Source organism: Citrobacter sp. CRE-46 (assembly GCF_059615875.1).
In genome coordinates this window covers 57,393-172,735 of the sequence record NZ_CM184341.1, presented here as the reverse complement: position 1 = coordinate 172,735, position 115,343 = coordinate 57,393, and the positions used below count along the sequence as shown (strand labels likewise).

Genomic DNA, 115,343 nt, shown 5'->3' with positions numbered 1-115,343 from the left:
AGACGATTTCACCGATGCTTCCTGCGCCAGATAGTTTTGGCGTGCCGCATCGATATCGCGTTCAGAAAAAGGGTTGACCTTCGCCTGACTCCCCTGCGCATAGCGCTGGTAATCTTTTGCCAGCTTGTCACGCGTGGCCTTTGCCTGCTGCGTGTTGGCTTTCATTTCGTCTAGCTGCGCAACCAGCGCCTGCTCTTTATGCTGAGCGGTGACAATATCGGCTTTCAGGCGATCAACCCGCGCCTGATAACGTCCAGGATTAAGTTTAAACAGAACTTCGCCTTTTTTGATCAGCGTATTCTTCTTATCTGTCACTTCCGTTACAACACCCGTGACCTGCGGCACGACGGGAATAGAAATTACCGCTTTTTGCGCCTTAAAGGTATACGGATGGTTATAATTCATCAGTAATATAAGCCCGCAAACAATGAAAATACCACCCAATGCTGCAGTGGGTACCGTCCATTTATTTACAGGAATTTTAAAAATTTTAAATATCGACCATGCGCATGCCACATAGGTCAGAACAATCAGTAAATCCATCGATATTACTCCGCCGGAGAGGTCTTAACCTCATCCAGTTTCTTTTCCAGGTCGGCAACCCGCGCCTGAAGCTGGATCAGGGAAGAATCCGCGCTCTGCATACCCCACCCGCGCTCCGGGCGATAAAGCGTTGCCCAGATCCATAAAAAGGGCCAAATAACATGTAAGGTAAACAAGCTAACCCAGCCCGCAACATGTATTGCGTCGGCATGAGGATGGTTACGTTTCTTTGCAATAAGATAGGGAATATCATGCAGAATAATAATCCCGTAAAAAATGACCAGGAATACAAAAATAAGCACTCCTAATGCAAAATAATCAAGGAACATATTTGCCTCAGGGATTTAAATTAAAGAACTTGGCTGCTATTTATTTAAAAAATAGAGTTGATAATAGTAGTGGAATGACCAGATTGGATGCAATGGGGTTATTTATATAACGATATATGAGTTTCTATATATACCCGTCGTCTTTCGAGCTGCTTCTTTGTTGGCTGCGTTCACTCACCCCAGTCACTTACCGGAGTAAGCTCCTGGGGATTCCCTCTCTTGCCGCCTCGAAGCAACACGAAATCCATAGGGTACCCTTGTCATACTTTGAACTGCAGGACATAACTTGATGCCCGGTACGCTAAATGCGACCGGGCGGTAAGTGACGGGATATTAAAACAGCCCCAGCGGTTTATCCGAGTAGCTCACCAACAGGCATTTGGTTTGCTGATAGTGCTCAAGCATCATTTTGTGTGTCTCGCGCCCAATGCCCGACTGCTTATAGCCGCCGAACGCCGCATGTGCCGGATAAGCATGGTAGCAGTTGGTCCAGACACGCCCTGCCTGAATCCCGCGGCCCATCTTGTACGCGAGATTTCCGTTACGGCTCCAGACGCCAGCGCCAAGTCCATATTGGGTGTCATTGGCAATTTCCAGCGCTTCGTCCATGGTTTTAAAGGTCGTAACAGCCAGCACCGGGCCGAAGATCTCCTCCTGGAAAACCCGCATGTTGTTCTTACCAAACAGAATGGTCGGTTCGAGGTAGTAACCCTCTTTTAACTCACCATCCAGTTGCTTACGCCGTCCACCGGTCAGGACATCCGCCCCTTCTTTCTTACCAATATCGATGTAATTCAGAATGGTTTCCAGTTGACCATGCGACACCTGCGCGCCCATTTGCGTCACACTGTCTAACGGGTTGCCGCTACGGATACTCTCCACCCGGCGAATGGCTCTTTCCATAAAGCGTTCGTAAATGGATTCCTGTACCAGCGCGCGGCTCGGACAGGTACACACTTCGCCCTGGTTGAAGGCAAACAGCGCAAAGCCTTCCAGCGCCTTATCAAAGAACGCATCTTCTTCATCCATCACGTCCGCGAAGAAGATATTGGGCGATTTCCCACCCAGCTCCAGGGTGACGGGAATAATGTTCTGCGTAGCGTATTGCATGATCTGCTGGCCGACTTCCGTTGAGCCGGTAAACGCCACTTTCGCAATACGTTTAGACGTCGCCAGATATTCACCGATTTCCCCACCCGCACCGTTTACCACGTTCACGACACCAGGCGGGAGCAGATCGCCAATGACCTCCATCAGCAGCAGCACGGACAGCGGCGTCAGGCGCGCGGGTTTAAGCACCACGCAGTTACCCGCCGCCAGCGCGGGCGCCATCTTCCAACTGGCCATTAGCAGCGGGAAGTTCCACGGGATAATTTGCCCGACCACGCCAAGAGGCTCATGGAAATGATAAGCCACGGTCTCACTATCAACCTCGCTGATTCCCCCTTCCTGCGCACGAATACAGGAGGCGAAATAGCGGAAATGGTCAATCGCCAGCGGCACGTCTGCCGCGCTGGTTTCACGGATGGGTTTACCGTTATCCCAGGTTTCTGCCGTCGCCAGCAGTTCCAGATTTTGTTCCATACGATCGGCGATTTTAAACAGAATCGCCGCTCTGTCCTGCACGGATGTCTGCGCCCATTTATCTTTTATTTTGTGCGCGGCATCCAGTGCCAGATCGATATCCTTCTTACCGGAAGAGGCCACTTCGCACAGCAATTGCCCGGTGACCGGCGTCAGGTTTTGGTAATACTCGCCGTCCACCGGCGCGACCCAGTCACCGCCGATAAAGTTATCGTATCGGGCCTTTAACTTCAGAGGGTAACCATACTCGCCGGGATAAATACGCGTTGAAGGGGGGTTATTGGTCATGACCGTCTCCTTGCTGTAGGGGTACTACAAGGGTAGACGGGGCTGGCGAATAATTCGCCAGCCTTTTACTGCTTTACGACAGGTATCACGAATTACATCGCAGCGCGATAAATCGCCATGATTTCGTCATGAGTCGCCTGAATCGGGTTAGTGAAACCACAGGCGTCTTTCAGGGCATTGGTCGCCAGAACGGCAAAATCTTCTTCCTTCACGTTCAGCTCACGCAGACCGGCCGGAATATTCACTTTCTGCGCCAGTTCACGGATCGCCGCGATACAGGCTTCCGCCCCTTGCTCTTCACTCAGTCCAGCCACGTTAACGCCCATCGCAGCCGCGCAATCACGCAGACGAGCGGCAGCCACTTTGCTATTGAAAACCTGTACATGCGGCAGCAGCACGGCGTTACATACACCGTGTGGCAGATCGTAGAAGCCACCCAACTGGTGCGCCATGGCGTGCACGTAACCCAGAGAGGCGTTGTTAAATGCCATGCCTGCGAGGAACTGTGCGTAAGCCATGGCTTCACGTGCCTGAGCATTGCTGCCATCTTCAACGGCAACCGGCAGATTTTCCGCAATCATGGTGACCGCTTTCAGCGCGCACGCATCGGTAATTGGGGTTGCAGCAATAGAAACGTAGGCTTCGATAGCGTGGGTCAGCGCATCCATTCCGGTGGCCGCCGTCAGAGACTTCGGCATACCGACCATCAGCGAGGAGTCATTGACCGACAGCAGCGGAGTGACGTGCTTGTCGACAATCGCCATTTTGATATGGCGTTCTTCATCGGTAATGATGCAGAAACGGGTCATTTCAGATGCCGTACCCGCCGTGGTGTTGATGGCAATCATCGGCAACTGCGGTTTTGCAGAGCGGTCAACGCCTTCGTAATCGCCGATATAGCCACCGTTAGCGGCCACCAGCGCAATGCCTTTCGCACAATCGTGTGGCGAACCGCCGCCGAGAGAAATAACGCTATCACAGTCGTTTTCTTTCAACATTTTCAGGCCAGCAGCTACGTTACTGGTCGTCGGGTTAGGATGCGTACCATCGTAAATTACGCTGAAAATATCATGTTCCTGTAATGCTTTTTGAATCTCGCCAGCCATACCTAATTTGGTCAACATGGCATCCGTGACAATCAGCGTGCGGCGAAAACAATATTCAGCCATGGTATTCATCGCGTCTTTTAATGAATCAGCGCCGATTATATTCACAGAAGGAATAAAAAATGTTGAAGCAGCCATTGTACGATCCTTAATTACTCTAAAGAGTCAGGAAGCATACGTGTGCATTTTCCAGCAAAATATGATCGCGGTTGTTATTTTAATCACATTCAAAATAAAAAAGCACATTAGGTTCATAATCTAATGTGCTGATTGCAATCAATATATATTTTGTATTAATTCATTTAATCTCTGAATTAATTGTTTCATTGTTTTTCAGGAAACAGTAATGCATCGCGTAATAAATGATCATTCCCGCGACGACGCGTAAAACCAATGCGGTCAAAATATTCCAGAATCTGGATAGCCAATTTACGCCCCACGTTAAGCCTGTCGCGAAAATCGGCGGCGCAGGTCGATCCTTTCTCCTGGTCCAGCTCGCGAATCATATTGGCGAAAGACACAATGCGATCGTTACGATAATAACGATCTTTCACGATCGCAGTAATAATGCCTTGCTGCGCCGCTTGTCGTAATACCACGCGCATCATTTGCTCATCCGTCCCGGTCTGTTTTGCCAGGTCGCGCACCCACCACGGCTCATCGCCAAAAAGCGGTTCTGCTTTTTGCCAGATAGCCTGCTGTTCATCGCTGAAACCCGCCTTGTGATCCGGCAAATGCAGCCAACCGTGATGGCTATGGATAGCGCCGCTCTCGCGCATCTTTTCAATCAGCAGCAATACCAGCGCTTCATCTTCCATCGGCAACGCCATACGACGCAGGCGTTCGCGCCCAGGCCCGGGCTCATCACGGTGCTGTTCGTGATAGGTCGCCAGCGTATCGAGGACTTTTCGCTGCCAACGCGCGGCAACGGGAGCATTCAACAGGCTATACCCCGCCTGAATAAAACCATGTTGCTCAATCAACGGACGCATACCGTTACCATTGAGCTGACGCGCCCAGGCGAAGTCAGGAATATTCACCGCCCCACGCGACAGATGCAGCGCCAGGGCGTCGCCGTCGGTGTGCGCATTTTCGAGCGCCGACAACCACTGCAGATATTCCGGTTTACGCTTTCCGCGGCGCGGTGGGTTGAGCGTGACGACGCGTGCGCCAGCCAGCGTCGTGCGGGCAGAAATATCGCGCAGTACCAGGCGGTCGTTATCGGCAAGCCACAGCGGTGTATCAAACACCAGTTCCGCCAGCGTTCCTTCAAGCAATGAGATGCGCCCGGTGACATGGCTGGCCGCGTGGTGAATATGCAGCGGTTGCCACTGCATCAGCGGCGCGGCATGCTCTAAAGAGACAATTACGCGGGTAAACGCCTCTGGCGGCGCATCGGAAAGCAGCCAGTCGCCGCGGTTCAGCTCTTCTTTTTGCGCATCGCCGGCAATATTCAGCGCAATACGCTGCCCGGCGTGGGCGTGTTCGGTTGGCTGATTTTGCGCATGCAGGCTACGTACGCGCATCGGTTTGTTGACGCCCGTCAGCCACAGCGTATCACCGACATTCACTTCACCGCTGAGCGCCGTCCCGGTCACCACCAGCCCTGCGCCTTTGACCGTAAAGGCACGGTCAATCGCCAGGCGGAAGCTGTGATCGCGGGCGTGTTCGCGCGAGGTTAATTGCAGCAAATGGTCACGCAGTTCTTCAATGCCACGGCCTTCACTGGCGGCAGTCACAAACAGAGCCGCATCGGCAAAACCATAGTTCTCCAGCGTGGTGTGTACCTCTTCACGCACCGTATTGATGCGTTCCTCATCCACGCGATCGGCCTTCGTGAGCGCGACGGTAATCTGCGGATTGCCCGTCAGTTGCAGAATTTGCAAATGCTCACGCGTTTGCGCCATCACGCCGTCATCACAGGCGACAACCAGCAGGGCGTGGTCGATGCCGCCTACACCCGCCAGCATGTTGGACAAAAACTTTTCATGTCCGGGAACATCAATAAACCCCAGCACCTGCCCATCCGGCTGCGGCCAGTAGGCATAGCCGAGATCGATGGTCATGCCACGCTTTTTTTCCTCCGGCAGACGGTCGGCATTCACGCCCGTAATTGCCTGTAATAACGTTGTTTTTCCGTGGTCAACGTGTCCGGCGGTTGCAATAATCATTTCAGCATCATCTCCATAAACCGGGTCTCGTCTTCAAGGCAGCGCAGATCCAGCCACATGCGGCCATCATAAATTCGCCCAATGATCGGCACGGGTAGCGCACGCCAGCGGGCGGCCAGCGCGTCGAGGCGGCTACCGCGCCCGTCATGAGGGGTAAAGGTCAATGCCGCGCTGGGTAACCTGTCAACAGGCAACGAACCGCTACCAATCTGCGACAGGCAAGGCATCACATTCAAAGCAAACTCGTCGCTGTAACGATCGGCAAGCTGCGCCTGTAATTGCTGGGCCTGCGCGTGGATCGCCTCTTGCGAGCGGGTGAGCTGGCGTAATGTCGGCAGCTTCGCCGCCAGCGCTTCCGGGTGCAGATACAGACGCAGCGTTGCTTCCAGCGCCGCCAGCGTCATTTTATCTGCCCGTAACGCACGTTTCAGCGGATGGCTCTGTAAGCGCGCGATCATCTCTTTTTTACCGACGATAATTCCGGCCTGCGGCCCGCCCAGCAGTTTATCGCCAGAGAAGCTCACCAGACTCACGCCTGCGGCGATCAGTTGCTGCGGCATTGGCTCCTGCGGCAAACCATACTGACTGAGATCGACCAGCGAACCACTGCCGAGATCCGCCACCACAGGTACATCCAGCTCCCGGCCAATGGCGGCCAACTCAGCCTCATCCACCGACTTCGTAAAGCCTTCAATGCTGTAATTACTGGTATGCACCTTCATCAGCAGGCCGGTATTTTCATTCACCGCCTGACGGTAATCCTTCGCGTGGGTCCGGTTGGTGGTCCCCACTTCGCGTAGCGTACATCCGGCCTGACACATCACATCAGGAATACGAAACGCGCCGCCAATTTCCACCAACTCACCGCGCGAAACGACCACCTCTTTGCCGTTAGCCGTGGCGGCCAGCATCAGCAGAACCGCTGCCGCATTGTTATTCACAATACAAGCGTCTTCGGCCCCCGTCAGGCGACAGAGTAAATCCGCCAGCGCCCGATCCCGATGTCCGCGCCCGGCATCATCCAGGCTGTATTCCAGCGTCACCGGCGTGCGCATCGCCTGCACCACCGCATCGATGGCTTCCTCGGCCTGCGACGCACGACCCAGGTTAGTATGCAGCACCGTTCCGGTCAGATTAATCACTGGACGCAACGCGCTTTGCGATTCACGTTCCAGCCGGGCTCTGGCTTCTTGCGCCCAGTCCTCACACCATGCCGGGAGCGCGTGAGCGTCGCGAATGGCTTCTCTGGCTTCGTCGAGCATGTGACGCAGCAGGTCAACTACCCGGGTATGACCGTGGGATTCACGTAAGGCGGAGAAAGCGCTATCGCGCAATAGACGATCGATAGCAGGAAGCTGGCTGTAGAGTGAACGCATGTCGGTTGTCATGAAAGGGCCTGGCTGTTGGTGGCCCTCTCCACCGCGGAGAGGGCTATCGATATAGGAAGGATTGTATCGTGACTTTGCTCAGGCGGACATAACGTGTATCAAGCCTTTGGCGGTTCCGTACGGGCAAAACTTTCGCGTTGAAAGAGCGTTTCCACCAGTTTGACCAGACGCGGGCGGTCCACACACCAGCCGGGCGCGACCCGACGGAAATTGAGATAGCCGACAGCGCAGGCAATCGCAATGGTGGCCAGGTTAACCGTATCCGTTTTCAGCGTACCGTCCGCCAGATAGCCTTCCAGCACATCCAGACTGCGGGTGATCTTCTCCCGCTGGCGTAACAACTCTGTTTCTGACTGCTGTGCGGCGGGGCGAGCCTGTTCGCGTACCGAGACTAAACCGGCATCCATAATGCCGTCTGCCAGCGCTTCCAACTGACGTACCTTCAGCGCCGCCAGCGGTTCACGCGGCAACATAGCTGGCGCAATATCCAGCAGCTCTATGTATTCCGCGATGATTGGAGAATCAAACCAATACTCGCCTTCATCAGTAACCAGCGCGGGCACTTTTCCTAACGGGTTATAGCGCGCCACGCCGCTATCCGCGTTGTAGGGGAGTTCATTTACAAATTCGAAGGTGATGCCCTTTTCCAGTAACAGAATAGAAATTTTACGCACAAAAGGGCTGGTATAGCTGCCAATGAGTTTCATGCCGGGTCCTTTTTGCCAACAAAAAGCTATGCCCAACGATTGGGGGGCACAGCTTAGTATGGCTCAGGTCAGCGCAAATGGCAGGTGATGACGGTCTCAATGATCCAAATAAAGGTAATGCATCCAGCTGGTCATGCGCAGCAGCACTTTACGCATCACCGACACATGGGCGAAATGGTCGGAATAGACCGCCACCTGGGCATAGATACCGTCCGGCAGCGCATCTACCTCGGCATTCGGATCCAGTTCAATGGTTGCCATTACACCATCGGTACCCGGTACTACTGTTAAGGATTGTAATGCCCCCTGCGCCTGATAAGAACCTCCCGGCACAACGGGAAGGATACTGGTCAGCTTGCCGCTAAACACCTGGCCTGGCAGCGCGTTGAATACCACTTCGGCTTCATCGCCCGGTTCAAGACGCAGCAGTGAATTCTGGCGGAATTGCGCCACGATTTGCCGTTTTTGTTCAGGAATAAATACCATCACGGGTCGCAGAGGCAACGCGGCGGCGTAAGTCCCCGGGCGAATAAGCACCTGCGTCACGTAACCGTTGCTGGGCGCACGCACAACGGTCTGCTCAAGATTATATTTGGCTTCGGCGAGCTGGGCGCGCAGGGAGGCGACCTGGGATTGCTCACCGTTGACCATACTGTCTAACTGGCTCTGAATCTGGGTCTGTTCCGCTACTGAGCCTTTTACCAGCGCATCCTGAGCCAGATAGTTCTGGCGAGCATTGTCGATATCACTTTCGGAAAACGGGTTAACCTTCGCCTGGCTACCCTTCAAATAGCGCTGATAATCTTTATACAGGCGGTCACGTTCAGCAGACACGCGAGTGGTATTAGCGACCGCTTCCGACAGTTGCGCTTTCAAATTGTCGATATTGTGGGTCGCGGTGACCAGGTCAGCCTGCAGCCGGTCAACTCGCGCCTGATAACGCACAGGATCGAGTTTAAATAACACTTCGCCTTTTTTAATCAGCTGATTATTTTTATCTGTTACCTCACTAACAATTCCTGTGACCTGTGGAGTGACGGGAATTGAAATAACCGCTTTTTGCGCCGTAAAGGTATACGGATGGTTATAGTTCATTAATAAGATGAGTCCCGCCACAATAAACACCCCACCTAATGCTGCGGTGGCAAGCGTCCACTGGTTTACCGGAATACGAAATATTTTAAAGATGGCCCAGGCGAATGCCACATAAGTCAGGACAATTAACAAATCCATGATTAAATCTCCGGAAAGGTGGAGTTATCGATTTTTTTATCCCCATCCAGCTTTTTTTCCAACTGGGCTATGCGCGCGGCCAGCACGGCGATTTCAGGGTCAGGTTCCTTTCCGGTCGGCGTGATGTGCGACTGCATCCCCCACCCCTTTTCGGGCTGGTAGAGCGTGGCCCAAATCCACAGGAACGGCCAAATAACATGCAACGTAAAAAGACTTACCCACCCTGCCGTATGGATAGCGTCGGCATGCGGATGGTTGCGCTTTTTAGCGATGTTATAGGGAATGTCATGGATGGCGATGATTCCGTAAAACAGAACCAGAAAAACGAAGATCAGCACGCCTAACGCGAAATAATTTAGAAACATACCTGCCTCGAATTCACGCTAATTAGAGTTTTTTTATGCCGGCAGCCGTACGCATCCTGGCTGATGCTTTGAACATAACCGCAGTTTGCGGTTTTCGCCATAACACAAAAATAATATTTTTTCTGGTTTTAAGTTGCTTTATCTGGCAAGAAAAATGTGAGCTCCAGAACCCGTCGCAGATCACATTTGGTTAAACCGAGACAAAAATACTTTGTGAATCACATCACAAAAATTCAACAAACAGCAAATAAAAAAATGTGAATAAGATCACATTTAACCGCCATTTTTAGCGATTACTTGCACTGTGATGTTTTTTTGTACCGTTATTTTGTGATGAAAATCACATTAACCAACACCACACACCCTATATTTACGTGACCAATATCACATTAATGGCCGTCGACTGGACAGTTGAACGATTCAGTGCCAGATTTCGCAGTATCTACAGGGTCCGGCTACCTCCTGCCGCTACATTAACAAACCTCGGGCTTTCAGCCTGCGCGATAGCAAACATAAGAAGGGGTGTTTTTATGTCATCCGATATTAAGATCAAGGTGCAAAGCTTTGGTCGATTCCTCAGCAATATGGTGATGCCAAATATCGGCGCGTTTATCGCGTGGGGTATTATCACCGCATTATTCATTCCGACAGGGTGGTTGCCGAACGAAACGCTGGCGAAGCTGGTCGGTCCGATGATCACCTATCTGCTGCCGCTGCTGATCGGTTATACCGGTGGTAAGCTGGTGGGCGGCGAGCGTGGCGGCGTGGTTGGTGCTATCACCACCATGGGCGTTATCGTCGGCGCGGATATGCCGATGTTCCTTGGTTCCATGATCGCAGGCCCGCTGGGCGGCTACTGCATCAAAAAATTCGATAACTGGGTAGACGGTAAGATCAAATCCGGTTTTGAGATGCTGGTGAATAACTTCTCCGCAGGCATCATCGGTATGATCCTCGCCATCCTGGCTTTCCTCGGCATTGGTCCATTGGTTGAAGGTCTGTCCAAAATTCTGGCGGCAGGCGTTAACTTCATGGTTGTCCATGACATGCTGCCGCTGGCGTCTATCTTCGTTGAACCGGCAAAAATCCTGTTCCTCAACAACGCCATCAACCACGGTATTTTCTCACCGCTGGGTATTCAGCAGTCTCATGAGATGGGCAAATCCATCTTCTTCCTGATTGAAGCTAACCCAGGTCCGGGTATGGGCGTCCTGCTGGCGTACATGTTCTTTGGTCGCGGCAGCGCTAAGCAGTCTGCAGGCGGCGCGGCTATCATCCACTTCCTGGGCGGTATCCACGAAATTTACTTCCCGTACGTGCTGATGAACCCACGTCTGATTCTGGCCGTTATCCTTGGCGGTATGACTGGCGTATTCACCCTGACCATTCTGAACGGCGGTCTGGTTTCTCCGGCTTCTCCTGGCTCGATTCTGGCCGTGCTGGCGATGACGCCAAAAGGCGCTTACTTCGCAAACATCGCTGCTATCTGTGCCGCCATGGCGGTCTCCTTTGTGGTCTCAGCCATCCTGCTGAAAACCAGCAAAGTGAAAGAAGAAGACGATATTGATGCGGCGACCCGTCGTATGCAGGACATGAAAGCGGAATCTAAAGGCGCATCTCCGCTGGCGGCTGGCGACGTGACCAACGACCTGAGCCATGTACGTAAAATCATCGTGGCTTGCGATGCCGGTATGGGTTCCAGCGCCATGGGCGCAGGCGTACTGCGTAAGAAAGTGCAGGATGCCGGTCTGTCTCAGATTTCCGTCACCAACAGCGCGATTAACAATCTGCCGCCGGATGTGGATCTGGTCATTACCCACCGCGACCTGACTGAACGTGCGATGCGTCAGGTGCCTCAGGCACAGCACATCTCGCTGACTAACTTCCTCGACAGCGGTCTGTATACCAGCCTGACCGAACGTCTGGTCGCTGCACAGCGCCACAACGTGAACGAAGAGAAAGTCCGCGATCACCTGAAAGACAGCTTTGATGAGGGTGATACCCATCTGTTCAAACTGGGTGCGGAAAATATCTTCCTTGGCCGGAAAGCCTCTAACAAAGAAGAAGCGATTCGCTTTGCCGGTGAACAACTGGTGAAAGGCGGCTATGTTGAGCCGGAATACGTCGATGCCATGCTGGACCGCGAAAAGCTGACGCCGACTTACCTCGGTGAATCCATCGCAGTACCGCACGGTACGGTAGAAGCCAAAGACCGCGTGCTGAAAACCGGCGTGGTGTTCTGCCAGTACCCGGAAGGCGTACGCTTTGGTGAAGAAGAAGACGATATTGCCCGTCTGGTCATTGGTATCGCCGCACGTAACAATGAGCACATCCAGGTCATCACCAGCCTGACCAACGCGCTGGATGATGAATCCGTGATCGAACGTCTGGCCCATACCACCAGCGTGGATGAAGTTCTGGAACTGCTGGCAGGTAAAAAAGCTTAACAGTTAAGTATCTCCAAAATAGTTCGAGCTGCAGGAAGGCGGCAACGCAGTGAATCCCCAGGAGCGTACATAAGTACGTGACTGGGGTGAGCGAGGAGAGCCAACGCATCTGCAGTTCGAAATATGAAGGCGATATCCTCTCCCTTGTGGAGAGGGTTAGGTTGAGGGGAAAGCTATGCGGTCCCTCACCCCAGCCCTCTTGGGTAAAAACATTAATGAAGGTTAATACTATGAAAGCATTACATTTTGGCGCAGGTAATATCGGTCGTGGCTTTATCGGCAAACTGCTGGCGGACGCGGGGATACAGCTGACGTTTGCAGATGTAAACCAGGTCGTGCTCGATGCCCTGAATGCCCGTCATAGCTATCAGGTTCATGTTGTGGGTGAAAACGAGCAGGTTGATACCGTTTCCGGCGTCAACGCCGTCAGCAGCATCGGCGATGATGTCGTCGATCTAATTGCCCACGTTGATTTAATCACTACTGCCGTAGGTCCGGTTGTGCTTGAGCGTATCGCTCCGGCCATCGCTAAAGGGCTGGTAAAACGCAAAGCGCAGGGCATCTCTACCCCGCTGAATATCATCGCCTGTGAAAACATGGTGCGCGGAACCACGCAGTTGAAAGGCCACGTCATGAACGCGCTGGCAGATGAAGACAAAGCCTGGGTTGAAGAACATGTTGGCTTTGTCGATTCCGCCGTGGATCGCATCGTGCCGCCATCTGCTTCTGCGACCAACGATCCGCTGGAAGTTACCGTCGAAACATTCAGCGAGTGGATTGTCGACCAAACGCAGTTCAAAGGCGAGCTGCCAAACATCCCGGGAATGGAATTAACTGATAACCTGATGGCATTTGTCGAACGTAAACTCTTCACGCTGAACACCGGGCATGCTATAACCGCGTACCTCGGCAAATTGACCGGTCATCAGACCATCCGTGACGCGATTCTCGACGAGAAAATCCGCGCAGTGGTAAAAGGTGCAATGGAAGAGAGCGGCGCGGTACTGATCAAACGCTACGGTTTTGATGCCGATAAACACGCGGCTTATATCCAGAAGATCCTCGGTCGTTTTGAAAACCCGTATCTGAAAGATGATGTTGAGCGCGTTGGACGTCAGCCGCTGCGTAAACTGAGTGCAGGCGACCGTCTGATTAAACCGCTGCTGGGCACGCTGGAGTATGGTCTACCGCACGTTAATCTGGTTACCGGTATTGCTGCTGCAATGCATTACCGCAGTGAAGAAGATCCGCAGGCACAGGAACTGGCCGCGCTGATTGACGAAAAAGGTCCACAGGCCGCGCTGGCGCAGGTATCCGGTCTGGATGCCAACAGTGATGTGGTGGCGGAGGCGGTTCACGCATATAACGCGACCAAATGATAGAGAATGTGGCGCAGGTCAGCCTGCGCCCGAATGACAGATTGTCAGATATGCAGGCAATAATGGAACAAACGCAGGCCTTTGAAAATCGTGTGCTTGAGCGTCTGAATACTGGCAAAACCGTACGCAGCTTCCTCATCACCGCCGTAGAACTGCTCACCGAGGCGGTGAATATCCTTGTGCTTCAGGTATTTCGCAAAGATGACTATGCGGTGAAATATGCCGTAGAACCGTTGCTCGACGGCGACGGTCCATTGGGCGATCTTTCGGTTCGTTTGAAGCTAATCTACGGTCTGGGCGTACTCAGCCGTCCGGAGTATGAAGATGCGGAGCTTCTGATGGCGCTGCGGGAAGAGCTGAATCACGACGGCAATGAGTATGCGTTTACCGACGACGAGATTCTTGGGCCGTTTGGCGAGCTTCACTGCGTGACGGCACTCCCGCCACCGCCACAGTTTGATACCTCAGACTCAGGTTTGCACGCCATGCAAATCCAGCGCTACCAGCAAATGGTACGCTCCACGATGGTACTTTCCCTGACCGAGCTGATTTCTAAAATCAGCTTAAAAAAAGCCTTTCAAAAATAAGGCCATGCAGGCTTATTTCTCTTCCTGCTGCGGTCGATAAAGCTGTCGATAGTACGCCAGACGTTGCAGATACAGCTGCGCATTCTCCTGCGGTATTTCAGAAGGGACAACGTTGCGCGGCGGTGTTTTATTCAGATACTCGCGAAAAGCCTGGCTTGAGGCCATGAAATCAACAGTCTTATCAATAAGGACCGAAACATTCTCACCTATTTTCGCCATAATCTTCCCTCCTCCATGTATTAACCACGCTTAGCCTGCGCGGTTGATCATTTAAGTTTAGGATCGGTTGGGCGATTATATTGAGGAAAACGTGCTTCGCTATCAACCCGCCAACAGAAAGCGCCATCGCCGATCTTATTGCTTAAAATTCCTTATCAATCAAAAACGTAATATTATCATTAGCTGATTAATACTTGCGGCATTTGATTATTTATCTTCAATTTGTTGTGAAGAATCCCGCTCTGCGCGCATACTATAGGATATACATTCTATTTTTTATCAGAAGCTATCCTATGAAAGAAGTCGAAAAAAACGAAATTAAACGCCTGAGCGATCGCCTGGACGCTATCCGCCACCAGCAGGCTGACCTGTCGCTGGTTGAAGCCGCTGACAAATATGCCGAGCTGGAAAAAGAGAAAGAAACCCTGGAAGCCGAGATCGCGCGCCTGCGTGAAGTACACGGCCAGAAGCTGAGCAAAGAAGCACACAAGCTAACGAAACTTCCCTTTCGCCGCGCCATTACCAAAAAAGAACAGGCCGACATGGGCAAGCTGAAGAAAAGCGTGCGTGGTCTGATTGTCGTCCACCCGATGACCGAACTTGGTCGTGAAATGGGCCTGAAAGAGATGACGGGCTTCGCAAAAACCGAGTTCTGATCTCCTGCCGGGCAACATCCGTTTGCCCGGTCTTTCCCGCACCGCCAATTGGCCCTACCAATTATAACCAGATCCTACCATCACCTCACATTTCATTAAAATTCGCGTACAATACCGTTGCCAATAAATAACATCTGATTAACTATTCATTGTCATTACCCCTACACAACAATATTGGCAGGGCCACTTTTACACATAATGTGACGAAGAGATGAGCAAAGACTCATTTCATTATGTCTGAGGCCCCCAGGAGACCTGCAATGAATCTCTGGCAACAGAACTACGATCCAGCCGGTAACATCTGGCTTTCCAGTCTGATCGCATCGCTCCCAATCCTGTTCTTTTTCTTCGCCCTGATTAAGCTCAAGCTGAAAGGCTATGTTGCGGCGTCATGGACGGTGGTGATTGCTCTGGCTGTCGCCCTACTGTTCTACAAAATGCCGGTCGATCACGCTCTGGCCTCGGTGGTGTACGGCTTCTTTTATGGTCTGTGGCCGATTGCCTGGATAATCATCGCAGCGGTATTCGTATATAAGATCTCGGTAAAAACCGGGCAGTTCGACATCATCCGTTCATCAATACTCTCCATTACCCCAGACCAGCGTCTGCAAATGCTGATCGTTGGTTTCTCCTTTGGGGCATTCCTTGAAGGTGCAGCTGGCTTTGGCGCGCCGGTCGCCATTACCGCCGCGCTGCTGGTAGGGCTTGGCTTTAACCCGCTGTATGCGGCGGGGTTGTGCCTGATCGTGAATACCGCGCCGGTCGCCTTTGGCGCAATGGGCATTCCGATTCTGGTTGCCGGCCAGGTTACCGGACTGGACAGCTTTGAGATTGGCCAGATGGTCGGTCGTCAGTTGCCGTTCCTGACGATTATCGTGCTGTTCTGGATTATGGCGATTATGGATGGCTGGCGCGGCGTGAAAGAAACCTGGCCTGCGGTAATGGTCGCTGGCGGCTCGTTTGCTATCGCCCAATACCTCAGCTCGAACTTTATTGGGCCGGAACTGCCGGACATTATCTCTTCGCTGGTCTCACTGGTGTGTCTGACGCTGTTCCTGAAACGCTGGCAGCCGGTACGTATCTTCCGCTTCGGCGACATGGGCGCTTCGCAGGTCGATATGGACCTGTCGCGCACCCGCTACACTGCGGGGCAAATCATCCGCGCCTGGTCTCCATTCCTGTTCCTGACAGCCACCGTCACGCTGTGGAGCATACCGCCGTTTAAAGCGCTGTTTGCGCCGGGTGGCGCAATGTACCACTGGGTAGTGAATGTTCCGGTTCCGTTCCTCGACAAGCTGGTAGCCCGCATGCCGCCAGTCGTACACGAAGCCACAGCCTACGCGGCAGTGTACAAATTTGACTGGTTCTCCGCGACCGGTACCGCGATTCTGTTTGCCGCCCTGCTGTCTATCGTCTGGCTGAAGATGAAGCCGTCCGCTGCGCTGCAGACCTTTGGCAACACGCTGAAAGATCTGGCGCTACCGATCTATTCCATCGGGATGGTGCTGGCATTCGCATTTATCTCTAACTACTCGGGGCTTTCATCAACCCTGGCGTTGGCCCTGGCGCACACCGGCAGCGCGTTTACTTTCTTCTCGCCGTTCCTCGGCTGGCTGGGGGTATTCCTGACCGGGTCCGATACCTCATCTAACGCCCTGTTTGCCGCCCTGCAGGCCACCGCGGCTCAGCAAATCGGCGTTTCGGATGTGCTGATGGTGGCGGCAAATACCACCGGCGGCGTGACCGGCAAGATGATCTCTCCACAATCTATCGCTATCGCCTGTGCGGCAGTGGGATTAGTGGGGAAAGAGTCTGATCTGTTCCGCTTTACCGTGAAACATAGCCTGATTTTCACCTGCATGGTGGGAGTGATTACCACCCTGCAGGCCTATGTATTAACCTGGATGATTCCATGATTGTGATGCCCAGACGCCTGTCCGACGAAGTCGCTTCTCGTGTGCGGGCGCTGATTGAAGAACAACAGCTGGAGGCGGGCATGAAGTTGCCCGCTGAGCGCCAGTTGGCCGTACAGCTCGGCGTATCGCGCAACTCGCTGCGCGAGGCGTTAGCAAAGCTGGTGAGTGAAGGCGTGTTAATCAGCCGTCGCGGCGGCGGGACGTTTGTTCGCTGGCAGCATGAAGCCTGGTCTGAACAAAACATCGTTCAGCCGCTGAAATCCTTGATGGCGGACGATCCTGATTACAGCTTCGATATTCTGGAAGCCCGCCACGCCATTGAAGCCAGTACCGCCTGGCACGCAGCCATGCGGGCCACCAGCGCCGACAAAGAGAAGATCAGACTCTGTTTCGAGGCCACGCAGAGCGAAGATCCGGATCTCGCTTCGCAAGCGGACGTGCGCTTTCATCTCGCCATTGCGGAAGCCTCGCATAACGTGGTGCTGTTACAGACCATGCGCGGTTTCTTCGACGTATTGCAGTCTTCGGTTAAACAGAGCCGCCAACGTATGTACCTTGTGCCGCCCGTATTTTCACAGCTTACAGAACAACATCAGGCCGTGCTGGACGCCATTGTCGCCGCTGATGCCGATGGCGCACGTAAGGCCATGATGGCGCACCTCAGCTTTGTCCACACCACGATTAAACAATTTGATGAAGATCAGGCCCGCCAGGCGCGTATCACCCGCCTGCCCGGTGACCCTGGTGAGAATAGCAGGGAGAACAACACATGATTATTTCAGCAGCCAGCGACTATCGCGCCGCCGCCCAACGTATTTTGCCCCCTTTCTTGTTCCACTACATTGACGGCGGCGCGTATGCAGAGCGCACTCTGCGCCGCAACGTCGAAGACCTGTCGGAAGTGGCGCTGCGCCAGCGTGTGCTGAAGAATATGTCCGATCTGAGCCTCGAGACAAAGCTGTTCAACGAAACGCTCTCCATGCCCGTGGCCCTCGCGCCTGTCGGCCTGTGCGGAATGTATGCGCGCCGGGGAGAAGTGCAGGCCGCCGCTGCCGCTGACGCCAAAGGCATTCCGTTTACGCTTTCCACGGTTTCCGTATGTCCAATTGAAGAAGTCGCTCCGACCATCAAGCGTCCGATGTGGTTCCAGTTATATGTTCTGCGCGATCGTGGCTTTATGCGCAACGCGCTGGAACGCGCCAAAGCGGCGGGCTGCTCCACGTTGGTCTTTACCGTCGATATGCCTACGCCGGGCGCACGCTACCGTGACGCCCATTCCGGTATGAGCGGTCCCAACGCCGCGCTGCGTCGTTACTGGCAAGCGGTTACGCATCCGCAGTGGGCATGGGATGTGGGCCTGAATGGTCGCCCACATGACTTAGGCAATATCTCAACCTATCTTGGCAAACCTACCGGCCTTGAGGATTACATTGGCTGGCTGGCGAATAACTTCGATCCGTCAATTTCGTGGAAAGACCTTGAGTGGATCCGCGAATTCTGGGATGGCCCGATGGTGATCAAAGGGATCCTCGATCCGGAAGATGCCCGCGATGCCGTCCGTTTTGGCGCGGATGGCATTGTTGTTTCTAACCATGGTGGCCGCCAGTTAGATGGTGTGCTGTCTTCTGCTCGCGCGCTGCCCGCCATTGCCGATGCGGTGAAAGGCGATATCACTATTCTGGCAGACAGCGGGATCCGTAACGGTCTGGACGTTGTGCGCATGATTGCGCTGGGCGCGGATAGCGTGCTGCTGGGGCGTGCTTATCTGTACGCACTCGCAACCCACGGCCAGGCCGGTGTGGCAAACCTGTTGAACCTGATCGAGAAAGAGATGAAGGTGGCGATGACCTTAACCGGTGCGAAATCGATTAGCGAAATCAGCCGCGATTCACTGGTACAGGAGCTGGGTAAGAACCTGCCTGCTGCATTAGCGCCTCTGGCCCAGGGTAGCGCTGCGTAACACTCTCCCCCGTAAAATCGCGTTTTCTGCATGGTCGGCCTGTTCTCAGCCCGGCCATTTTTTATGCAAAAATAACGACCAGTTAACATTTACAACCAATATATTTGACAACTTTTTATCCAACTGCCAAATGTATATACAAGCTAATACAAGGGCATTTTATACAGATACCCAAATAATTCGAGCTGCAGGAAGGCGGCAACGCAGCGAATCTCAGGAGCGTACATAAGTACGTGACTGGAGTGAGCGAGGAAAGCCAACGCACATGCAGCTTGAAGTATGACGGGTAGATAACAACCATCATAACGGGCGAGGGTGACATGGCTTATTCCGGTAAAGTGAATATCCAGCAGGCGATAGACGACAGTCCTTTTTCACGCTTTCATTGGGTGATTATTGTCCTGGGCTTTCTGGTGTTAGCCATTGACGGCTTCGATACGGCGGCGATGGGTTATATTGCGCCCACGCTCTCTGCTGACTGGGGCATCCAGAAGCAGGATCTCGGGCCTGTTTTAAGCGCCGCATTATTGGGTCTCTCATTTGGCGCATTATTAGCCGGACCGATTTCCGATCGGATGGGCCGTAAGCGCGTACTGGTCTTTTCCTGCCTGTTCTTTGGCCTCGCCAGTCTCGGCACCGCCTATGCACAGACGCTGAATATGTTAACGTTCTGGCGCTTCCTCACCGGGCTTGGACTCGGCGCAGCAATGCCCAATGCCATTACCCTGGTGTCAGAATTTGCGCCCAAACGCTGCCGTTCGATGGCAATAAACACCATGTATTGCGGCTTTCCATTAGGGGCTGCGGGCGGTGGCGTCATCTCGTCCTGGCTGATCCCCAACTACGGCTGGCACAGCGTGCTGCTCGCTGGCGCAATCGCCCCACTGACGCTCACCGTGCTGTTGGTGCTGTTCCTGCCGGAGTCGGTTAAGTATTTGGTGCACCGTGGCAAAAGCGTTGCGCAGGTGAAACGTATTGCCCAACGCTTTATGTCAGGCAGTCTGGAACAGGTCACCCAGTTTTATTTGGATGAAGACAAGGTTACGGTCAAAAAAGGCAGCGTGGCGCAGTTGTTCAGTATGCCCTGGCTGCCTGGCACGCTAATGCTGTGGCTGACCTACTTTATGGGACTGGTTATCTATTACGTACTGCTGAGCTGGATGCCCACTCTGATGTTGGGCATGGGCTATCCGCTGGCGGAATCGGCCTGGTTAACCTCGCTGTTTACCTTCGGCGGTACGGCCGGGATCCTGCTGGCCGGTTGGTTAATGGATCGCTGGGAAGCACATAAAGTGGTATCACTCGGCTTTATTCTGACGATGCTGTTTGCCCTCGCCCTCGGGTTTGAGCATAACCATATCATCCTGTTCGGCGCACTGATTTTCCTGATGGGGATTACCATGAACGGTGCGCAGTCCGGGCTGCAGACGCTGGCCGCAACGTTCTATCCTACCCACTGCCGCGCGACGGGTATTGCGTGGATGCAGGGCGTGGGTCGATTCGGCGGCGTGGCCGGAACGATGATGAGCGCCCAGTTGCTTTCCCTGCAATGGCAGGCTGATAGTATCTTAATGTTCCTTAGCCTTCCCGCGCTGCTGGCTGCTGCGGCCACGATTTACAAGCTGCAACGCTATAAACCGCGCGCGCTGACCGTCGCATAGTACCCGCTGTTTCTGCTATTCTGCCCCCGTTATTAAGGGGGCAGTATGCTTAACATCGTTTTATTCGAACCAGAAATCCCGCCAAATACCGGCAATATTATCCGTCTTTGCGCCAATACCGGCTTTCGTCTGCATATTATTGAGCCAATGGGCTTTACCTGGGACGACAAGCGCCTGCGTCGCGCAGGCCTGGATTACCATGAATTTACCGCCGTGCTGCGCCACCCTGATTACGCCGCCTTCGTCGCCGCAGAAAACCCGCAGCGTCTGTTTGCCCTGACCACCAAAGGTACGCCAGCGCACAGCGCAGTAAGTTATCAGGATGGGGATTATCTTATGTTTGGCCCGGAAACACGCGGTCTACCAGCCAGTATCCTCGACGCTCTGCCGGCCGAACAAAAAATTCGTATTCCGATGATGCCGGACAGTCGTAGCATGAACCTGTCAAATGCGGTGTCGGTGGTGGTGTATGAAGCCTGGCGCCAACTGGGATATCCCGGCGCGATATTACGCAGTTAATTTGTGTCGGATGGCGGCTGACGCCTTATCCGGCCTACAAATCCCACGTAGGCCCGGTAAACGCAGCGCCACCGGGCATGGCTCGAAATCAGATGCCATCGCCGTATTCGAACGTATGATGTATCCCATTGAAATGCTGATCCATATCCATGGACGGCTTATCGCTGTCAGGCTTGCCGACAATGCGTGCCGGGACGCCTGCGGCGGTAGTATGTGGCGGTACGGGTTGTAAAACGACGGAACCCGCGCCAATCTTCGCGCCGCGCCCGACTTCAATGTTGCCGAGAATTTTCGCGCCCGCGCCAATCATCACCCCTTCACGAATTTTTGGATGACGATCGCCGCCCGCTTTACCGGTCCCGCCAAGCGTAACGGATTGCAAAATAGAGACGTCATTTTCAATCACGGCGGTTTCACCCACCACAATACCGGTGGCGTGATCGAGCATAATCCCGCGGCCAATTTTTGCCGCCGGATGAATATCTACCTGGAAAGAAACAGATACCTGATTTTGCAGGAAGATTGCCAGCGCCTGACGCCCCTGATGCCATAGCCAGTGGCCGATGCGGTAGGCCTGAAGCGCATGAAAGCCCTTCAGATACAGAAGTGGGGTGGAATATTTGTCGACGGCCGGGTCGCGCGTGCGTACCGCCTGGATATCACAAGCCGCCGAAGCAATCATTTCGGGATCGGCCGCGTAGGCCTCTTCCACAACTTCGCGAATCGCAATGGCAGGCATGATTGGAGACGCGAGCTTATTCGCCAGCATATAGCTCAGCGCGCTACCGAGGTTTTCATGCTTGAGCAGCGTTGCGTGGTAAAAACTGGCCAGCATAGGCTCACATTCCGCCAGTGCCCGGGCTTCCGCTTTAATGTTTTTCCAGACGATATCCAGTTCTTCACACGGCATTGCGTACTCCAGAAGGTAGCAAAACGACCGACCCGTTCTTCGCGGGTCGGGTCGCTATATTCAACAGTTCCTTACAGCTAGTGGCGGCTCAGCTCATCCTTGCGTGCACGGCCTAATAACGTTAATGCTGCCTCGCGCGCATTTTTTCCGCAATACAATACTTGATAAATTTCCTCGGTTATTGGCATCTCAACACCAAAACGGTGCGCCAATTCACGAACTTCTTTCGTATTACGGTAACCTTCCACCACCTGACCAATCTTGTCCTGCGCGCCCTGCACGTCCATCCCCTGGCCAAGCATCATGCCAAAACGACGGTTACGCGACTGGTTGTCGGTACAGGTCAGCACCAGATCGCCTAAACCCGCCATCCCCATAAAGGTGGCAGGATCGGCACCCAGCGCCGCGCCAAGACGCGACATTTCGGTCAGTCCACGGGTGATCAATGCGGTTCGCGCATTGGCGCCAAAACCGATGCCGTCGGACATTCCCGCGCCAATCGCAATGACGTTTTTCACCGCGCCGCCAAGCTGCACGCCAATGAAATCCGGGTTGCTGTAAACGCGGAAGCTTTTGCCGCAGTGCAGCAACTGCTGGAGATCGTCAGCGAAAGTATCGTCCGTTGAGGCCAGAGAAATCGCCGTCGGCATACCCGCCGCCAGCTCTTTGGCGAACGTCGGGCCGGAGATGACCGCCAGCGGAATAGAATCCCCCAGCGCTTCACGCGCCACATCCTGCAGCAGGCGTCCCGTTTCTGCTTCCAGACCTTTTGTCGCCCAGACCAGACGCGCATCAGGACGCATCAGCGGTTTGATGTTACGCAGCACTTCGCCAAAGACGTGGCTCGGCACCACCACCAGAATATTACGGCTGGCGGCCAGCGCAGTGGCTAAGTCACTTTCCAGGTGCAGCGTGTCGGGAAAAGGCACATCAGGGAGGAACGCGACGTTGCAGCGATCGTGCTCAAGGGTCGCGATATGTTTTGGATCATGGCCCCACAGGACAACCTGATGGCCATTTCTTGCCAGGGTAATGGCAAGAGCGGTGCCGTACGAGCCGGCACCAATCACAGTCATTGAAGCATTACTTTGGTTCATCAGGCATCCTGATGTTCTTCAGTACCTTCGCCAGCCTGCTGCTGTAAATAGTTCATGAACAGCGCATCAAAGTTGACCGGCGCAAGGTTCAGTTGCGGGAACGTACCGCGTGAAACCAGGCTAGTGATGCATTCGCGGGCATACGGGAACAGAATGTTCGGGCAGTATGCGCCGAGGCAATGCGCCATCTGAGTCCCTTCGATACCGCTGATGGAGAAAATACCGCCCTGCTGAACTTCACACAGGAACGCCGTTTCTTCGCCAAGAGCAGCCGTTACGGTGACACGCAGCACGACTTCATACACGTCATCTGCCAGTTGGGTAGATGCGGTATCAAGATCAAGTTTAACCTCTGGCTGCCAATCTTTCTGGAAAACATGCGGTGCATTTGGCGCTTCGAAAGATACATCCTTGGTATAGATACGTTGGATCTGGAAAGCCATTTCAGTGTTATTTTGTTCTGACATGTTTAGAAAACCCTTAGTGTTGTCCTTTAAATACTTTCAGTACGCCTTATCGCAGCAGGGGATCCAGTCCACCACGCGCATCCAACGCATACAAGTCGTCACAACCGCCAATGTGCTGTGCATCAATAAAAATCTGCGGAACCGTCGTACGGCCACTGCGTTTGATCATCTCTTCACGCTTTACGGCATCGCCGTCAATCGGAAGTTCCTGGAAACTCACCCCCTTGCTGTTCAACAGCGCTTTTGCGCGATGGCAAAACGGGCAGGTTGCTTTGGTGTAGATCTCAATATTGGCCATGACTTATCTCCAGTGTTCTTTTTACCCTGCGGCATGAAAGAAGACGGGTAAATTACTTGCCGCGAACCAGTGGCAGATTCTCACCACTCCAGCCCGCTACGCCGTCTTTCAGTACGGATACCTGCTCAAAACCGGCTTTAATCAGCGCAGTTGCTGAATCCTGGCACTGCATGCCTGAACCATCAACCACAATCACAGGTTTGTTTTTGTGTTTTTCAAGCTCGCCAAAATTGTTGGCTTTGATTTCGCTCGGCAGCAGGTTAGTGGAGCCTGCGATATGGCCTTTGCGGAAGTCGTCGCGCTGGCGTAAATCCACAACAACGGCGTCTTCTTTATTGATGAGACGTGTAGCTTCGCCGCGAGTAATCACCTTCACTTTTGAGGTCAGGCTCTTAAACGTGGTAAATAATACAGCCGCCAGTAACGCAATCCAGGCGATACTCAAGACAGGGTGGCGACTAACAAATTGCATAATTTCTTGCATGGGGGGTAACAACTCCCGACTAGTGATTAAAAAAACCAGGAAAGGAGTATACCTGCGCGTTGGCGCAAATACAGCCAGAGCGTGCATTGGATTGCATTTTTGCGGGGCGCTACGGAAAAAAAAATGTAAATCGGTGTTCCCCCTGGCACGCGATCTCCCATTATTTGATCTTCGGGGGCTACTTTATCGATTCAGCTGTAGTAAAATTACGCAATTATTTTTTATCTATGAGTGTGAGGTTGTCGCAATGTCGGTTTCTAAAAAACCTATGGTACTGGTGATTCTGGATGGCTACGGCTATCGCGAAGACAGCCAGGATAACGCCATTTTTACTGCTAAAACCCCGGTAATGGATGCGCTGTGGGCAAAACGTCCGCATACCCTGATTGATGCGTCTGGTCTGGAAGTCGGCCTGCCCGATCGCCAGATGGGCAACTCCGAAGTGGGTCACGTCAACCTGGGCGCGGGCCGTATCGTGTATCAGGACCTTACCCGTCTGGATGTCGAAATCAAAGAGCGTACGTTCTTCGCTAACCCGGTGCTGACCCACGCGGTCGACCAGGCAAAAAATGCCGGAAAAGCGGTACACATCATGGGCCTGCTCTCTGCTGGCGGCGTTCACAGCCACGAAGATCACATCATGGCGATGGTAGAACTGGCCGCTGAACGCGGTGCGGAAAAAATCTATCTGCACGCTTTCCTTGATGGTCGTGATACCCCGCCGCGCAGCGCTGAACATTCACTGCAGAAATTCGAAGAGAAATTTGCCGCACTGGGCAAAGGTCGCGTAGCCTCCATCATCGGTCGTTACTACGCTATGGACCGCGACAACCGTTGGGATCGCGTAGAACAGGCTTACGATCTGATGACGCTGGCGAAGGGCGAGTTCCAGTTCGCTACGGCGGTTGAAGGCCTGCAGGCCGCTTATGCCCGCGACGAGAACGACGAATTCGTCAAAGCGACCGTGATCCGTGCCGAAGGCCAGGCAGAAGCCGCTATGGAAGACGGCGATACGCTGATTTTCATGAACTTCCGTGCTGACCGTGCGCGTGAAATCACTCGCGCATTCGTTAACGCTGACTTCGATGGCTTCGCCCGTAAGAAAGTCGTTAACCTCAACTTTGTGATGCTGACGGAATACGCGGCCGACATCAAAACTGCGGTGGCTTACCCACCAGCATCTCTGGCCAACACCTTCGGCGAGTGGATGGCGAAGAACGAAAAAACGCAGCTGCGTATTTCCGAAACCGAAAAATATGCACACGTAACCTTCTTCTTCAACGGCGGCGTAGAAGAGCCGTTCACAGGCGAAGACCGTATCCTGATCAACTCGCCGAAAGTCGCGACCTACGATCTGCAGCCGGAAATGAGCTCTGCTGAACTGACCGAGAAGCTGGTTGCAGCGATTGAGAGCGGTAAATACGACACCATCATTTGTAACTACCCGAACGGCGACATGGTTGGCCACACCGGCGTGATGGAAGCAGCGGTTAAAGCGGTTGAAGCGCTGGACCATTGCGTTGAGCAGGTAGCGAAAGCCGTTGAATCCGTTGGCGGACAGCTGTTGATCACCGCAGACCACGGTAACGCAGAGCAAATGCGCGATCCGTCTACTGGTCAGGCGCATACCGCGCATACCAACCTGCCGGTTCCGCTGATTTATGTCGGTGGTAAAAACGTTAAAGCGGTCGAAGGCGGTAAACTTTCAGATATCGCCCCAACGATGCTGACGCTGATGGGTATGGAAATCCCGCAAGAGATGACTGGTAAGCCGCTGTTCATCGTGGAATAATCCCTCCCCATGAGGGGAAAGGCGATTAATACCATCACTCGGGCCGTGAAACTGCCAAAGTTTTCAGTCAGGCCCTTGTTCTACGCCAGCGCGCTTAGCGCTGGCGTATTGCTGTGCGCCTTTTCCGCCCACGCGGACGAACGCGATCAGCTCAAATCTATTCAGGCCGATATCGCGGCAAAAGAACGCGCGGTACGCCAACAGCAACAACAACGTTCCACTCTCCTCGCTCAGCTTAAAGCTCAGGAGCAGGCCATCGCCGTCGCCGCAAGGCAACTGCGCGAAACGCAAAACTCACTGGCACAGCTGAACGCACAAATCGCTGAGATGAACGCCGCGCTCGCGAAGCTGGAAAAACAGCGGGCAGCGCAAGAGCGCAGCCTGGCAGCCCAGTTAGACGCCGCGTTTCGCCAGGGTGAACACACCGGTCTTCAGCTCATCCTTAGCGGCGAAGAAAGCCAGCGCGGACAGCGTCTGCAGGCCTATTTCGGCTACCTGAACCAGGCGCGGCAAGAAACTATCGCGCAGCTGAAACAAACCCGCGAAGAGGTCGACTCACAAAAAGCCGAGCTGGAAGATAAGCAGAGCGAACAGCAGACCCTGCTGTACGAACAACGCGCTCAGCAGGCTAAGCTGGAGCAGGCGCGTAACGAACGTCAGAAAACACTGTCGGGTCTGGAGTCATCGATTCAACAGGGCCAGCAGCAACTGGGCGAAATGCGCGCTAACGAATCCCGTCTACGCAACAGCATTGCTCGCGCTGAAGCCGCGGCCAAAGCGCGCGCGGAACGTGAAGCGCGCGAGGCGCAGGCCGTACGTGATAAGCAGAAGGATGCGTCACGAAAAGGCTCGACCTACAAGCCGACCGAAAGTGAAAAATCACTGATGTCCCGTACCGGCGGCCTGGGATCGCCGCGCGGCCAGGCATTCTGGCCTGTTCGCGGCCCAACGCTGCATCGTTATGGCGAACAACTGCAAGGTGAGCTACGTTGGAAGGGTATGGTTATTGGCGCATCCGAAGGCACCGAAGTTAAAGCCATTGCCGATGGTCGCGTCATTCTGGCGGACTGGTTGCAGGGCTATGGTCTGGTCGTCGTGGTTGAGCACGGTAAAGGCGATATGAGCCTGTACGGTTATAACCAGAGCGCGTTGGTCAGCGTCGGTACGCAGGTTCGCGCCGGGCAGCCTATTGCGCTTGTGGGTAGCAGCGGCGGTCAGGGCAGGCCGGCACTCTATTTCGAAATTCGTCGCCAGGGTCAGGCGGTCAATCCACAGCCGTGGTTGGGAAGATAAGTTTTGCCTCAATTTCGTCGTCTATTACTCTCTCTTGCCAGCGTGCTGGCCTTCGTAACACCTGTTTTTGCTGGCAAACTCGCCATCGTTATTGATGATTTCGGCTATCGTCCACAAACTGAAAATCAGGTACTGGCGATGCCTTCCACCATCTCCGTTGCCGTTTTACCCAATGCTCCACATGCGCGTGAAATGGCGATTAAAGCGCATAACAGTGGACATGAGGTGTTAATCCATCTGCCGATGGCGCCGCTGAGCAAACAACCGTTAGAGAAAGATACTTTGCGCCCGGAAATGAGCAGCGAAGAGATTGAACGCATTATTCGCGACGCGGTAAGCAAAGTGCCGAATGCCGTGGGGCTGAACAACCATATGGGCAGTGCGATGACTTCCAGCCTGTTTGGCATGCAGAAGGTGATGCAGGCGCTGGAACGTTACGATCTCTACTTTCTGGACAGCATGACCATCGGCAACAGCCAGGCCATGCGCGCAGCGTCAGGAACCGGTGTGAAGGTCATCAAACGCAAAGTCTTCCTGGATGACACGCAAAATGAAGCTGACATTCGTCGTCAGTTTACTCGCGCCGTCGATCTTGCGCGCCGCAACGGCTCAGCGATCGCCATTGGACACCCTCATCCTTCCACGGTGCGAGTATTACAGCAGATGCTTTATAATCTGCCAGCCGATATTACGCTGGTTCGTCCGAGCAGCCTGCTCAATGAACCGCAGGTCGATACCTCCAGACCTAACCTCACGCAACCGAATAACGGCGCACCGCGTAATCCTTTCCGCGGTGTGAAATTGTGCAAACCGAAACAGCCGTTAGAACCCATTTACGCCAGTCGATACTTCACCGTACTCGGTGAAAGCATCGCCCAAAGCACGCTGGTGCAATATATGCGCCTGCAGTGGCAGGGCTGGCAATAATCAGTCGTTAAGATCCAACGTTAAATGGGCCAGGCGGCGCGGCGTCAGTGATTTATCGCGCCACTGGCTAAAACGGATGGCCCACAGCAGCACCTGATAACCCAGCTTAACGCTGCAGATATTACTCACCATCCGTTTGAACATACCCGACACAAATACTTCAGCAATCATACGCTGGCGGATTTTTTCGTTCGGCTCTTTACGTATGCAATGACAAACGCGTAGCGCTTCGTAAATCACCTGCTGTTTGAATTCCGGGTAAATGGGAATGCGCCCGGCGTACTCATGATTCATTTTGTCGAGCAGGCGGGTAATCTTGATGTAGTGACGCTGATAGGCGAGGTTCTTCAGCCCGGTACGCGGCAGACGACTCACGGACGCGCCGTGCAGGAAGTATTTGTACAATGGGACTTCCGTATAGCGTGCGCGTTTCGCATTAAACATAAACTCCGTGGTCCAGATGATATCCTGGTGGTGCAGGCCAGACAGGAAGGTCAGCCCTGCGTCGCGGATGGTCTGATGACGGTAAACGCCCATCCAGACAACGTGCCGCCACCGACGACTGGCTAACGCTTTGCGTAACCAATCTGGCCCGGTCATCACGCCGGTAGAACGAATTCGATCGGTAGGAATAGATGTCCAGGTTTTACCCGTCTCGGCAATACACCAATCAGCGTTGCATTGCGCAACATCCAGATTGTCCTGCAACGCCATCTTCATCAACGTTTCATACATTTCCGGATAAGCAATATCATCACCGTCAACATAAGCGATGTACTCGCCCCTGGCGACTTCCATGCCGGTATTACGCGCCGCTGAGACTCCCCCGTTCTGCTGATGCAGTAGATGAACGTGCGGATAACGATCCGCATACGCCTGTGCGAGCTGCGCAGAGTTATCCGTAGAGCCATCATTAACAATGATGATCTCCAGATTTTTCCACGTTTGCGCAATCAGCGAATCCATACACGCAATGAATGGTTCACCCGTATTGTAGAGCGGCATAATGACGCTCAATAGGCCGGGGGTATAGGTCATATCAAATCCTGCCAAACAGTATAATTAACGGCAATTTCTAACATACTTAGTGGTAATTCTTCAGAGAAAATTTCTCAAACCTTTAGCGGAAAATGCGCCTGACGAATGAGCGCAGCAAACAAAAAAAATCCCCGGAGAGTTAACGATAGTCAACATCCGGGGACGGCATGCAGAATCCACTACGTGGATACGGTTAATCCCAGCTCAGGATCACTTTCCCAGACTGCCCTGAACGCATCGCGTCAAAGCCTTGCTGGAATTCATCGATGGAGAATCGATGGGTGATAATTGGCGACAAATCCAGACCAGACTGAATCAGAGCGGCCATTTTGTACCAGGTTTCAAACATCTCACGACCGTAGATGCCTTTAATAAACAGCCCCTTAAAGATAACTTTAGTCCAGTCGATGGACATATCAGATGGCGGAATACCCAGCATAGCAATACGGCCACCGTGGTTCATGGTATCCAGCATAGCGCGAAACGCTGGCGGCGCACCGGACATCTCCAGGCCTACATCAAACCCTTCGGTCATGCCCAGCTCAGCCATCACGTCGGTCAGATTCTCTTTCGATACGTTGACCGCGCGGGTGATACCCATTTTGCGTGCCAGCTCAAGGCGATACTCATTCACGTCGGTGATCACCACGTGGCGTGCGCCAACGTGCTTCGCAACCGCCGCCGCCATAATACCGATTGGGCCCGCGCCGGAAACCAGCACATCTTCCCCCACCAGATCGAACGACAGCGCCGTGTGCACCGCATTACCGAACGGATCGAAGATAGACGCCAGGTCGTCGGAGATGTTGTCCGGAATTTTAAACGCGTTAAACGCCGGGATCACCAGGTACTCTGCAAAGCAGCCAGGACGATTTACGCCGACACCGGTCGTATTGCGACACAGGTGCGTACGCCCACCGCGGCAGTTACGGCAATGCCCGCAGGTGATATGACCTTCGCCAGAAACGCGATCGCCGATTTTAAAGCCTTTAACTTCCTGACCAATGCCAACAACTTCGCCGACATATTCATGCCCCACGACCATCGGAACCGGGATGGTTTTTTGCGACCAGTCATCCCAGTTATAAATGTGAACGTCAGTCCCGCAGATGGCTGTTTTACGGATTTTAATCAGCAAATCGTTATGGCCGACTTCCGGTTCAGGAACGTCGGTCATCCAAATGCCCTCTTCCGCTTTCAGTTTGGATAACGCTTTCATTTCACATCCTCAGGCAATAACGCCCAGTTGTTTACCAATGCGTGTGAACGCCTCAACAGCACGCGTAATCTGCTCAGGGGTATGCGCTGCAGACATCTGAGTACGGATACGCGCCTGGCCTTTTGGAACCACTGGATAGAAGAATCCAGTAACGTAAATCCCCTCTTTTTGCAGCTCACGGGCAAACTCCTGCGCCACCACCGCATCACCCAGCATAACCGGGATAATCGCGTGGTCCGCACCGGCTAAGGTAAAGCCTGCGGCAGACATTTGCTCGCGGAACTGGCGCGCGTTCGCCCACAGGCGATCGCGTAGTTCGCTACCTTGCTCGACCATTTCCAGCACTTTAATGGAAGCAGCCACAATCGCCGGAGCCAGTGAGTTGGAGAACAGATAAGGGCGGGAACGCTGACGCAGCCACTCAACGACCTCTTTACGGGCCGCGGTGTAACCACCGGATGCGCCGCCGAGCGCTTTACCCAGCGTACCGGTAATGATGTCCACACGGCCCATCACGTCACAGTATTCATGAGAGCCACGACCATTTTCGCCGACAAAGCCGACCGCATGGGAGTCATCAACCATGACCAGCGCATCGTACTTGTCCGCCAGATCGCAGACGCCTTTCAGGTTCGCAATCACGCCATCCATAGAGAACACGCCATCGGTGGCGATCAGGATATGACGAGCCCCCGCTTCGCGCGCCTCTTTCAGACGCGCTTCCAGCTCGACCATGTCGTTGTTGGCGTAACGGAAACGCTTCGCTTTACACAGACGAACGCCATCAATGATTGAAGCATGGTTCAGGGCATCGGAGATGATCGCGTCTTCTGCGCCCAACAGCGTTTCAAACAGACCGCCGTTGGCGTCAAAGCAGGAAGAGTAAAGGATGGCATCTTCCATACCAAGGAAAGCCGCCAGTTTTTGCTCCAGTTGCTTATGGCTGTCCTGGGTACCGCAAATAAAGCGTACCGAAGCCATACCAAACCCGTGAGAATCCATACCCGCTTTTGCCGCGGCAATCAGTTCCGGGTGGTTAGCCAGTCCCAGATAGTTGTTCGCACAAAAGTTAATAACGTGGCTTCCATCTGCCACGGTGATATCCGCCTGCTGGGCAGATGTAATAATGCGCTCTTCTTTAAACAATCCTTCCGCACGTGCGGTTTCGAGATCGTTGGTTAACTGTTTGTAAAAATCCCCACGCATTTCAATTCTCCAGACTGGGCAAATTTCAGCACATATTACCCAAAGCTATACATTGATACGAGATGACGCATCATCACTTCTTCAAAATGAAGCATAAATCACGCGTACCCGCACAGCTTATCGGTGAATGGCTGAAGCCTGGACCATGTAGTGATATGATAGAAGTATTCGTGTCTGAGATTGTCTCTGACTCCATAATTCGAAGGTTACATTTATGATCATCGTTACCGGCGGCGCGGGCTTTATCGGCAGCAACATCGTTAAGTCCCTGAATGATAAAGGCATCACCGATATTCTGGTGGTGGACAACCTGAAAGACGGCACTAAATTTGTTAACCTGGTGGACCTGAATATTGCTGACTACATGGATAAGGAAGACTTCCTGATCCAGATTATGGCTGGCGAAGATTTCGGCGATATCGAAGCGATTTTCCACGAAGGCGCATGCTCTTCCACCACCGAGTGGGATGGCAAGTATATGATGGATAACAATTATCAATACTCCAAAGAGCTGCTGCACTACTGCCTGGAGCGCGAAATTCCGTTCCTGTACGCCTCTTCCGCCGCGACTTACGGCGGTCGTACGTCTGATTTCATCGAATCCCGTGAATATGAGAAACCGCTGAACGTCTATGGCTACTCAAAATTCCTGTTCGACGAATACGTGCGTCAGATCCTGCCAGAAGCCAACTCTCAGATTGTTGGCTTCCGCTATTTCAACGTCTACGGACCGCGCGAAGGCCACAAAGGCAGCATGGCAAGCGTCGCTTTCCACCTCAATACCCAGCTTAACAATGGCGAAACACCAAAACTGTTCGAAGGCAGTGAAAACTTCAAACGTGATTTCGTTTATGTTGGCGATGTGGCGGCGGTAAATCTGTGGTTCCTCGAAAACGGGGTATCCGGCATCTTTAACCTCGGCACCGGTCGCGCGGAATCTTTCCAGGCCGTTGCCGATGCAACGCTGGCGTACCATAAAAAAGGCAGCATTGAGTACATTCCATTCCCGGAAAAACTGAAAGGCCGCTACCAGGCATTTACTCAGGCAGATCTGACTAACCTGCGCGCAGCGGGCTATGACAAGCCGTTTAAGACCGTTGCCGAAGGCGTAACGGAATATATGGCCTGGCTGAACCGCGACGCGTAAGAAGTTAGCATGAAAATACTGGTGATCGGCCCGTCATGGGTGGGCGACATGATGATGTCGCAAAGTCTCTATCGCACGCTCAAGGCGCGCTATCCCCAGGCGATAATCGACGTGATGGCACCGGCGTGGTGCCGTCCGCTGCTGTCGCGTATGCCTGAAGTCAACGAAGCCATCGCCATGCCGCTGGGACACGGCGCGCTGGAGATCGGCGAGCGCCGTAAGCTCGGTCATAGCCTGCGTGAAAGACGCTATGATCGCGCCTGGGTGCTGCCGAATTCTTTTAAATCCGCTCTGGTGCCGTTTTTTGCTGGCATCCCCCATCGTACCGGCTGGCGTGGCGAGATGCGCTACGGCCTGCTAAACGATGCGCGCGTGCTGGATAAAGAAGCATGGCCGTTGATGGTCGAGCGCTATGTGGCTCTGGCCTATGATAAAGGCGTGATGCTGACGGCCAAAGATTTGCCGCAGCCTCTGCTATGGCCGCAGTTGCAGGTCAGCGAAGGTGAAAAATCCCTGACCTGTAGTCAGTTCTCTCTTTCTGCCGAACGCCCCATCATCGGTTTTTGCCCTGGTGCGGAATTTGGTCCGGCGAAACGCTGGCCGCATTACCACTATGCGGAACTGGCGAAACAATTAATCGATGAAGGCCATCAGATTGTGTTGTTTGGCTCTGCAAAAGACCACGAAGCCGGAAATGAGATCCTCGCTACGCTGAGCCTTGAACAGCAGTCCTGGTGCCGCAATCTGGCGGGTGAGACACAGCTGGAGCAGGCAGTCATTCTTCTCGCTGCCTGCAAAGCGGTTGTCACCAATGATTCTGGATTAATGCACGTTGCCGCCGCGTTGAATCGACCTCTGGTAGCATTATATGGCCCAAGTAGTCCGGATTTTACTCCGCCATTGTCGCACAAAGCGCGAGTCGTCCGCCTGATTACGGGCTACCACAAAGTGCGTAAAGGCGATGCAGCAGAAGGCTATCATCAGAGCCTGATCGACATTACTCCTCAGCGCGTACTGGAAGAACTTAATGACCTGTTGTTACAAGAGGAAGCCTGACGGATGCGGGTTCTGATCGTTAAAACATCGTCTATGGGCGATGTGCTGCATACGTTGCCCGCATTAACCGATGCGCAGCAGGCCATACCGGATATTCACTTTGACTGGGTGGTGGAAGAAGGGTTCGCTCAGATACCTTCCTGGCATTCGGCCGTTGACCGCGTGATTCCGGTAGCGATCCGCCGCTGGCGTAAAGCGTGGTTTTCAGCGCCGATTAAAGCTGAGCGTAAAACGTTCCGCGATGCGGTCCGTTTACTGCAATATGACGCGATAATTGATGCGCAGGGGTTGGTAAAAAGCGCAGCGCTGGTTACTCGTCTGGCTCACGGGATCAAGCATGGTATGGACTGGAGCACGGCCCGTGAACCGCTGGCGAGCCTGTTTTATAATCGCAAGCATCATATTGCCAAACAACAGCATGCCGTAGAACGTACGCGTGAATTGTTTGCGAAAAGTCTGGGATATAACAAACCGCAATCGCAGGGTGATTACGCTATCGCTCAGCATTTTTTGACAGAAGTAAATGCTGATGCAGGGCAATATGCGGTGTTTCTGCATGCCACGACCCGTGATGATAAGCACTGGCCGGAAGCCAACTGGCGGGAGCTGATTGGCCTGTTAAACAATGCAGGCATACGCATTAAACTGCCCTGGGGAGCCGCGCATGAAGAAGCGCGTGCCAAGCGACTGGCGGAAGGGTTTACTTATGTTGATGTCCTGCCACGGATGAGTCTGGAGGAGGTCGCCCGCGTTCTGGCGGGGGCTAAATTTGTCGTGTCGGTTGATACAGGCCTGAGCCATTTAACCGCCGCATTGGATCGCCCCAATATAACGCTGTATGGCCCAACGGATCCGGGATTGATTGGGGGATATGGGAAAAACCAATATACACAACAGAGCCATTCCGGAAAATTGCAGGATCTGGATGCTAGTTTAGTCAACGCATCGCTGGTTGATAATAATTTGCTTTAACTTTAAGAGATGAACCATGCTTCACCAACACATGCTTTCTCGCTTTATATATAGTATAAAAAACAATCCATTCGATTTTATATACTTCTTATTTTATGTCGGGATACTTGCTACTTTAGGGATGGTACTGGTCAATCCGGATGAAGCACTGAAGATATTTATTTTCTCCACTGTTCTGTCTCTGCCTCTTATAGGTAAAAACTTAAAGCATGTATGCAGTAACAAAAAGAATCTGGTTTTGCCTTTTATGTTGCTACTCTTCGGTTTGCTGCAGATTATTTGGGTAGAAATATTTAAACAACCAGGCTCAGCTTTTACCGGAGCCTACCGCTCATATCAGAACGGTGGCAAAGTGATGCTGTTTGCCGCACTGGTGATGACCGCGCTAACATCGCGAGCGCCGTGTGCCAATAAAACCCGCATAACCAGTATCTGGGTGATTCTTACGGCAATCGGTTTGTATCTTTTCGCGGGCTATCAACTTGTGAATCAGCCTGATTTATTAAGCTATCGTTTGGCACTCGGTTTTGAACACCAAACTGGTACAGCTTATGCACTAACATTGATTGGCTTATTGGCATCTCAGGCTATCATCAACCTGCGTATAAAACATACCGTTTCACTGTATCTGTTACATTTTTTGATATCGCTGGCGGTGATCATTACCACGCAAACTCGGGCGGCTATTTTGGTATACCCGACCCTGAGTATCGGCCTGTTTCTTATGCACTATCGTCATAACGGGACCATGTTGATCAAAGCATTATTGGCCTTCGTGATACTGGTCGGTCTGGCGGTCATCCCTTTAAAGCCAGTAGTTGAAAATCGCTACCAGAATTTTATGCTGGATGTACACGCTTACAGCCAGAACAATAGTAACACCTCTATAGGCGCGCGACTCGCAATGCAACAAGTCGGCATTGAGGCAGGGAAAGTACATCTCTGGGGCCAGTCACTTGAACAACGTAGTGATGAGATCCAGCAACTAACGCTACAGCATCCCTCATGGCAAGTCGCTCTTATATTCGTTAACGTTCATCTACATAACGAAATCGTTGATACCTTTTCGCTAAAGGGCATCCCCGGAATTGTTGTGCTACTCTTGCTCTATACCGCTATGTTTTTAAGAGCTTACTGGCAACGGAGTCCTCTGTTGTTCGTCATCTCTGGCGCTATCGCTATCTATGGCCTGAGTGATTTATTATTATATGCCAAAGGTGAAGCCTTAAGCAGCGTACTGGCGTTATGCGTAGCAGTAATGCTGAGTTCGAATTCCGACGAGAGAACAATGCCATGATTAACGCTTCAGGTTATTTGCTGAGCATAATTATACCCACTTATAACAATGCTGAACTCATCACAGCGACGTTGGCGTCTATCCATCAGAGCATTACTGACGAAGTGGAGGTAATAATTGTGAATGATGGTTCACCAGATTTAACGGAAGAGCGCATCAAGGCATTTTATCGTGAGCATAACTGCAACAACGTTAAATATATAAACCAAAAAAATCAAGGGGTTGCAATCACCCGTAACGTTGGGCTTGCCCATGCAACAGGAAAGTATATTGGTTTTATCGACAGCGATGACATTGTCTGTAAGGATTATTTCACTATTCTCCTCCCTAAACTGAGGGAGGAAAAATATGATATCGTGGAATTCAACTTAACCAGGGATATCAACAATCTGTATCAGAACAAACCTGGTGAAAAGCATGCTTTAGCCGAACACGAAATTAGTTTGGCTGATGATAACTATGCTCCCCTGTTGCCAACTTTCCGTGCCGGGCAATGGCATCTTATGACAAAAATCTTTCACCGCGACATTATTGGCAACGATCGATTCGAAGAACATCGTCGATATGAAGACATGATTTTCTGCCCCTTTCAATACTTTAAGTGTCATTGCATATTAAAGATAGAAAATAAATTATATTACTATCGGGTAAATGAAAAAAGTATTACCGAAAATATTATTGATAGCGATGCGGACAGCATCTTCTTTGCTATGCGAAAAATGTATAACTATGTGAATAAAAATAAAGAAAAACGTACTGTCGCCACATTAATGATCATCAATTGTTTTCTGGAAGGCCGCAAACTTTTACGTAAAAAGAAAGGCTACTATCGTTATAACGAAAGTATGTTAAATGACATTCAGAATGCACTTGCATGCTGCGATACCAAAATCGTTAAAAACAAAATAATCCTTAAGATGAAATATCCGCATATCGACCGTTCAATTTCTGAAATAAGATACAAGATACTATCTGCATGCAAAAATTTATTTTTTCGAAAGGGATTTTAACATGTTTGATAAAGTCGATCGTGTTCTTATTTGCAAGCTCAAATTTTATGGTGATGTTCTATTAACAACACCTGTCATTGCCAGCATTCAGGCTCGTTATCCTCATGCTAAAATCGATCTGCTTCTTTATAAAGATACAAAATCAATTTTGGCAGCAAATGAAAGTATTAATGAATTTTATCTCATTGAGAAAAAGAAAGGCCTTTTAGATACAGTAAAAAATTATCTTTCAGTGCGCCAACAGCTGAAAAAAAACCACTACGACCTGATCGTTAATTTAACTGAGCAGTGGCCGATTGGCGCTCTTATTGCCTCATTACGTCGCCCCTCAATTGCATTTGAACGGGATAAGAAACAATGGAACAAGCTTTTTTCACGGGTTACACCGCTGACCGGTACGCATATAGTTGAACAAAATCTCTCCATTCTGAAAGGTGTTGGGTTTAGCGAGACCGATCTGAAAAAAGAGATGTCACTGCACTACCGCCGGGATGATTACCACTATTTGGTTTCCCAACTTCCGGCATTACCTTCACAAAAATATGTCGTTATTCAACCTACTGCCAGACAAGAATTCAAATGTTGGGATGATGATAAATTTGCCCATGTGATTGACTATCTGCATCAGCGTGGCCTGCATGTTTACCTAACCTGTGGGCCAGCATTGAGTGAACAACAGCAAGTCCAGCGTATTGCTGAACAGTGTCAATCATCACCTGACCTGACACTGGCAGGCAAAACAACCTTCCTGCAATTGGCCGCGTTGATCGACCATGCGGTTCTTTACATCGGGGTCGATTCTGCGCCTATGCATATGGCGGCAGCATTAGGAACACCACAGGTTTGCCTGTTTGGGGCAACCAATTATCAGCAATGGAGACCATGGTCAGATAATGCTGTATTGATTTGGGCTGGCGATTACCATCCCATGCCTCCCAGAGATGAACTCGACAGGTCAAAAAAATATTTAACATGGATACCGGAGCAAGCCGTGATTGACGCTATCGATAGGGTACTTCATGATAGTGGCAATAATAAAGGCAATAATAAAGGCAATGAGAAAGCATAGATGGACAACAAAAAAAACGTTATTAATATTGCTTACTGTACAGATGCCAATTATCTGGAATATGTAGCAGTGTCCATTATGTCTGTCATAATGAACAACCCTGGACAAGACTTGTCATTTTTCGTTTTTGTCTATGACGTCTCAGACGACGAAATCAATAAACTGCGCGCAACCAGCGATAAAATTCAGGTTATCAATATTGATAAAGAAGAGATTGAGAAATATAACAATGACTTTGCAATCAAACACCTGAACCGTTCAACCTATATGCGCCTTGCCGTTCCGCGCTTATTAAAAGATAAAGTTGAGTACTTTATCTATTTAGATGCAGACACTCTGTGTTTCGATAAACTCAATGATATTAACAGTATTGATATCAGTAACGTCATTTGCGCAGTCAGCCACGACTCGCTCGATATCCATGATACAAAAAATGCCAAACGCTTGGGTCTCAGTACGGGTCATTACTTCAATGCTGGTTTTTTGTATATTAATATCGCGAATTGGATTAAATTCGACATCGAAAACAAAGCAAATACTGTGCTATTTGAACAAGGAAAAACTCTACCTTACTTTGATCAAGATGCTCTGAATATTGCAATGGATGGCAACGTCAAATTTATTGATAATCGATGGAATTTTTTGTTTAACTGGTTTAACGACCAACAAAAAGAGAGTTTCTTCTATCGAAAAGATATCCTGCCACGCATTATCCATTTCACCGGTGGACGAAAGCCATGGTATAAAGAACACACTGGGCTTTCACAGCAACTGTATCTTTTCTACCATCATTTCACACCATGGCAGAACACAGAAATGCGCTCTTATGCTCCACGAATGAGACCTACTGATTATCGGGTTTACTCACGTCAGGAAGCCAAAAGAGGAAATTACTGCGCTTCTATCAAATGGTATCTGAAATATCTCAAGACAAAACTACGCTAAATAAAAAACTCCCTTTCGGGAGTTTTTTTACTTACTTTGTAACTTTGCACGTAAATAGCCGATATAGCTAATTACTGAAGCGAAATACTTTCCTTGTAGCCTTTCATGCCGTGATTTCTTTTTGTATTGCTTTGGTGTTCTGGCTGGTAACAAAGGAACATCAGCCCATGGAGAAGACTTCCACGCTTCAACAAAATACTGTGCTGAAGGATAGTTAGCCCATGAATTCCATGGCTTGGTAACGCCTATATAATGAATCAAAATGGTTTCAGGCGTTATAAACTCTTTATATTTTGAAATATCTTTGCTCTTAAGCTCTTGTTTAATACCATATATTGCATCATAAATTCGTGGTAAGAAAATAGTTTTCCCCAAAAACATGATATTCAAAACATCCTGGTCAAGAAACGCAAATTTCTTAGTTTTATCTAACAGAGTAGAAAATGCTTTAGAGAAAAATTGTTGTTCCTTCCATTCCTTTAAATTAGCAAAAATAACCCCAGCATTAAAATATTGCTCATTAAACTCTGGAACATTAAGACGAGTAGCGGCATATGAGCGACTATCATCAACATCCTGGATAACGGCAGCAACATGATGCTCAAATTTGATATTCGTTAAATCAATCAACGAACCCTTACATACCACATCGGCATCAATATAGAGCAAACTATCGATTTTTTCACTAAGATATTCAAATGCAATAAATCTAAAATAAGTCGCATGAGACCAGGCATTTCCACATGGCAAGACCTTTAGTCCTTCAGCATTCATTACATAGACAGTTATATTAGTAGCAAATTTTTTTGCTAGTTTTTCAAGCCGTTGTCGATAATCTGAATCAATATAATCAGTAAAAAGGTGAAAATGAATGCTGATATCTTGATTATGTAGTAAAACGGACGACATCGAAACTGCCGCTCCGAACATAAAATTCTGATCAACCCCCCATGCAATATTCAGCTGCGGGGTATGATCTGTTGGAGCACCAAAGATCTCAATGGTATCCTTGATAGACTGATGACAATCAAAATTCATGTACTACACCTTTTTTATGCTATCTGAAAATTATCTGCACAACAGACTAGTGCGACCGTGCATTATGTAGTTTATTTTTTATATACATAACATGACTTAGCACAGAACGGATATATTTTCGCTGCACTCTTTCATGTCGTGACTTACGTTTATACAACTTGGCTGTGTTTGCGTTTAACAGAGACTTTTCCGCCCATGCGGATTTCTGATATGCATCAATAAAAAACTTAGCCACCGGGTATTTAGCCCATGAATGCCATGGTTTAGTGACGCCCACATAGTGAATTAATACCGTATCATCGGTAATGAAATCCTGATAAATCTTATCGTTTTTATTTTTGAGCTCCTGATCAACGCCATAAATGCAGTTAAAGTCTCTTCTCAGGAAAATAACATTCCCGACAAACAAAATATTGAGTACGTCCTGGTCGAAATAAAGCAATTCTTTTTGGCGTTTGTCTAATATAGAAAATGCTTTAGTTAACAACTGCTGCTCACGCCATACTTCGAGATTCGCAAATACAACACCCGAATTAAAATACCCATTACTCAGTTCAGGGATACCGAGTCTGGTACCGGATTTAATTCGCACTTCATCAACATCATTAATAACAGCTGCATATTCCCCACAGAAATTAATCTCAGTAAGTTCCCGTAGAGAACCTTTACAAATGACATCGGCATCCAGATACAGTACCGAGCTTAATTCGGTGCTTAAATATTCAAATGCAAAGTAACGATAGTACATTGCATAAGTCCAGGCTTTCGTGCTCGGCAGTTCACGAAATGCAGCATTATCGAAAACAAGGACAGTCACGGTCGTACTGTACATTTGTGTCAGTCGTTTTATGCTTTCCAGATAGTCGTCATCAATATAGTCAGTGGCGATATAAAAATGGATATCAATATCAGGATTATTCACTAATACTGAGGTCATAGAAATGCCTGATCCAAACAAAAAATTACGATCAACACCATACGCAACGCTTAGTTTTTTACTCTTGTCATGCGTAGAGCTGTCGATGATATGTTTTTGAATGATCAACTTCTGGAAATCGATGTTCATAATAAAATAGCCTCAAACTTCATGTGTAATTTATAGCGCTTTTCTTATTGTTCTTTGTCTTATTTTTTGCGCTTTTGTGACAGCCTGTTCAAACAACCTGACTTCCTGACGAAAGATTTCACGTAATGGCATCGAAAAATAGACACGTAAAAAACGGTAGATATCTCTGGACGTTAGACCAATTTCCAGTGAGGAGAAATAGAGCCCGATCAAATCCTTATCCCGCCAGCGGCGTGGTACCTGCTGACGTATTTGAGCACGATGTAGATCAATCACAGAAAGTTTGATATCCGCAACATCTGCTGGCATCGGCTGTTGGAGCAGGAAGTGGCAAATATAACAATCCCGATGATTTACCCCACCTCGATGCATTTTACCCACCATTTCCGCCACGCGGGTAATAATGGTCCGTTTTAATACAAAATCGGGCCGTTCAACTCCCCAATTGGCGCAAAAATCTTCAAGACTGATGGCAGGAGAAAGATCCTCGGTGATAATAAATGAGGTTCGCTCTAACGGATTCAGGCCTTTCTGTCCAAAAGCAACCCCCGTCATTGTTTCCACATTCAGTGCTTGCAAACGGTGAATCGCCAGCCACTCCCGGTCCGCGCCAAGCACAGGCATGCGCAGAGAAATAAGGTTTTTCACCACTTCTTTAAGCGTGGTCCCATGATGATATTTAAGAAAGTAACCTTTTCCCATCATCTCAAAACGCAGGGTACGCCGAGTTTCCAGAGCGCGAAAAACCTCGCCATCCAGCTTAGTGACTTCCGTGAACGGGTCTTTTCCTTGCCATTGCGTGGCAAATGGTTCTTTCAATTCAATCATTTTCGAGACCTAAAATGATATCTGCAGCTTTATCTGCCAGACTGTAGAGATCTTCTGTATCAGCAAAATGTCGCGCATTTCCAGCCCAACGACTTCTCTGCTCATTATTTTGCAGCGCATCGAAAAGCGCTGTATTCAAATTTTCCTGCGCAAAAGGTTCAGGAATCACCACGCCGCATCGGGCGGCAGTGATATAACCTGCGTAGCCGCATACCTCAGTGGTTAATACTGGCAGCCCGGCAACTACGGCTTCTAGCAAGACAATACCAGCGGCTTCCTGAACTGCCGGGTGAAGCAATAAATCAGCAGCGGACATCAATTCAGCGACATCATCTCGCCCCGAGAAGAATTGCACATGCTTTTCAATACCCAATTGGCGGGCCAGAGCACGATAACGCTCGGCCTTATCCTGACCAACAACCATCAACTGAGTACGGTGACGTATAGTCTCAGGTAAAGAAGCCAACGCCTGTAAGCTTCTTGGCACACCTTTACGCTTGAAATCTGATCCGACCTGCAGAAGCAGGAACTGATCGAGAGCAATACCATTCTTTTCTCTGACAATCTGCCTGCTGTTTTCAGGTTGCAGGCTGTATTTTCTGTCTGGGTAGATACCTGGCGGCAGAATACGAAAACGCTGGCTCTCGGTATGATAATGCTGTTTGAAATCACCGATTTGCTTATCGGTTAACATCAAAAGCGTGGTACCGGAACCTTGTTGAAACGTCGCTTTTTCAAATGCAGAGTAGTGCCGATACCGACGCGTCAACTTATAGAAGAAGCCCTTCTCGCGGGCGACCTTTTCCGCATAGCAAACGTCGGCGGCGTAATACACATCCAACCCAGGCATTTTATTAAAACCAACGATACGATCGACGGGATGCTGACTTAAATAATTCTGAACCCACTGATAATATTGCTCGTTTTTCCCATGATTAGTTCTGGCTGTGACGGGTACGAGTATAATTTCGAGTCCTTGCGGACGTTCGCCCTGCCATGACTGGGTAAACACCTGGACATGATGACCTCGCGCAGCAACCGTAAGCGCTACTCGCAGAAAATCACGCTGTAACCCACCATAGGGGAAATACTTGTACAAACAAAAAGCAATATTCATGCATTAATATCCGCATCGCGTCGCCAGGCATAGCAGGTCTGATACATCCAAAGTTTACCGCCTATGTTTTCGAAACGTTTCTGCCGGCTAGCTACCTGAAATTGCGCAGTAGTATATCATTTATTACCACGCATTCCGAAACGAATATTTTTTGAACAAAATAAAGAAATAAATCATTAAAAACAAAAAGATATAAAATTAACGCATTCACCTTAAAACACGCGCCGCACAAGACGTTAAGCCGCGTCAGTACGTTCATAGGCATTTTTAAAAATGCCGCCGATTAAAACAGTGCCGCGACGATTCCATCGTTTTGCTGCGACCTGGATAAAAATGATGGTAAAGCCATAGTTAAATACATAGAATCCCCAGCACATTCATAAGTTAGCTACCATTATGCTCGAATTGCTTTACACCGCCCTTTTCTACCTTATTCAGCCTTTGATCTGGATACGGCTTTGGGTGCGCGGACGTAAGGCTCCGGCCTACCGTAAACGCTGGGGTGAACGCTACGGTTTTTACCGCCGTCCGCTAAAACCAGGCGGCATCATGCTTCACTCAGTTTCTGTGGGCGAAACGCTGGCAGCTATTCCATTAGTCCGTGCTCTGCGACATCGTTATCCCGACTTGCCGATCACGGTAACCACCATGACGCCAACCGGCTCTGAGCGCGTACAATCCGCGTTTGGTACTGACGTTCAGCACATTTATTTGCCATACGATTTACCGGATGCTTTGAACCGTTTCCTGAATAAAGTTGACCCCAAGCTGGTGTTAATCATGGAAACCGAGCTGTGGCCAAATCTGATCGCGGCACTCCATAAACGCGGTATTCCTCTGGTCATCGCCAACGCACGGCTTTCTGCGCGTTCAGCCGCTGGCTACGCAAAATTAGGCAAATTTGTTGGTAAGCTACTGCGTCGAATTACGTTGATTGCCGCACAGAACGAAGAAGATGGCGCTCGTTTTATTACGCTTGGCGCCAGGAGCAATCAGGTCACCGTCACCGGCAGCCTGAAGTTTGATATTTCCGTCACGCCACAGTTGGCCGCCAAAGCGATTACGTTGCGTCGTCAATGGGCGCCTCATCGCCCGGTGTGGATTGCAACCAGCACGCACGATGGTGAAGAAAGCATTATCATTGCAGCCCACCAGGCGTTATTAAATCAGTTTCCTAATCTTTTGCTGATCCTGGTTCCCAGACATCCTGAGCGATTCGCGGATGCCATTAACCTCGTACGCCAGGCTGGGCTAAGCTATACCACACGCTCTTCTGGCGAAGTTCCATCCTCAGATACTCAGGTCGTTATCGGCGACACCATGGGCGAGCTGATGTTGCTTTACGGCATTGCTGACCTTGCTTTTGTCGGTGGTTCACTGGTTGAACGTGGCGGACACAACCCACTGGAAGCCGCGGCACACGCCATTCCGGTACTGATGGGGCCACATACCTTTAATTTTAAAGATATTTGTGCTCGTCTCGAACAGGCAAGCGGATTGATCACCGTCACCGACGCAACCACGCTGGTGAAAGAGGTCTCTTCTTTACTGACCGATGCCGATTATCGTAATTTTTATGGCCGTCATGCAGTTGAAGTCCTGTATCAAAATCAGGGCGCGCTACAGCGCCTGCTGCAGCTGTTGGAACCTTATCTGCCACCCAAAACGCATTGAGGCAAATCATGCAAAAACGGGCGATTTATCCAGGAACCTTTGATCCCATAACTAACGGCCATCTTGATATCGTGACCCGTGCGACCAGCATGTTCGATCACGTGATCCTGGCGATTGCCGCAAGTCCCAGTAAAAAACCGATGTTTACACTTGAAGAACGCGTCGAGCTGGCGCAACAGGCAACGGCGCATCTCGGCAATGTGGAAGTTCTGGGATTCAGCGACTTAATGGCAAACTTTGCCCGTGATAATCAGGCTAACATTCTGATCCGTGGCCTGCGCGCGGTAGCAGATTTTGAGTATGAAATGCAGTTGGCCCACATGAACCGCCACCTGATGCCGCAACTGGAAAGCGTCTTTCTGATGCCGTCTAAAGAGTGGTCATTTATCTCATCGTCACTGGTGAAAGAAGTCGCCCGCCACCAGGGAGATGTGACGCACTTTCTGCCGGAAAACGTCCATCAGGCGTTAATGAGTAAACTAAAGTAATACGTCTGCCCGGATAAGACATACAGCTTATCCGGCCAGCAACGAATGTTATTTCTGACAGCGACGGCAGTAGAACGTCGTACGCTGGGCGTGTTTTGTCGCAATGATCGGCGCGCCGCATACGCGACAGGGTTCGCCTTCTCTCCCATAGACCTGCAGCTCCTGGGCAAAATAGCCCGGCTTACCGTCGCTTTGCAGGAAGTCCTTCAGCGTCGTTCCACCCTGTTCGATCGAACGCAGCAAAACCGCCTTAATGACGCGCACCAGTAGTTCGCACTCATCCTGCGACAAAGATGAGGCCAGACGGTCAGGATGGATACCCGCTGCAAACAGCGACTCGCTGGCATAGATATTACCTACCCCCACCACCAGCTTGTTATCCATCAGCCAGGGTTTAATCGCGGTTTTCTTCTTCGCGCATTTCTGCTGCAGATAACTGGCGTTGAAATCGTCGCTCAGTGGCTCTGGTCCAAGATGAGCGAGAACATTATGCCCATCGAGCTCTGTCGTCCACAGCCAGGCGCCAAAACGGCGAGGATCGGTATAGCGCAGAACTTTGCCGTTACTCATCACTAAGTCGACGTGGTCATGCTTTTCTGCCGGAAGCTCTTCAGGAAGGATACGCAAACTACCCGACATCCCCAGATGAATGATAATCCAACCATCCGACAGTTCCAGCAACAGGTATTTCGCGCGCCGCTGTACGCTGAGAACGGGTTTATCACTCAACCGGTAGATTTCCTCGGATACCGGCCAACGCAAACGACCGTTACGCACAGTCGCGTGCATAATCGTTGCCCCAACCAGATGCGGCTCAATACCGCGGCGGCTGGTTTCGACTTCAGGTAATTCAGGCATAGTATCTCCGGCGATGTATCAGGTCACATTAATATGGGGACGGCCAGAAAACAAAAAACCCCGCCGAAGCGAGGTTTTTTATTACATCAAAGCGAGAATTACTTGATTTTCGCTTCTTTGTAGAGAACGTGCTGACGGACAACTGGATCGAATTTTTTCAGTTCCAGTTTTTCCGGCTTAGTACGTTTGTTCTTCGTAGTGGTATAGAAGTGACCAGTACCAGCAGAAGAAACCAGCTTGATTTTCTCACGAATACCTTTAGCCATGATTTATTTCCTCTTAGTACTTAGTACTTTTCGCCACGGGCACGCAGTTCAGACAGAACTGTTTCGATGCCTTTCTTATCAATAACACGCATACCTTTAGCAGATACACGCAGGGTGACAAAACGCTTTTCGCTCTCAACCCAGAAACGGTGAGAGTGCAGGTTAGGCAGGAAACGGCGTTTAGTCGCGTTCAGTGCGTGGGAACGGTTGTTACCGGTCACCGGACGCTTGCCAGTAACTTGGCAGACTCGGGACATGTCTATTCTCCAAAAATCAAATTAGCTCGAGCTTCGTATGGGGTATCGGCGCCTCGTCAGGCTTTACAGCCCGGTCATCGCGTAGTTCTAAGTGAACTCTCGATTGCCAGGCCCAAATGCCAAACCCGAGATTCTCAAAGGTGGCGTAGTATACGCTGACCCGGCGTTATGCTCAAGTCCCGAACAGACAAAGATCCCGATGGATCGCGTAAAGTGCGTTAAATCCAACCGCGTTCCGCAAAAGAAACGTACTCTCCGCGCCCAATGACCAGATGATCAAGCACCCGGATATCCATGAACTGACAGCATTTCACAACACGCTCGGTGATGAGTTTATCTGCTTTACTCGGCTCTGCACAACCCGAAGGGTGATTATGGGCAAGGATCACCGCTGACGCATTCATTTTTATCGCTTCACGCACAATTTCTCGTGGATGCACCTCAACATGGCTAAGCGTGCCGGAAAAAAGTTTGCTGTGTTTAATCACACGATGTTGAGAATCCATAAAGATCACCAGAAAGATCTCGCGTTCCTCTTGCGCGAGCTGGCTTTGCAGAAATTCTCGCGCCATTTCCGGGCTAAGTAACGCGCGCTCTTCCATCACTCGCACGTTATGGTAGCGCCTTGCCAGTTCGGCAATCCCTTTAAGCTGCGCATACTTCGCCAGGCCAATACCGTGAACGTGGCTAAACGCCATATAGTCTGCTGATAACAGGCCATACAGCGAACCAAAATGCTGGATCAACTCTTTTGCCAACGTCAGCACATCTTTACCCAGAATCCCGGTGCGTAAAAAAAGCGCCAGTAGCTCAACATCGCTAAGTGAACCAGCCCCCTGCGCCAACAGCTTTTCCCGGGGCATCATACGTCCTGTATTTTCCATGCTTCCCCCTCCTTTCGCGTCCGCATAGTGGCATAACGCTTGTCGCGAATCGACGCTCTGTTATCACTTCTTCGTAGCGGCTCGCAAACTGAAGCGCGGGCAAAAGCACGACTCATTGCGGATTGTGATAAAATATCCGCCTTCTGGTGAAACCCAACAGGAAAGATCATGATGAGCCTGGCCGGTAAAAAAATCGTACTTGGCGTCAGTGGCGGCATTGCTGCGTACAAAACCCCTGAACTGGTGCGTCGTTTACGGGAACGCGGCGCTGACGTCCGCGTGGCGATGACCGAAGCGGCAAAAGCGTTTATTACTCCCCTGAGCTTACAAGCGGTTTCGGGTTATCCCGTTTCCGACAGCCTGCTTGACCCCGCCGCCGAAGCCGCGATGGGCCACATTGAGCTGGGGAAATGGGCCGACCTGGTTATTTTGGCGCCTGCTACGGCAGACCTGATTGCCCGCGTCGCCGCGGGGATGGCTAACGATCTGGTTTCAACGATTTGTCTGGCAACGCCTGCTCCTGTTGCTGTGCTGCCAGCCATGAACCAGCAGATGTACCGCGCTGCCGCGACCCAGCACAATCTGAGCATTCTTGCCTCGCGAGGTTTGCTCATTTGGGGTCCTGACAGTGGTAGCCAGGCATGTGGCGATGTCGGTCCTGGACGCATGCTGGATCCGTTGACGATTGTCGATATGGCCGCAGAACATTTCTCGCCTGTCAACGATCTGCAACATCTCAATATCATGATTACGGCGGGTCCGACGCGCGAACCGCTGGATCCCGTGCGTTACATTTCCAATCACAGCTCCGGAAAAATGGGATTTGCTATCGCAGCCGCTGCCGCAAAACGCGGGGCAAACGTCACGCTGGTGTCGGGACCTGTTTCGTTACCCACACCGCCATTTGTGCAGCGCATTGATGTGATGACCGCACTGGAGATGGAAGCCGCCGTGCAATCTGCGGTGCAACAACAGCATATTTTTATCGGCTGCGCCGCAGTCGCTGATTATCGCGCCGAGACCGTCGCCCCCGAAAAAATCAAAAAACAGGCGACGCAGGGTGATGAATTAACAGTAAAAATGGTCAAAAACCCGGATATTATCGCCGGTGTTGCCGCACTGGATGCTAATCGTCCTTTTGTCGTTGGGTTTGCCGCCGAAACAAATAATGTGGAAGAATATGCCCGGCAAAAACGCATCCGCAAAAACCTTGATGTGATCTGTGCTAACGACGTTTCGCTATCAAATCAAGGGTTTAACAGCGACAGCAACGCATTACACCTTTTTTGGCAGGATGGAGATAAAATCTTACCGCTTGAGCGTAAAGAACTCCTGGGCCAATTATTACTCGACGAGATCGTGACCCGTTATGATGAAAAAAATCGACGTTAAGATTCTGGACCCGCGCGTAGGGCAACAATTTCCGCTCCCGACGTACGCCACTTCTGGCTCTGCCGGACTTGACCTGCGTGCTTGTCTTGATGACGCCGTAGAGCTGGCGCCAGGTGCAACTACGCTGGTGCCAACCGGGTTAGCCATCCACATTGCCGATCCCTCTCTGGCGGCGGTGATGTTGCCACGTTCCGGGCTGGGCCATAAGCACGGCATCGTACTGGGCAACCTGGTCGGCCTGATTGATTCCGACTATCAAGGACAATTGATGGTATCTATCTGGAACCGTGGCCAGGACAGCTTCACGATTGAACCGGGCGAACGTATCGCGCAGATGGTATTTGTACCGGTCGTGCAGGCTGAATTTAATCTGGTGGAAGAGTTTGAAGCCACCGATCGTGGCGAAGGTGGCTTCGGCCATTCCGGGCGCAAGTAACCCGCAGAAAAGTATCCCACAGCGTAATAACGCAATAACACACCGCAAACAGCCGTTTGCGGTCGCTGTGTGGATGCCTGCCTGGCAAGAGCTTATTTTCAGGGGTATTTTGTAACATGGTAGAAAAGCAAACTGCGAAAAGGAATCGTCGCGAAGAAATACTTCAGTCTCTGGCACTGATGCTTGAGTCCAGCGATGGAAGCCAACGCATCACGACAGCGAAACTGGCAGCCTCTGTAGGCGTTTCCGAAGCGGCGTTGTATCGCCATTTTCCCAGCAAGACTCGCATGTTCGATAGTCTGATTGAGTTTATCGAAGATAGTCTGATTACCCGTATCAATCTGATCTTAAAAGATGAAAAGGACACCAGCGCACGTCTGCGTCTGATCGTTCTGCTGATTTTAGGCTTCGGTGAACGTAACCCCGGTCTGACGCGCATTCTGACCGGGCATGCGCTCATGTTTGAACAGGATCGTCTGCAAGGCCGCATTAATCAGCTTTTCGAACGTATTGAGGCCCAGTTACGCCAGGTTCTGCGCGAAAAAAGAATGCGTGAAGGCGAAGGTTACACGGTGGATGAAACGCTGCTGGCCAGCCAGTTACTGGCTTTCTGCGAAGGAATGTTGTCCCGGTTTGTACGTAGCGAATTTAAATATCGACCAACGGATGATTTTGACACCCGCTGGCCGCTGGTTGCCGCTCAATTGCAGTAACACGATTGCCGGATGGCGACTTTGTCTTATCCGGCCTGTGCAACCGTAGGCCCGGTAAGCTTAACGCCACCGGGCAATTCAGCGACGATTAAACCCCAAACTCTTCTCGGTATGCCCGCACTGCTGCCAAATGTTCTGCCATCTCAGGCTTCTCTTCCAGATACGCAATCAGGTCTTTCAGGGTAATGATCGAAATTACCTTGCAACCATAATCACGTTCCACTTCCTGAATCGCTGAAATCTCGCCACGACCGCGTTCCTGACGATCAAGAGAAATCAGTACCCCAGCAAGCGTAGCGCCATTAGCCTGAATAATCTCCATCGACTCACGAATTGCTGTTCCCGCGGTGATAACATCATCCACCAGCATGACACGCCCCTCAAGTGCGCTACCTACCAGATTACCGCCTTCACCATGGGTCTTCGCCTCTTTACGGTTAAAGCAGTACGGTAAATCTTTATCGTGGTGTTCCGCCAGCGCAACGGCAGTGGTGGTCGCAATCGGAATACCTTTGTAGGCTGGGCCAAACAGCAAATCGAACTCGATGCCGGAATCCACCAGCGCTTCGGCATAAAAACGGCCTAGCAGTGCCAGATCGCGCCCGGTATTAAATAGCCCGGCGTTGAAGAAATAGGGGCTTTTGCGCCCGGATTTCAGCGTAAATTCGCCAAACTTTAGTACCTGCTTGCTAAGCGCAAACTCAATAAACTGGCGCTGATACGGTTTCATGGATTCGCTCCTCATCTCACTTTATTACAGACAAAAAAAAGGCGACTCTTCAGTCGCCTTTAAAATCAATTTTCTAACGCCGCCTTCTGCGTCGCTACAATGGATTCGATTCCCCCTCGGGCCAATGCCAGTAGGGTGAGAAGTTCTTCATGGCTGAACGGCTCACCTTCCGCCGTGCCCTGCACTTCAATAATGCGACCATCTTCAGTCATCACTACGTTCATGTCTGTTTCTGCGGCGGAGTCCTCAACGTACTCGAGGTCACAGAGCGCTTCACCGTTGACAATGCCCACGGAAACCGCGGCAACCATCCCTTTCATCGGGTTAGTTTTCAGCTTACCGCTCGCCACCAGTTTGTTCAGCGCATCCGCCAACGCAACGCATGCGCCAGTAATCGATGCAGTACGCGTACCGCCATCTGCCTGAATAACATCACAGTCCAGCGTAATAGTGAATTCACCGAGCGTCTTCAGGTCAACAGCAGCGCGAAGTGCGCGGGCGATCAAACGCTGGATTTCCATGGTACGGCCGCCCTGCTTACCTTTCGCCGCTTCGCGGGCGTTACGGGTGTGCGTGGCGCGTGGCAGCATGCCATATTCTGCGGTGATCCAGCCCTGGCCCTGACCTTTCAGAAAACGTGGGACGCCTTCATCAATAGAAGCGGTACACAGTACTTTGGTATCACCAAATTCGACCAGCACGGAGCCTTCAGCGTGTTTTGTATAATTACGGGTCAGGGTGACGGGACGCACCTGATTGGCACTACGACCTGCTGGACGCATGATAAAATCTCCGGCTTGAAACGAATGTGGCTGCGCATTATACGGACTTCCGACGGTTATTCCTATCCTGACAAGACGTGGATGGCTATAATCCTCCCATCTCATCTTTAAAAACAGGAACGTCTATGATCCGCAGCATGACCGCCTACGCCCGGCGTGAAATCAAGGGTGAATGGGGTAGCGCAACCTGGGAAATGCGCTCGGTAAACCAGCGTTATCTGGAAACTTATTTTCGCCTGCCGGAACAGTTCCGTAGTCTCGAACCCGTGGTTCGCGAACGCATCCGCACGCGTCTGACGCGCGGTAAGATCGAATGTACGCTGCGTTTTGAGCCGGATGCCAGCGCTCAGGGCGAGCTGATTCTGAATGAAAAGCTCGCTAAACAGCTCGTGAGTGCTGCTAACTGGGTCAAAATGCAGAGTGATGAAGGTGAAATTAACCCGGTTGATATCCTGCGTTGGCCTGGCGTAATGGCAGCCCAGGAGCAAGATCTGGACGCCATTGCCGCCGAAATCCTCGCTGCGCTTGACGGTACGCTGGATGACTTTATCGTTGCGCGTGAAACCGAAGGTCAGGCGCTGAAGGCGCTGATCGAGCAGCGTCTGGAAGGCGTCAGCGCTGAAGTGACGAAGGTACGTGCACATATGCCGGAAATTCTACAATGGCAGCGTGAGCGTCTGGTGGCCAAACTGGAAGACGCTCAGGTGCAACTGGAAAATAACCGCCTTGAGCAAGAGCTGGTGCTGATGGCACAGCGTATCGACGTGGCTGAAGAACTGGATCGCCTGGAAGCTCACGTCAAAGAAACCTACAACATTCTGAAGAAAAAAGAGGCGGTTGGCCGTCGTCTGGACTTCATGATGCAGGAATTCAACCGTGAGTCGAACACTCTGGCATCCAAGTCTATCAATGCCGAAGTGACTAACTCCGCAATTGAACTGAAAGTCTTGATCGAGCAAATGCGCGAGCAAATTCAGAATATCGAGTAACCTTTACTCTACGTAGCCCGCCAGTAAACGGCGGGACTACGTGTTTTTCCCGACGTTTCGCTTCCGCCCCTTCACTTCGAATTACATTTTCTCAACGTTTATTATTACACTCCACACTTTAGATAGCATGCCATAACGCATTTATGACAAATTCGCATTAGCTATAGTTATTAAAATCGTTTCACCTTAGAAAATCTCAATCGTGACAATGCGCACAAATCGATAACCTTAGCCCCCAGCACAACAGGGGGAATACATGCTGTTACACGTTTTATATTTAATTGGTATTACTGCCGAAGCCATGACCGGCGCGCTTGCGGCAGGACGTCGCCGTATGGATACATTTGGCGTCATTATTATTGCCACTGCGACCGCCATTGGCGGTGGTTCAGTACGCGACATTCTTCTCGGCCACTATCCGCTTGGCTGGGTAAAGCATCCTGAATACGTCATCATTGTGGCGGCCGCTGCGGTACTCACCACCATTATTGCTCCTGTCATGCCCTACCTGCGTAAAATATTCCTTGTACTGGATGCGCTGGGCCTGGTGGTCTTTTCTATTATTGGCGCACAGGTGGCGCTGGATATGGGTCACGGGCCGATTATCGCCGTGGTCGCTGCGGTCACTACCGGCGTCTTCGGTGGCGTGTTACGCGACATGTTCTGCAAACGCATTCCGTTAGTGTTCCAGAAAGAGCTGTATGCTGGCGTTTCTTTTGCCGCTGCCGTGCTTTACATCGTGCTGCAACATTACGTCTCCAGCCACGATGTGGTGGTTATCTCTACCCTACTCTTCGGTTTTACCGCCCGCTTACTGGCGCTACGCCTGAAGTTGGGCCTGCCAGTATTTTATTATCGCCATGAAGGCCATTAAGGCATAAAGCCCGTAATACGCTGAGCAGCCAGCCAGTTGCTCAGCGCTATGACCTCCCTGGCCTCCAGCCACTGAATAATCTGTCGTGCCCGGCGCCCCCCCATTAAAGGGAGTTGTCGCCAGCTTTGTTCATCACGGTCCTGCAATTGTTGCCACGAAGCATCCCGACTGGCATTCAGCGTTGCCTGTGTTAACGGTATTCCCATGGCTATAACCCAACGTGTGAATGGAAGATGGCGCGACAGGTTGAACTGATGCCACATCTTCTCCCCTTTGCTTACGCCTAATGTGGACCGGAGCTGCTCCTGAGTTAATCCGAGCCAGGAAAAGATATGTTCAAAGTGATACGTCTGATGAAGGTTACGCCATCCCGCTTCACCAATACCTTCTAATTCCAGCACTTCTTTCGCGCCCAGCCAAACCAGTCTGGCAATAAACTGCTCATAACACGCCGGCGTGGCATAAAAGCAGGTCATTGAATTGAAATGTCCCACAGGCGGCGTTGGCTTAGTGCGTTGAGTGCTACGCCAGACCACTTCGTCGATACGAGGGATCCCCTGTCCGGCCAGGCTTATCAGGATCCGATCTCCAGGCGCGATATCCCATTCATTCCAGCGGCGTACAGAGCCAATATTGACGCGTTGCACTCGTTTATCATCCAGCATGACGGGTGCCAGCAGCGCGACTACGGCAATTTTCCCACTTTTACCGACTGAAAACTGAATATCTGTGACCTCGGATACCTGAGCCACGGGCGGATATTTCCATGCCGCCAGCCACTCTCCCTGCCCGGGTAACCAGTATCGCGCCTGCGGTTCTTTCCCCGATCGCACCACGACGCCATCCGTCACAAAAGGGAGTGCTGAAGTCCACCAACGGGTACGGGCATGCTCGACATCGTCCGCATTTTTCACGGGCTGGGTATAGCGTTGCGTGAAACTGAACCCGGCGGCAGTGAGTTGTTCCAGCCTTTCCGACATGACCGCCGGACCATCAGGCCAGGCCCAGATGAATATAGCCAACGAACGTAACAATTCCGGGTTGCTCTGGCGCATCATCATTCCAGCGACCTTTGAGCGGGCATTCATTCCCCCACTCTGTTGCTGGATATGCCCTTCCTGCTGTAAAAATATCTCGCCCTGCAACGTACTGTTTGCCAGCAGACCTTTGGTCTTGTGTGGTACGGAAGGTATCCGCAGCACCTTTTGCGTCCAGTCTTCACCTTTCAGGCCATTACCTCGGCTAATCGCTCTTACCAGATTGCCATTGCGATAGACCAGCGTGACCGCCACGCCGTCGACCTTTGGTTGTACCCAGAGATCGCTGCGAACACGCATCCATTGCTGTAACGCTTGCTTATCAGCCAGCTTGCGGACCCCCGTATGAGGTACTGGATGCGAGACTGTGCCACTTATTGGGGGCGCAGACAGATCAGGTGGAGCTTCATCGCCAAAACAGCGCTGCCATTGGATGAGTTGCGCATTGAGCTGGTCATAAACGCCGTCATCAACGGCGCTGACACCCTGTTTCCAGTAACTATCATTCCACTGTGTTATCTGCTGCTGTAATCGTGAAATTTCCTCGCTTGCCCGGGCTGGGGACCAGGCAGGGCATACCGCCCAAACCGGTAAATTCCAGACCAGTAAAACTATGCCAAGGCATTTCCATAGCCTCATGCTGCCTCCGCTAACCAATGTGTTTCCCGGCAGGTATAGCGCGGAGTGCAATCGAAACAGAGCGACAAAAATTCATCGTGCGAGCAGCCTTCCTGACATTTTCACGTGTTGCTGCAAATTGCCGATAAAACAGGAAACGGGTACGCAAAACGCAATAAACATGCGCAAAAAGTGTGACAAAGGCTACGTCACATAGCGGCTACGTGTATAATAAGCCCGTATGTAGGCTCTCTTTCGACAATCACATACATTAAGATACTCATGGCTCAAGGCACGCTTTATATTGTTTCTGCCCCCAGTGGCGCGGGTAAATCCAGCCTGATTCAGGCTTTATTAAAGACCCAACCGTTGTATGACACCCAGGTTTCTGTTTCGCACACCACGCGCGCACCGCGCCCGGGGGAAGTGCACGGTGAACACTATTTCTTTGTGAACCATGACGAATTCAGAGCCATGATTGGCAGAGACGCGTTCCTGGAACACGCTGAGGTTTTCGGTAATTACTACGGCACTTCGCGTGAGGCCATTGAGCAAGTATTAGCATCCGGCGTAGACGTCTTTTTAGATATCGACTGGCAAGGTGCGCAGCAAATTCGTGAAAAAATGCCGCATGCGCGCAGTATTTTTATTTTGCCGCCCTCTAAGATTGAGCTGGACCGTCGTCTGCGTGGTCGAGGTCAGGATAGCGAAGACGTGATCGCAAAACGTATGGCGCAAGCTGTTGCAGAAATGAGCCATTACGCCGAATATGATTATCTTATTGTGAACGATGATTTCGATACCGCCCTGGGCGATTTGAAAACCATCATTCGCGCCGAACGTCTGCGCATGAGCCGCCAAAAGCAGCGTCATGACGCTTTAATCAGCAAACTGTTGGCAGACTGAACCCACATTCAGTATCATGCCCAGTCATTTCTTCACCTGTGGAGCATTTTAAGTATGGCACGCGTAACTGTTCAGGACGCTGTAGAGAAAATTGGTAACCGTTTTGACCTGGTACTGGTCGCCGCGCGTCGCGCTCGTCAGATGCAGGTAGGCGGAAAGGATCCGCTCGTACCGGAAGAAAACGATAAAACTACCGTTATCGCGCTGCGCGAAATCGAAGAAGGTCTGATCAACAACCAGATCCTCGACGTGCGTGAGCGCCAGGAACAGCAAGAGCAGGAAGCCGCTGAATTACAAGCCGTTACCGCTATTGCTGAAGGTCGTCGTTAATCACAAAGCGGGTCGCCCTTGTATCTGTTTGAAAGCCTGAATCAGCTGATTCAAAACTACCTGCCGGAAGACCAGATTAAGCGTCTTCGGCAGGCGTATCTCGTTGCACGTGACGCTCACGAGGGCCAGACACGTTCAAGCGGTGAACCCTATATCACGCACCCGGTAGCGGTAGCCTGCATTCTGGCCGAGATGAAACTCGACTACGAAACGCTGATGGCTGCGCTGCTGCATGACGTGATTGAAGATACCCCAGCCACCTACCAGGACATGGAACAGCTTTTTGGTAAAAGCGTTGCAGAGCTGGTAGAAGGGGTATCGAAGCTTGATAAGCTTAAGTTTCGCGATAAGAAAGAGGCGCAAGCTGAAAACTTTCGCAAGATGATTATGGCGATGGTGCAGGATATCCGCGTCATTCTCATCAAACTTGCCGACCGTACCCACAATATGCGCACGCTGGGCTCATTACGCCCCGATAAGCGCCGCCGCATCGCCCGTGAAACCCTCGAAATCTACAGTCCGCTGGCGCACCGTTTAGGTATTCATCACATTAAGACCGAGCTTGAAGAGCTGGGTTTTGAAGCGCTGTACCCGAACCGCTATCGCGTGATTAAAGAAGTGGTAAAAGCCGCCCGCGGCAACCGCAAAGAGATGATTCAAAAAATCCTCTCGGAGATCGAAGGGCGTTTGCAGGAAGCAGGCATTCCGTGTCGCGTAAGCGGTCGCGAGAAGCACCTGTACTCGATCTACTGCAAAATGGTACTCAAAGAGCAGCGTTTTCACTCAATCATGGACATTTACGCTTTCCGCGTCATCGTTCATGACTCCGATACCTGCTATCGCGTACTCGGCCAGATGCACAGCCTGTACAAACCGCGTCCAGGTCGCGTGAAAGACTATATCGCCATTCCCAAAGCGAACGGATATCAGTCTTTGCATACCTCAATGATCGGCCCGCACGGCGTGCCTGTTGAAGTACAAATTCGTACCGAAGACATGGACCAGATGGCGGAGATGGGGGTCGCGGCACACTGGGCGTACAAAGAGCATGGCGAAACCAGCACCACGGCACAAATCCGCGCACAACGCTGGATGCAAAGCCTGCTGGAATTGCAGCAAAGCGCCGGTAGCTCGTTTGAATTTATTGAAAGCGTTAAATCTGATCTCTTCCCGGATGAGATTTATGTTTTCACACCGGAAGGGCGCATTGTCGAGCTGCCTGCCGGTGCGACGCCTGTCGACTTCGCCTACGCGGTACATACCGATATCGGTCATGCCTGCGTTGGCGCACGTGTCGACAGACAGCCTTATCCGCTTTCCCAACCGCTGTTTAGCGGTCAGACCGTTGAAATCATTACCGCACCGGGCGCCCGGCCGAATGCGGCATGGCTCAACTTCGTCGTCAGCTCGAAAGCGCGAGCAAAAATTCGCCAACTGCTGAAAAACCTTAAGCGCGATGATTCCGTCAGTCTGGGGCGTCGACTGCTTAACCATGCCCTGGGTGGTAGCCGTAAACTGGCTGAAATCCCGCAGGAAAGTATCCAGCGTGAGCTTGAGCGTATGAAACTCGCCACGCTTGACGATCTGTTAGCGGAAATCGGTCTGGGCAATGCCATGAGCGTGGTGGTAGCGAAAAACCTTCAGCAGGGCGAAGCATCGGCGAACGTTCCTGCGCAATCTGGTCATGGTCATCTGCCGATCAAAGGCGCAGACGGCGTACTGATCACCTTTGCCAAATGCTGTCGTCCAATTCCTGGCGATCCGATCATTGCCCACGTCAGTCCGGGTAAAGGTCTGGTGATTCACCATGAGTCCTGTCGTAACATTCGTGGCTACCAGAAAGAGCCAGAGAAATTTATGGCGGTGGAATGGGATAAAGAGACAGAGCAGGAGTTCATCACCGAAATTAAGGTGGACATGTTTAACCACCAGGGTGCTCTGGCGAACCTGACGGCGGCAATCAACACGACGACCTCCAATATTCAAAGTCTGAATACTGAAGAGAAAGATGGTCGTGTTTATAGCGCCTTTATTCGCCTGACCGCTCGCGATCGCGTGCATCTGGCGAATATTATGCGCAAAATCCGCGTCATGCCGGACGTAATTAAAGTCACCCGCAACCGAAACTAGAGATATGAACTCAAAACGCTATGAGCGCATTTGCGAAATGCTTGCCAGGCGTCAGCCCGATCTGACCGTCTGCATGGAGCAGGTCCATAAACCTCATAACGTTTCTGCGATCATTCGTACCGCAGACGCAGTCGGCGTACATGAAGTCCACGCCGTCTGGCCGGGTAGCCGTATGCGTACCATGGCCTCTTCTGCCGCGGGCAGTAACAGCTGGGTGCAGGTTAAAACCCACCCGACCATTAGCGATGCGGTCACGCAGTTAAAAAGCCAGGGCATGCAGGTTCTGGCGACCCACCTATCTGATAAAGCCGTCGATTTCCGCGAAATTGATTACACGCGACCAACCTGCATCCTGATGGGCCAGGAAAAAACCGGCATTACTCAGGAAGCACTCGCTCTGGCGGACCAGGACATCATCATTCCGATGATTGGCATGGTGCAGTCACTGAACGTTTCAGTTGCCTCTGCGCTGATTCTGTACGAAGCACAGCGCCAGCGACAAAATGCTGGCATGTACCGACGAGAAAACAGCATGTTGCCGGAAGATGAACAGCAGCGCTTGCTGTTTGAAGGCGGTTATCCGGTGCTGGCGAATGTCGCTAAGCGCAAAGGACTTCCCTACCCTCACGTAAACACGCAGGGCGAAATTGAAGCCGATGCAACGTGGTGGGCCACTATGCAGTCTGCGAAATAATCGCGATGAAAGGCCGTTTACTGGATGCCATCCCGCTCAACTCTCTGACGGGCGTTGGCGCAGCACAAAGCAGTAAACTGGCGAAAATTGGCTTGCACACCGTGCAGGACCTCCTGCTCCACCTCCCTCTGCGCTACGAAGACCGTACTCATCTGTACCCCATTGGCGAACTGCTGCCGGGCGTCTATGCCACCGTTGAAGGCGAAGTGCTGAACTGCAATATCACTTTTGGTGGCCGCCGGATGATGACCTGCCAGATAAGCGATGGCTCCGGCATTCTCACTATGCGCTTCTTCAACTTCAGCGCAGCAATGAAAAACAGCCTCGCCACCGGGCGTCGGGTACTGGCCTATGGCGAGGCGAAACGTGGCAAGTACGGCGCAGAAATGATCCACCCGGAATACCGCGTACAGGGCGATCTCAGCACGCCGGAACTGCAGGAAACGCTCACGCCGGTGTATCCGACCACGGAAGGCGTTAAGCAGGCAACGCTACGCAAGTTGACCGATCAGGCGCTGGATCTGCTCGATACCTGCGCCATTGCCGAGTTGCTCCCTCCGGAGTTACTACAAGGCATGATGAGCCTGCCGGAAGCGTTGCGCACATTACACCGTCCGCCGCCGACGTTACAGCTTAGCGACCTTGAAACCGGACAACACCCGGCTCAGCGACGCCTGATTCTGGAAGAACTCCTGGCGCACAATCTCAGCATGCTGGCGCTTCGCGCCGGGGCGCAACGTTTTCACGCCCAACCGCTGAGTCCTGACAATCGGCTGAAAGATCAACTGCTGGCGGCGCTCCCCTTTCAACCAACCGGCGCACAGGCCCGGGTCACTGCCGAAATTGAACGCGATATGGCGCTGGATGTCCCAATGATGCGCCTGGTGCAGGGCGATGTCGGTTCCGGTAAAACGCTGGTTGCAGCACTTGCCGCCCTGCGTGCGATTGCGCATGGTAAGCAGGTGGCGCTGATGGCCCCCACTGAATTACTGGCTGAACAGCACGCAAATAATTTCCGCAACTGGTTCGAACCTTTGGGCGTTGAAGTGGGTTGGCTGGCGGGTAAGCAAAAAGGTAAAGCACGCCAGGCACAGCAGGAAGCCATCACCAGCGGTCAGGTGCAGATGATTGTCGGCACACACGCAATTTTCCAGGAACAAGTTCAGTTCAACGGACTGGCGCTGGTGATTATCGACGAACAGCACCGTTTTGGCGTGCATCAGCGTCTGGCTCTGTGGGAGAAAGGCCAGCAGCAGGGTTTCCACCCACACCAGCTCATTATGACCGCCACCCCGATCCCGCGTACTCTGGCCATGACCGCCTATGCCGATCTCGACACGTCTGTCATTGACGAACTGCCGCCGGGGCGTACGCCGGTCACCACAGTAGCGATTCCCGACACCCGCCGTAGCGACATCATTGACCGTGTGCGCAACGCCTGCACCCACGAAGGACGTCAGGCGTACTGGGTTTGTACACTAATCGAAGAGTCTGATTTATTAGAAGCGCAGGCGGCCGAAGCCACATGGGAAGAACTTAAGCTTGCCTTACCAGAGCTGAATATTGGCCTGGTGCATGGGCGCATGAAGCCCGCCGAGAAGCAGTCGGTGATGGCCGCCTTTAAGCAGGGTGAATTACATCTGCTGGTCGCCACCACGGTGATTGAAGTGGGTGTGGACGTGCCGAACGCCAGCCTGATGATCATTGAAAACCCGGAGCGATTAGGCCTGGCGCAGTTGCACCAGTTGCGTGGCCGCGTAGGCCGCGGCGCCGTCGCTTCCCACTGCGTCCTGCTCTACAAATCGCCGCTGTCAAAAACGGCGCAGAAACGCCTGCAGGTTCTGCGGGACAGCAATGACGGGTTCGTGATTGCACAAAAAGATTTAGAGATCCGCGGACCCGGCGAGCTGTTAGGTACGCGCCAGACCGGAACGGCAGAATTCAAAGTAGCGGATTTATTGCGCGATCAGGCCATGATTCCGGAAGTTCAGCGTATAGCCCGCCATATTCACGAACGTTATCCGCAACAGGCTGCCGCGCTGATAGAGCGCTGGATGCCGGAAACCGAACGTTACTCCAACGCATAATCGACTTATCGCGGCGGATGTTACTCCGCCGCACAGCCGTTATTGCGCAAAAATCGGCAGCAGCAGATACAGCTTAATCACTAACGCGTTGACGATATCGATAAAGAACGCCCCCACCATCGGCACCACCAGGAACGCCATATGGGATGGTCCGAAACGTTCGGTAATTGCCTGCATGTTAGCAATCGCCGTTGGCGTTGCGCCAAGCCCAAAACCGCAGTGGCCGGCTGCCAGTACAGCGGCATCGTAGTTTTTGCCCATCATGCGCCAGGTAACAAATACCGCGTACAACGCCATAAAAATCGTCTGCACAACCAGTATCGCCAGCATCGGCAGCGCCAGAGATGCCAGCTCCCACAGTTTCAGGCTCATCAGCGCCATCGCCAGGAACAGCGACAGGCTCACGTTGCCCAGCACTGAAACCGCCCGTTCGAACACCCGATAAAAGCCCATGAGCGCCAGGCCATTACTGAGGATCACACCAACAAACAGCACGCAGACGAAGGTCGGCAGTTCGAGCACCGTTCCGACCAGCATTTGCGCAACGATTTTACCTACCGTCAGACAGATAGCGATCAGCGCGATAGTTTCAATCAGCACCAGCGAGGTGATTATGCGTCCAACGTCCGGCTTTTCAAACGCGGTCGGTACAGCCTGATCGTCCGGCATACCGTCAGGCGTGGTGGAGTGTTTAACCAGATAGCGCGCCACCGGGCCGCCAATCAGCCCCCCCAACACCAGACCAAAGGTCGCGCAAGCCATTGCGACTTCAGTCGCATTGGTAAAACCGTAGCGCTCAATAAATAACTTGCTCCACGCAGCCCCGGTTCCGTGTCCGCCAGAGAGCGTGATCGAACCGGCAATCAGGCCCATCAACGGATCCAGGCCCAGCAGGCTCGCCATACCGATACCGATGGCGTTCTGCATCAACAGCAGTCCCACAACGACAATCAGAAAAATACCCACCACGCGGCCACCGGCGCGCAGGCTGGCGATATTAGCGTTCAGGCCGATGGTAGCGAAGAACGCCAGCATCAGCGGATCGCGCAGGGTCATATCGAAGTTTACTTCCCAGCCCATGCTTTTTTTCAGCACCAGCAACGCAATCGCCACCAGCAATCCACCGGCTACAGGTTCGGGAATGGTGTATTTTTTCAGGAAGGAGACAGACTGGACGAGCTTACGTCCCAGCAGCAATACAAGGGTTGCCGCAACCAGAGTAGATAACGTATCGAGATAAAACATTTACAGCTCCATTAGTGCGTTTAGCACAATCACGCACGATGCATTCCAGACCGATTTTTTAGCTCTTATTGAGTTTTCGGGGTGGATTTTAAGCAGAAAATGATGAAAAGTTATATAAAAAAGTTTGTTTATCCGTTTTAAATATTAAGAATAACTGCTGGCAAACGTTTGCTTTTCCGCCCTGGTCAGATAAAATCACCGCTTTTCCATTATGGGATTGCCTCTGATGTCCGTTAACGCCGTAGAGTCAACAAATGCGCAACCGGTTGCGCAGACTCACAACAGTGAACTGATTTACCGTCTTGAAGATCGCCCCCCGTTAGCCCAGACCCTGTTTGCCGCCTGTCAGCACCTGCTGGCCATGTTCGTCGCGGTGATCACCCCGGCGCTGTTAATTTGCCAGGCACTCGGTTTGCCAGCTCAGGATACTCAACACATTATCAGTATGTCGCTGTTCGCTTCCGGCGTAGCTTCTATCATTCAGATCAAAGCCTGGGGGCCGGTTGGTTCCGGGCTGTTATCTATTCAGGGCACCAGCTTTAATTTTGTTGCGCCGCTGATTATGGGTGGCACGGCGCTAAAAACCGGTGGCGCAGATGTCCCAACCATGATGGCGGCCCTGTTCGGTACGCTGATGTTAGCGAGCTGCACTGAAATGGTTATCTCGCGTGTACTGCACCTGGCGCGGCGTATTATTACCCCGTTGGTCTCAGGCGTGGTGGTGATGATTATCGGTCTGTCGCTGATTCAGGTGGGTCTGACGTCGATTGGCGGTGGTTATGCCGCAATGAGCGATAACACCTTTGGCGCACCGAAGAATTTACTGCTGGCTGGCGTTGTGCTGGCGCTGATCATCCTGCTTAACCGCCAACGCAACCCGTACCTGCGCGTTGCGTCCCTGGTGATTGCGATGGCGGCAGGCTACCTGCTGGCATGGTTTATGGACATGCTGCCGCAAAATACCGCACCGGTAAGCCAGGACCTGATCATGGTGCCAACGCCGCTGTATTATGGCCTCGGTATCGACTGGAGCTTACTGCTGCCGCTGATGCTGGTCTTTATGATTACGTCGCTGGAAACCATCGGTGATATTACGGCGACCTCCGATGTTTCCGAACAGCCGGTTTCTGGTCCGCTGTATATGAAACGCCTGAAAGGCGGCGTGCTGGCGAACGGTCTGAACTCGTTTGTTTCCGCCGTGTTCAATACCTTCCCGAACTCTTGTTTTGGTCAGAACAATGGGGTCATTCAGTTAACGGGCGTAGCCAGTCGTTACGTCGGTTTTGTGGTGGCGCTGATGCTGATAGCATTGGGCCTGTTCCCGGCAGTTAGCGGTTTTGTACAGCATATTCCTGAACCGGTATTGGGCGGCGCAACCCTGGTAATGTTCGGTACTATCGCCGCATCTGGCGTGCGTATTGTCTCTCGCGAGCCGCTGAACCGCCGCGCTATTTTGATTATTGCGCTGTCGCTGGCCGTTGGCCTGGGTGTCTCCCAGCAGCCGCTGATTCTGCAATTTGCCCCGGATTGGGTGAAAAATCTGCTCTCCTCAGGCATTGCCGCAGGCGGTATCACCGCTATCGTTCTGAATCTTGTGTTCCCACCAGAGAAGCAATAAGCAAAATGCGGCGTTGGCTCTGAATCAACGCCGCTGTAACGCTCTTTCACCATTCCTGCCTTGAGCATTGCCTCTAAATCGTGCATAACTTGACTATGTGCACTTCGCGGGATGGAAGACCATGAAATTTATTGGAAAGCTGCTTCTTTACGTGCTGATCGCCTGTGCAGTGGCGATTCTCGGCCTTTATTTTCTACTGCAAACCCGTTGGGGCGCAGAGCACGTCAGCGCCTGGGTCTCAGAGAACAGCAGCTATCATCTGGCATTTGATGCTATCGATCACCGGTTTTCTTCCCCTTCCCATATTCTGCTGGAAAACGTCACCTTTGGTCGCGATGGCCAGCCCGCAACGCTGGTCGCTAAAACGGTCGATATTGGGCTGAGCAGTCGCCAAATCACCGACCCACGGCACGTAGACACTATCCTCTTGCAAAACGGCACGCTGAATCTTTCCCAGCAAACCGCACCGCTACCGTTCCAGGCCGATCGCCTGCAGTTACAGGATATGGCGCTCAACAGCCCCGGCAGCGAGTGGAACCTGAGCGCCCAGCGCGTGAACGGCGGCGTGATTCCCTGGAGCCCTGAGGCAGGTAAAATTCTCGGCAGCAAAGCACAAATTCAGCTCAGCGCCAGCTCATTGACGCTGAACGATGTCCCAACCACCAACGTATTGATTGAAGGCAGCATTGACCATGGTCGGGTGACGCTCAGTAATATTGGCGCAGACGTCGCGCGTGGCGCATTAACCGGCGTGGCGCAGCGCAATACCGACGGTAGCTGGGTGGTAGAGAATCTGCGCCTGAACGATATCCGGCTGCAAAGTGACAAATCGCTGGCCGACTTTTTTGCGCCGCTAACCACTATTCCATCCTTGCAAATTGGTCGTCTGGAAGTGACGGATGCCCGTCTGCAAGGTCCTGACTGGGCGGTCACGGACCTTGATCTGAGCTTGCGCAACATGACGTTTAGCAAAGATGACTGGCAAACACAGGAAGGAAAACTGTCGATGAACGCCAGCGAGTTTATCTACGGTTCACTGCATTTCTTCGATCCGATTCTGAACGCCGAGTTCTCGCCGCAGGGCATTGCGCTGCGCCAGTTCACGACCCGCTGGGAAGGGGGAATGCTCAGAACATCCGGAAACTGGATGCGTAACAACAAAGCGCTGGTTCTCGACGATGCCGCGATTGCCGGCCTGGAATATACGCTACCGGAAAACTGGAAACAGCTATGGATGAAGCCTCTGCCAGCCTGGCTAAACAGCCTGACGCTGAAGAAATTCAGCGCCAGCCGTAATCTGGTGATCGACATTGACCCGGCCTTCCCGTGGCAACTCACCGCCCTGGACGGTTACGGTGCTAACCTCGGGCTGGTACAGAACAACCAGTGGGGGATCTGGAGCGGTAACGCCACGCTCAACGCCGCTGCTGCCACCTTTAATCGCACCGACGTGCGCCGTCCTTCGCTGGCGCTCACGGCGAACAACAGTACCATCAATATCAGTGAACTAAGCGCCTATACAGAAAAAGGGCTGCTGGAGGCCACCGCCAGCATTTCGCAACTGCCTCAGCGTCAGGCACAGGTCAGCCTGAACGGGCGCGGCGTGCCAATGACCATCCTGCAACAGTGGGGCTGGCCAGCACTGCCGCTTTCCGGCGACGGTAACATTCAACTCACCGCCAGCGGCAACATTCAGGCCGATACGCCGCTCAAACCCACAGTCAACGGCCAGTTACATGCGGTGAATGCAGAGAAACAGCAGGTCACGCAGACCATGCAGGCGGGTGTGGTATCAGGTAGTAACGTTGCCTCACCCGTTACGCAGTGATTATTGCCCGGTGGCGCTTCGCTTACCGGGCCTACCACTCATAAACGCTTATATTCACTGCATAACAACCACTTCACCGGCTCGTCTTCTTCTATCGTCGGGAAACGACCGCCCGGTTCAAGGAAGTGATTGTCATGCTGGTCGTCATTGACCATCGAGATTTCCCAGCCCAGCACAAAAGCTTTCTCAGCCCAGAAACGATGATACAACCGCGGCGGCAGACACACTCCCTGCCCCGGTTTTAGCACCAACGTATCACCGGATTTAACGGTACGCCGCTGACCATCGACGCTAACATCAACAATGCGCCGAGTGTCATACCCGTCATCGGGCGTGGACCACGCCAGCTGCATACACAAATCACCGCCGCCGCGGTTAACGATATCTTCCATCTTATGGCGATGAAAATGCCACGGTGTTTGTTGATCCTGCTGAATTTGCAGCATCTTTTCGGCATACGGTTTGGGGTAATCGGCTGACCCCATCAGACCATTGCGCAATGTCAGTAACGTCAGCCCGATTTGCGCAAAATCCCCGCGTCCAAAGTCGGTAACGTCCCAGCCCAGCTGGAGATCGCGCACTTCACGCCACAAAGCAGGGTCCTGTTGTCGCCAGGCGTCGACCGTTAAATACGCAAAATCAGGCAGACAGACCCGAAAGGTCTCGGCGATGGCATGCGCTTTATCGATGACATAATTAATATATGAACGCTTCATTGCACTTTTCCTTGTTGCGAAAGAGGCGGGTCACCCCGCCTGCATGCCGTTAGTAAAGTGACGCTTTGCCGGTTGAGCCAAACAGTTTCATTTTGTGGCGAATCACGTCCCGCGCGGCGCTGATGGCTTCCGGGTAGATGACGTTCGGGTCCCACCAGGTCTCTTTTGCCAGGATTTCGCGGACTTTCTGGAAGTAGGCGTATTTCATATCGCTGGAAATGTTGATTTTGCCCACGCCGAGCGTAACGGATTCAGCGATTTCCGCATCCGGGTTCGCGGAACCGCCGTGCAGCACCAGCGGAATGTCCACCCGCCCGGCGATATCGCGCAGGATGTTCATTTGCAGCTCTGGCTGCATCCCTTTCGGGTAGATCCCGTGCGCGGTGCCAATCGCCACTGCCAGCGTATCGGCCCCGGTACGGGCGATAAAATCCTGCGCCTGGGCGGGATCGGTGTAGGTAACCTTCGACACACCGCCTTCCACGGACGTTCCGGTCTGGCCAATCGTTCCCAGCTCGCCTTCAACCGAAACACCTACCGCATGCGCCAGCTTGACCACTTCGCGGGTCAGCGCCACGTTCTCTTCATACGGCAGCAGCGAGCCATCAATCATCACCGAGGTAAATCCACACTGAATTGCCCGCAGGACATGCTCTACCGAAGCGCCGTGATCCAGATGCAAAGTAAAGGGGACCGGGCTACGCAGGGTGATATCTCGCACATAGCTAAAGAACGCATCGCCGAGGAAATCATGTTCGCTGGGGTGAATGGAGATAATCGCTGGGGTGTTGGTCGCTTCCGCTTCTTCCACCACCGCACGCACAAAGCAGCTATCCGCTACGTTGAATGCGCCGATGGCAAAACCGTGCTGACGGGTCGGTTGCAGTAATTCTTTCATCGAAACTAACATGTTAATTCTCCAGTTTCAGGGTGTAGAAAGCCCTGCCAGTGCGTCATCGCAGAGGCATAAAAGGCGTTACAGAAAATGAATCAGGCCTGGTCGATAGCGCCGCTGGCCTGTAGATACGGAATAATGGCTTCCTCGCAGGCCTGCTCCATCAGGGCCAGAGCATCAACAAGTTCGCAGGATGTGTCGCGACACAAGGTGTGCAATAGCGCGGCCTTTCCGGCTTCGAAGACCGCCGCGCCAACATTAATCTTGGCGACGCCAAACGTCGGGCAACGCTGTAGCTGGTCAAACGGCGTCCCGCTACCACCATGCAGCGCCAGCGGCACCGTTGATAAACGGGCAATTTCCTCCAGCCGTTGAAAATCAATGGCTGGCGTTACGCCCGGCGCGTACATACCGTGCGCCGTACCAACCGACACCGCCAGTAAATCAATCCCGGTCTGTTGGATAAATGGCTCCACGTCAGCGGCCTGAGTCATCAAATCAGCGTTAGCGGCATGGTCATAGCGCGGGGCGTCGGCCAGGTGGCCCAGCTCGCCTTCCACGCACAGAGAAATGCTGGCTGCGAGCTCGACCACCGCCCGGGTCTGGCGAATGTTTTCTTCCAGCGCAAAGGCGGAGGCGTCGATCATTAACCCGCTGAATCCGGCGCGAAAAGCCTGGCGAATGCGTACAGGATCCTTTCCATGATCTAACGCCAGCGCGATCGGTACCGAAGCTTCCGCTGCCAGCGCTTTGACCACCGCCGCCGCTATCGGTGCCGGAAAATGGTCCAGATGCCCCTGATACAGATTCAGAATAATGGGCGCACGGTGTTTCTCTGCCACCCGCACCGCCGCACGGGCGCTTTCCAGGTTCATACAGTTGATAGCCAGCAGCGCATACTGCCCGCGCCAGGCTTTCGTCACCATGCTTTTCATATCGGCAAACATACGGCCTCCGGTTATTCCAGGGTGAAGGTGATCTCTTCGTCTTTCAGCTTTTGATCGCTGAGCTCATCAAACTCTTCGTCACGCTCGGTCACCGGTTTCTTCCACAGCGATAGCATGACGCCGCAAATCACCGTCCCGATCCCCAGCGCCAGGCAAAACAGCAGCGGATGCGTAAAGAGTGGAACCACAAACATGCCGCCGTGCGGTACCGGGCTTTCGACGCCCCATACCATAATCAGGCCTCCCGCTATCGCCGAGGCCACCACGCAGGAGCCCACCACGCGCAGCAGATCACGCGCCGCAATCGGAATAACCCCTTCGGTTATCATGCAGATCCCCATCGGGAATGCCGCTTTCAGCGCCTCACGTTCCGCACGGGTGTACTTGTGGCGCGTGAGCAGGAAGGAGAGCGTAATGCCGAACGGAGGGATTATCGAACCGACAAACTTCACCGCTTCGGGGCCATACACGCCGCTGACCAGCATGCCGTCAGCGAACAGCGACATGGTTTTATTCACCGGACCGCCGAAGTCGAATGTCGCCATTGCGCCGAGAATGGCGCCCATCAGGAAGCGTGACCCGCCTTGCATGGACTCCAGCAGATGAATTAGCGCGTCCTGCAGCCAGGCTATCGGCTTGCCAATCAGCGTCATCATCAGCAACCCGCCGATGACGGTGCTCAATACGGGCAGCACCATGATGGGCATCAGACCCTGCATCGACTGCGGTAAACGGATATAGCGTTTGAGCAGCAGGACGGTATAGCCAACCAGAAAGCCGCCCAGCATCCCGCCAATAAAACCGGTATGAATTTCGCCGCAGACAAAGCCGACAATCAGACCCGGCGCAAATCCGGGGCGATCGGCAATGGAGTACGCAATCGCCGCGCTAATCAGCGGCACGATTAACCCCATCCCCCAGCCGCCAATCTGATTGAGCATCCAGGGGATAGTTCCTGTTTTTTCACCCACGTTAGTACCGCCAAGTATTTGTCCGAGGGCAATACAGATCCCGGCGGCTACAATTAACGGGATCATCCACGAGATCCCCGTTAATAAATGTTTTTTTATTTCCTGAGATAGCGGAATTTTATTTTCACTCATGTGAAATCCCTCCAGAATGAGGATCGCTACTGGTTATTATTAACTAGTGATTTTTCGACCTTTTCAAGAAACTGAATGGGCGATTTTATGACGATTTCGGTTTTTACTCGCACAATGCGTTTATTCGAGAAGCGTTCCTCCCCTTTTATTTTGACATCGACGGCAAGAATCACGACATCCGCGGCAGAAATATCATCTGCCAGCAGTTCGTTTTCCGTACCAATGGTGCCCTGGGTTTCAACTTTTATATTATGCCCAAGCGCTTTAGCACCTTTAATTAATTTTTCACGGGCAATATAGGTGTGCGCAATACCCGCCGTACAGGCGGCAACACAAACAATATTCATAACATGCTCCACATTTTATTTAGCAGACGTTGGATTCAGCATATTGGCTAAACAACTCAATAATTTTCTGTGGACTACTTTCAACTAAGAGTTGTTCAATAATGTCGTCATCCGCTAGCGCGCCGGCAACCTGCGAGAGCAGACGAATATGGGTAGTGTTTTGATCTTCAAGACGTACGGCAAACAGAATGATGCAGCGCACATTGCTGCCGTCCAGGGTTTCCCAGGGAATATCCTGACAGGTACGACCAATCGCCAGGGTGGTATTAACCACCGCCGAGGATTTCCCGTGGGGGATCGCAATATGATTTTCGAAGCCGGTCGAACCTTCGGATTCACGCTGCCAGACATCCTGAATAAACGTTTCCCGGCAGCTAATTGCCCCATCCTTTTGCAGAATATCAGTAAGTTCCTCAATAGCCTCCGTTTTGTTCGTAGCCTTCATATCCAAAATAACGCGATTTGTATTGAGAATTTTCGTGATGTCCATCAATCATACCTCATGGAGTTCAGACATTAATTTTCAACGACCAGCGACGTCGCCCGATGTAATTTTTCCGTAATAACCGTTTCCGTTACCCGCTTAATATCCGCATCATTGAAAAAGGCGGTGACATAGACGACCGGCATGGCAATGGCGGGCAAATTAATGGTCGATACCACCAGCTCAATATCGTCCGTCAGTACGGAGGGCAAACTGCCAGCTGACACCACGCCGACAATTGTCCAGTCCGGAAAGGCGCGCAGAATGCGGCTCTTGAGTAAATGCGAAGTGCCAATCCCGGTTGAGCAGACTAACAACACCCGCTTACGCGCTATCTGGCGCTCCATTGCGGCCTGAAAATGGACGGTTAAGTATCCCACCTCATCTTCCGAAACGGCCCGCTCGCCCCAACCGCAAAATACCCGATTCACCGCACATTGGGTCAGACGCCAGACGTCCTGCAACTCGCCTTTGATATCCTCCAGTAGCGGATTACGAATGCGGATCTGGTAGTTCAGGCGGTTAATCAGCGGCTTAATATGGATCAGCAACCCGTCATACAGCGCAGTATCCTGGCTGAGATCGCTGTCGACTATCTCGGCGAAGATGGCAATCAGTCGATGGGTAATCAAGCGCGCTTCGTCGCTGGAGTGCATATGACCAATCACGCTCACATCATTATGTTCCTCAATCACCACGCCGGACGAGATAATATATTGATAGATAAACCAGACCTCGTCTTCCGGCAGCGGGTGAGCGATGCGTTTTTCGATATACTGAATCATACGACTGGCAATAGAAAAAATATTCTCGTCGCATGAGGTGATGTTTTCATCTTTTCTCGGCAGCGCATTTCCGCGTGTGATGCGGTACATCATGATCAAAATATGGGTGAAGATATTGACGTAATAAGGCTCCCCCAATGACCAACACAGGTCGTTCTCCATTTCCTGCAGCAGCGTCTGGACAAATAAAACGTCTTCCTCGCCGAAGTAATGCACCAACGCTTTATAGCTGCCGGGATCAAGGCGCGAATACACCATGCTGCCGGGTTCATTATGGTTAATCACCCCGTTAATCAGCGATGCCATCGCCTGGCGCACGCTGCTCTCACTACCTTCAATGTGCGTGCCGCTTTGACTGCGGATAAGCGATAACCCCAATGGGGTTATCCAGGATTCAATCACTTTCAGATCGTTAACAATCGATGCGCTACTAATAAAATAACGCTCAGATAATTTACTGATCGACGTTTCGTGCGGCGTTTCGCTTAATAATTGCGATGCTATCTTAACGCGCCGCGAATTACTCATCATACCATCAGTATCATCACCCTCGTTCCCTAATAACTGGTCCAGATACAAAAGGTCTGTAATATTATCGGCACTTAATATTACGCCTGCGCCAGTACGTTTATCGATGGCTATTTTCCATTCCGCTAACCATGGTTCCAGTAACCGCAGATCGCGCTGCACGGTTTTCTCTGAAACCGATAAATATTCGGCAATTTTCAGCAGCGTGACATATTCCTTCCGGGACAGGAGGAATTTTAATAATCTGTTTTGTCGCGAGGTAATCATTTGCATTATTTACCCTTATCACACACCAGATTAAATATCTAAAGAAGCGTTTATGCTCCACGTGTAATCCGTGATGATAAATATAAGAGGACTACGATGCGCCAACAATACTAAATCGTGTCCTGTATTCCGGACAGAAATAAGACAAAACGGGGAAATAGTGAGATATTTACGGCGCAGATCACATTTTTTACGGGAATTAGAGTGATAGCGCTCGCAAATATGGGTAGGTAAAATTTTAAGTCAAAATATTTTTGATTTTCAGATCTGGAACGCTGCTCGCAGCGTGGGCCGGATAAAACACATCCGGCACCACGTAGACTGAATTTACAGGGTTATCGTCAGAGTATCACCTCCAGGCGTTACCACTACGCCCTGCTCACTGCCGGCATATGAACCGCCCTTCACGCCGCTAATTTGCGGGATATTACGCAGGCACAACGTCCAGTTACGCGCTTCACCGCGACCTTGTACGGTGATGGTTTTACCCGTACGTATCGCCTTCAGCGTGAAGATAACCGACCCGTCAGCAGCCGGGACCTCACAGACCGCTTCCCTATCCTCTTGCAAATGGAACAACTGGAATGCGGTCCCTTCATGCCAGGCATAGTCCGGCTTCTGGTTATTACTGCCCAGCGCCAGCAGGGTGTTGTCGCGCACGTACACCGGCAGACTGAGGAAGTCATGCTGCTGTTTGTACCAGCGGCAGCCCTGCACTTCGTCGTTGTGCCACAGATGCGTCCAGCGGCCTTCCGGCAGATAAAACTGCACGTTACCGGCTTCGGAGAAGACTGGCGCCACCATTACCGAATCACCCAGCATATACTGGCGATCGAGATAGTCGCATGCAGGATCGTCCGGGAACTCCAGCATCATGGCGCGCAGCATCGGCGTGCCGTGTTCGTTCGCCAGCGCGGCCTGACGATACAAATACGGCATCAGGCGGCACTTCATTTCGGTGAAGTAACGCACCACATCGCAGGACTCTTCATCGTACGCCCATGGCACGCGGTAGGATTTGCTGCCGTGCAGGCGGCTATGGCTGGAGAGCAGCCCGAATGCACACCAGCGCTTGTAGACGTCCGCCGGGGCGGTGTTTTCGAAGCCGCCAATGTCGTGGCTCCAGAAGCCAAAGCCGGAGAGACCAATGGATAAGCCGCCGCGCAAGCTTTCGGCCATGGATTCATAGTTGGCGTAGCAGTCCCCGCCCCAGTGCACCGGAAACTGCTGCGCGCCCACGGAGGCGGAACGGGCGAACAGCACCGCCTCTTCTTCTCCGACGGTCTCTTTCAGCACGTTCCACACCAGTTCGTTGTAGATGTATGCATAATGGTTGTGCATTTTCTGCGGGTCTGAGCCATCAAACCACTGCACATCCGTTGGAATGCGTTCGCCGAAATCAGTTTTGAAGCAGTCCACGCCCATCTCCACCAGACCTTTCAGCTTGTTGGCATACCATTCGCAGGCTTGCGGGTTGGTGAAGTCGTAAATTGCCAGCCCCGGCTGCCATTTATCCCACTGCCACAGGGAACCGTCCGGGCGTTTGAGCAGATAACCTTTCTCTTTCAGCTCCTTGAAAACAGGTGATTTCTGACCGATGTACGGATTGATCCATACGCAGACTTTCAGCCCTTTCGCTTTCAGGCGCTGAATCATGCCTTTCGGGTCCGGGAAGGTCACCGGGTCCCACTCGAAGTCACACCACTGGAAAGCCTTCATCCAGAAGCAGTCGAAGTGGAAAACGTGCAGCGGTAGATTGCGCTCGGACATGCCGTCGATAAAGCTGTTCACCGTCGCTTCGTCATAGTTGGTGGTAAACGAGGTGGTCAGCCACAGGCCGAACGACCATGCGGGCGGTAGTGCTGGACGACCGGTAAAGCGGGTATAGCGATCCAGCACCGCTTTCGGCGTCGGGCCGTCGATGACGAAATATTCCAGATACTCGCTTTCGACGCTGAACTGCACTTTCGATACTTTCTCAGAGCCGATTTCAAACGATACGCACTGCGGATGGTTCACCAGCACGCCGTAGCCACGGTTGGTGATATAGAACGGGATGTTCTTGTAAGACTGCTCGGTACTGGTGCCGCCATCGCGGTTCCAGGTCTCTACCGTCTGCCCATTACGCACCAACGCGGTAAAGCGCTCGCCCAACCCGTACACCGTTTCACCGACGCCCAGATCCAGGCGCTCGAACATGTAATTGCGTCCGCTGTTGGCGTCCTGTACATAGCCGTTGTTTTTCAACTGGCTGCCGGTAATGCGTTCACCGTTACGCAGGAAATCCAGCGACCAGAACTCGCCTTTGGTGACGCGAACACTCAAATTACCGCTCTTCAGCTCAGCGAACTCAGCGGTGTTCTGCATCTCAACGTTTACGTCCTGCTGCACGTTCAGCGGGTAATGCGGACCGGTATCCAACGCGCCCTGGAAGTGTTCCATCCGGACACCCACCACGCCTTCCTGCGGCGAAAAAAGGCGCAGCGTGAACAACGGGGTATCGAGTTGCCAGGTCCGTTCACGTACGTCACGCGGCGCAACGTAGACCAGCATCTCATTACCTTGCTGTTCAACCTCGAACACCTGGACAGGGTTAATCACATTCAGGCCAGGCTGAATCAGCCAGTTTCCGTCGCTAATTTTCATAATCGGTTCCTTAGTTCTGTAATTCTTTCGTCGTAAAATCTTGCTGATTACGGTGCGCACCCTGCGCCAGCTGACGCATAATTTCAGTCAGATACGGTGTTTTCAGGGTGTAGAAGCGTTTGGCAATCACGGCACTCAGCAGGTAGCAAATAGCCGGAATAAGGGTGAACAATGCAATGATGATGGTGATGGTGGCGCTGTTTTGCGTTTTCGCCGCGGCATCGTAGCCACCGCCTGCCAGCATCCAGCCAATCAGCGCCCCGCCAAGCGCCAGACCCAGCTTGAGCACGAACAATGTTCCTGCAAAACTGATGCCCGTCAGACGTTTGCCGTTACACCACTCGCCGTAATCAACGGTGTCGGACATCATTACCCACTGGATTGGCGTTACGAGCTGATGCAGGACGCCAATCACGAAGATAAAGACGAACATGGTGATGTTGGCGTGCATCGGCACGAAGAACATCGCCACGCTGATGACGGCCAGCAGGGCATTCGTCCACCAGAAAACGCTGACTTTGCATTTCCAGTCAGTCAGCGGTTTTGCCAGCGCAGAGCCAATCAGATTGCCGACGCAATAGGTGGTAAGGAAAGCGACAAATACTTCCGGTGTGCCCAAAATCCAGGTGACGTAATACATCATCGCACCGCCGCGAATGCAGACCGCCATAATGTTGAGGATGGTGAGCAAGCCGACAATGCGCCACTGGTCGTTCTGCCAGATATCACGCAGGTCTTCACGCATTGAATTGTTAGTTGGCGGCGCTGCAACACGTTCTTTGGTGGTGAAAAAGCAGAATGCGAGCATCAGGAACGCCACAACCGAGAGCACTGCGATTCCACCCTGGAAGCCCAGCGCCTTGTTTTCGCCGCCAATCAGCTTTACCAGCGGCATCATCAGGACGGTGGAGAGCATGCCGCCCGCCGTTGCCAGCACAAAGCGCCACGATTGCAGGGAGATGCGCTGCGTCGGGTCATTGGTGATCACGCCGCCCAGCGCGCAATAAGGGATATTGACCACGGTATAAAGCAGGGTTAGCAGCGTGTAGGTGATGACGGCATAAATCATTTTGCCGTGCAGGCTGAAGTCCGGCGTGCTGTAGGCAAGCACACAAACCAGACCAAACGGCAGCGCGCCAAACAGCACCCACGGACGAAATTTCCCCCAGCGTGAACGGGTTCGGTCAGCAAGCAGCCCCATGCAAGGGTCTGAGATGGCATCCAACGCGCGGGCCAGTAAGAACATGGTGCCGACAAATCCGGCGGGGATACCAAAGATATCGGTATAAAAGAACATCATATATAACATGACATTATCGAAGATGATGTGGCTGGCGGCATCGCCCATGCCATAGCCAATCTTCTCCTTAACAGACAGAATCTCACTTTTCATTACGCATCCTTGTTTGCACTTTCACACGCACTGGTACCGGTTACAGTTCTTGTAAACCATCCCTGTGAGCGCGGGTATTGCGATATCTCGTTATCAAATTACGATTCTTGTTTTCTGTGATCAGGGTAGCGTCTAAAAATGTGTCCAAGTGTAAGTAATGGATTTTGCGAGGATTTATTTGAAACGGGTCATGGTATGGAGAAACGGAAGTTAAAAAAGTGAGTGAGGGGGTGTGGAAACCCGAGGAAGTAGCTATAATGCGCCCCGCCTCCATGTAGCAATCGAGGCGCGGAAGATCGTCATCTCCGGTGAGGTGGCTGGACTTCAAATCCAGTTGGGGACGCCAGCGTTCCCGGGCAGGTTCGACTCCTGTGATCTTCCGCCAGTTTGCTTCTACTGAACTCTCCCGACGTCAACAAACCCCCTTCCAATCCCTTATATATCAGGTTTTCTTTGTATTCTAAAGTCAACCGACTTCAATCTATATCAAGTTATTTTTGGGGGTGCATTAGGGGGTGTTATTTCCCCTTAAAATACCGGCACCCCCATAATGTTAAAAACGTGATATATAACAATGAGTTTTAATGACACCTTTGTTATACAAGGGGTACATTGGGGGAAGCGGGTTAGTTACTGGCGGAAACCCCAGGAGAATGGATTCATCAAAAGCCGGAGGTTGTAATGCCGCTAACCGATGTAAAAGTGAAAACTGCGAAGCCAAAAGAAAAGCCCTATAAGTTGGCTGATGGCGGCGGTATGTATCTGCTGATTAACGCTAATGGTTCCAAATACTGGCGTATGAAGTACCGCTTCGCTGGTAAAGAAAAGATGCTATCTATCGGTGTGTATCCCGATGTTTCTCTGGCCGACGCGCGAGAAAAACGCAGCGAAGCCAGAAAAATTCTCGCCGCCGGGAGCGATCCTAGTGAAATGAAGAAAGAAGAGAAAGTAGCTCTGCAAATGAGCCTGAAAAATACTTTTGAGGCCGTTGCTCGCGAGTGGCATCAGACAAAAGCCGATCGTTGGTCATTGCGCTATCGTGAAGAAATCATCGACACCTTTGAAAAAGATATCTTTCCCTACATCGGCAAGCGCCCTATTGCTGAAATCAAGCCAATGGAGTTGCTGGAAGCCCTGCGTAAAATGGAGAAACGCGGAGCACTGGAGAAAATGCGCAAGGTCCGTCAGCGCTGTGGAGAGGTCTTCCGTTATGCAATTGTTACTGGCCGGGCAGACTACAACCCCGCTCCCGATCTTGCCAGTGCTTTAGCTACACCCAAAAAAGTGCATTTCCCCTTCCTTACTGCCAACGAACTTCCTCACTTCCTAAACGATCTGGCGGGTTATACCGGCAGTATCATCACGAAGACTGCTACTAAGATCATTATGTTAACTGGTGTACGAACGCAAGAATTGCGTTTCGCACGCTGGGAGGATATCGATTTTGAGACAAAACTATGGGAGATCCCGGCAGAAGTGATGAAGATGAAACGTCCTCATATTGTGCCGCTCTCAGAGCAGGTTATTGCGCTGTTTAAGCAACTTGAGCCAATATCAAAACATCACCCACTGGTGTTTATTGGCAGGAACGATCCTCGCAAGCCAATCAGCAAGGAAAGCATCAATCAGGTCATTGAATTGTTGGGGTATAAAGGCAGGCTAACAGGGCATGGCTTCCGCCACACGTTGAGTACCATTCTGCATGAGCAGGGCTTTAACTCAGCTTGGATTGAAACACAGCTTGCGCATGTGGATAAGAACGCAATTCGCGGGACGTACAACCATGCGCAGTATCTGGACGGGCGTCGGGAGATGATGCAGTGGTTTGCGGACTATATTGATGAGTTGGCATCAGAAAACATAATTAAAGGAACGTTTGGCAATACTGCGTAGCCGTACTGTGGGCGGATTTTCTGGACGCCAACCGGGAACAAAGTATCAGCCCTTTTGACTATGCCAAAATCAATAATCCACTCAAGTAGAAACAGCACTGTTCAGTATCAGTACAGCAAGTGTGAAATGATGCCGTGGTATGCGGATCAGTTCATTAGCAGGCTGTCGTTAGCGTTTACTACCTAGCCCTTGCATCAGAGCCTGAGAGTTACTCTTTTAATTTTTTCTTCGTCGGATAGTGTGTTGCTCATTGATTGAATTTGGATTGTGATAGATGGATGCGGTGGAAAAGCAGGTGAGCCATCAGGGGGCAAAGTTTAGTATGGTCCACACATTTCCGACCCTGCTAAAGCAGGTAGAGAGTGGTAGATTGGATTTACAGGGAATGCGCCCTACCAGTTCAGGGCTGGCCGTTGCAAGGTAGCGGTTGACCTGAAGGATGTCGGGGCGGTCACACAAACCTTCGGCGTTACGCCACGCTTTGAGAAGAACCTCCCGGGATGCACTGGGCTCAGCGACTAGGGTAAATGTCATCCATCGGATGAGTAACCTGGCAACGGTCAATCCACTGAGTATGAGCGGGCTGAGCCCATATCGCTTTGCGTCTTTGATCTTAATCAGGTACCGCACTGATACGATACCATGCTCCGGATGGTGAAAAAGGCACTTGGCTATTGCAACGTAGAAAAGATGCTCTCTTAGTGATGGCTGCGCCTGTTGATTTATACCCTTCCTGTGGAAATGCGAGCTTTCCACAAGAACTATCATAGGTTCCTCACTCAACCAACAGACGGGAGCGAGATAGTTCAGAACGATGATCTGGTTTTCTATTGCAGGAGTTCATTCATTCGCTCCTGGAAATAGCGTGGGTATTTCTCCATCATCGCATTGGCTTCGTCCCGGTATCGTTTCAACGCCATCACGAGATTCTCCTTTGGGGCCGCTACCAGATTTAAGGATGTGGCGAGGTCTTGAGCGATGACGCGGTCCGAAAAACCAAGTTCATAAAGAGCAATTGTTGTTTCGGTGGGCAGACCATATTTCGCCCGCTTTTGGAAAATCTGGAGACGATTGATCGTATCACCAGTTCCTTCGTGGGCCAGCATTTCTACAAATTCACACAATGCACTCACAAGAAGAGCCCCATCATAAGCAAGCCCGCTCTCGCAGATATCAATGATATTTTCGATTTTGACTTTCCTAGGCCTCTTTCCTTTACCGAGCTTGCATTCGTTGTCGTCGGCAATTTGGAAAATCTGATTAAATGGGGTTCCTGAAATCCACTTCCTCGTAATTTCTTTTAGGACGTCCTTATTATCGAACTTATTGAAAGCTTTGTTGTGTATATGCCTCGTTATTAAAGGCCATACGAGGTCAAGAACTTCGTCTCCATCTTGGGCGGCAATAAGTTCCTCAGCGTTATCTATAACCCACTCCTCAATCGCCTTAGAATCGTTTACACCATAGAGTGTTTTGCCAAATGCTTTCCTCCGATTAACATCAGTAATATTCTCTGATATGTTTTCCGCCAGAAGCTTGAACAATTCTTGAATCTGCTCCTGCTTCTCATCATCAGCCAAGAAGTACGCCAATGTCTGCTCCGCGAGATCAGCAATGTCTGCCTCCGTCAGCCCGTTATCAACAGTATCCCAGTTGGAGAGAAGAAAGCCTTCGATGGAGGCGAGAGTCTGACTGAAAAATTCGAATTGAGGTTTTACCGCATCGACAGTGAAACCGTTTCCGTCGTATTGTTTAGCAATCTTGTCAATAATTTCATTCAGGGAATCCCTCCCGGCTATATGAGCTTTGGCAAAGGAGAGGATGTCCCATTTCAACGTATGGTTCTTTTTGTCCTTTGACTTGGTACGGTCATTCCGGATAACTAGAGGGATTAATTGAAAGAGGCTGCTTGCGCACTCCTCTGACTTTGTTGGATCAAGCAGTTCCTTGACTATATCCCACCGCCAGCTTTCTTTTCGGTTGCGTCGCTTGTCATACACAATGGGGTCTGCAAATAAAATGCTGCCTTCAGTATGCATCCCGGCGCGCCCCGCTCGGCCAATGAGATTATGAAAATCCCGAACTTTGATGCGCTCCATGCCCTGGTAGACACTAGTAACAATGAGGTACCGGATTGGAAGATTTACGCCCTGTGCTAGGGTGGAGGTACAAACAACGAACCGCACGAGGTTTTCACGCATAGCGTGTTCCACTGAAAGGCGGATTCCATGTGGTGTATTGCCATGATGAGAAAATATCCCATGCTCGGCACTCATTGAAGCCGATGCGTCAGTTCCAAGATTCGCAACATGGAGATAATGGAGCCGTTCAACCTCCCTTCGGTCTGAGAATTCTTGTGGGAGTGGAAGCGGAATACCACGATCAATGAATTCCACCGCTTTTTCGCAGATGCTTGTCGCTGTTGATTTTTTGCCACAGAAGATGGCAATGCTTCCGTTAGGGGCCAGTTTTATGCCGAGATAAAGTGCAATAGCCTGGCCATCGTCTCTCTCCGGAAAATGGCGGTCTTTCAGCTCTCGGCCCCTTCTCCCGAGATTGAATCTTTCGATCACCCTCGGAACGAAAAACTCGCCTTGTTCGGCGTCACGGCTATCAACGTACTCGACCTTTCCCAACTGTTCGAGCCAGCTCGCAAAACCGACCGATCTGAAAGTCGGAATCAGGGTTGTTCCTTGGACGACATTAGGCTCACCGTTCAGCCATTCTCCAACAGCCTCTGCGTTGCTGATGACCGCTGAGATCAGCACCTTCTGGGTACCTTCGGGAATCATGGAACGCAGCGACGTCAGGAGCAGTTCGTATGTGATACCTCGGGTGCCGCTGTCGAACTGGTGACCTTCATCAAAAACCAGCAGGCCAACGTGGGCAGCTAGCTCCGGAGCATGTCGAAGAACGTAGAGCAGCTTTTCGGGGGTTACGACTAGGATCTGTTGGTGTCCCAAGAGTTCGGCAATCTCAAAGTCGGTCTGTAGGGCATCGGATAACTCATCCACCTTAGTGGGTTCGTTGTTAAATGCTTCGACGAGACTGTTTTTGATCTCATGGCACAATGCCCTAAACGGAGCGATGATGATGGCCAATGACACGCGCTCGGCCAGAAACGCGCTTCGAAGGATCAGCTCCGTTGCCTTCGTTTTGCCAGCACTGGTAGGCATTTGAACAATGGCAGACTCGCCTTTGAGAACATCCGCCTGGCCCAAAAGGTGTTGTGCAGGCCAGAGTTCCTTGATGAACGAATCCTTTTGCAATGCGTGGAGCCATTTGTCTTGGGGTAGCCCGGAATATGACGGTAGAGCCTTCCAGGCGGAATTCTCCAGCTTTTTCCTCAGAACGGCCGCGATCACATCACCAAATAGAAGCTGCCTGGGAGTGCCGAATTCATAGACGGCGTCCCTCAGCTTCGTTGCCAAATCGAGAAGATTTTCTTCGCCGTTCCCATCCTCGAAAAATTGGAGAGTCCAGCTTGAAATATCGTCGATGAATTCGCCGAATGGGCCACCCATTCCATCAAAATAGGTTCCCAGATCTGCCTGCAATAACCAGAGTAACAGGTCTTCCAAACCATCGCCATCCAGATCAGGACAGTCGCCATCAATGCGCTTTGCCAATACTGACGAGCTGCCAGGTAGATCGCATAGATAATAGGAAGCAGAGCCCAGAAGCACGAGGTATGGATCAAGTGCCTCGTTTAGTTTTGATTGGAGATAGGAGTCGAAAAAGCGGGCAGAAAATAGCAGATTGGTTTTCTGCACCGAGAGGGCATCGGGATCTGGCTCCTCCCGGTTGATGGCGGCGGCGAGGTCACCCAGCAGGCCAATCGAGAGCGTGAAGAGCTTATTTGGATGTAGTGATAAATCTATCCCCTGATATTCTTCAGGTACATGGTACTCGATCATCTTAGCTTTTGATCGCGTAACACCCAAAAGACGATTGGATTTTCTATCAGGCCTCATCCGCAGCCCTCCCGTAGAGCTCGTGGACAAGGTCCATCATGCCGGATCCCTTAATAACCAAGAGAACTAGGCTGTCACCATTTGGATGAGGGAAGAACTCATTTGATTTTGCTGACTTTGGGATTTTCCTGCAGTTAGCTGCAGCCAATTCATCGGCGTCGTAACATTCGTCTGAAATGATAGCTGCAGCGCCGTAGGTTTCTTTATAGGGCATATCTACGGGGCTTTGAAATCTCTCGAGCCTTTGAGCCTGTTCGATTTCCTTTTTTTCAAAGAGCTTTTGCTTGATGAAGTTCAGTGATTCATCGATGCGAATGTGATCCTTGGCAGAATCGTTGATGGCATCCTGCAGGCGATTGATTTTAGAAGCGGAGAATTTTGTCTTGGATTCAAAGACAAACAACACATCCTTAGTGGAGGCTTTACCGTCTTCTTTGTGAAATCGGAATCCAATAACATCGCTGCCTTTGGGCGATTCATCTCGAACAACCTTTGATGACCACCGTACCCTAGGTACCCAGTAACCGAGAAGCCATTGCAGGTAATCGGAGACCAGAATTTCCCCGAAATCTCCTGCTCTGATTCCTGGACCGAGTTTGGATGTTCTGCAAGGGAACTTGATATTGGTCAGATAATCTGGTCGCGGGCGTTTACCCCGGAGGAAATCGATCTCAGTATCCAGACAGTAATGATTTCGAAAGTGCTTCGCCCAAGCCGATAGAACGGCCTCATCTTTCTCATGACGAAACTCCCAGACCTCGACCTTCTTGCCATCGGCGGTCTTTAGTCGCTCACCGGTATCGATGAGCCATTTGGTATGATCAGAAGTCCAGGGCATTTATAATCCGTTCCCAGCGTTAAAGATCTTTCTTCTCAATTCGAACAGCAGTGAGACGACTGCTTTTCCCATAGATTGCTCCGACTCCTTCTGGTTTAGAATTCATAATATCTATTCTACCCCCTTCTCGCATCGCCCTCTCAATTTGCATCTCATGGTCGACAGAGCTCCGCGTTCATAGAACGGCAAGTCGATGGTGTCGAATACCGAACTGCAATACTGTTCGGCGAAGAGCTGCAGGTGAGCGGCGTCACGGGCTACGTCCGGATCAGATGGCAAATACTGGAGAAGCGCGTCGCTAATGAGCATCACGAACTTGCTTCTCGCCCGGGTTAGCGTCACATTGAATCGTCGCGAGCTTAGGATGAACGCATCTTCAGACGCAACAAAATCCCGGTCGGCCACTACATAACTGGAAAGGATCAAGTCGCGTTCCTGACCTTGAAACCGGTCTACAGTGTCCACAAATGGAGGCGGGTCCATCGTCATATCGGCTGCGTCCACGAGCAAATTTCTGATGGATGCCATCTGGGCTCGGTGGGGAGTTACGATACCGATTTTCTGTGTCCAAAACTCCTGGGCGCTTACTCCAGACTGTTGTGCGTCGACCAGCTTCTTGTACAAAAGGGTCAAAGCGGAAACGATCTGCGCCTCGAAAGGATTTGATAACGTATAGGTATTGGCGGAGTAGCTGATCACTACCACAGGGCAGGCTGGGTCAAGAATGTGGAGAAACTCGTCGGACCATGGCAACTGCTCAGGCCAGTCGTCTGGTCTTTCATCAATATTGATGGCGAGATCCAGCTTTCTCTCGGGGAAGAACGCCTCGTATTCGTTTTTGTAAAAACGCTTACAGGGCCATGCGGAAATTTCCACGTTGGTCCGGTAGTTGTGTTTAAGCTGCACCGGAGTGATGCCGTGGGTCTCCTTCATGTAAGAGAAGATGCAGTCAAACAGCCCTTGAACGCTATCCTTCATCTGGAAGCCGTAGATCGGCCCAAGCTGCCGGTCGTCTCCAGCAAGGACAACATGCCCATCAGACTTCAACAGGAGAAAGTAGGCCGCAGCCGCAGCAACCTGAACCTGTGATGCCTCGTCGATCACCAGAAGATCAAACCATTCGGCTGTCGGCTCGCCATCCTGGTGGTCTTTCTCGGCAAGTCGCCCAAGTTGTTGCCAGGTACCCCCCACGATGATGAGCCCGGGATCGTCGCCCTTCAGGGCATTCACAAAGCCTTGAGCCCTTGCGGAAGTCCTCGGCATATCTTCGATCTGCTCACTCAATGGAGGTGCGGAGGAGTCGCTCCTCACCCTTGTAACACGAACCGGACAAGTTAACGCTCCTACCAAGGCCGTCCGTCTGTTGATCAGTTCCAAGACTTCGTTGAGAACGTTATCGATAGCGTTGTAGTTACTGGACCCGATACCGATACGTAGCGGAACTCCCGCTTCGGCGTAATGTTCAATCCACCCTAGAATAGTCCCGGCCAAGACCGTGGTCTTTCCTGTACCCGGCGGCCCCCAAAGCAAAGAAATCCTGTTTCCAAGTGCATCGTGAAAGAGGGATTCCTGCTTTTCGTTAAAGGCATCCTTCAGATATGGTGTTACCTTCGCGTACAACTGGTTGGTGTCGGCGAATGTTTTTCCTGCTGCAAGCGAGCTGGGGGTATACATCAGGCTATGGGCTGGTTCGGTCATTTTTGTCGGTTTCTTAGCCATTGCTTTACCTCCGCTTCCTGGCACGTTGGATCGGTGCTGCCTTGCCGCCGACAGACCTCAATGCTTTTTCTATCCTGTCGCTCGAAAAATCCCGGTACATCGGATCAAGGACAAGCGGTGAGTCGAGCGCCACGAGTCCCTGGGCGACAGCAAACTGAAAGAGCCTCTGGTGACCCGGCTTAAGCACCACATAGGGATTGTCCTGCATGGACTCCAACCGAATGACCTCTACCTGAAGCAATGCCCCTATCGATTTGTTCGTCATCCACCGCTCGGTCAGGCCATGTTCGCCCAGCAGTTCTTCTGCATCCTGGAAGCTCAATCCAAGTCGCTGACGCCACGGTTCGTCGAGATCCACGTATTCATTCTCGTTGGACAGGGCGACAGTGAATTCACCTTCCTTGATTCGGGAATCCCTGCTAGTCGGAGAAAAATCGAAAGCATAGAGCGTTTCGTGTTGGTACTGTGAATTTGCTAACTTGATCTCATCAATGATCGGAACAGCCTCTGCTTGGGGCTTCAAGGTCAATCCTCGTATCGAGAAAAACCTCGCTTCCCGTTCATCGACGGGTAGTGAGCGAGTGTTCCGGTTTTCCATTTCTTGGCACGCGACATTGAGCTTCTCAAAAGCGATCAGGTTTCTTGCCGCCTCTGGAACGCTTGCTTGGGAGGATCTCGCGGCAGAGAAACCGCTTTTTTTCAGCACCAGCCGCTCTTTGTAGTTTTCACGCAGTCGCCGGACGATGTGCTGTAAAGCTTGCAGGTGAACCTTCGTGGCCCGCTTAATGCCATCGTATAGTTCGTCCCGAGTGTAGCGCTGCCACTTGGATGGGTCTGTAGGATAAAGTTTATTGAAATGGCGGATGAAAATTTTGTCCTGCCATAGTTCGTAGGCCCGTTCGAAAGGGATCTGATCGCTCATTGGGGTCGCGAATCCAAAAGGCAGATCGAACTTATACGGAGTGCCATCCTCCCGAACATTTGGGAAGAAACTATTCGCTGCATCAAACAAGGAGTAATCGTGGGCAATAGGCAGCCCAACGAGCATTCGTAGAACTTCTTTGACGATGGTCCCTGGCTGGGATTTGAAAGCATCCGGATCGGGCAATAGGTTGTCCGGCGGGAAGAATCGGGTAAGCACCTCGATCAGTTCGATCACGTCAGGGTTTTGCATATGTCGCTCGAACATGCGCTTAAGCTGGCGCACTTCCAGCATGTCCCAGAAAAAGATATGGGAAGAGAGACGGTCCCGGGCGGGTAGACCTGTATTGACGGTCGACACCTCCTCTAACCACTCAGAAACCACGGTTGCAAATTCCTTTAGCCTCTCGCGCTCCGTTTCCGGGTTCATAGCATCGACACGGTCGACGATAAAAATCTTCTCGTCCGTTATAGGAGGATCGCCAGGTTTGCGACCGTGCGGGAAATAGAGCCTCGCCGCGCCCAAGGCAAAGGAGATACCGGAGCCCGGGTCGAAATGAATCGTGATAAAGATGCTTTGATCAGTCCAGGCAGGGATCATGGCGCTACGTCGTCCATCAACCGACAAAGGTGCCTGCTCGGTCAAGGAACGGGCGCGAGTTGCCAGCGTAGGCCCATCCGCCCGCAACTGGTGACTGGAATTGATAACGGATTGCCAGCGATCATCGACGGTAGTCACAGCTTCAGTCAATTCCGCGGTAGTGGTGATGCCATTTGATCGGAGTAGTTCCGCCTGCCCCTGATTGAGCCAGGCCAACCGGGAAAGATGATCGCATTCGGATGCCTTGTCTCGGCAGTAGCGAACGTAGTCGCAAAGCTGGCACTTGGGACCAACATGCCAACTGGTATTCTCCATGTCGGTCTGCAGAACCCTAAGAAGACGATCCTCGAAAAATTGCTTCACGTGGACTTCATAGATTTCATACGGAACCCGAATCAGTGTTTCGCTGAGGGCCTCGGAAATAGGATCTGCAGCTCCTTTGGCCTGATGAAGCTGGACCAGATTCCTGAACGCATTGATGTCGTGGCTTCCGGGCCAGATGGTACCTTCCGCAGAAACGGCATATCTGTCACTAAGCCCCTCTTGCTGGATGGCTGTAGCCAATGCCAAAGCGTAATAGGTCACCTCTGTGAAGTGCCGCAGGGATGGCTCCGCAGCCATTTTTACATCAATGATATGGATTTCGTATTCAGGTGCAGTTCTATTGCCGATCAGCGGCGCACCAATACCACCCGGACGTATCCAAAGGATATCCGGCCGCACTCTTACCTGATCGAGACCGAAATCGTCGTATGCCTTTTGAAGGCCGGGAGTAATGTTTGTGGGAACCGTGAACTCCGCCTCGATAATAGTCTGTGGTGGTTCCTGTTGTCGAAGGATGTCAAAAAGGTTCTGGATCTTCTTGAAGGGCTTCCGTCCCAGAAGATCATCGGCCTTGTCCTCGAGAAGGAACACAACTTTCCCATTATCAGAGGTGTCGATTAGATCCTGGTATTTGTCGGCTTCCCAACGCCTCCCGGCCGCCTTGATAAGTTCAATACCAGGTCGTTTGTAGGTTTCGGTTGAGATTCCAATTGAATCCCTTTCGGCATCGCTGGCCAGTCGAAACCGGAGAAACCGGTCACAATCGAATTTGAATGTTAGGGCAAGCGTTCCTTTATCGAGTTTCGCCATCACGTCTCTCCCGGGGGTGGTATGTTCTTCAATGCATCCGACATCGGTCGTGTGCTGGTATCCGCCTCGCCTAAGAAACCTCTACTGACGACTAACGCCCGAGCTAAATTAGTGAAATCTGGTATTTTGAAGCCGATCCGTTTGTGGGGGGACAAAGCCTCAAAGTGAGATTCCGCCTCCAAGACAGCTTCTTTGAAAGAGGTTTCGCTGATTACCGGAACGCCTCTATTTATGCTGTCTTTCTTCTTGCGACAGACCAGCACCGCGTCCCACTTGATGGTGCCATCGTAAGTATGGAGACCTCCTTGGCCTTCGCCACGCATGGGCAGAACCTTGGTTACTGAGAGTCCCGAATGAAGCAGTGCCGTGCCGAGAGCATCCCATGCCGATGCTAGTTTATGGTGGTAGGTGAACACGCAGATCCCATCGGGCTTGAGCACGCGGTTGCATTCCATGAAAATCTGTTGAAGTCGTTCCTGGTATCCCTTGATGGCTTTATCGGATCGTCGAGTGATGGCTAGGTTCTGCAGTATAGGAGCCGAAGTGATGTTGTCGTCATACGGGGGGGGGGCGATTCTCAAAACCTGATGCCAGGCTAAATAGAAGTCCGAGAGTTCCGAGTAGCTCAGATTGTCGAAATATGGTGGATCAGTCAGCACGAGATCCACTGAGCTGTCTGGTAGTAAATGGAGTTCCTCGGAAGACTGGGTTTCAATCGCCGCAGTGGCGCTACCGCTCAATACATCATCGACAGAACCAAGACAGGTTTGTTTGCACTCGAAATCATCTTCATAAGCGACTCTGGCACCTTCCGGGTGCAGCTCGTGGGGCGCTTTAGCAAACGCAATCGCCTTCGATATTTTCCGTACCGTGTTGATGAACGTCCCCCGTCCGACGCCATCCTGCCAAGGGTTCAGCTCGACCGGACGGGTGATGTGCCGGTATGAGTGAATGGAGAACATCGGACTGGTTCGGCGGTAGCCAAACGCATAGGCCGTGTACATGCAGTTCGTTGTGAGATGTTCACTGAAGGCCAGCTCAAGGCAGCGCCGCGCCTCATCGTTTTCTACTCGATTGATGGCCGAACCGAGAAGGTGCAGGTGGAGCTTCTGCCGGTCGTTGAAAAAGTCTGCGTAATGCCTAATCCCATGGATCAGTGGCCGACCATCCGAACGACCTTCGCGGGGAATGCTTCTTGTCGGCACAAGCAAGCTATTCCCGATCATCCGCAGCTTTAGGGTGGCTCGGTCGTACAACGCTCGGTCCGCCTCTTCGACGCGCTTGAAATGCCTTGTGCAGTTCTTGCCAGTTCCGATCAGATACTCCTGGGCAAAGAGCCTCCAAGTGGGGCGTTCGGCACCGTCAAGGTCATCCGCTGCGATCTTCTGTGTGTGCTTGCAGGTCGGGCAGGTCATGCTCCCATTGCCGTGCGTGCCCGCGCTGATAGTGGTGCGCTTGCCGCAAGAGCAGTAAAGCACCTTGCGTTCAATCGGTAATTCGTGGACCGCATGACATTCCTTGCAGAATACCCACTGCAGACCCTTATCTTTGGAGTAGGCCAGTTGAAAATGGGGATGGAGTTCTACATCGTTCTGGCAATTCGAGCACTGCTTCACTTGGACCCAGAAATGATGAAGAACATCCCGTTCGACGCCATCGACCATGGTCCGATGCAACGGTGTAGTGTGCTTGGCGACCTCATTGCAAATCTGATTGATTTCCGGGTAGCGATCCTCCATCTGAGAGGCGGTCAATTCAAATCGGGTAATGAAGGTCGCGATTGGGTCTATATCAAAACCAATCACTCGGGCGTTGCAGCGCATAGACTCAACCAGACTTGTCCCGCCGCCAATGAATGGATCGAGAACGACAGCACCATGCAAGGAGGTCTTGCCAAGATAGGTATCCCAAAATTCATCGGCCTTACTTGGGGGAAGGGTCAGCGCAGTAAGGATCGAACGGAACTGAGAGCCCACCCGGCGAGCAAACCAGCGGTGGACCCGATACAAAGGATTAGAGCTCTGTCCTTCACGCAGGGCGAGTTCGGCGATCTGGACAATCGGAATATTACCCTCCTCCAGCAAGGTATGGGCAAGCCAACCGCCAAAGGTGTCACCTCCACAACTTTCCATGGTTTGCTTTGTCTGCACTATTTTAACCATAGGGCTCCATTACCAACCCTTCGAAATCTGAAAATGGTGATTTCCATGGGGCTCGATAGCCTCCCAGGGAATGCCAAGAGAGGATTCCATCCAGATCGACTGAATTGTCATTTCTGTTCTTCCTGCCCATTCGCTTTGCTCCTGCCCGCCACGCTGCCACTCTTTACCCAATCGTCAACTTCATCTTTCTTAAACTTCCAAAGACGTCCCATACGGTGGGCGGGCATACCATGTTTGTCAATCCAGCGATAAACGGTGTCACTGCTGACACCGAGGTACTTGCCTATCTCGTCTACTGATAACCAGCGGTCTTCCATCTCGGACATTACTTGCTCCTCATAGGTGGGGCCTGCCATGGCATTTGGGGCTGAGGTAGTTAATACCATTGCTATTAGTTGTCGAGTATATGCTACGACTCTTTGAGCTTCTATTGGTTTTAAACGCTTTGTACCGCATAGGTCCGCATTAATTCGTTTTAATCTGTCTTGTTGGCCTGTGGAAAGCAATAAATAACCTCCAAAGTCATCGGTCTGAATCCTACAGGTTTAACAGATATCTCAGAGTCATTTAAGGTGGCTTAAAGAGAGGTGCCCATGAGCGGTAAACGTTATCCTGAAGGGTTTAAAATTGAAGCAATAAAACAAGTTGTTGATCGTGGTAATTCTGTTTCCAGAATTGCAACACGTCTTGATATCACCACCCACAGTCTTTACGCCTAGAGAAAGAAGTAATGGCCGGATTCTTCCACAATTTCGGGGTCAGAATGAGCGCTGTTCATCAGTGTGCTGACGGGTACCGTACTCTGGTCATGCCTGAACCACGGTCTTTCGACTGAGTTCCACGGTTACACACTCAAAGCACAACTACAGGATGTACAGGTCAGCATTCCATGGTTTACGGTTGCGGCTTCGTCAGCAGTGATAAAATGTCCGTTGCCGGTATTCGCGAGATAGCATTTCATCATTCGCATGCCAGTCTCCTTAAATACACCGCAAGGATCACGAGCAGGCAGAGCGCAGGTAAAGACGATGGCGGTTTTTGGCCGCCGGTAAGCGTGAGTGTTCTCATATTTTTTCTCCATTGCAGCCAGATACCGCGCAGGCGCACTCCATCCCGTTCAGGGCTGAAAGACAGAGAAAACGTGGCGGTATGACTGCAGAAAGGGTTATCGGGTATTAAGCGGATGACAGTACGGGGCGAAACTGACGGTCAATTTCGGGGCTTACAAAGGATTCCTTCTGCTTCCGCAACCAAGGGAAAAGTCGCTTCCTGCATTGTGCTGGCTTATCTGACACTACCCCCGAATGAGCGGGCTTCCCTGCTGTACACTTTGGTGCGTTCTTTGGCAAAGTAAGTCAGGTGGTTCAGCAGACTCCTACGTTGTTTCTCAAAACGGTCCTCGCGAATCGCTTCCAGAATGTGTGGCGTGTTATTGAAGGACACCAGTGTTCTGTATTCAGGAAACCCAAGCAGACCTGTCGCACTCAGCCAGGCCTCACAGATATAGCTCCCCAGATTACGGTCTTGCTTCGAATAATCTCCCAGGCAGTTGAAGGTATCTTTGTTAACGAATATCGCGACGTGGTAGTGCGGTTTACCACTGGCTCCCGTCTCACGTACCCAGACGACTCTCAGGTCCGTTGGACACACCTGAAGACCTTCCCGCCTGCGTTGGTGCTGATGAACGGCTATACGGGCTTTCAGCGCCCCTTTGAAGCGTTCCATTATCCCGACCTGCAGATTGGGAATACAGGCTATAGAATCCCCTTTGTCGCGGTACTCAGGCAGTCTGAGAACGAAGGTGAAAACGGCAGTTCTGGGGTGAGCCTCTGTCGCTAAATTGATGATTTCCCCCATACGCTTCATGTAATCAGGATTCAGTGGGCCAAATTTACTGTCGGGCATAAGTGTAACTCCTGCTGGTTTGATTCAGACGTGCGAAGCCCCTGCCGGAGCAAATGGCAGTAACGAACGAATGAGGGTTAAAGTTTCTGACGGTGGAAAGGTATAGCGCTGCCTGATGCTCATCTACTGACGCTGAGGCTTTAACTAACGATGAATACACTTACCTGCTGGTATTTATTATGATGCTGAACGGAAGTCATCCTGGCTATTGTCAGTCGTCGCGATTTGATATCTCCCCCCGATGAGAGAACGGTGTGGTTAGTGTTTTTAGGGGGTGAAAGGATTCTTTAATTTTATTTTAAAGAACTGCCTGGGTGAGTCTTTACACCTGTATTAACTGAGATCAGCACCCTGCGTTTTATTTTATTTGCGTATTTCGCCAGCTCGTTAATTTAATTTCTACGAACTAATTAGTTAGTGTGCCTCATATTATTGTCACTTAATCCTTTACCTTCATATATTATATTATCATTGTCTTGCATCTTGCTCTGCTATATTGGTTAATACCTTGCTAATGTAATATATATACTGTACCAAGTTGCATGACTAGCTAATAACCAGGCCTTGTCAGGTCCGGGATTATATATTTTAAGTCCTCAGCTTTTACTCCAGGGTTACCAGTTCAGGATACAAAAAAACTTATTCCCGGAGAGACTGACATTCACAACTGAAAGACCGGATACCGTCATGTGATAGACGAAGTTGACTGGCAACAGTCAGTTGCTCCTCAGACAATCCGGTGGCAGAAAGGGCAGGGTTTAGCACCACAATACTGACGGCGGCAGCGTGGACATATCCAGCGGGTCGGGATACCAGCAGACACTGCGCGTGAGGTTTTTGCTGATACAGCTTTTCTTCTGTTGAACTTCAGCGCAGACATGGTTAGTTACCCCGTGAGTCAGCAATACGCTGCTGCATCCAGGCTTCCACTTCGCTCTTCAGCCAGCGAGAACTGCGCCCCAGTTTAATGGGCTTCGGGAACTGGCCTTCGCTGATGAGTTTGTAGAACCACTTGTCCGTCATTTCGGTGTAGGTGGTAATGAATGTCATATCGACAAGCTGGTCATTAAGCAGTGCGGGGGATGTGTTCATGGAAATCTCCTTTACGTTAAAAGTGAAGGAGGAATGACTGTTCTCAGTGTTGTGTTGCAGCCTTCCTCAGAGGATGGGAAGGACGAGTAAAAAATTACGTCACGAACTGTATGGCAGGCTTCTTCATCCTGCTCAGACAAAAGGTTATGTATAAGGTATTCAAAACACCAGCGTGTGCTATCCTGCTTATATTAATAAAGTACAATAAGTGCTGCACTTATTTGTTACATAAAGTGCAGCACCTATGGAGAAAAAATGCCCAGCCATCATCGAATCACTATCAACCTGCCAACCCGAAAGTTTTTCAGTGATCTGAAGGGACTGGCACAGAAGCGAGGTTTCACTCTGTCGAAGCTCATCCTGGAAATCATCATTGCAGGCCTGAGATTCGATGCATCTTCAGCACGATTTCTGGAGGAGTTACGTAATGAGTTAAAAGAAGGTAATGCAGGGGAAAAGAGTTTTACCAGGGATGAGACGCACATTTTGCATGGTACATCCATAGTGGTGCCGAATGAGGATAAGGATACCAGCGATGCCTATGAGAGGATTATACTGAAAGCTCATGAATGTCACCTTCGTGTGTATGAATTCACAATTCCTGATTTAAGCAGTAAGAGCGAGTTCGACCCTAAAGCCAGAAGGAAAATGAGTGACGATGCCAGAACTGAAGTTTTGGCTATGTTGAGAGCATTTATTATTAAGGAGATACCTGTTATTACTCAGTTTATGGGAGGAACGCCTGATTTTCTCCATTTATTCGTTAAAAAGGCAATTGTTCAGTACGATAAGGATAATGATTTAAAATGCAATGTCAGAATTCTGACCACACTGCATGTATTACCCCTTTTTTTTAATGACGTTGTTAACAGCAGACTTGATTTTCCCGAAATCAGATTCAGACAGTTCAAAACACTGGCAGTTGATGGCTGGGATAAAAATAAATATGAGAGAATGGTGTATATTGAGCGCGCTTCAGGAACGAAGTCAGGAGGGTATTTTATTGGACTGGACTGGAATAAGAGGGACAGTGTGGATGAAATTTATGAAGGCTATGAGATGTTCACGATAGGTGATGCGGAAAAAGAGAAAGATATGCGCTATAAAGTGCATATGCACTCCCGTGATGTGAAATTCAAAAATACGCCAACGCTTTCACTTTCAAAAAAAGACAACCAGATATCACCACTGTGAGTATGGCAGCCAGTATTGCTGCCGCACCTTGTTTAACTCACGGAGGTCAATGTGTCAGACTCTACCCCTACCGGGCAAATTCCTGATGCCCTGCATCAACCCTTATCCCGTTTCCCGGGCATTCTGTCGGATGCGATAGTGGAACGCCTGCTCCGGTGCGTTCACTACGAACCGGTGATTGGCATCATGGGAAAATCGGGGGCAGGTAAATCCACCATGTGTAATACTCTCTTCAGCCCACCGCCCGCCAGTGTTGACCCCGTCAGGGGCTGCACCCGCCACGTTCACCGCTATCAGGTTATTCGTAGTACACGAACGCTTCATATTGCCGATTTCCCCGGCATTGCGGAAACCCCGGAACCTGACAGGCAGTATCGTCGTCTGTACCGGGCATGGGCCCCGAAGCTGGACCTGATTGTCTGGGCGCTGAAGGCGGACGACCGCGCCTGGAAAGATGACCTGCGCTGTTATCGCGAATTACTGAACGCGGGAGCTGCGCCAGAGCGTTTTCTGTTTGTTCTCACCCAGGCGGATAAAATGGAGCCCTGTCGCGAGTGGGATAATGCAAATCACCAGCCGTCACCCCGCCAGGCTGAGAATCTCCGGGCTAAAACTGAGCTTGCTGGAACGCTGTTTGCGGTTGTCCATCCGGTCATTGCGGTATCCGCAGCGGAAAATTACCACCTGGAGGAGTGGGCGGAAGCGTTGATTAGGGCGCTACCGGTAAGCAGCAGTAGTGCTGTTTTCCATCATCTTAACCCTGAGCTACGAACGGAATGTGTGCAGGAAACCGCCCGCGAGTGCTTTGTCCATGCCACAGGCAACATTTTTGATGAAGCTGTTGCTGCCATACAGACATCAGGCAGGCTGGTGCGCCGGTTACAGCGACTCCGACTGCGATTCCTGGCGGTTATCCATGCTGTCTGGCATCTCCTGTTCTGATTTCACCGTGCTTTTTTCACTGCCGTTTCGATCTGTTTCGACGATCGAAATGTTTATTGATGATAGTTAACAGCTATTAAATGTAACACATTGATCGTTATTATTGATAGATATCAGCGATCAGTTTACGCATATCGATCTGAATTAACAATTATCCCGCCTTCTGATTAGTCAGTACGATCTGTGCTGAATGTGAGGATATCCCCAGTATTCGTTTTATTTAATTAATTGTTTATAAAGGAATATTTTATGTGTGCTTTTATGCCTGCGATGACGGGTGTCTGTATCCACAGGGAGACCCTGAGATGAAATCCTATCCATTACAGCGTCAGGACATTTTTGCCTGGTGCCTCGCGGTTGTACTTCCGGCAATATGGGTGGTGCTGTACCTGAACTTTCCACAGACTGCCGCACTTGTCATTTATCTTGTCGTCGCACTGGTCTGGGTATTGCTGGACCGGACAAACCTGATGAAGCAGGGCATCACGCCACCTTCTTTTATCTGGTTCTGGTTTCCGGTGGTGTACCTGCGCCAGCGTGACCAGATGCAGGGTAAACCGTGGCGATTGATGCAGGTCTGGCTGCTGTGTACAGTGCTGTCATTCGTGGCGATATACCAGCTCAACCAGCAGTCAGGTACAGATAATCTGGCGCAAAGTGCCTGTACCGTGGTGACGAAAATCCTGCGTGATGAAGGATATGACGAACGCTGCATGCGTGTGACGGATATGCAGGAAGAAGTGAGAGGACGTTTCTGGCGGGCACAGGCGTTGCTGAACACCGGTGTAAAGGAGCCCGTGACCATTGAGGTCAGGGGCCGGGATATTTATGTCGTATTACCCGAAGCAGGAGAGTGAAGAAGATGGTAACAGTAAAAAGTATTTCCCGATGTCTGGTGCTTAATGCGGTGATTTTATTCTCCGTGACATCAGTGGCACATGCAGCCACACAGGACACACTTCGTCAGGCACATTACCAGCGCTGTGCAAAACCGGTGTTTTACGCACAGACTACGAATCACAAAAAAGAGGTGGAGATTTGCATTGTCACGCCGTCGGTCTCGTATTCATTCGGTAAGGTTGGTGCAAAAAGCAAAGAGATGAATCTTACTGTTCCTGCGGGTAGTACCACTTACGCGTACCAGAACAACCAAGTCATCAGTATTCAGGATTTTACGGTCAGAAATGGTGATACCAGTTATCAGGTTTCAGCTGGTTCGAATGATTCCGGAGAGCCATTTGCTTCCCTTTATGTCTATAAGGGCACCCCGGAGACCGGAAAACTGCTCGCAGAGATAAAACTTGACCCGGATACGGTAGCTAACAACATCGGCCATTCACTGGCAGAAGAGGGGGTTATACAGGCTGACAGCCTCTGATAGCAGCATCTACCGGATGACATCAATACGGTTTTATGCCCCATGACACAGCCGGTTGATTGGAAGAAATCTAAATGAAGTGAGTTAGCAGTACAAACCAGCAAGAGTGCTTTTACCTTTAACTAGTAATCCGTAACGTCTGTACGGTGCTGCTTGTAAAAAAGAATCTGCAACCTTCGCCGGTGAATACTGAACCGGTGATACACCACTGCACTGACAGGGCTGTTCCTCCTTCTGGAGGAACAGCCCTTTTCTTTTCCTGCCACATAAGGAGTTAACCATGCGTTTAGCCAGCCGCTTTGGTTGGATTAACCAGATACGACGCGACAGGCCACTGACTCACGAAGAACTGATGAGCCATGTCCCCAGCATCTTCGGTGAGGACAAACATGCGTCCCGCAGTGAACGCTACACCTGGATACCGACCATCACTATCCTGGAAAACCTGCAGCGCGAAGGTTTTCAGCCATTCTTCGCCTGTCAGACCAGAGTGCGTGACCAGAGTAAGCGTGAACACACGAAGCATATGTTGCATCTGCGTCGTACCGGACAAATCACCGGTCATCTGGTACCGGAGATAATTCTGCTCAATTCACATGACGGAAGCAGTTCATACCAGATGCTGCCCGGCATCTTCCGCAGTGTCTGTACCAACTCGCTCATCTGTGGACAGTCGTTTGGTGAAATACGTGTTCCGCACCGGGGGGATGTGGTCAGTCAGGTCATTGAGGGGGCTTATGAGGTCCTTGGCATCTTTGACCGGGTGGAAGAGAAACGCGACGCCATGCAGTCACTTTTATTACCGCCACCGGCACAACAGGCACTGGCAAATGCCGTACTCCAGTACCGTTATGGTGAAGACCACCAGCCGGTGACGGCATCGCAGATACTGACACCCCGCCGCTATGAAGACCGTCAGAACGACCTGTGGACTACTTACCAGAGACTGCAGGAGAACCTGCTGAAAGGTGGGCTACCGGGGCGTACCGCGAAGGGCAAACGCAGTCATACCCGCGCCGTTAACGGTATCGACGGTGACGTGAAACTTAACCGTGCTTTATGGGTGATGGCGGAAAACATGCTGGAACTCTCCGGTAAATAATCCCCCGCGTTTCCTCACTGATATCCCGCTTTATTCCCCCACAGATTTACCTCATTAATGAACAAGGAAAAATCAGCATGACCGACAACACACTGCCACTGTTCACACCCTCAGAATCCGTTCATGTTGCGTCTCAACATCAGATTACCGCAACACAGGTATCCGATGAGAACCGCATCAGCTTCTGGCCGCAGCATTTCGGCAGCATTCCACAGTGGATAACCCTCGAACCGCACATCTTCGCGTGGATGGACCGCTTCTGCGCTGACTACCATGGCGGTATCTGGACCTTTTTCACTCTCAGTAACGGCGGTGCTTTTATGGTGCCGGAAACTGGTGAGGACAGTGATGAGAGTTCATGGACGCTGTTCAACTCCATGAACGGCAACGGTGCGGACATGTGCGCGGAAGCCGCCGGTATTGCGGTCTGTCTTATAGCTTACAGTCATCATGCCTGCCGTACCGAATGTGACGCCATGACGGAACACTATTACCGCCTGCGGGATTACGCTCTGCTGCATCGCGAGTGTCAGGCCATTATGCGCATCATTGATTAGGAGTTTCAGACTATGCCCGACATGGCGGCATTACCCGTACAGTCACAACCCGACATGTTCCCTTCTTCAGTACATCCACAACAACAGCCCATCATGACCCCGTATGCACAGCGCACCATTCGTCGGGCGCTGAACATCCTGGAACGTCAGTTACGTGAGCCCGGTGCGGTATTCTCCTCCAGTAACTCTGTTCGCAACTGGCTGCGCCTGCAGATGACACTGGAAGAAAAAGAGGTATTCATGGTGCTTTTTCTGGATAACCAGCATCGTCTTATTGCGTACGAAACGCTGTTCACCGGCACCATCAACCATACGCAGGTCCATCCCCGTGAGGTGGTGAAGGCTGCACTGAAGCACAACGCTGCAGCTGTCATTGTGGCGCATTGCCACCCTTCGGGACTTGCGGAACCCAGTCTGGCTGACCGCCATATTACAGAGCGTCTTAAACAGGCGCTGGACCTGGTGGATATCCGCCTTCCGGACCATCTGGTCGTTGGCGGCATGGATATTGTTTCCTTCGCCGAATCGGGCTGGCTTTAAAGGGGAAGGAGGAAATACGGGTGAAAATCATCAGCAAGCGCCATGCGATGACGATATACCGCCGGTATCCACAACCCAGGCTGTTTCGCTTCTGTACCGGCAGATATCACTGGTCCGGCAGTGTCTGCCACTATGCAGGCCGGGAGGTACAGGACATTCGCGGTGTGCTGGCGGTCTTCGCAGAACGTCGTCAGTACCGCAACGGTCCGTATGTGGTACTGCGCTGCGTCACCCTGAATTAACTTTGTTTAAGGAGCACGACAATGTCGAATACCACACGGCCAGAAGACCATCACATCGCTGAACCCTGGTGGGGACTGAAACGCAGTGTCACCCCGTGTTTTGGTGCCCGTCTGGTACAGGAAGGCAACCGCCTGCATTATCTGGCTGACCGCGCCAGTATCACCGGTAAATTCAGTGATACAGATTTACGTCACCTCGACCAGGCATTTCCGGTACTGATGAAGCAGCTTGAACTGATGCTGACCAGTGGTGAACTCACTCCCCGCCATCAGCACTGCGTTACGCTGTATGCGAAGGGACTCACCTGCGAAGCGGGCTCCCTCGGGTCACACGGCTACATTTATATAGCAATTTATCCCACGCCAGCCAGAACAGCGTAACCCATTACGCCACCACACACTGATATTTCCTTTCCCGGTTCCATTCTTCCACATAACATCGAGAACACCCTATGCAGACTCAACCAGCACCCCACAGGCGGGTGGTACCATCACGCCCGTCCCCCATCAAAATCTGGCAAATACTGTTCGCATACCTGCTGGACAAACACTACGGTCTTACGCTTAACGACACACCGTTTGGTGATGAACAGGTCATTGCACAGCATATTGACGCTGGTATCCCCCTGATAGACGCACTCAACTTTATTGTCGAAAAATGTGACCTGGTACGCACCGACCGGCCCGGTTTCTCCATCCGCCATCAGTCTCCCTTTATTGGCCACATTGACATACTCCGAGCCAGACGGGCCACCGGTCTGATGAAACGTAACGGGTACAAAGCGGTGACCGATATCACTACCGGTAAATACGGTGGAGTGACAGGATGAAGATGTCTCTGACCATGGAAGCAGATACCGTCAACATACTAGCCCTCAATATGAGCCGATTCTCCGTTGATATCGATGGTATTGAACTGACCGATCTGATTAATGTGGTCTGTGATGACAGTTATACGCATCGTGTTGCTGATGAACCCGGAAAGCGGGTTGCGGCATGTGATAAGCGTCATCAACACCTGGCCAGGCAACCGCGTGAAAGAGCTGCTGCCCTGGAATGTAACCCTGCCTGTAAACTAAATCTTACCCTACGTTCTACACGGGGCGCTTACCCCGAACGGGTAGTTAAACAGAATGATATCATTGCCAGACACTATCCAGAGGAGTTAGAGTTAATTTCGCAATCAGTCCTAGGGATTGATTAGATAGTGTATTTTTGTCTCCTCTCCCCCTCCGGCAAAACGATTTGGGGGTGCTTATGGGGGTTACTCATTAATAAAACACAAAATATTAGTTTTAAATCAACAAATTAACCATCAAATGCGACTCCTGTGATCTCCGCCAGTTTGCTTCTACTGAACGCCAGTGAAGTCAACCAATGTCTTCACTTGATATATCAAGCTTACTTTTCATTCTTAAGCCAGCAGACTGGATTTACCCAAGCTCATCACACACCTTCTGCGAGCACGGCAACGTCTTTTGAAGACTTGCTGGTTGACACCAACGAAAATAAACCACTTCCTGATGCGTTTTTTGAGTAATCTGAAAAACGATTTCACCACTGTTTCATCCCTGCAGTCATCTACCGCGACGACTCATGTCTGGTATCAGCCCCAGGCTGATTGTCTCACCTGTTAGCCTGTACACAGCAACGCAAGCGCCGCAAAAAAGCATCTGCGCAAATATAAGGATTAGTCCAGTTTTTCGCAAAATGAAACGTATACTAAGATTAGTAAAACTACACTCTTGGTACTGTATAGATGATGACACAAGCACTCAACAAATACATTCTGTATTGGGTTGAACAAACATTATATAGCGGAGTCGATATTGATGAACTAGTCAAAACGGTTGGTTACAGCAGACGGACTTTAGAAAAGATATTTTGGCAGGAACACCAACAGACATTAGGTCAATATATTTTCAAACGTAAAATGACACGGGCTGCCATAACACTCTGGATGACAAAATTATCAGTAACAGAAATCGCGTTGCAGTTGCATTATTATAGCGGGCAGAATTTCGCCAGAGCATTTCGGCGTTACTTTGGCAAAAGCCCGACTGCTTATAGAAAATCGCATGTGTGGGACAGTACATTCCTTCAGATGTCACTGCTTCACTTAATGCCAGAATTTGAACCAAGTACTATTGTTCTTGAGAACCCGAGAACTATTACAGGTAAAGAAGTAAATTATCTGGCCAGTTACATATTCATTGAGGACCAAAGTTTTACAAAACATGTCAAACCTTTAATTGACGAGTTATCTCAAAATGGTATTAAAGATATCTGGGTGGCAGCGTCCTTAAGCAAAACAGATACTTTGTCTAGTAATAGAAATGGATTAATTCATATTCAAGCCATTACAGGGGAAATGTCTACATGTAACAGTAGCGATGAAAAATCCAAAAGTATTATACCAGCAGGACAATATGCCTCATTCATTTTTTCAGGCACCTGGAGTGAATTTATCATTTACAGTCGACAGATATATATAAAAACATTCTCAAACTATAACTTACATTGGTTAGGAAAAACATGCTTCATAAATTTCAACACGTTAAATAAAGAGCAGGATAAAGTAGAATGCAACTTTCTCATTCCAGTCGTAAATATGAAAAAGAAATAGATAACAGTATATTAATGTATCGAGAGAAATTACTTATTGCGGGAGAGGTTGATCCCATAGTATTTCTACTTTTGATAAAAATATCATCAATCCGCAGTGAAAAAGTCATTAATTCATTATATGATTACTTTGTAGCAGGAGAATCTCGCAATATAGCATGTGACAGACACGGTGTCAGTCAGGGTTTTCTTTCTCTAAAAATAAAGGCCCTTCAGGACCTGAGCCATCAGATAAAAAAAATATCAAGATACTTTTAATAAAAACATCACAAGAATAAAAATTCATTTTAACGACGTGAACTATCTCTGTAATTACGTCTGAGCATTTCCATCTGGTCGTGTCTGAAGATGGCAAGGAACCTAATATTAACAGGAATCAGGATTATTTAGTCCCGTATATGGCAGGATATCAACATTCAGGGCAGCTCTTCTGCAAACTTTCGTGGCTCAACGAGTGTAACAGTAACATATGTTGATAAATAATATTTCTTGAGAGTATAGGGAAGAAATAAACGTCAGAAACTCATTGATTTATCCATCCAATTCATTATGGTTACCTACCGCCCGATTCTTATGATGTCTTCTCTGTGTTGGGTATAATAATTCTACGCGCATTTCCAGTTGGTCAAGTGTACAAATTAACTTTTGGCTCGCATCATCTATATGTTGTAGCCATGCCTCAAGTTGCACAGGTAGTATTGATGACCATGCCTGTCCAACAAGACGTGATGCGGCTTGATGCAGTTCATGGTGACAATTACTCAACTCCCGAAATCCGGATAACATCATGAAACGTCTCATTCCTTCACTGCAAAGCCACTTGCCCAGTGGGCAGTTATACTCATCGGTAATATTTTCCTCTAGTTCTCCAGCCAGGGCCGCCAGGTACAAACGATCCCGCCATTGATAATGTTGTGCCTTAAGTAGAGTAAATAACAAGACATCTGCTGAATGTAATATTTCTGAAGATTGATGACTTAATTCCTGTTGTAATAACTCTGTTTGCTGATACTGTTCCTGGATCAGTTCTCGCAGTTTTTTTTCATGCGTTCGTGCCTTTTCATATTCCTCATCTCAGGCAATACTTTTACCCAACCTATACTGGCAATTGAGTATCGGAGACATCAATACAGAGTCTTCACGCAACTGGAAGCCTATTTTGATAAGGTCTTCTCTTAGGTAAAATGCCTTTTGTGTAGCATACTTCACATCAGTAACTTTATTCATCATACCGTTGCGGATATGAAGAATAAGTACATCCCGTTGTTCTCTGGTTAACATAATGGAAAAGCACTCGCGATATAAATTAAAAGCCAGAGGTTAATACTTCTGGCTTAATAATAAGTTAAAAGAAGAGAGTTCCGTTGATGTAGCCTACATGAACAATCTGGTTCTTACTGTAAGAGCCCCTATAGTTAATCCCAATATCGAATGACTTATTAACAGGAGTACTAATTCCGGCATCAATAACAGCTGAGGTTTTATCACTATTAATATATGTGGTGTAATGCTCATCCATAAAATTTAAACCTGATTTAATCTTTCCATCTGTCAACAGATGTTTTGCTCCCATATAGAATGTAGGTCTGACTTCAGTATTATTAAGCATACGACTTCCTGACCAACGAATACCAGCGACAGCACCTGCTTCAACATAATTTTGAGCATCGTAAGATTGATCGAGATCATCTCCGTTATTATAGCGAACGTTAATATCCGGAGAGTGTGTCAGGAGCGTTGTTAAGCCAATCTCAGGCGTTAACGTGTTATCCATATTATAGTTATATTCATAACCCCAAATGGCAGTACCATAAAAACCGGTGTTTGTCGTTGATTGTTGGTCTGAATCTCCTTCGTTCGTTTTAAAGTAATTTTTATTTCTGGCAAAAATCCCAGTTGCCTGAGCTCGCACGTAACTATTGCCAGTGAAATCATATCGCCCCTGCACACCAAAAACAGCGGACAGGGAATCAATATCAAGTAAACCACTTCTTGCGCGAAGATGGGAGGTTTCAAGACCCGCATGCCAGCCTAATGTGGCATTTTCAGTCACATCAAAGTTGGTATAAGCCACTGTACCTACCGAGTCCGTTATTGAAGCACCAATACCGAACCTACGATTATTGGCATAATAGATCTTCAATTGAACATCATTATTTATATCAGCCTGGCCAGAAGGAGGCCGTGATGTGGCTAAAATTTGCCCAACACTTTCTGCCTGATTTCGCATATTATCAACCACACCAGCGTCAATAACATTATTATCACCATCTTCTGGACTGACATCCAGCGATACCCACTGATTTGTCCAATTCAATGGTCCGCCTGTATCAATAAGCCCATGATTTGCTTTTAATAATGAAATAGGCGTACTGACACTCCCAATATAGCCAGAAACCAATGCCTTATCACCGTAGACTTTTATCATGTCCTGGATATTAAAATGTTTGTTATTTTCATAACCTTTATCCTTATCTCCAGGCCTCAGGATAAAATGTGCACCTGAACCATCTTTTGTGCCAAAATTTAAACGCCCCTGTTCAGCAACAGCAAAAACACTTTGGTTATTGCTCTCGCGATCGTATAAATTGATATTCCAGGTTTGAATATATGCCGAACCAGACTTGTTGCCTATAGTATATGGAGAGGACGTGACGTAAAGCTGATGGGCAGTACTACCAATGGTATTTATAGCACCGGTATTGTTTATTAGGACATCGACATCACTATCAACTACAGCTTGAATACCATAAGCTTTACCATTCTCACCGGTGGCAATAGAGTTAATTACTCCATGTTCTCCATTTGTTATAAATGATGAGTAGGGCATCTTAGCTTCCACTATTGCACCCGATTTCATTCCCGAAGAGACACCATTCTTACCTGTACTGGTAACTTCAATTAAATTGTTATTAACCTGAGTAGTTTTAATACCACCAATATTTAGGGTAGGGTCAATAAATGAATAGATGCCATTAGCCTCACCACCAATACCTGTTGCTGTAACGTAAATTTTACCATTATTTATAACTTCCAATTCACTACCAGGAGAGCCATTAACATCTGAATAAATCCCTGTTGCATTTAATTTTATCACACCGAATGAATTTACAGCATCGCTATTCACCTTGATCACCCCATTATTCACGATTGTTCCTAAAAGAGCAGACCATGATGAAAACTGACGCATCCCCCAGGCATTACTGCTTGAAGAATTAACATCGATTAAGCCATTATTTGTCAGGAGCGAGCGATCGGTCAGTCCTACAGTATCCTTACTCGCAGCAGAGACCATCATACCCACCGCACCAGCACCATTGACTGGCTCAATAGCAGTGACGGTTATGACACCATCATTTTGCAATTCAAAATAGTTACCGCTACCATCAGAACTTAATGCCGACATGCCAATTGAATTAGTTGGTGTACTTGAAACATTTGGCTTTCTGGAGTCTTCGATGTAAATGCTGCCTTCATTTATCATCTTGATATTATTTTGTGAGCCAGCGGCTGTTGAAACATACATGGCCGTAGCACTATTAGTACTGACCGCCGTTGAAATATTGATGATTCCTTCAGCGGTATTTATTAACTGAACACTTTGATTATCTATAATATTGCTATCACTAAAATCTTTCAGAATAACACTAATAAGATTTTTTTGTGCATCAGTATCTGTACGATACTCTGCTTTATTATTAATGATGCTATCATTAAAGGACTTGAACGGTAAGGATACTGGTAACTCAGCAAATGAATATTTAGAGGCTAGAGCTATACTAGTTAATACTGCAAATAATTTTATCTTGGGTTTTATTTTATACATACCACTTACTCCTTTGGAATATAAGCATTATAATTACAACAAAAATCTTACTGACTGGTTAATTAAATAATTATCATTTGAGCAAAAGAATTAACTTTAATAATGAAGGATAAAACCAAAAGCAAAAAATAATCGAATCAAATCGAATCATAAAAACATATCTATCCCATAGAGTGGTTTAGTTAAATAGCCTTGCTGCTGGTTGCTTAGTATATAAAACCATTACATTGCAAACGCATGTTTTCATATACCTTCTTATGGATAAATTAAAAAAATACGGAAATATTAATGAATAAATATCCTCAACTAAATTTAGCTAATATAATTATTCTAAACAATCCCGTTTGCCCACCCGATCCCCACCATCAGGTATGGCATTACCTCCACATTCTGTTTCTTTTTCCTTAATCAGCATATGTTTACTAACTGGACAATCTGCCCGATTGAACTGACACGAGTACATTCGCGCTATCGTTCTGCTCATTTCCTGTAAACGCGATATCTTCACTGACAAATTACTTTCAGATACACCACTGATCAGACATGCTTCTTTACGTGACATCCCTTTTACCAGCACTGCTTCAAGAGCCTGCATCATAGCAGGGCTTCTGCTTTGTGCCATAGTCATCAGAAGACGAAAATACACTGGCTCTACACATCCGGGTAACATTTCACCGGGAATCGAACAAGACGCTAAACCGCTTCTGTGACGTCCCATTATTGTCTCCTTATACTTCACCAACCGTAATAACCTGATTTTTCCTGCCATTCATAAAAATATGCCTTCGGCTATACCGATCCGATTCATTTTCAGTCAGCGTTATTTCTACTGTCAGCGACGGAATAAAATCCTTTGTAGGGTTATGAATATTCAGTAACCGCATAGCCTGCCAACGATAGTGATAAACTACCTTGCTACTGCGAGCCAGGGATAACCCTGTTTCCAATGGCGTAACTCCTTTTGCCAGCCATTCCATCACTACTTCACACAGACGAGAGGAACCACTAATATCAAACAGGCGACAACGTATACGGTCAGTTAAACTTGCCTGCAAAACAGGTAGCTCAGTATACCCGCGATAAAAAGACGTTCCCCCACATTCGATTCCAGCCAGCGCATCATAGATAAGATGCTCCGGTAACAACACTGCGGGATATCCCGCTAATAGAGAGTCATACTCTTTCAGCCAGATATTCCCGAAATATTCTGCAACTACACGATCAGAGAATAAGAAACGCGGTTGTGTAATTATCACCGACAAGGACGGATGATAATGGCGAAGTTTATTGAGCAATGCACAACTAGCTCTGGGAGATATATCCAGAATAACCAGTTCTGGTTGTACGCGCATAATCTCAATCAAAATATCATCCTGAAACATTACGGCCACAACGTTTCTGTCACGTACATCTTCATTAGAACATAGCCCCGTCAATGCTTCAGCCACTGGCCATAATTGAGAATAAATGAGTACAGTTGAAAACACATCTAAGTATTTTTCATCCATAAATTTATTCTCCTTAACAAAATCGTTCTTAATAACTCATAAATCATGTGGAATTACGAAAAATCCTAAATAGAGTAACCGCTGGAGTGAAATCAATTTTACCTATCGTGAAGACATTAATTTTTAATCGATAAAAATAAAAACTCTTAAAAACATTATTAGCAGATTGAATTAATAGAATTCTAATCAAATTATTACTTATGTATAAAAAGGCATTAAATCATTGCATTAGAAATAAATTTTTTTCATATTGCATAAATTATATAATTTCAATAATTTCAATAAAATTCAATAAGATAATTAAAATCTACAGCCTAACAGAACGCTTTCTAAGTGTTCGCGTACTGGCTTTAACGATTAAAATATTTCATTGATTAACAAATTAATTTTCTTGAAAAGAAGAAAAAATCAGACAGTTTCCAGGTTGAAACCCTGAAGACTTCATAAGAGATAACAGCAATGAATCTTTCCTGTTCGCACAATGTTCTATCTCGATTAGCTTCAGGCGTGAAAGAGGATGACCTGGTTAACATCACGCAACTGCTTGAGGCAAGATTTTTATTTTTCAGTTTCGAAGATAATGATGCTGTGTTCCCTGACTTCGATATTCCATCTGAAATAACCCCATAGAAATATTTTGTAACAAATTTAATGGTATAAAAACAGCGATACCAAACGGGATTTTTCTTTATAAGAATTATATAATTTTTATAATTCCACAACTATTACCCCCACACAAAACAACATCTCTGCAACACAAATGCAGACATACTGCATTAATAATGCAATAAATTAGCAACATTAAATTCAAAGAGATTTTATACGGGTTTAATACTCTATTCTCTTCCATTATCATTACGCAAAAATTAAACTATTGGAGCGAATGATAGCAAAATGAAATACTCATTATCCGCAAAGATATTTATTAATTCTCTCATTATAAGCACAATTATTGTTGCCTATTTACTTTATAATGTCATCACCTCATGAAATGGAATAAGTTTAGATGAGCATCAGTGAAGATATTGATCTATATGATTTTATCAAATTTTCTTATCGCAAATACATATTGATTTGCGCTATCACATTGCTTTCTATAGTGTCAGGTGGGTTGTTTTGTTATTTTAATAGTGACAAACTTACTGTTACTATGGATGTTATACCTAAAATATACTCCCCTTTTTTTTATACTTCATGTAATGACGATAACGAGTGTCGGGATGAAATGTTTAAAACATTACTTGCTTCGAAACTTGATAGTGGTTTTGTCATAGATAAAGTAAAAAAAAGCAACCTTTTTACAGTTAAATCCACATTCAATAAAGCTGATGATCAGCTGATAAAATATAATCTATCATCACTAAACTCTGAATTAATCAAGTGGTACAGTGATGATGTAAATAGCACCATTCAGGAGTTAGATAAGTTGCAGAATGATAAGAAAGCAACTGAAACGATTGCGCGCATGGTTCTTATCGCAACAACGACAAAACGTTACCTGGACAGCAATGACATTATTGTTTTTTCGCAACCAGTATATAGTCAGCTATACAGTACTCGGCTAGTGTTAATTATATCTGTTCTTCTGGGATTAACTTTCTCTTTCTTGTGCCTGATGACAATTTATTCATGGCAAGAAAAGAAACGTCTACAACCTTTGCAATAGATCACAACCGGATAGCGCTAACGCTTACTCCGGACTACGATTCCTACAAAAAATAAAGCCGCCGATCGGTTAATCAGCGGCTTTTCCATTAGTGCATTAGATTAGAAATTATATTTCACGCCGAGCATACCGCGGGTATCGCTGTAGCCTTTGTCGCCAACCTGTTGGGCCACGTTGCTCCATACGTTGAGGCGCGGAGTGATTTGGCCTTCAACTCCCACTTTCAGTTCGCCGATGTTCTTCGTGCCGCGCATGTCGTTTCTCACATCGTCCATCTTCACGCTGGCAGTCTGCGTGTTATGGATCCAGTTGGCTTCGACAAACGGCTGGAACTCGCGAGATTTACCGTCATCGATGGCGTTATGGCCGTTGATAAAGGCTTTCACGCCCAGACGAGTCATCAGGTTGCCATCGGTGTCATCCTTCACGCGGGTCCCGTTCGCTTCGCGATGGCTGTCGGCCTGCACGTCCATCCACACCACCTGCGCTTTCGGTTGCAGCCAGTAGCTATTGCGCTCGCTTTCGCCCAGTTTAAAGCTGTAACCGGCTTCGACCGAGGCGGTGATACCGCTGGATTTATATTTCTCTGTCGCCTGCTCCTGACCCATCACTTTGTTATCAAACCAGTTGTACAGCGCCCAGGTATCTACATAGGTGCCGGTCTTGTCTGCGTCATTGGCATACCAGGTGCCGTACAGCCCCACGCTGTAACCGGTGACCTGACCACGAGAGTGGTAGCCGGTCAGGCTGGACTGCGTGCGGTTCTGGCTGTTGGCATAACCTGCCATCACGCCAATATGCCAGCGGTCGAGGCCATCGCTACTCCATTGCGCCAGATCGCCGCCTAACTGTAAGACGTAGCTGTTGCTTTGGGTTTTCAACTGCCCGCTACCGTCTTTGAAGCGGGTATGCGCGCCAACGTTACGCATCCACAGACTGGTCACTTTTTTCTCGCCCGTCAGCATGTCGACGTACTGCGTTTCACCCAGACGATCGTGCAGTCGGGTCATGAACAGTGTGTTAGCGGCATAGTTGTTCGCCAGATAACTGCCGGCTTCCGGACGATACTGTTGCTCCGTGACCGGCGGAACATGAGGCTCTTCCGGCTCAGGAATAACCGGGTCCACAGGATCGATCGGGTCCGGGTCGACCGGATCAGGGATAATCGGATCAACCGGGTCCGGGTCTACGGGATCAGGGTCAACAGGGTCCACCGGATCGGGCGGAGCAGGAATAAAGCTGGTCAGATACCAGTTGCTGCCCTTCTGCACTACGTTATAGTCGTACGCCCCGGCGACAATACGGCTCGCTTTCTCAAATGTGCCGTCAGAGTTGCCAGCAACCTCGATTATCTCAATGCCTTCAACGGTCTGCGCCCCGGTACCGCCAATGTTGTTCACCGCCACAAAGGCATTACCCGCTGTGTTGCCGAGCACTGTCAACTTATTGGTTTCGGAGGCATCGTCATTCAGAACGGTATTGAAAACCAGTTTGCCGCCATTCCCGGTAAAATCTTCGTTAATCGTAAGCGTCTGCCACGGTTCGCCGTCAGCATGGCCAAAGTTAACCACTGCCCCACTGTTCAGCGTCAGGTCGGTCAGCGTTGAGCTGTTGGTCATATTCCATGTCGCATCGCTCATTTGCAGCGAGATGACCCCCGTCCCGGCAGTCGCGCTGGTGATATAAGACGCCCCGCTCCATAGCGAGTTGTCTGTCATGTTGAGCTTAATCGTACTGTTTTGCTGGGGCAGGCTGCTGGTCGCGTTTGTCCCTCCGGCAGCATGAAGATCGCCGTCGATAAGAAAGCGTCCACCGGCGGATCCGTCTACGGTGCCGCCCGTTTCGGTGCTGATGGCATAGCTTTCAGTACTGTGGTCGCCCACCATAGTAATCGCGGCGCCGCCGGCCAGGTTTATCGCCCCGCGTGAAATCGCAAACAGGCCGCGTGGCGCTTTGCTGTATGAAGCCGCTTTTCCAGAACTGTTCACGCTAATGGTCGCGTTGTCGCCCAGGTTCACGGTCGCGTTGGTGGAATAGACCGCATGCGCGCTCGCGCCGTTAACCGTAATAGTGGCGTTATTACCCAGTTCCGTTTTAGAAGATGTGGCGGCATAAATGCCCGTTGAGGAGGCGCCAGACGTCTCGATGGTAGCGTCATTGCCAAGCAGGATTGAGGAACCGTTCTGCCCGGAGCGAAGACCTTCAGAGCCGTCGCCGGTCGTCACAATATGCGCACGATCGCCAACGACAATCGTATTTTTGGCAAGCGTCGCATCTCGCATGGCATTGGCGGTGATACCACGCCCCTGGTTACCCGTCGTTTTGATGTACAGATCATCACCGACGTAGATATTAGCCGAGCCTATCCAGCCCTGGCCTATTGCGTTATAACCGGCGTTAATACCGTCACCATCCTGACCGTCTACATAAATACTGGTGCGATCCCCGGTGATGATAAAGACCGGGTTATCCGGCGTATTGGCCCCATGCGTGCGGATACCGTCAACATCTTTACCATTATTGGCGGCATTCTTTGACTGGGTGCGGATCGTCAGGTCGTCACCAAAAATAACGCCCGGACTACCCGTCGCGCTGTTCTGAATAACAGTAACAGAGTGCTCAAAAGCTTCAGCACCGGGTCCATTTAACGTTAATCCATTACCATAAACAGGAATGGTGCCCGCACTCCACTGATAAACATAATTTGGCATGGCGCTGGTTTTAGCGAAATTGGCATTGGCCTGCGCAGGGATTATTGCCTGCAATTCCGGGGGCAGACTGCTAACCAGACCGCTGGAAGGAAGACTATCAACATCAACCCAGGCTGCATGGGCTGAAAATACCATAGACGTTAATGCGGCTGAAACCGCGATGGCAATACGAGAGTAAGATTTGGGATTTGGCATATTAGCCTCCTGCTATCAGGCGTAGAGCGTCCACCACATCGCAAGGATGTGAAATAATAAAAATCAGAAATGCGTTATAAAATATTCGATAGTATTTGATGAATACTATGGCCCAACTTATCTTCAAGCCGGAGCTTATAGACGTATATTTTCTTAATATCAATATTATCTATTTGGGTAATTTGCTGAATACTTTTTCCTGAGACAAATCGCTTCAGTAATATCATTTCTGTATAGTTGAGTGTGCGCCCACGTTTACTGTTAGCGAGATGACCCGTAAATAATCGTCTCATCTTCTGATGCTGTACGTCATCATCATCATCAGAATATATAATGCCTTGTATTTTATTGCTTTTCGACAGCCAGTAATTGGCTAACGGCGCCAGGTTCCGGTCCGCAATCAAAACAATATGCATACCGCTATACGCCAGACGGTCAACCCATTTCGGGTCAGCGAACAGGCGCAGGTTGGGGAAGGAGAAATCCACAAAAATAAACCCGCGGGATAAATGGTTTTGATTATTAAGCAAAAGTTTTTCAATAACGCCTCGTTGTAGAAAACCGTTTCCCTCAGGCCAGATCGCAAAAGCGGCACGGTGACAGTAGCTGGCGCGTACCGCAGTATCCGGAAATAATTGACAGGATAATTCACAGCTTATGCAACGAATACTCTGTGATGGGGATCTGTTCATAAAAAATGACTCCTGTTATTTTTCCATAAATATTTCATCGGTAAATAAATGTGTCAATCCGACACGTATGACATTCCTTGTCAGTTAATAACAGCAACCCTAAAAAAATGTAATAAACTCTTGATGCGCTAATATGTACGTACGGTAAGCAATGCCATACCGCTAAGTTTTTTTGTGTTTTATCTCAGAATAACAATCTGGGCATTAGGAATTTTATGCATAAATTAAAACCCTAGGATAAATCTTAAAAAAGCACTATTTGCTAAAAAATAACCGCTGTAAAGGTTACTCGTTAATTACACAATTCAGATAACTCAATCACCCTTGTTGCTCTGTGGATAAATATAATGATAACCCAGATAAAACTGTAATGAATTCTCATTATTTAACATTAGCTAATTCCCACCTAAGAAATTAAGTTAATAACATATTGTATTTGAAGGATTTTTACCCCCTAAGTGAAATTCTTATCTTAGATCATGTACAAAGAGTGAGGCGTCTTATCGATTTGGATGTAAAATTTAAGGGGTGTACAAGGACACGCTGTGATACGTTTTGGTTACTGAGGGCTGGGCAATTGTATCTTATCAATCAGTTGGTCGAATTTAATCCGGATAGCAAAAGTCTGGTCAATCGTCAGACCGGGCGCACAATACAACTCCAGCTCCCAGCTTCGCTCTGTTTTCTCTATTTAATTACTCACGCAAGTGACATTGTTTCCCAGAACACGTTGATGATAGTGGGTTGGGGAGAGAGAAATAATGTCACCAGCACCAACACGTTCTACCAGGCAATTCTGACGTTACGTAATGCGCTGGCGGAAGTGGGACTACCGCGTGATACGGTGAAAACTATTTCCCGGCGAGGGCTGAGATTGAATGAAAACACTCAGGTAGAAGTGATAACGGATCCTCAGAGTGACGTTTCCCAGTCACCGGTTATTGAGGAGCGCGCGCCTGCAAAGGTAATTCTTACCGCACCACAACAAACGACGCAGATCTCCTGGTGGAACATTTTATTTAGCGTTAGTGTTGTTATTGCTACTCTGGTTATCTGGCTGGTGTGGTATCAGACTCGCCCGGTTATGCCATTTAGTAAGTTTGTCTCTGTTTCCATGCAGATCCCTTCGCGGCAAAACTGCAAAATTTATTACTCTCCGAATGAGTACGACCAGCATGGCTATTTCAGTCTGATGCAACTTCATCCTTTTCTCTGTGAAAACAACAAACACGTGTTTCTATCCGGCTACCTCAAAGCAGAAAGGATGGTGGCATTTGTATGCGATAAAGATGCGCGGATTGATGCCCACGCATTTTGTACTACCCATTATTACTGGATGCGCGGGCAATGAAAAAAACACGCCACATAATCTTGCTCACTATTGGCCTGGTTACCTTGCTCGGTTCGGGCAGTTGGCTATGGTATTCGCGCTATGCCGAAAAGCCGCTGAATTGCGTTGGGAATGTTGAATGGAATATTGGCAGCAACCGCTTTGCCGGTACGGTTTCATTTCGGATGTACAACCAGGAAGGATTATCAACAATTACCGGTAAACTGTATGGGCGTAATACCTCAGACATCAGCAGGAACATCTATTTCAGCTACACCCAACAGCGTGATGCGCGGGTGTTACAGGCCATGCAAGTCGTCAAAACCTTCGCCGACACGGCCGATGAAGCGGATATCAACAATACGTTGCCCGGGTTTTATCGGCAGACCGGACGCAGCCTGAGCCTGGTCATGGAGGAGTATAAGGGCGCATGGATTTTCGCCAGTTCCAATGTTCCCTCGCTGTATTGCCGCAAAAGGTAACGTCATATCCGGAAACAAAAAGCACGGTGCTGCCACAGGATTCACTTTTGTCATCATTAACTTACGCGACACAGGTCACTGAATCCACTAATAAGCCATTCTATTCTTCACCGCGAATCAGGAAACATCCTGAATATCAGGATATTCGTTGCGTAATAATTAAGCGAAATGGACGTTTTATTTTGTCCAGAAGACTTCAACCTACGCATGAATATTTGGAGAAGACGTGGGCAGGGGCGTTTATCTCTCTCGCGAGACATGTCTGAGCATTCAGACGTTATCGCATTTCAGGAAACGGTATGTTTCCGGTGTATTTTTGGCGTACATATGAGGGATACGTAATGTTTACTTTTAAAAAGTGCCTGATTGCACTTTCAATAAATTTGGCGGTTGTTTCATCAGGTTTTGCTTGTACGACCCTGCTGGTCGGCAATGAAGCATCCGCGGACGGCTCCATGTTGGTCGCCCGTAGCGCAGACAGCGATGCCCTGAAAGCACAGCATTTTGTCATTCATCCGGCAAAACAGAATCAGACCGGGGTATACAGCACCAAAGCACATAATGGCGCGAATGATTTTACCTGGCCACTGCCGAAAAACTCTCTGCGTTATACCACCGTCCCAAACTGGAAAACTCAGCTGCACGGCGCGACCGGATTTAACGAACTGGGCGTTGGTGTGAGTGGAACAGAATCTATTTTTGCTTCACCAAAAGCGCTGGCCGCCGACCCGTACGTTGAGGATAAAGGGATCACTGAAGACGATATCCCGGATATTCTGCTGTCGCAGAGCAAAACCGCACGTGACGCCGTTGCGCTGCTGGGACATATTGTTGAAACCGTCGGTGCGGGCGAAGGCTTTGGCGTTGCCGTCGTCGACGATAACGAGATCTGGTACCTGGAAACCGGCAGCGGCCACCAGTGGATGGCGCAGCGCCTGCCTAATAACCAATATTTCGCCACCGGTAATCAGGGCCGCCTACAGGATTACGATCCTAAAAACCCGGATATGATGGCGTCAAAAAATCTGATTCAGTTCGCAACGGAAAAAGGTCTGTACGAACCGGCGAAAGATGGCAAATTCAACTTCTCTAAAGCCTATACCCGTGATGACGAGCGTGACCGTACGTATAACGATCCTCGCGTATGGACCATCCAGAAAACGTTCAATCCTTCCGCAAATCAAGATATGGCCAAAGGACGTGAATTCCCGGTCTTCATGAAGCCAGAGAAGAAAATGACGCTGGACGATGTAAAAGCCGTGCTGCGTAGCCACTATGAAGGCACCAGTCATGACCCGTACACCAACGGCCTGAACGGCAAAGAGCCGTGGCGTCCGGTCAGCGTCTTCCGCACCTATGAAGCGCACGTTATGCAGGTACGTCCGTGGTTGCCAAAAGAGATCGGTGAAACAACCTACATTGGTCTGGGTATGGCCGATCTCACCGCCTTTGTTCCGTACTACAGCGGCCTGAAAGCATATCCGGCCAACTATACAATGGGTACAGATAAGGCTGACGATCAATCCATCTACTGGAAATATCGTAAATTGCAGACGCTGACGATGACCGATTATCCGAAGCTCGCGCCAATCGTCAAAAAGGCCTACAAAGCGTGGGAAGATAAAGTGGCGAAGGAGCAAAAAGAGGTCGAAGCAGAATATCTGAAGATGGCGAAAACCAATAAACCTGCCGCAGATAAAATGCTGAATGACTTCAACCTGCGCATAATGGCTGATGCAGAGAAGTTAACGGAAGATCTCACTAATCAGTTGTTTACCATCCGCACCAAAGACATTCAGTCTGATATTTTCTTTGCTAACGCAGCGAAAAAAG

103 protein-coding genes, 1 tRNA gene and 4 pseudogenes (2 of these 108 cut by a window edge) are annotated in these 115,343 nt (G+C 50.3%); 54 read left to right on the top strand and 54 right to left on the bottom strand.

What is annotated here, in order from left to right; all coding sequences use genetic code 11:
* The 9 genes from AC534G_RS00820 to AC534G_RS00780 all read right to left on the bottom strand — a co-directional run.
* On the bottom strand, positions 1-543 hold the 5' portion of the coding sequence (locus AC534G_RS00820) for an HlyD family secretion protein (protein WP_038635258.1). 594 nt of this gene lie to the left of the window's left edge; the window shows 543 of its 1,137 coding nt (coding positions 1-543); the start codon lies at positions 541-543; its stop codon lies off the left edge, out of view.
* 5 nt (positions 544-548) lie between these two features.
* Positions 549-872, bottom strand: a complete 324-nt coding sequence (locus AC534G_RS00815) for a DUF3302 domain-containing protein (protein WP_038635261.1) — start codon at positions 870-872, stop codon at positions 549-551.
* Positions 873-1,205: 333 nt separating this feature from the next.
* Positions 1,206-2,744: an aldehyde dehydrogenase AldB gene (gene aldB / locus AC534G_RS00810; RefSeq protein ID WP_038635264.1), complete on the bottom strand. Its 1,539-nt coding sequence runs from the start codon at positions 2,742-2,744 to the stop codon at positions 1,206-1,208.
* A gap of 92 nt (positions 2,745-2,836) precedes the next feature.
* Entirely contained in the window at positions 2,837-3,988 is a 1,152-nt protein-coding gene (gene yiaY / locus AC534G_RS00805; protein WP_496594475.1) for an L-threonine dehydrogenase, read from the bottom strand.
* A 185-nt stretch (positions 3,989-4,173) separates the two neighbouring features.
* On the bottom strand, positions 4,174-6,021 hold the full coding sequence (gene selB / locus AC534G_RS00800; RefSeq protein WP_110496527.1) for a selenocysteine-specific translation elongation factor: 1,848 nt from the start codon (positions 6,019-6,021) through the stop codon (positions 4,174-4,176).
* Positions 6,018-7,409, bottom strand: a complete 1,392-nt coding sequence (gene selA / locus AC534G_RS00795; RefSeq protein WP_110496525.1) for an L-seryl-tRNA(Sec) selenium transferase — start codon at positions 7,407-7,409, stop codon at positions 6,018-6,020. Before selA ends, selB begins: the two co-directional genes overlap by 4 nt.
* A 98-nt stretch (positions 7,410-7,507) precedes the next feature.
* Complete coding sequence (locus AC534G_RS00790; RefSeq protein WP_006687581.1) at positions 7,508-8,116, bottom strand: glutathione S-transferase; 609 nt, start codon at positions 8,114-8,116, stop codon at positions 7,508-7,510.
* 96 nt (positions 8,117-8,212) lie between these two features.
* Entirely contained in the window at positions 8,213-9,349 is a 1,137-nt protein-coding gene (locus tag AC534G_RS00785; RefSeq protein WP_038635278.1) for an HlyD family secretion protein, read from the bottom strand.
* 2 nt (positions 9,350-9,351) lie between these two features.
* Positions 9,352-9,714 carry a DUF3302 domain-containing protein gene (locus AC534G_RS00780; protein WP_069323722.1) on the bottom strand — a complete coding sequence of 121 codons (363 nt, stop codon included), beginning with the start codon at positions 9,712-9,714 and terminating at the stop codon, positions 9,352-9,354.
* Positions 9,715-10,244: 530 nt separating this feature from the next.
* Between AC534G_RS00780 and mtlA the strand changes: the two genes are divergently transcribed.
* The 3 genes from mtlA to mtlR all read left to right on the top strand — a co-directional run bounded on the left by mtlA (position 10,245) and on the right by mtlR (position 14,127).
* Complete coding sequence (gene mtlA / locus AC534G_RS00775; RefSeq protein WP_038635284.1) at positions 10,245-12,161, top strand: PTS mannitol transporter subunit IICBA; 1,917 nt, start codon at positions 10,245-10,247, stop codon at positions 12,159-12,161.
* Between the two features lie 230 nt (positions 12,162-12,391).
* On the top strand, positions 12,392-13,540 hold the full coding sequence (gene mtlD, locus AC534G_RS00770; RefSeq protein WP_110496522.1) for a mannitol-1-phosphate 5-dehydrogenase: 1,149 nt from the start codon (positions 12,392-12,394) through the stop codon (positions 13,538-13,540).
* Positions 13,537-14,127 (top strand): mannitol operon repressor MtlR, encoded by a 591-nt coding sequence (gene mtlR / locus AC534G_RS00765; RefSeq protein WP_110496521.1) that lies wholly within the window; start codon positions 13,537-13,539, stop codon positions 14,125-14,127. The genes mtlD and mtlR overlap by 4 nt, the downstream gene beginning before the upstream one ends.
* A 12-nt stretch (positions 14,128-14,139) precedes the next feature.
* On the opposite strand, the gene AC534G_RS00760 is transcribed toward mtlR, so the two are convergent.
* A complete protein-coding gene (locus AC534G_RS00760) occupies positions 14,140-14,346 on the bottom strand; it encodes a hypothetical protein (protein WP_003827334.1) in 207 nt (68 codons plus the stop codon).
* A 293-nt stretch (positions 14,347-14,639) separates the two neighbouring features.
* On the opposite strand from AC534G_RS00760, the gene AC534G_RS00755 reads away from it, so the two are divergent.
* The 6 genes from AC534G_RS00755 to trmL all read left to right on the top strand — a co-directional run bounded on the left by AC534G_RS00755 (position 14,640) and on the right by trmL (position 21,058).
* Positions 14,640-15,002, top strand: a complete 363-nt coding sequence (locus AC534G_RS00755; RefSeq protein WP_038635293.1) for a YibL family ribosome-associated protein — start codon at positions 14,640-14,642, stop codon at positions 15,000-15,002.
* A gap of 260 nt (positions 15,003-15,262) precedes the next feature.
* Positions 15,263-16,918 (top strand): L-lactate permease, encoded by a 1,656-nt coding sequence (lldP, locus tag AC534G_RS00750; protein ID WP_038635296.1) that lies wholly within the window; start codon positions 15,263-15,265, stop codon positions 16,916-16,918.
* Positions 16,915-17,691, top strand: coding sequence for a transcriptional regulator LldR (gene lldR, locus AC534G_RS00745; RefSeq protein ID WP_110496519.1), 777 nt, complete (start codon positions 16,915-16,917; stop codon positions 17,689-17,691). Before lldP ends, lldR begins: the two co-directional genes overlap by 4 nt.
* Positions 17,688-18,878 carry an FMN-dependent L-lactate dehydrogenase LldD gene (gene lldD / locus AC534G_RS00740; RefSeq protein WP_038635300.1) on the top strand — a complete coding sequence of 397 codons (1,191 nt, stop codon included), beginning with the start codon at positions 17,688-17,690 and terminating at the stop codon, positions 18,876-18,878. Before lldR ends, lldD begins: the two co-directional genes overlap by 4 nt.
* Before the next feature lie 320 nt (positions 18,879-19,198).
* Entirely contained in the window at positions 19,199-20,539 is a 1,341-nt protein-coding gene (locus tag AC534G_RS00735) for an MFS transporter (protein ID WP_085049095.1), read from the top strand.
* A 45-nt stretch (positions 20,540-20,584) separates the two neighbouring features.
* Positions 20,585-21,058 (top strand): tRNA (uridine(34)/cytosine(34)/5-carboxymethylaminomethyluridine(34)-2'-O)-methyltransferase TrmL, encoded by a 474-nt coding sequence (gene trmL, locus AC534G_RS00730; protein WP_048237006.1) that lies wholly within the window; start codon positions 20,585-20,587, stop codon positions 21,056-21,058.
* An 88-nt stretch (positions 21,059-21,146) separates the two neighbouring features.
* Here trmL and cysE read toward each other — a convergent pair whose 3' ends face one another.
* From cysE to AC534G_RS00705, 5 genes are all read right to left on the bottom strand, one after another.
* Positions 21,147-21,968, bottom strand: coding sequence for a serine O-acetyltransferase (gene cysE, locus AC534G_RS00725; RefSeq protein WP_016154965.1), 822 nt, complete (start codon positions 21,966-21,968; stop codon positions 21,147-21,149).
* Positions 21,969-22,045: 77 nt separating this feature from the next.
* Entirely contained in the window at positions 22,046-23,065 is a 1,020-nt protein-coding gene (gene gpsA / locus AC534G_RS00720) for an NAD(P)H-dependent glycerol-3-phosphate dehydrogenase (RefSeq protein WP_069323719.1), read from the bottom strand.
* Positions 23,065-23,532 (bottom strand): protein-export chaperone SecB, encoded by a 468-nt coding sequence (secB, locus tag AC534G_RS00715; RefSeq protein WP_038635313.1) that lies wholly within the window; start codon positions 23,530-23,532, stop codon positions 23,065-23,067. The genes gpsA and secB overlap by 1 nt, the downstream gene beginning before the upstream one ends.
* A 46-nt stretch (positions 23,533-23,578) precedes the next feature.
* Entirely contained in the window at positions 23,579-23,830 is a 252-nt protein-coding gene (gene grxC / locus AC534G_RS00710) for a glutaredoxin 3 (RefSeq protein WP_003024152.1), read from the bottom strand.
* 52 nt (positions 23,831-23,882) lie between these two features.
* Positions 23,883-24,314, bottom strand: a complete 432-nt coding sequence (locus AC534G_RS00705) for a rhodanese-like domain-containing protein (protein WP_003024148.1) — start codon at positions 24,312-24,314, stop codon at positions 23,883-23,885.
* Positions 24,315-24,561: 247 nt separating this feature from the next.
* Here AC534G_RS00705 and gpmM point away from each other — a divergent pair, with 247 nt between their 5' ends.
* Genes gpmM through AC534G_RS00690 form a run of 3 tightly spaced genes read left to right on the top strand, consistent with a single transcriptional unit; the run spans position 24,562 to position 28,326 of the window.
* Positions 24,562-26,106: a 2,3-bisphosphoglycerate-independent phosphoglycerate mutase gene (gene gpmM / locus AC534G_RS00700; protein WP_069323718.1), complete on the top strand. Its 1,545-nt coding sequence runs from the start codon at positions 24,562-24,564 to the stop codon at positions 26,104-26,106.
* Between the two features lie 33 nt (positions 26,107-26,139).
* Entirely contained in the window at positions 26,140-27,399 is a 1,260-nt protein-coding gene (envC, locus tag AC534G_RS00695) for a murein hydrolase activator EnvC (protein ID WP_233638112.1), read from the top strand.
* 3 nt (positions 27,400-27,402) lie between these two features.
* Entirely contained in the window at positions 27,403-28,326 is a 924-nt protein-coding gene (locus AC534G_RS00690) for a divergent polysaccharide deacetylase family protein (protein ID WP_069323716.1), read from the top strand.
* Here the strand turns inward: AC534G_RS00690 and AC534G_RS00685 are convergent, their stop codons facing one another.
* The 3 genes from AC534G_RS00685 to kbl form a co-directional block, all read right to left on the bottom strand.
* Positions 28,327-29,364, bottom strand: coding sequence for a glycosyltransferase (locus AC534G_RS00685; RefSeq protein ID WP_110496515.1), 1,038 nt, complete (start codon positions 29,362-29,364; stop codon positions 28,327-28,329).
* Positions 29,365-29,557: 193 nt separating this feature from the next.
* Positions 29,558-30,583 (bottom strand): L-threonine 3-dehydrogenase, encoded by a 1,026-nt coding sequence (tdh, locus tag AC534G_RS00680; protein WP_110496513.1) that lies wholly within the window; start codon positions 30,581-30,583, stop codon positions 29,558-29,560.
* 9 nt (positions 30,584-30,592) lie between these two features.
* Positions 30,593-31,789 carry a glycine C-acetyltransferase gene (gene kbl / locus AC534G_RS00675; protein WP_087857212.1) on the bottom strand — a complete coding sequence of 399 codons (1,197 nt, stop codon included), beginning with the start codon at positions 31,787-31,789 and terminating at the stop codon, positions 30,593-30,595.
* Between the two features lie 214 nt (positions 31,790-32,003).
* On the opposite strand from kbl, the gene rfaD reads away from it, so the two are divergent.
* From rfaD to AC534G_RS00640, 7 genes are read left to right on the top strand one after another with little or no spacing between them, the layout of a single operon-like run.
* On the top strand, positions 32,004-32,936 hold the full coding sequence (gene rfaD, locus AC534G_RS00670; protein WP_003827312.1) for an ADP-glyceromanno-heptose 6-epimerase: 933 nt from the start codon (positions 32,004-32,006) through the stop codon (positions 32,934-32,936).
* A 9-nt stretch (positions 32,937-32,945) separates the two neighbouring features.
* The gene (gene rfaF, locus AC534G_RS00665; RefSeq protein WP_069323713.1) at positions 32,946-33,992 is read left to right on the top strand and encodes an ADP-heptose--LPS heptosyltransferase RfaF; all 1,047 of its coding nucleotides are present in this window, start codon (positions 32,946-32,948) and stop codon (positions 33,990-33,992) included.
* A 3-nt stretch (positions 33,993-33,995) separates the two neighbouring features.
* Positions 33,996-34,964, top strand: a complete 969-nt coding sequence (gene rfaC / locus AC534G_RS00660) for a lipopolysaccharide heptosyltransferase RfaC (RefSeq protein ID WP_110496512.1) — start codon at positions 33,996-33,998, stop codon at positions 34,962-34,964.
* 16 nt (positions 34,965-34,980) lie between these two features.
* Entirely contained in the window at positions 34,981-36,261 is a 1,281-nt protein-coding gene (locus AC534G_RS00655; protein ID WP_110496510.1) for an O-antigen ligase family protein, read from the top strand.
* Positions 36,258-37,271, top strand: coding sequence for a glycosyltransferase family 2 protein (locus tag AC534G_RS00650; RefSeq protein WP_110496508.1), 1,014 nt, complete (start codon positions 36,258-36,260; stop codon positions 37,269-37,271). Before AC534G_RS00655 ends, AC534G_RS00650 begins: the two co-directional genes overlap by 4 nt.
* A gap of 1 nt (position 37,272) precedes the next feature.
* Positions 37,273-38,340: a lipopolysaccharide core heptosyltransferase RfaQ gene (gene rfaQ, locus AC534G_RS00645; protein WP_110496506.1), complete on the top strand. Its 1,068-nt coding sequence runs from the start codon at positions 37,273-37,275 to the stop codon at positions 38,338-38,340.
* Positions 38,341-39,285: a glycosyltransferase family 8 protein gene (locus AC534G_RS00640; RefSeq protein WP_038635346.1), complete on the top strand. Its 945-nt coding sequence runs from the start codon at positions 38,341-38,343 to the stop codon at positions 39,283-39,285.
* Between the two features lie 27 nt (positions 39,286-39,312).
* Here AC534G_RS00640 and AC534G_RS00635 read toward each other — a convergent pair whose 3' ends face one another.
* Genes AC534G_RS00635 through AC534G_RS00620 form a run of 4 tightly spaced genes read right to left on the bottom strand, consistent with a single transcriptional unit; the run spans position 39,313 to position 43,334 of the window.
* Positions 39,313-40,323, bottom strand: a complete 1,011-nt coding sequence (locus AC534G_RS00635) for a glycosyltransferase family 8 protein (protein ID WP_069323709.1) — start codon at positions 40,321-40,323, stop codon at positions 39,313-39,315.
* Positions 40,324-40,369: 46 nt separating this feature from the next.
* A complete protein-coding gene (locus AC534G_RS00630; protein WP_038635351.1) occupies positions 40,370-41,389 on the bottom strand; it encodes a glycosyltransferase family 8 protein in 1,020 nt (339 codons plus the stop codon).
* A 30-nt stretch (positions 41,390-41,419) separates the two neighbouring features.
* Positions 41,420-42,217 (bottom strand): lipopolysaccharide core heptose(I) kinase RfaP, encoded by a 798-nt coding sequence (rfaP, locus tag AC534G_RS00625; protein WP_069323708.1) that lies wholly within the window; start codon positions 42,215-42,217, stop codon positions 41,420-41,422.
* Complete coding sequence (locus AC534G_RS00620) at positions 42,210-43,334, bottom strand: glycosyltransferase family 4 protein (RefSeq protein WP_110496504.1); 1,125 nt, start codon at positions 43,332-43,334, stop codon at positions 42,210-42,212. The genes rfaP and AC534G_RS00620 overlap by 8 nt, the downstream gene beginning before the upstream one ends.
* A gap of 396 nt (positions 43,335-43,730) precedes the next feature.
* Here AC534G_RS00620 and waaA point away from each other — a divergent pair, with 396 nt between their 5' ends.
* Positions 43,731-45,008 (top strand): lipid IV(A) 3-deoxy-D-manno-octulosonic acid transferase, encoded by a 1,278-nt coding sequence (waaA, locus tag AC534G_RS00615; protein WP_110496502.1) that lies wholly within the window; start codon positions 43,731-43,733, stop codon positions 45,006-45,008.
* Positions 45,009-45,016: 8 nt separating this feature from the next.
* Entirely contained in the window at positions 45,017-45,496 is a 480-nt protein-coding gene (gene coaD / locus AC534G_RS00610) for a pantetheine-phosphate adenylyltransferase (RefSeq protein WP_003024099.1), read from the top strand.
* 48 nt (positions 45,497-45,544) lie between these two features.
* Here the strand turns inward: coaD and mutM are convergent, their stop codons facing one another.
* The 4 genes from mutM to radC (AC534G_RS00590) form a co-directional block, all read right to left on the bottom strand.
* The gene (mutM, locus tag AC534G_RS00605) at positions 45,545-46,354 is read right to left on the bottom strand and encodes a bifunctional DNA-formamidopyrimidine glycosylase/DNA-(apurinic or apyrimidinic site) lyase (RefSeq protein ID WP_038635364.1); all 810 of its coding nucleotides are present in this window, start codon (positions 46,352-46,354) and stop codon (positions 45,545-45,547) included.
* 98 nt (positions 46,355-46,452) lie between these two features.
* Positions 46,453-46,620, bottom strand: a complete 168-nt coding sequence (gene rpmG, locus AC534G_RS00600) for a 50S ribosomal protein L33 (protein ID WP_003024094.1) — start codon at positions 46,618-46,620, stop codon at positions 46,453-46,455.
* 20 nt (positions 46,621-46,640) lie between these two features.
* Positions 46,641-46,877, bottom strand: a complete 237-nt coding sequence (gene rpmB / locus AC534G_RS00595; RefSeq protein WP_003024071.1) for a 50S ribosomal protein L28 — start codon at positions 46,875-46,877, stop codon at positions 46,641-46,643.
* Positions 46,878-47,095: 218 nt separating this feature from the next.
* The gene (gene radC, locus AC534G_RS00590) at positions 47,096-47,761 is read right to left on the bottom strand and encodes a RadC family protein (RefSeq protein ID WP_038635368.1); all 666 of its coding nucleotides are present in this window, start codon (positions 47,759-47,761) and stop codon (positions 47,096-47,098) included.
* 171 nt (positions 47,762-47,932) lie between these two features.
* Between radC (AC534G_RS00590) and coaBC the strand changes: the two genes are divergently transcribed.
* The 3 genes from coaBC to slmA all read left to right on the top strand — a co-directional run bounded on the left by coaBC (position 47,933) and on the right by slmA (position 50,302).
* Positions 47,933-49,153 (top strand): bifunctional phosphopantothenoylcysteine decarboxylase/phosphopantothenate--cysteine ligase CoaBC, encoded by a 1,221-nt coding sequence (gene coaBC, locus AC534G_RS00585; RefSeq protein WP_110498772.1) that lies wholly within the window; start codon positions 47,933-47,935, stop codon positions 49,151-49,153.
* A complete protein-coding gene (gene dut / locus AC534G_RS00580; protein WP_006687626.1) occupies positions 49,131-49,589 on the top strand; it encodes a dUTP diphosphatase in 459 nt (152 codons plus the stop codon). The genes coaBC and dut overlap by 23 nt, the downstream gene beginning before the upstream one ends.
* 116 nt (positions 49,590-49,705) lie before the next feature.
* The gene (gene slmA / locus AC534G_RS00575) at positions 49,706-50,302 is read left to right on the top strand and encodes a nucleoid occlusion factor SlmA (protein ID WP_003024060.1); all 597 of its coding nucleotides are present in this window, start codon (positions 49,706-49,708) and stop codon (positions 50,300-50,302) included.
* Between the two features lie 88 nt (positions 50,303-50,390).
* Here slmA and pyrE read toward each other — a convergent pair whose 3' ends face one another.
* Together pyrE and rph are read right to left on the bottom strand one after the other, a co-directional pair.
* Positions 50,391-51,032 (bottom strand): orotate phosphoribosyltransferase, encoded by a 642-nt coding sequence (gene pyrE, locus AC534G_RS00570; protein ID WP_061066836.1) that lies wholly within the window; start codon positions 51,030-51,032, stop codon positions 50,391-50,393.
* Between the two features lie 65 nt (positions 51,033-51,097).
* Positions 51,098-51,814, bottom strand: a complete 717-nt coding sequence (rph, locus tag AC534G_RS00565) for a ribonuclease PH (RefSeq protein WP_003024054.1) — start codon at positions 51,812-51,814, stop codon at positions 51,098-51,100.
* 125 nt (positions 51,815-51,939) lie between these two features.
* Here rph and AC534G_RS00560 point away from each other — a divergent pair, with 125 nt between their 5' ends.
* Positions 51,940-52,803, top strand: coding sequence for a YicC/YloC family endoribonuclease (locus AC534G_RS00560; protein WP_006687630.1), 864 nt, complete (start codon positions 51,940-51,942; stop codon positions 52,801-52,803).
* A gap of 256 nt (positions 52,804-53,059) precedes the next feature.
* The gene (locus tag AC534G_RS00555) at positions 53,060-53,677 is read left to right on the top strand and encodes a trimeric intracellular cation channel family protein (RefSeq protein WP_038635410.1); all 618 of its coding nucleotides are present in this window, start codon (positions 53,060-53,062) and stop codon (positions 53,675-53,677) included.
* On the opposite strand, the gene ligB is transcribed toward AC534G_RS00555, so the two are convergent.
* Positions 53,674-55,353, bottom strand: coding sequence for an NAD-dependent DNA ligase LigB (gene ligB / locus AC534G_RS00550; RefSeq protein WP_110496477.1), 1,680 nt, complete (start codon positions 55,351-55,353; stop codon positions 53,674-53,676). The genes AC534G_RS00555 and ligB overlap by 4 nt on opposite strands.
* Positions 55,354-55,614: 261 nt before the next feature.
* Between ligB and gmk the strand changes: the two genes are divergently transcribed.
* The 5 genes from gmk to recG are packed head-to-tail and all read left to right on the top strand — an operon-like array spanning position 55,615 to position 61,479.
* Positions 55,615-56,238: a guanylate kinase gene (gene gmk / locus AC534G_RS00545; RefSeq protein WP_038635416.1), complete on the top strand. Its 624-nt coding sequence runs from the start codon at positions 55,615-55,617 to the stop codon at positions 56,236-56,238.
* Positions 56,239-56,292: 54 nt separating this feature from the next.
* A complete protein-coding gene (gene rpoZ / locus AC534G_RS00540; protein WP_000135058.1) occupies positions 56,293-56,568 on the top strand; it encodes a DNA-directed RNA polymerase subunit omega in 276 nt (91 codons plus the stop codon).
* An 18-nt stretch (positions 56,569-56,586) separates the two neighbouring features.
* Positions 56,587-58,698 (top strand): bifunctional GTP diphosphokinase/guanosine-3',5'-bis pyrophosphate 3'-pyrophosphohydrolase, encoded by a 2,112-nt coding sequence (gene spoT / locus AC534G_RS00535; RefSeq protein ID WP_038635422.1) that lies wholly within the window; start codon positions 56,587-56,589, stop codon positions 58,696-58,698.
* 4 nt (positions 58,699-58,702) lie between these two features.
* The gene (gene trmH / locus AC534G_RS00530; RefSeq protein WP_042311553.1) at positions 58,703-59,392 is read left to right on the top strand and encodes a tRNA (guanosine(18)-2'-O)-methyltransferase TrmH; all 690 of its coding nucleotides are present in this window, start codon (positions 58,703-58,705) and stop codon (positions 59,390-59,392) included.
* Positions 59,393-59,397: 5 nt separating this feature from the next.
* The gene (recG, locus tag AC534G_RS00525; RefSeq protein WP_110496475.1) at positions 59,398-61,479 is read left to right on the top strand and encodes an ATP-dependent DNA helicase RecG; all 2,082 of its coding nucleotides are present in this window, start codon (positions 59,398-59,400) and stop codon (positions 61,477-61,479) included.
* 39 nt (positions 61,480-61,518) lie between these two features.
* Here the strand turns inward: recG and gltS are convergent, their stop codons facing one another.
* Positions 61,519-62,724: a sodium/glutamate symporter gene (gene gltS / locus AC534G_RS00520; protein ID WP_006687638.1), complete on the bottom strand. Its 1,206-nt coding sequence runs from the start codon at positions 62,722-62,724 to the stop codon at positions 61,519-61,521.
* A 226-nt stretch (positions 62,725-62,950) separates the two neighbouring features.
* On the opposite strand from gltS, the gene xanP reads away from it, so the two are divergent.
* Positions 62,951-64,342 (top strand): xanthine/proton symporter XanP, encoded by a 1,392-nt coding sequence (xanP, locus tag AC534G_RS00515; RefSeq protein ID WP_038635433.1) that lies wholly within the window; start codon positions 62,951-62,953, stop codon positions 64,340-64,342.
* 121 nt (positions 64,343-64,463) lie between these two features.
* Positions 64,464-66,170 (top strand): AsmA family protein, encoded by a 1,707-nt coding sequence (locus tag AC534G_RS00510; protein WP_110496473.1) that lies wholly within the window; start codon positions 64,464-64,466, stop codon positions 66,168-66,170.
* Positions 66,171-66,208: 38 nt separating this feature from the next.
* On the opposite strand, the gene AC534G_RS00505 is transcribed toward AC534G_RS00510, so the two are convergent.
* From AC534G_RS00505 to AC534G_RS00465, 9 genes are all read right to left on the bottom strand, one after another.
* A complete protein-coding gene (locus tag AC534G_RS00505; protein WP_110496471.1) occupies positions 66,209-66,886 on the bottom strand; it encodes a D-lyxose/D-mannose family sugar isomerase in 678 nt (225 codons plus the stop codon).
* A 49-nt stretch (positions 66,887-66,935) separates the two neighbouring features.
* Entirely contained in the window at positions 66,936-67,796 is an 861-nt protein-coding gene (locus tag AC534G_RS00500) for a ketose-bisphosphate aldolase (RefSeq protein ID WP_006687642.1), read from the bottom strand.
* A gap of 80 nt (positions 67,797-67,876) precedes the next feature.
* The gene (locus AC534G_RS00495) at positions 67,877-68,728 is read right to left on the bottom strand and encodes a class II fructose-bisphosphate aldolase (RefSeq protein ID WP_110496469.1); all 852 of its coding nucleotides are present in this window, start codon (positions 68,726-68,728) and stop codon (positions 67,877-67,879) included.
* A gap of 11 nt (positions 68,729-68,739) precedes the next feature.
* Complete coding sequence (locus AC534G_RS00490) at positions 68,740-69,831, bottom strand: PTS fructose transporter subunit IIC (RefSeq protein ID WP_042311543.1); 1,092 nt, start codon at positions 69,829-69,831, stop codon at positions 68,740-68,742.
* A 26-nt stretch (positions 69,832-69,857) separates the two neighbouring features.
* Positions 69,858-70,178, bottom strand: a complete 321-nt coding sequence (locus AC534G_RS00485; RefSeq protein WP_006687645.1) for a PTS fructose transporter subunit IIB — start codon at positions 70,176-70,178, stop codon at positions 69,858-69,860.
* 19 nt (positions 70,179-70,197) lie between these two features.
* Complete coding sequence (locus AC534G_RS00480) at positions 70,198-70,668, bottom strand: PTS sugar transporter subunit IIA (protein WP_110496467.1); 471 nt, start codon at positions 70,666-70,668, stop codon at positions 70,198-70,200.
* A 26-nt stretch (positions 70,669-70,694) separates the two neighbouring features.
* Complete coding sequence (locus AC534G_RS00475; protein WP_110496465.1) at positions 70,695-72,248, bottom strand: BglG family transcription antiterminator; 1,554 nt, start codon at positions 72,246-72,248, stop codon at positions 70,695-70,697.
* A gap of 321 nt (positions 72,249-72,569) precedes the next feature.
* Positions 72,570-74,888: an alpha-xylosidase gene (yicI, locus tag AC534G_RS00470; protein ID WP_110496463.1), complete on the bottom strand. Its 2,319-nt coding sequence runs from the start codon at positions 74,886-74,888 to the stop codon at positions 72,570-72,572.
* Between the two features lie 10 nt (positions 74,889-74,898).
* On the bottom strand, positions 74,899-76,281 hold the full coding sequence (locus AC534G_RS00465) for a glycoside-pentoside-hexuronide family transporter (protein WP_110496461.1): 1,383 nt from the start codon (positions 76,279-76,281) through the stop codon (positions 74,899-74,901).
* Between the two features lie 290 nt (positions 76,282-76,571).
* Between AC534G_RS00465 and AC534G_RS00460 the strand changes: the two genes are divergently transcribed.
* The 3 genes and pseudogenes from AC534G_RS00460 to AC534G_RS00450 form a co-directional block, all read left to right on the top strand.
* A tRNA-Sec gene (locus AC534G_RS00460) sits at positions 76,572-76,666 on the top strand.
* Positions 76,667-76,962: 296 nt separating this feature from the next.
* Positions 76,963-78,174, top strand: coding sequence for a tyrosine-type recombinase/integrase (locus tag AC534G_RS00455; RefSeq protein ID WP_159121606.1), 1,212 nt, complete (start codon positions 76,963-76,965; stop codon positions 78,172-78,174).
* Positions 78,175-78,182: 8 nt separating this feature from the next.
* Positions 78,183-78,263: pseudogene (locus AC534G_RS00450) on the top strand (integrase); the annotation flags it as partial.
* Between the two features lie 738 nt (positions 78,264-79,001).
* Here AC534G_RS00450 and AC534G_RS00445 read toward each other — a convergent pair.
* From AC534G_RS00445 to AC534G_RS00420, 6 genes are all read right to left on the bottom strand, one after another.
* Positions 79,002-82,091, bottom strand: coding sequence for a DEAD/DEAH box helicase (locus AC534G_RS00445; protein ID WP_233638794.1), 3,090 nt, complete (start codon positions 82,089-82,091; stop codon positions 79,002-79,004).
* A 46-nt stretch (positions 82,092-82,137) separates the two neighbouring features.
* Positions 82,138-82,986 (bottom strand): Hachiman antiphage defense system protein HamA, encoded by an 849-nt coding sequence (locus AC534G_RS00440; protein WP_159121604.1) that lies wholly within the window; start codon positions 82,984-82,986, stop codon positions 82,138-82,140.
* 111 nt (positions 82,987-83,097) lie between these two features.
* The gene (locus tag AC534G_RS00435; RefSeq protein WP_159121603.1) at positions 83,098-84,705 is read right to left on the bottom strand and encodes an AAA domain-containing protein; all 1,608 of its coding nucleotides are present in this window, start codon (positions 84,703-84,705) and stop codon (positions 83,098-83,100) included.
* A gap of 4 nt (positions 84,706-84,709) precedes the next feature.
* Positions 84,710-87,361, bottom strand: a complete 2,652-nt coding sequence (locus tag AC534G_RS00430; protein WP_159121602.1) for a hypothetical protein — start codon at positions 87,359-87,361, stop codon at positions 84,710-84,712.
* Positions 87,361-89,523: a DNA methyltransferase gene (locus AC534G_RS00425; RefSeq protein ID WP_159121601.1), complete on the bottom strand. Its 2,163-nt coding sequence runs from the start codon at positions 89,521-89,523 to the stop codon at positions 87,361-87,363. The genes AC534G_RS00430 and AC534G_RS00425 overlap by 1 nt, the downstream gene beginning before the upstream one ends.
* Positions 89,524-89,630: 107 nt before the next feature.
* Positions 89,631-89,849 (bottom strand): helix-turn-helix domain-containing protein, encoded by a 219-nt coding sequence (locus AC534G_RS00420; RefSeq protein ID WP_159121600.1) that lies wholly within the window; start codon positions 89,847-89,849, stop codon positions 89,631-89,633.
* 267 nt (positions 89,850-90,116) lie between these two features.
* Here AC534G_RS00420 and AC534G_RS00415 point away from each other — a divergent pair.
* A pseudogene (locus AC534G_RS00415) lies at positions 90,117-90,239 on the top strand (transposase); the annotation flags it as partial.
* On the opposite strand, the pseudogene AC534G_RS00410 reads toward AC534G_RS00415, so the two are convergent.
* The 3 genes and pseudogenes from AC534G_RS00410 to AC534G_RS00400 all read right to left on the bottom strand — a co-directional run bounded on the left by AC534G_RS00410 (position 90,239) and on the right by AC534G_RS00400 (position 92,520).
* Positions 90,239-90,484, bottom strand: a pseudogene (locus AC534G_RS00410) (DUF7828 domain-containing protein). The pseudogenes AC534G_RS00415 and AC534G_RS00410 sit on opposite strands and share 1 nt — an antisense overlap.
* A 323-nt stretch (positions 90,485-90,807) precedes the next feature.
* Positions 90,808-91,428 (bottom strand): inovirus Gp2 family protein, encoded by a 621-nt coding sequence (locus AC534G_RS00405; RefSeq protein WP_496594474.1) that lies wholly within the window; start codon positions 91,426-91,428, stop codon positions 90,808-90,810.
* An 882-nt stretch (positions 91,429-92,310) separates the two neighbouring features.
* Positions 92,311-92,520 carry a helix-turn-helix transcriptional regulator gene (locus tag AC534G_RS00400; protein ID WP_054181055.1) on the bottom strand — a complete coding sequence of 70 codons (210 nt, stop codon included), beginning with the start codon at positions 92,518-92,520 and terminating at the stop codon, positions 92,311-92,313.
* Between the two features lie 255 nt (positions 92,521-92,775).
* Here AC534G_RS00400 and AC534G_RS00395 point away from each other — a divergent pair, with 255 nt between their 5' ends.
* From AC534G_RS00395 to AC534G_RS00335, 13 genes and pseudogenes are all read left to right on the top strand, one after another.
* Positions 92,776-93,714 carry a hypothetical protein gene (locus AC534G_RS00395; protein WP_159121597.1) on the top strand — a complete coding sequence of 313 codons (939 nt, stop codon included), beginning with the start codon at positions 92,776-92,778 and terminating at the stop codon, positions 93,712-93,714.
* Positions 93,715-93,765: 51 nt separating this feature from the next.
* Positions 93,766-94,656, top strand: coding sequence for a GTPase family protein (locus AC534G_RS00390; RefSeq protein WP_233638793.1), 891 nt, complete (start codon positions 93,766-93,768; stop codon positions 94,654-94,656).
* Positions 94,657-94,961: 305 nt separating this feature from the next.
* Entirely contained in the window at positions 94,962-95,513 is a 552-nt protein-coding gene (locus AC534G_RS00385) for a hypothetical protein (protein ID WP_159121596.1), read from the top strand.
* A gap of 5 nt (positions 95,514-95,518) precedes the next feature.
* Entirely contained in the window at positions 95,519-96,034 is a 516-nt protein-coding gene (locus AC534G_RS00380; RefSeq protein WP_233638792.1) for a hypothetical protein, read from the top strand.
* 280 nt (positions 96,035-96,314) lie between these two features.
* Positions 96,315-97,136: a DUF932 domain-containing protein gene (locus AC534G_RS00375; protein WP_496594473.1), complete on the top strand. Its 822-nt coding sequence runs from the start codon at positions 96,315-96,317 to the stop codon at positions 97,134-97,136.
* 77 nt (positions 97,137-97,213) lie between these two features.
* Positions 97,214-97,693: an antirestriction protein gene (locus tag AC534G_RS00370; RefSeq protein WP_159121594.1), complete on the top strand. Its 480-nt coding sequence runs from the start codon at positions 97,214-97,216 to the stop codon at positions 97,691-97,693.
* Between the two features lie 54 nt (positions 97,694-97,747).
* Positions 97,748-98,233 (top strand): RadC family protein, encoded by a 486-nt coding sequence (radC, locus tag AC534G_RS00365; RefSeq protein ID WP_216436730.1) that lies wholly within the window; start codon positions 97,748-97,750, stop codon positions 98,231-98,233.
* A 20-nt stretch (positions 98,234-98,253) separates the two neighbouring features.
* On the top strand, positions 98,254-98,475 hold the full coding sequence (locus AC534G_RS00360; RefSeq protein ID WP_159121593.1) for a DUF987 family protein: 222 nt from the start codon (positions 98,254-98,256) through the stop codon (positions 98,473-98,475).
* Positions 98,476-98,496: 21 nt separating this feature from the next.
* Positions 98,497-98,856: a type IV toxin-antitoxin system YeeU family antitoxin gene (locus tag AC534G_RS00355; RefSeq protein ID WP_159121592.1), complete on the top strand. Its 360-nt coding sequence runs from the start codon at positions 98,497-98,499 to the stop codon at positions 98,854-98,856.
* A 71-nt stretch (positions 98,857-98,927) separates the two neighbouring features.
* Complete coding sequence (locus AC534G_RS00350; RefSeq protein ID WP_216436699.1) at positions 98,928-99,305, top strand: TA system toxin CbtA family protein; 378 nt, start codon at positions 98,928-98,930, stop codon at positions 99,303-99,305.
* Positions 99,302-99,409 (top strand): annotated as a pseudogene (locus AC534G_RS00345) (DUF5983 family protein); the annotation flags it as partial. The gene AC534G_RS00350 and the pseudogene AC534G_RS00345, both read left to right, overlap by 4 nt.
* An 825-nt stretch (positions 99,410-100,234) precedes the next feature.
* Complete coding sequence (locus AC534G_RS00340) at positions 100,235-101,101, top strand: helix-turn-helix domain-containing protein (protein WP_110496459.1); 867 nt, start codon at positions 100,235-100,237, stop codon at positions 101,099-101,101.
* Positions 101,059-101,358, top strand: a complete 300-nt coding sequence (locus tag AC534G_RS00335) for a PapB/FocB family fimbrial expression transcriptional regulator (protein ID WP_233593733.1) — start codon at positions 101,059-101,061, stop codon at positions 101,356-101,358. Before AC534G_RS00340 ends, AC534G_RS00335 begins: the two co-directional genes overlap by 43 nt.
* A 273-nt stretch (positions 101,359-101,631) precedes the next feature.
* Here the strand turns inward: AC534G_RS00335 and AC534G_RS00330 are convergent, their stop codons facing one another.
* The 4 genes from AC534G_RS00330 to AC534G_RS00315 form a co-directional block, all read right to left on the bottom strand.
* Positions 101,632-101,991, bottom strand: coding sequence for a CZB domain-containing protein (locus AC534G_RS00330; protein ID WP_496594611.1), 360 nt, complete (start codon positions 101,989-101,991; stop codon positions 101,632-101,634).
* Between the two features lie 454 nt (positions 101,992-102,445).
* Positions 102,446-104,926 carry an autotransporter outer membrane beta-barrel domain-containing protein gene (locus tag AC534G_RS00325; RefSeq protein ID WP_110496453.1) on the bottom strand — a complete coding sequence of 827 codons (2,481 nt, stop codon included), beginning with the start codon at positions 104,924-104,926 and terminating at the stop codon, positions 102,446-102,448.
* Between the two features lie 325 nt (positions 104,927-105,251).
* Complete coding sequence (locus AC534G_RS00320; RefSeq protein WP_233593737.1) at positions 105,252-105,548, bottom strand: PapB/FocB family fimbrial expression transcriptional regulator; 297 nt, start codon at positions 105,546-105,548, stop codon at positions 105,252-105,254.
* A gap of 106 nt (positions 105,549-105,654) precedes the next feature.
* Positions 105,655-106,434, bottom strand: coding sequence for a hypothetical protein (locus AC534G_RS00315; RefSeq protein WP_110496450.1), 780 nt, complete (start codon positions 106,432-106,434; stop codon positions 105,655-105,657).
* A gap of 1,006 nt (positions 106,435-107,440) precedes the next feature.
* On the opposite strand from AC534G_RS00315, the gene AC534G_RS00310 reads away from it, so the two are divergent.
* Positions 107,441-108,100 carry a hypothetical protein gene (locus AC534G_RS00310; protein WP_110496448.1) on the top strand — a complete coding sequence of 220 codons (660 nt, stop codon included), beginning with the start codon at positions 107,441-107,443 and terminating at the stop codon, positions 108,098-108,100.
* A 101-nt stretch (positions 108,101-108,201) separates the two neighbouring features.
* Here AC534G_RS00310 and misL read toward each other — a convergent pair whose 3' ends face one another.
* Both misL and AC534G_RS00300 read right to left on the bottom strand, forming a co-directional pair.
* Positions 108,202-111,006, bottom strand: a complete 2,805-nt coding sequence (gene misL, locus AC534G_RS00305; RefSeq protein WP_110496445.1) for an intestinal colonization autotransporter adhesin MisL — start codon at positions 111,004-111,006, stop codon at positions 108,202-108,204.
* A gap of 74 nt (positions 111,007-111,080) precedes the next feature.
* On the bottom strand, positions 111,081-111,698 hold the full coding sequence (locus AC534G_RS00300; protein WP_038635555.1) for a helix-turn-helix transcriptional regulator: 618 nt from the start codon (positions 111,696-111,698) through the stop codon (positions 111,081-111,083).
* Positions 111,699-112,275: 577 nt separating this feature from the next.
* On the opposite strand from AC534G_RS00300, the gene AC534G_RS00295 reads away from it, so the two are divergent.
* From AC534G_RS00295 to AC534G_RS00285, 3 genes are all read left to right on the top strand, one after another.
* The gene (locus AC534G_RS00295; RefSeq protein WP_085049165.1) at positions 112,276-113,049 is read left to right on the top strand and encodes a winged helix-turn-helix domain-containing protein; all 774 of its coding nucleotides are present in this window, start codon (positions 112,276-112,278) and stop codon (positions 113,047-113,049) included.
* Positions 113,046-113,510 (top strand): YqeJ family protein, encoded by a 465-nt coding sequence (locus tag AC534G_RS00290; RefSeq protein WP_069323685.1) that lies wholly within the window; start codon positions 113,046-113,048, stop codon positions 113,508-113,510. Before AC534G_RS00295 ends, AC534G_RS00290 begins: the two co-directional genes overlap by 4 nt.
* Positions 113,511-113,851: 341 nt before the next feature.
* Positions 113,852-115,343, top strand: partial view of a C69 family dipeptidase gene (locus AC534G_RS00285; RefSeq protein WP_069323827.1) — the 5' portion only. Its footprint extends 5 nt past the window's final position; the window shows 1,492 of its 1,497 coding nt (coding positions 1-1,492); it begins with the start codon at positions 113,852-113,854; the stop codon falls past the right edge of the window.

Bases quoted from the DNA above. Each gene is read 5' to 3' on its own strand.
- AC534G_RS00685 (WP_110496515.1), bottom strand. From the start codon at position 29,364: ATGACCTATACCCCCGGCCTATTGAGCGTCATTATGCCGCTCTACAAT.
- AC534G_RS00630 (WP_038635351.1), bottom strand. From the start codon at position 41,389: ATGAACATCGATTTCCAGAAGTTGATCATTCAAAAACATATCATCGAC.
- rfaF (WP_069323713.1), top strand. From the start codon at position 32,946: ATGAAAATACTGGTGATCGGCCCGTCATGGGTGGGCGACATGATGATG.
- AC534G_RS00640 (WP_038635346.1), top strand. From the start codon at position 38,341: ATGGACAACAAAAAAAACGTTATTAATATTGCTTACTGTACAGATGCC.
- AC534G_RS00780 (WP_069323722.1), bottom strand. From the start codon at position 9,714: ATGTTTCTAAATTATTTCGCGTTAGGCGTGCTGATCTTCGTTTTTCTG.
- selA (WP_110496525.1), bottom strand. From the start codon at position 7,409: ATGACAACCGACATGCGTTCACTCTACAGCCAGCTTCCTGCTATCGAT.
- AC534G_RS00480 (WP_110496467.1), bottom strand. From the start codon at position 70,668: ATGGACATCACGAAAATTCTCAATACAAATCGCGTTATTTTGGATATG.
- pyrE (WP_061066836.1), bottom strand. From the start codon at position 51,032: ATGAAACCGTATCAGCGCCAGTTTATTGAGTTTGCGCTTAGCAAGCAG.
- cysE (WP_016154965.1), bottom strand. From the start codon at position 21,968: ATGCCGTGTGAAGAACTGGATATCGTCTGGAAAAACATTAAAGCGGAA.
- AC534G_RS00320 (WP_233593737.1), bottom strand. From the start codon at position 105,548: ATGGCACAAAGCAGAAGCCCTGCTATGATGCAGGCTCTTGAAGCAGTG.
- AC534G_RS00425 (WP_159121601.1), bottom strand. From the start codon at position 89,523: ATGGTTAAAATAGTGCAGACAAAGCAAACCATGGAAAGTTGTGGAGGT.
- AC534G_RS00325 (WP_110496453.1), bottom strand. From the start codon at position 104,926: ATGTATAAAATAAAACCCAAGATAAAATTATTTGCAGTATTAACTAGT.
- rph (WP_003024054.1), bottom strand. From the start codon at position 51,814: ATGCGTCCAGCAGGTCGTAGTGCCAATCAGGTGCGTCCCGTCACCCTG.
- AC534G_RS00380 (WP_233638792.1), top strand. From the start codon at position 95,519: ATGGTAACAGTAAAAAGTATTTCCCGATGTCTGGTGCTTAATGCGGTG.
- AC534G_RS00315 (WP_110496450.1), bottom strand. From the start codon at position 106,434: ATGGATGAAAAATACTTAGATGTGTTTTCAACTGTACTCATTTATTCT.
- rfaQ (WP_110496506.1), top strand. From the start codon at position 37,273: ATGTTTGATAAAGTCGATCGTGTTCTTATTTGCAAGCTCAAATTTTAT.
- AC534G_RS00370 (WP_159121594.1), top strand. From the start codon at position 97,214: ATGACCGACAACACACTGCCACTGTTCACACCCTCAGAATCCGTTCAT.
- ligB (WP_110496477.1), bottom strand. From the start codon at position 55,353: ATGAGGCTATGGAAATGCCTTGGCATAGTTTTACTGGTCTGGAATTTA.
- AC534G_RS00815 (WP_038635261.1), bottom strand. From the start codon at position 872: ATGTTCCTTGATTATTTTGCATTAGGAGTGCTTATTTTTGTATTCCTG.
- grxC (WP_003024152.1), bottom strand. From the start codon at position 23,830: ATGGCCAATATTGAGATCTACACCAAAGCAACCTGCCCGTTTTGCCAT.
- AC534G_RS00355 (WP_159121592.1), top strand. From the start codon at position 98,497: ATGTCGAATACCACACGGCCAGAAGACCATCACATCGCTGAACCCTGG.
- gpmM (WP_069323718.1), top strand. From the start codon at position 24,562: ATGTCGGTTTCTAAAAAACCTATGGTACTGGTGATTCTGGATGGCTAC.
- AC534G_RS00430 (WP_159121602.1), bottom strand. From the start codon at position 87,361: ATGGCGAAACTCGATAAAGGAACGCTTGCCCTAACATTCAAATTCGAT.
- radC (WP_216436730.1), top strand. From the start codon at position 97,748: ATGTTCCCTTCTTCAGTACATCCACAACAACAGCCCATCATGACCCCG.
- lldP (WP_038635296.1), top strand. From the start codon at position 15,263: ATGAATCTCTGGCAACAGAACTACGATCCAGCCGGTAACATCTGGCTT.
- rfaP (WP_069323708.1), bottom strand. From the start codon at position 42,217: ATGATTGAATTGAAAGAACCATTTGCCACGCAATGGCAAGGAAAAGAC.
- AC534G_RS00400 (WP_054181055.1), bottom strand. From the start codon at position 92,520: ATGAACACATCCCCCGCACTGCTTAATGACCAGCTTGTCGATATGACA.
- trmH (WP_042311553.1), top strand. From the start codon at position 58,703: ATGAACTCAAAACGCTATGAGCGCATTTGCGAAATGCTTGCCAGGCGT.
- radC (WP_038635368.1), bottom strand. From the start codon at position 47,761: ATGGAAAATACAGGACGTATGATGCCCCGGGAAAAGCTGTTGGCGCAG.
- waaA (WP_110496502.1), top strand. From the start codon at position 43,731: ATGCTCGAATTGCTTTACACCGCCCTTTTCTACCTTATTCAGCCTTTG.
- AC534G_RS00500 (WP_006687642.1), bottom strand. From the start codon at position 67,796: ATGTTAGTTTCGATGAAAGAATTACTGCAACCGACCCGTCAGCACGGT.
- coaBC (WP_110498772.1), top strand. From the start codon at position 47,933: ATGAGCCTGGCCGGTAAAAAAATCGTACTTGGCGTCAGTGGCGGCATT.
- AC534G_RS00375 (WP_496594473.1), top strand. From the start codon at position 96,315: ATGCGTTTAGCCAGCCGCTTTGGTTGGATTAACCAGATACGACGCGAC.
- AC534G_RS00350 (WP_216436699.1), top strand. From the start codon at position 98,928: ATGCAGACTCAACCAGCACCCCACAGGCGGGTGGTACCATCACGCCCG.
- AC534G_RS00790 (WP_006687581.1), bottom strand. From the start codon at position 8,116: ATGAAACTCATTGGCAGCTATACCAGCCCTTTTGTGCGTAAAATTTCT.
- rpoZ (WP_000135058.1), top strand. From the start codon at position 56,293: ATGGCACGCGTAACTGTTCAGGACGCTGTAGAGAAAATTGGTAACCGT.
- AC534G_RS00620 (WP_110496504.1), bottom strand. From the start codon at position 43,334: ATGAATATTGCTTTTTGTTTGTACAAGTATTTCCCCTATGGTGGGTTA.
- AC534G_RS00705 (WP_003024148.1), bottom strand. From the start codon at position 24,314: ATGCAAGAAATTATGCAATTTGTTAGTCGCCACCCTGTCTTGAGTATC.
- AC534G_RS00455 (WP_159121606.1), top strand. From the start codon at position 76,963: ATGCCGCTAACCGATGTAAAAGTGAAAACTGCGAAGCCAAAAGAAAAG.
- AC534G_RS00485 (WP_006687645.1), bottom strand. From the start codon at position 70,178: ATGAATATTGTTTGTGTTGCCGCCTGTACGGCGGGTATTGCGCACACC.
- selB (WP_110496527.1), bottom strand. From the start codon at position 6,021: ATGATTATTGCAACCGCCGGACACGTTGACCACGGAAAAACAACGTTA.
- AC534G_RS00755 (WP_038635293.1), top strand. From the start codon at position 14,640: ATGAAAGAAGTCGAAAAAAACGAAATTAAACGCCTGAGCGATCGCCTG.
- mutM (WP_038635364.1), bottom strand. From the start codon at position 46,354: ATGCCTGAATTACCTGAAGTCGAAACCAGCCGCCGCGGTATTGAGCCG.
- AC534G_RS00335 (WP_233593733.1), top strand. From the start codon at position 101,059: ATGCAACTTTCTCATTCCAGTCGTAAATATGAAAAAGAAATAGATAAC.
- AC534G_RS00445 (WP_233638794.1), bottom strand. From the start codon at position 82,091: ATGATCGAGTACCATGTACCTGAAGAATATCAGGGGATAGATTTATCA.
- yicI (WP_110496463.1), bottom strand. From the start codon at position 74,888: ATGAAAATTAGCGACGGAAACTGGCTGATTCAGCCTGGCCTGAATGTG.
- tdh (WP_110496513.1), bottom strand. From the start codon at position 30,583: ATGAAAGCGTTATCCAAACTGAAAGCGGAAGAGGGCATTTGGATGACC.
- rpmB (WP_003024071.1), bottom strand. From the start codon at position 46,877: ATGTCCCGAGTCTGCCAAGTTACTGGCAAGCGTCCGGTGACCGGTAAC.
- lldD (WP_038635300.1), top strand. From the start codon at position 17,688: ATGATTATTTCAGCAGCCAGCGACTATCGCGCCGCCGCCCAACGTATT.
- yiaY (WP_496594475.1), bottom strand. From the start codon at position 3,988: ATGGCTGCTTCAACATTTTTTATTCCTTCTGTGAATATAATCGGCGCT.
- AC534G_RS00495 (WP_110496469.1), bottom strand. From the start codon at position 68,728: ATGTTTGCCGATATGAAAAGCATGGTGACGAAAGCCTGGCGCGGGCAG.
- AC534G_RS00310 (WP_110496448.1), top strand. From the start codon at position 107,441: ATGAGCATCAGTGAAGATATTGATCTATATGATTTTATCAAATTTTCT.
- rfaD (WP_003827312.1), top strand. From the start codon at position 32,004: ATGATCATCGTTACCGGCGGCGCGGGCTTTATCGGCAGCAACATCGTT.
- coaD (WP_003024099.1), top strand. From the start codon at position 45,017: ATGCAAAAACGGGCGATTTATCCAGGAACCTTTGATCCCATAACTAAC.
- AC534G_RS00420 (WP_159121600.1), bottom strand. From the start codon at position 89,849: ATGTCCGAGATGGAAGACCGCTGGTTATCAGTAGACGAGATAGGCAAG.
- AC534G_RS00475 (WP_110496465.1), bottom strand. From the start codon at position 72,248: ATGCAAATGATTACCTCGCGACAAAACAGATTATTAAAATTCCTCCTG.
- AC534G_RS00440 (WP_159121604.1), bottom strand. From the start codon at position 82,986: ATGCCCTGGACTTCTGATCATACCAAATGGCTCATCGATACCGGTGAG.
- AC534G_RS00650 (WP_110496508.1), top strand. From the start codon at position 36,258: ATGATTAACGCTTCAGGTTATTTGCTGAGCATAATTATACCCACTTAT.
- xanP (WP_038635433.1), top strand. From the start codon at position 62,951: ATGTCCGTTAACGCCGTAGAGTCAACAAATGCGCAACCGGTTGCGCAG.
- dut (WP_006687626.1), top strand. From the start codon at position 49,131: ATGATGAAAAAAATCGACGTTAAGATTCTGGACCCGCGCGTAGGGCAA.
- AC534G_RS00785 (WP_038635278.1), bottom strand. From the start codon at position 9,349: ATGGATTTGTTAATTGTCCTGACTTATGTGGCATTCGCCTGGGCCATC.
- AC534G_RS00560 (WP_006687630.1), top strand. From the start codon at position 51,940: ATGATCCGCAGCATGACCGCCTACGCCCGGCGTGAAATCAAGGGTGAA.
- recG (WP_110496475.1), top strand. From the start codon at position 59,398: ATGAAAGGCCGTTTACTGGATGCCATCCCGCTCAACTCTCTGACGGGC.
- kbl (WP_087857212.1), bottom strand. From the start codon at position 31,789: ATGCGTGGGGATTTTTACAAACAGTTAACCAACGATCTCGAAACCGCA.
- gpsA (WP_069323719.1), bottom strand. From the start codon at position 23,065: ATGAACCAAAGTAATGCTTCAATGACTGTGATTGGTGCCGGCTCGTAC.
- AC534G_RS00635 (WP_069323709.1), bottom strand. From the start codon at position 40,323: ATGAATTTTGATTGTCATCAGTCTATCAAGGATACCATTGAGATCTTT.
- AC534G_RS00385 (WP_159121596.1), top strand. From the start codon at position 94,962: ATGAAATCCTATCCATTACAGCGTCAGGACATTTTTGCCTGGTGCCTC.
- slmA (WP_003024060.1), top strand. From the start codon at position 49,706: ATGGTAGAAAAGCAAACTGCGAAAAGGAATCGTCGCGAAGAAATACTT.
- rpmG (WP_003024094.1), bottom strand. From the start codon at position 46,620: ATGGCTAAAGGTATTCGTGAGAAAATCAAGCTGGTTTCTTCTGCTGGT.
- AC534G_RS00510 (WP_110496473.1), top strand. From the start codon at position 64,464: ATGAAATTTATTGGAAAGCTGCTTCTTTACGTGCTGATCGCCTGTGCA.
- secB (WP_038635313.1), bottom strand. From the start codon at position 23,532: ATGTCAGAACAAAATAACACTGAAATGGCTTTCCAGATCCAACGTATC.
- AC534G_RS00505 (WP_110496471.1), bottom strand. From the start codon at position 66,886: ATGAAGCGTTCATATATTAATTATGTCATCGATAAAGCGCATGCCATC.
- AC534G_RS00655 (WP_110496510.1), top strand. From the start codon at position 34,981: ATGCTTCACCAACACATGCTTTCTCGCTTTATATATAGTATAAAAAAC.
- AC534G_RS00300 (WP_038635555.1), bottom strand. From the start codon at position 111,698: ATGAACAGATCCCCATCACAGAGTATTCGTTGCATAAGCTGTGAATTA.
- AC534G_RS00340 (WP_110496459.1), top strand. From the start codon at position 100,235: ATGATGACACAAGCACTCAACAAATACATTCTGTATTGGGTTGAACAA.
- gltS (WP_006687638.1), bottom strand. From the start codon at position 62,724: ATGTTTTATCTCGATACGTTATCTACTCTGGTTGCGGCAACCCTTGTA.
- trmL (WP_048237006.1), top strand. From the start codon at position 20,585: ATGCTTAACATCGTTTTATTCGAACCAGAAATCCCGCCAAATACCGGC.
- mtlA (WP_038635284.1), top strand. From the start codon at position 10,245: ATGTCATCCGATATTAAGATCAAGGTGCAAAGCTTTGGTCGATTCCTC.
- AC534G_RS00735 (WP_085049095.1), top strand. From the start codon at position 19,199: ATGGCTTATTCCGGTAAAGTGAATATCCAGCAGGCGATAGACGACAGT.
- mtlR (WP_110496521.1), top strand. From the start codon at position 13,537: ATGATAGAGAATGTGGCGCAGGTCAGCCTGCGCCCGAATGACAGATTG.
- AC534G_RS00290 (WP_069323685.1), top strand. From the start codon at position 113,046: ATGAAAAAAACACGCCACATAATCTTGCTCACTATTGGCCTGGTTACC.
- AC534G_RS00490 (WP_042311543.1), bottom strand. From the start codon at position 69,831: ATGAGTGAAAATAAAATTCCGCTATCTCAGGAAATAAAAAAACATTTA.
- aldB (WP_038635264.1), bottom strand. From the start codon at position 2,744: ATGACCAATAACCCCCCTTCAACGCGTATTTATCCCGGCGAGTATGGT.
- lldR (WP_110496519.1), top strand. From the start codon at position 16,915: ATGATTGTGATGCCCAGACGCCTGTCCGACGAAGTCGCTTCTCGTGTG.
- rfaC (WP_110496512.1), top strand. From the start codon at position 33,996: ATGCGGGTTCTGATCGTTAAAACATCGTCTATGGGCGATGTGCTGCAT.
- AC534G_RS00555 (WP_038635410.1), top strand. From the start codon at position 53,060: ATGCTGTTACACGTTTTATATTTAATTGGTATTACTGCCGAAGCCATG.
- gmk (WP_038635416.1), top strand. From the start codon at position 55,615: ATGGCTCAAGGCACGCTTTATATTGTTTCTGCCCCCAGTGGCGCGGGT.
- mtlD (WP_110496522.1), top strand. From the start codon at position 12,392: ATGAAAGCATTACATTTTGGCGCAGGTAATATCGGTCGTGGCTTTATC.
- misL (WP_110496445.1), bottom strand. From the start codon at position 111,006: ATGCCAAATCCCAAATCTTACTCTCGTATTGCCATCGCGGTTTCAGCC.
- AC534G_RS00395 (WP_159121597.1), top strand. From the start codon at position 92,776: ATGCCCAGCCATCATCGAATCACTATCAACCTGCCAACCCGAAAGTTT.
- AC534G_RS00405 (WP_496594474.1), bottom strand. From the start codon at position 91,428: ATGCCCGACAGTAAATTTGGCCCACTGAATCCTGATTACATGAAGCGT.
- AC534G_RS00760 (WP_003827334.1), bottom strand. From the start codon at position 14,346: ATGGCGAAAATAGGTGAGAATGTTTCGGTCCTTATTGATAAGACTGTT.
- AC534G_RS00465 (WP_110496461.1), bottom strand. From the start codon at position 76,281: ATGAAAAGTGAGATTCTGTCTGTTAAGGAGAAGATTGGCTATGGCATG.
- AC534G_RS00435 (WP_159121603.1), bottom strand. From the start codon at position 84,705: ATGGCTAAGAAACCGACAAAAATGACCGAACCAGCCCATAGCCTGATG.